This is a genomic window from Lacinutrix sp. MEBiC02404 (assembly GCF_053601575.1).
The window spans coordinates 1-115343 of the sequence record NZ_JBSHNV010000153.1; the positions used below are offsets into that span (position 1 = coordinate 1).

Here is a 115343-nt window from a genome sequence, read left to right on the forward strand (position 1 = left end):
TAAACACTCCTAATTTCATCCATCTTAATCAAGGAATTGAATATCGCTCCTACAAAAAAAATAAAGAAAATTTAGAATATTTGACCTTCTAATTAACGAAAAATGAACACGAAAAAGGTCAACCTATTTCAGTATAATACACTTTTTGTAAAACTAAAAAACACCTCTTTATTTGCATAAAGAGGTGTTTTATTAAAATACGAATGTCTATTTATTTCTATAATTCTTTTTTAAGTGCTTCAATGGTTTTAGCCATTACTACACCAGGTAATTTTACTGGAGCTGCAACTTCTGCTAAGAATGTCCCTTTAACTTCTCCTGTTTTATAAGTTGTAAATCCAATACGGTATAAACCAGCAGTTAAAGCTTTTGTAGGACTTCCAACTTCACTCTTGTATCGTAATAAAGAATTATAACTTCTTCCACTAGGTTGTTTCGGCATTTCACTACTATCGTCATTGCTATCTAATTTAGTCCAAGTAGCATTTTTAGCAGCATCTACAGTAATATCTTCTTTTTTAAAAATTGTAGAACGTTCTAATGTAATGTACGTATCAAAATAATCACTAGAAGACGCATTTTCTGTGTAAGCTTCAGAACGGATAGCTCCTTTAATTTTAGTTTTAGCTACTGGAGAAAGCATTCTTACACCTAGTTCTGGAGCCACAGCAGGAATCCATAGGTATATATAGTGGAATTTTTTACCATCTACTATTTGGTCTTCATTTCCTGCAGCCGCGTAACCTAAATAAGATATAACATCTGTATAAGGCACTTTAATTGTTTTTGGACCAATCTTTTTCTCGACAGAACTTCCAAACTTTTTTAATTTTTGAGCTTCTGCATTAAAAACACAACAGAAAGTGAATACGGATAATACTACTAATTTAATTTTCATGATTTTTTATTTAATTTATTAATTTAAAGACATTCATTATTTTAATTCGAAAGAGACAGTTACTACATGACTTTGTAATCTAGAAGTTCCATAACTTTGTGCATATTGTTCTCTTGTGTTCTGGTCTACAATACCAACAACTTCACCAACCGTTTTATTCATTTTTTTCGCTAAAGCTTCTGCTTTTTCTCTTGCGTTATCCATTGCTTTTTTTGCAAGAGATACTAATTCATCATTTGTTAATTTATTGGCTTCTACCTCGGTATTAGCAATAGACATTCCTGCTACTTTTAGATTTATAATTTTACGAATCTCTTCTTTATTCCCTGTTTTAAGAAAATAATATTCTGTAACTCTGCTTTGCCCATAAGACGAAGCAAACTCGTAATATGTACTTCTGCGAAACCTACTAAAATCAATACCTAAATCTCCTATTTTATTAATGTAGTTGTTCTTTACTTCGCTTATAGAAGCTACTTCTACTTCGCCTTGTCCTTCATAAACAAGTATTTGTTGTAAGGAAATTAAAATAGTATAGCTATTATCCTCCACACTTGTTTCGGTTTCACCAACTACGGTAATGGTATTTCTATTTTCTTGCGCTATGGATGACACCGTGAATAACACTGCCATTAAAAAGATGAATTTTTTCATAATAATTTTAGTTTTAGTAATTTTTTAAAGTTTTAGTTTTTTTAGAAGAATAAGATAGAGGCAACAATCATCCAAGCACCTACAAATAGCCCTACAATTCCTAGTTTACCTTGTTTTGGAGCTAGTTTCTCTCTAAGTACCATTGCTTTTTCTTTAGCAGCTTCATTTTTAGATAAAACAAATTTATTAATAAGACTAAATCCTAACATAAACCCTAGAACAGCTTCTACGATACTTCCTGCTAATAAGGTTACCCACCAAATTGGGAATGTTGTAAGCCAACCTAAATTTAATATGGAAAAAATAATACCCCAAACACCATAAAAACAAAAAATAAGTCCGATCCAACCTTGGTAAGGTTCTATTTTTTCTAACAATTCTTTTGCGTTAGGTTTTTTGGATAATAATAAAGATGGTACTGCGATAAGGCTTAATAAAATAAGTGTAATTCCGAAAGTCATAATTTTGTTTTTAATGGTTAAAGTTTGTTTTGTTTTTAGGAAGGAAACACCAGTCATTTTTTATGTTATACGTTTATGGTGTTTCTTATTCTCTGGTACAAATTTATGCTAGAAGTCCCTTTGTTTTAACCCCGTTTTTAGTGAAAATCAATACCCTGAAAACAGGGTGTTTAATTATTCAATATTGATTTACAAACACTTAACACATCTGTTCTGTTTGTTTTTAAAATGAAATAACACGCAACATAATAGCCTATAAAGTATATTTTTCATTAAAACATTGAAGGACTTAACTTTGACAATAAGCAATAAAAAAGGGCTCTATTATAAAATAGAACCCTTGTATAGAATTAATGATATTAGATGTATACTATGAAGACACATAGCCCTTTTTAATGGCGTACTTGGTAAGACCGGCAAGGTTTCTAACATTCAGTTTTGTAATCAGGTTTTTTCGGTAACTTTCAATAGTATGCTTGCTCAAAAACAATTGGTCTGCAATCTCTTGCGTAGTAAATTCTTCCGCAATTAGCGAGATTACTTCTACTTCCCTTTTAGTGAGTTTGATTTCCTTTTCTTTATTCTTTTCAAATTTATTTTTCAGATAGATATCTTTTATTTCCTTTGAAAAATATTTTTCACCTCCTAAAATAGTGGCTATTGCTTTTAAAAATTCTTCCTTTTGAGCATTTTTCTGAAGATAACCATCTACATTACTTTCGATGAGATCATCAATAATTTTCGGTGAATTATGCATACTAACCACCAAGGTTTTTATATTCCTGTTCGTTTTTTTTATCCATTTATTCAAAGCAATACCATCTACTTCTGGCATAGTGACATCGGTAATTACAAGATCTATTTTTTCTTCTGTATTTATCGAAATATATTTCTGAACATGTCCGCCATGCTTTGCCGTAAATAGAATATTATAGTTGCTTTCCGTTTTTAGAATACTCAATAAACCATCTAAAAACATTTTATGATCATCGGCTATAATTAGGTTATGCTTCATTTATTTATGCTTTTAATGGGATTTCTATATGGATATTGGTACCTCTATTTGCTTTGGAATCGATATGCAATATGCCATTATAATTTTCAATTCTATTCTTAATATTCGTTAAACCGATGCCCAATGTAGTCTTGGATACATCGAATCCCATTCCATCGTCTTCATAAACGAAAAAGAGGCACTCATTTAAAAGATCTAATTGTATATCTATGGTTTTCGCCTTAGCATACTTCAGTGTATTGGTTGTTAATTCTTGAAAGATAGAAAATAATTCGTTTTGTAAAATCTTGTCTAGGCTATTAATCTTTTCTTCTTCATAAAAAGAAACATTAAATTGTATCTCACTAGCATCTTCCACCGTATGCATATATTCTTTGATTAAAAAAACGAAATCATTTTCTCTAATTTTTTTTGGCAACAAATTATGCGAAATGTTTCTTACTTGCTCATACGTATCGTCTAGCTGGCTATAAATTAATTTCAACTTATCTGGATGATTAGAAAGCTGACTAAATTGTAGTTTTATGGCCGCTAGATTACCACCAACACTATCATGCATTTCTTGAGCAATCTTTTTACGTTCTTGGTCTTGTCCTCTAATAGAGGCTTTAATTAACTTTATTTCCTGATCTTTCTTTAAGGAAATCACTTGCTGCTCATTAATCTCTTTCTCTTTTAAATTAAGTAAACCTTGTGCTTGTAGTTTTTGATAATAGATAATTAAAAGTCCAGCAATAGGAACTAATAATATGAAAAAAGCAACAAGAACGATGTATTTTATAGTCTTTTCTCTATCTAATTCTAAAGCTTTTAAAGCTTCTTTTTCTTTAAGCAATGCTATTTCATTTTTACGTTTTTCAACACCGTTTTGTAATTGTAATACCTTGTTTTCATTTTGTTTTGCAATAATAGCTTCTTGCAATTTATACTTTTCTATATCTGCATCCTTATTCTTAATATGCAAACTCTTATTTAGGTTTTCTATTTGTAATAATTTTATCGTTTTCTCTTTTTCTAGCGTTTTAAATTTAACTTCTAAACCGTTTATCTCTTTTTCCGTTTGCGAATTCTCGATAGAATCTTTTATCTTATAATAATGTTTTCCGTAGCTATATGCACTACGATGATCACCTTTTCGAATCGATAGTTTTTCTAACATAAGATAACTATTCATCTCAATATCTAAATTCCCAAGATTCAAGGCTTTAATTAAAGTATTAGAAAAAATTAAAAGCGCCTCATTATTTCTTTTTTCATTATATAATACAGTACCAATTTTACCTAAAATGATAAGTTCTAAATTATAGGATCTATTATCACTGCTAATTTTTTTTGCCTCGTAGAAAGCAGTAAGAGCTTTATCTGTTTCTCCTCTACTTAAATAATTATCTCCTATATTAATAATAACATTTACTAAGGCTTGTTTTCTATGGGTATCTTTCTCACAAATAATTTTTGCTTTCTGTAAATAGTCATTAGCCTTTTCATAATTAGAAAGCGACGAATAGATAGAACCTAAATTGATATAACTTCCTAAAATAAGTTCTTCATCGTTAGAAAACTTAATACATTTATCAAAAAGGGCTAAAGCCTCTTCCGTTTTGCCAAGCGTAACATACGTGCTTGCCAATCCGTGTAAATGCGTATAATACAAATTTGTTTCCTTATGTTTTTCACTGAGTTCAGCACCTTTAATATGCCACTTTTTACTTTCCTGATACAAGCCCTTATTTTTATTATTTAGAGCAAGTAGTTGATAAGACAATATGGTTAATCGAATCCCTAAAGAATCTTTAATATTCTTTTTACTTTTGAGTGCTTTATGAGTATAATAAATGGAGGAATCCATAGCTACGTATTTACTATGGTAGTACGCCAATAATAAATTGGTATTGGTTATCGCTTTTTCAGATTTAAAAGAACCTAATAGATGATGCGCTTCCTCGTATGCTTTTTCTTCAAAACCATTATTGAAATAATAAAAAAGCTGATCTATCTTTTCGCCTTCACTTTCTAAAATAGGTGTTGTTGTTTGTGCCATACCAATGGAAGTATAGCATACAAAGAAAAAAGCAAAAAAGTATCGGGACTTAAAAAACATGCACAAATGTAGGAATTGCAAACCTTATAAGCATCCCCGAAAACAGGGATTTATAAGTTTTTTTTTACAAAGTGTAAAATACGATTTACTAGAAGATTTATAGCGCATTACTGCTCATTTCAATAAACCATTTAAGCTAAAAAACTGGCAATTAAACCTTTAGAGTGACTAGTTGGAAGCACAGGGAAATCGAACCAATTTTGCAACTTTTCCTCAAAGCCTGCATTATTTAAATAGTTATGCAATGCTACGTTTAAACCTTTGGTATATTTAGGATGAGCTGCGCCTGTAGGATCTATATGGTATAAATCGTTTTGAGCAAATCCTTCAAAAACAGGTCCTGTTATTTCAATGCCGAATGCTTCTGGGTTTTGACCAATCGGACTATGAATAGTTGTTGTAAATTGATGCCAAAATGCAGACTGAATACAATTCCTTTCAAACAATTGACGTACGACTTCTAAAGAATCGATAGTCTCTTGTTCGGTTTGCGTTGGAAACCCATACATGAGATAAGCATGCACCATAATATTATTTTTAGAAAAATTATTGGTAACTCTAGCAACTTGTGCTATATCTACACCTTTTTTCATCTTCGCTAATAACCTATCCGAAGCTACTTCTAGCCCACCAGTTACCGCGATACAACCAGATTTTGCCATGACCTCACATAATTCGAAATCGAATGTTTTTTCAAATCGAATGTTCGTCCACCAAGTGATCTTTACATTTCTATCGATTAATGCTTTAGACAAAGCTCTTAGCATTTTAGGTGGCGCTGCTTCATCTACAAAATGAAAACCTGTAATGCCTGTATCTTTAATTATTTTTTCAATTTTATCGACTAAATCTTCCGCTGTAGTATTTTGATAATTTCCAATATAATCCAAGGTTACATCACAAAATGAACATTGCTTCCAGTAACAACCATGCGAAATAGTGAGTTTATTCCATCTGGCATCTGTCCACATACGATGCATCGGATTTACCACATCTAAAAAAGAAACATATTTATCAAAAGGCAATCCAGAATAATCTGGAGCAGGTAAGTTTTTATGATGGTAAATGGTATTCGGAATTTTATTCTTGTAAACCACTACTCCATTTTCTAAAACGAAGGTTCGCTCTAATTCCGAAGCATCTACTTCACCTTCTAGATAACGAACTATTTTCAATAAAGGACCTTCGCCATCATCTAGGGAAATAAAATCTACGAATTCAAAAATTCTAGGATCTTCCAGTGTACGTAATTCGGTGTTACAATATCCGCCACCAAAAGCAACATGTATATCTGGAAAAAGTTGTTTGATAAATTGAGAACAGCGTAATGCCGCAAATAAATTCCCAGGAAAAGGAATGGTAAAACACACTAAAACAGGTGTGTGTTCTTCAATTTGAGCGACTAGAATATCTAGCATTTCTTCTTCGATAATAGTAGGTTGATAACTCAAAAAAGTATCTAGTTGATCAAAACTACTTGCCGAAGTTGCAATTTGCTCGGCATATTTAGTAAATGCAAAAAACTCATCGACATTGGCTTGAATAAAATCGCCTATTTCTTCAATAAAAAGCGTTGCGTAATGCTTTGCTTTATCAATAACTCCTATTTCTCCATCTTCCCATGTAATGGTCTTATTTACTTTAGATAAACGATGTCCTAATGGTAAAAAACCTTTTTCTAAGATGCTATTTGCCGTTTCTACATCTTGTTTTTGAAGAAAGGCAAGCACCACATCCACTCGAGAAATATACAAGTCTTTCCTTTTGTTCACTTCTGGATACTGAAAATTATCCAAATCGATAGCTTCTTGAAAAATAGCACGCAGAAAATCACTTCTAAAAACAGAAGTAAAAAGTTCAATACTTAAATCACAATGTGTAAAATTTATGGCATGCGTTTCTAGAAATCCTTTCAGATAAGCAGTTGCAGGATACGCAGTATTTAACTGCGTAAAAGGAGGTGTAATAAAAAGGACTTTAGATTGCATGCCGCAAAGATATAGTTCTTTAAAATAAATGTGCGGAAATAGTATGCTTTTATAGATAGAAAAATAGCGTGGTAATATTCGGAAGAAAATAGTTACCTATGAGAAACATTCTAAACAAAAAAACAGACTGCTTACACAATCTGTTTTTCAAATTTAAAATTTAGATAAAATACTACAAAGCAAAATTCACATAAACAGACAAACGCTGTTTAGACTCTACATTATCGCCAAATAAACTTTGACTAATTGGTAACGTATAACTTGCTCCAAAAATAAATTTATCGATGGCTAATTCTGATCCTATAGAAGCATTTAAAATGTTTCCATCGGTGTCTTCTAAAGTTTCGCCATACTGTGTTATCTTTTTATATACATCTCCTGAAACACCAACAAACGGCATGATATTCATCTTTTCTGTTGCAAATGCACGATATAAATTAGTAGCATAACTAAACTGATTTCCAAACTGGTAATCGTTTTTGTTTTCGCCTTTTAAGTAATAGCTAAAAAGTGTGTTTACGCCGTATTTGTCTCCACCATAATTATAACCCAAAGAGAAAATACCATCTACACTGCCAGTTCCTACTTGAAAGCCTGGATTAATATTATCTGTCAATCTTTCTTCAAACTTACCGGTTGGTAATTTAATACCTAAACCAAATTGTAAAGAATGCCCGGAAGCTTCTCGTTCGGTATTGAAATCCACTTTATCGTTATCTTGTTTTTTATAAAACGGTAATTTAAACCAACCAATAACGCTTGCATCTCCCAAACCGTTAATGTTTTCTTTAACATTATTAAAGTTTCTAGTTAAATCTTGATATGGCAAATTAGCACTAACATAAAAAGAATTACTAATTGGTATTTGTGCCCACAACTGGTAGGTATTAAAGCTTTCTTTACTGGTTGGTGAGTTTTCAAAAATACCATTTCTAGACTCAAAATTTTGATAAATATATCGTACACCAACAAAATTAGCATTGCTTAAGGTACCAAAACCAAAGCTTCCGCTACTTGTAGAGCATCCACATAAATCACAATATACTTTAAATGGTTCGTCATGTATGCATATTTTTTTTATCGTATCCGCTTGCACCAAATTGGTATGTAAAAGTACCAGTGTAAGCATTACTATTCCTGTTTTAAAATTCTGAAAAACGTTCATCTTCTAAAAATTCGTTATCTGTTAATGTTTTCAAGAAAGCAATTAAACTTTCTTTTTCGTAATTGTTAAGCGTGATACCATAGCTATTATCATCTCTTAAAAGAGAGGAATCTACATTACCATTATCTACGGCTCCAGCATCGTAAAAATCTAAAACCACTTCTAAAGTTGCAAATCGACCATCATGCATATATGGTCCTGTAACTTCAATATTTCTTAGACTTGGTACTTTAAACTTATATAAATCGTTAGGATCTTCAAGTATTTCAAAACGCCCAGTATCGTTTAACAAAGGGTTTACAGGAAGACCGTTATTTCTAAAAGTTTGATCGGTAAATAAATCTGTTGCATGGCAGGAAGTACATTTTTGCTGAAACGTATTTAATCCGTCCAACTCCATTGTGGTTAATGTTACGTTATCTTCTTGTCTAACATATTTATCATAGGTAGAATTAGAAGAGATCATCATTACCATAAACTGGGATAACGCTTTCAACATCTTTTCGGTGCTTACTTCGCCATCTCCAAAAGCCCTTGCAAATTTTTCTTGATATTGCGAATCTGCACTTAATTTTTCAATAATATTACTTAGGGTTTCTCCCATTTCTATTTCACTAGTAATAGGAATAATAGGTTGTAAATCTAAATGCGAAGCAGAGCCATTCCACATAAATGAAGTTTGATAGGCTAGGTTTTGAATAGGTTGTGCATTTCTAAAACCGATTCCTCCATTTACACCATGACTTAAATTATGCCCGTGATGTGTAAATGCAAAAGCTTGTTCATGACAAAAAGCACAAGCGATTGCCCCATTGGAAGACAGTTTTCCTTCGTAAAATAAATCTTTTCCCAATTCAAAACCAGCTTCTGTAAGCGGATTATTATCTAGGTTATATGCAATTTCTGGAAAATTTTCAGGCCATTCTACTTGTATTGGAACTGGAACGTATACTTCTGTTTCGGAATCTTTACTACACGACGAAACGAGAAAGCACACGAATAAAAAAAGAAGTACTCTTTTCATATTTTAGGTGTTTATTAAAATCAAGGAAAACAGCATTGCTTTCCTTGATTTTTAGTTACTAATTAATCGTTGTGTACGTGGTCTACTGAAAACATAGTATTAATGTTATCTGCTATAATAGGGGTTTCATTTACATCTGTATGCACTTGGTCATAACCATCTGCAAAGTTTGCCGTTGTTGATCCGTCGAATATTTTAGCAATATCTGCTTTAATATGTATTTCTGGTGAAGCGTCTTCTCTTACTAACACGGTATTTGGAAATGCTAAAGTTACTTCTCGATAATTATCTAATGAAGTACCAACACTTCCCATGTGTACATTTAATGGTTCCTCTGTAAGTGTTGCGGTAGAAAAAGTACCATCCAGTTTTATAAATTTATAACCAGAAGCCCAATTCCACATCATTTCTTCGTCGGAAGCCGCGTCTAAAAAATCACCTTGTCCGTCTGCTCCAAGCGCAAAACGATCTTGATCTATACCAACACCAAAGGTTACAGAAACATAATCTGCAGCATCTACATCGTTTAAAGTAATCCAGATTTCCCCAGCGTTATTTCCATCGGTTTCATTAACTATAAAAACATTATCTTCTGTAGGATACATAAAAGTGTTCCCTTCGTTATCTGTAAATTGTACGTTGCTGATAATATATTTTAACGTTTCTAGTTGAAAAGATTCGTTATTAGACTTGTTATAGGTAGTTCCAAAGATAAAGTCTTGATCTCCTACTCCGTTATCGAATTTCAAGATTACCTCGCCGGATTGCCCTGATAAATCTTCAGAATCGCCATTATCATCATCGGATGAACAAGATATTATTGTTGCGCATAGTAGTAATGCAAATGTATATTTGAATAATTTCATTTTGTATTATTTTAAATTTCATGTATTGTTGTTGTGTACCAAAAAAACGTAAAGACTATTGCTAGTAATTCATACTTAGTTTACGCTATATTTCTAATACATAGAAACACGCTTAAATAAGAATTTAAAGTTCATTTGGCAAAGACTATAAAAGTCTAATTCTAAAAAATAAAATTATACCATTGGAGGTTTAAAATGACTATACGCAAAAGAATAGGCATAGTTTTTAGTGTGGGAAAAAGATAGTTCTCTGTTCTCTAAAAAGAAAACCGTATGAAATGCTACGGAAGGATATTCGTTATAATAAACAAATGTAAAAGCTTCCGCTAGACTAGAAATAGCATCGTTGCTATTGTTATCATTAGAAACTGGTTGTAGTTGTTTTGCTAAATGACACTTACCATTACATTGCAGTGTAGGTTTGTCTTTATTAACACAATAAGTTTCTACAATATAATCAATATTAAGCTCGTAGTAAAGTACTTGACTTACATAATACATTGGCTTAAACGCAAATGCAAATAGCAATATGAATATAAATATTTTTTTCAGCTTAAAAATTTTATACAAATATATTTCTTTAGATTAGAAATATATAAAAAACGTGCATTTAAAAACAAAAAAAAAGCGACGTGTACATCGCTTTTTTTTATGGTTTTAAATATATTAAACATTGATTTAGTTCTGGGTTTTGCTTCACAAGTGATTCTATAAATATTTTAAGTTCCTCAATTTCATAAGGTAATAATCTATTAATAGCTTTTTGCACTTCTTTACAAAACAAACTAGCATCAAAACTCACTTTATTAAGTACGGTTTTAGTGTACTCAAACATTGCTCTTGCCATAATTTAATTAGGTTTAGTTGTAAATAAAAAGTAGAAATGTTCTATAGGCTGTATGTGTTTTATTTTGATTAAATATAGTAAAAAAGTACATTGTATTTCTATTTAAACAAAACTTTAACACAGAATTATTATTAACTAAAACCTATTATCTCCATCTAAGAGATCTCCAATTCCGCCAAGAATACTGCCTTCTCCTTTACTCTTTCCTCCTGAACTTGGTGCGCTTGCTAATACTCTTCCTGCCAATCTGCTAAAAGGTAAAGATTGTACAAAAACGGTTCCTGGACCTTCTAATTTTGCAAAGAATAAACCTTCGCCTCCAAAGACCGTATTTTTAATACCACCAACAAACTCAATATCATAATTTACGGTTTGGTCAAAACCAACAATACATCCGGTATCTACTCGTAAGGTTTGTCCTGCTTTTAATTCTTTTCTAGCCATGGTACCTCCTGCATGCACAAATGCCATACCATCACCCTCTAACTTTTGCATGATAAAACCTTCGCCTCCAAATAAACCTCTTCCTAATTTTTTAGAAAACTCTACGCCTATACTTACACCTTTAGCTGCACATAAAAATGCATCTTTTTGGCAAATAAATTTCCCTCCAAATTCGGTTAAATCAATAGGTATTATTTTTCCTGGATAAGGAGAAGCAAAGCTCACGTTACGTTTACCAGTTAGATCATTATAAAAAGCGGTCATAAACAAACTTTCTCCAGTAAGAATTCTTTTTCCTGCTCCTAAAATCTTTCCTAAAAACCCAGTGTCTTTTTGTGAACCATCACCAAAAATAGTCTCCATTTTAATGCCATCATCCATCATCATAAAACTTCCAGATTCTGCAACAACGCCTTCCTGAGGATCTAACTCAATTTCTACGTATTGCATTTCTTCTCCATAAATGCGGTAATCTATTTCGTGTGCTGTCATTTTTGTTTGGTTTATGTTGTTATGCTCATTAGTTGCATTATTTCTGGTTTTGTTACAAGGTTTAAAAAATTGATAATTTAAAAAAGTGCTTCGCCTTTTTCTACAAACCTTCCGTATTTAGTTGAAACTAAATCCACCTTCCTTTAACTTAAGGAAGGAACACATGTTTTATATATTTTGGTAAAACAATAAAAATATGTACTGTTTTGGTAAAACAACAATTTCTACTTCGATTTCATTTTCAAATTCAAGTTCTCTTCACTTTTATACTCCACTCAAAATTAAATACAGATACTTCTACGCCATCGGCATTTATTCCTATAGATTGCATCCATATGGTTTGTCCTTCACCAGTCTCGACAGCTTTTACCATGGCAGCGTCTATTTTGTTTCCATCTGTACAACTAAAGGTTATTCTACCAGTTGCCTTTTTAGTAAAAGTAGCATTGTTATTCGCAACAAGCATCGAAATATTTTTTCCGCTTTCTTTAATTTTCATAAGCATTAAAGCTCCTGTTGTTAATTCGGCAGCCATACCTTGCACTGCCCAAAACATCGATTTAAAAGGATTTTGATTTATCCATCTATGTTTAACAGATACGGTACAAGAGGTAGCATCAATAGATTTCACACGGACTCCTGTAAAAAAAACAGAAGGTAGTTTTAGTAGGTTGAAAGTATTTATCTTTCCTGGTGTTAACTTCATTTATATCTTAATTTCCTCAAAAATATCGAAAAAAAATGACAATCCAATCTGTTAAAATTTTGTTAATTTTTAGTACTATGCGTAACATAATACCTTTTTAAAGACATATATTTGTATAAGAAACTATTATATACTTTTACATCATGGAAAATAACCATCAAAAAAACATTGCTACTTTTATTCATTTATCCACCTTTTCTAGGTTTATAATTCCTCTAGGTAACTTTATTGGCCCAATAATACTTTGGGTTGCTAATAAGGATAAATCAGAATTTGTAGATGCACATGGTAAGCAAGCTATTAATTTTCAGATTAGCATTTTACTATATAGTATTATAATAGGATTGTTAACGGTTCCGTTTTTCATCTTTAATATTTTTAAGCAAATTGACTTTATAGATATTAATGCTTTTGAAAATATTAGCATCAATTTAGACAAACCTTCTCCGCTATTATATATTGGAGGTGCTTTTGCAGGGTTAGCAATTATTGCTTTCCTATTAGAGCTTGTTTTTATAATCAAAGCCAGTTTAATGGCTAGAGATGGCGAATTGTTTAAATATTCTTTAACCATAAATTTTTTAAAATAATTTTTAACGAACTAATCACTCGTAATTAATATAATCAACCATCACATCCATCAAAAAATGAACAGTTATAACAAAATTAAAAGGAAACTATGAAGATAGAAAACACAAAAGCACAAATGCGAAAAGGTGTTCTAGAATACTGCATACTCTCTGTCTTAAAAGATCAAGATGCTTATGTAGCAGAAATTTTAGGAACACTAAAAGACGCTAAATTGCTAGTAGTAGAAGGAACTATTTACCCATTACTTACTAGATTAAAAAACGCCGGACTTCTTAATTATAGATGGGAAGAATCCACCTCAGGACCTCCAAGAAAGTATTATGGTTTAACAGAAACTGGAAAACTTTTTCTTAAAGAATTAACCACTACTTGGAACGAATTACAAAACGCAGTGAATATAGTAACAAGACAAAAACCAACGAAAAATGAATAAAACAGTCAACATAAATTTAGCAGGTATATTTTTTCATATTGATGAAGATGCATATACAAAACTACAGCGCTATTTGGAGGCTATTAAACGTTCGTTTACAGACTCTCAAGGTCGTTCGGAAATCATTTCAGACATTGAAGCAAGAATTGCAGAACTTTTTAACGAGCGTGTAAAACATGACAAGCAAGTTATTGGAACTAAAGAAGTAGATGATGTAATTACCATTATGGGGCAACCTGAAGATTACATTGTAGACGATGAAATATTTGAAGATGAACCAAAGCAATATTCTAGCCAAAGAACCACTTCTAAAAAACTTTTTAGAGATACAGACAACTCTTATGTTGGTGGTGTTTCGGCTGGGTTATCACATTACTTTGGTATCGACGCTATTTGGATTCGCTTAATATGGATTCTATTAATATTTGGTGCAGGAACAGGCGTTTTACTATACATCTTATTATGGATTTTACTTCCAGAAGCCGTTACTACAAGTGACAAACTAATGATGAAAGGAGAACCTGTAAACATTAGTAATATTGAAAAGAAAATTAAGGATGGTATTTCTACGGTTTCTGATGTTGCAAAAAACGTTTCCGACTCTGTTAGTGATGCTGCAAAAAATATAGACTTTAAAAAAAAAAGTAACTCCTTAAAATCTACATCCACATCGTTCTTTGACACTATTGGCGCTATTTTTATGTTTTTCTTAAAAGTCGCAGCAAAATTTATAGGAATTATTCTAATCATCATTGGTGCTTCGGCATTAATAGGATTAATAATAGGTATGTTCACCGTTGGTATTTCTGATGCTATAAATGTTCCTGGCTTTGATATTGTAGATACTGCAAACGCGGCAGGAACTCCGGTTTGGTTGGTTTCGCTTTTAGCCTTATTTGCTATTGGTATTCCGTTTTTCTTTGTCTTCTATTTAGGCTTAAAAATTCTGATTAACAACCTAAGATCTATTGGTAATATTGCTAAATTCTCTTTATTAGGTTTATGGTTAATGGCTATTATTGGATTAATTGTTATTGGAGTTACACAAGCTACAGAACATGCTTTTGATGCTGCAGTAAAAGAAAAAGAAGTGTACAACATCAAGGTAAATGACACTTTAAATATTAAAATGATGGACAATAATGCGTACAATAAAAGTATGCATAAAGGCGGAAACTCTTTTTACTTAGCCTATGGAGATAATGATGAAAAAACCATCTATTCTTCAGATATAAGACTAACGATTAGATCTACTGATGACTCTATAGCCACTTTACATGTGGAGAAAAATGCCGACGGTAGAAGCTTTAAAACTGCTAAGGAACGTGCTGAAAACATTAATTACAAGTATGCACTAGTTAACAATACCTTTCAATTAGACAAGTATTTAACAACCGATGCAGAAAATAAATTTAGCGACCAAGAGGTTAATCTAACCTTATATATACCAGAAGGAACGGTTATCCAATTAAATAAGAATACCAGGTCCTTTTTAAATTATTATACGTCTAACAATAACTTGGTTACCTATAGAGATGCTGGACATTATTTTAAAATATTCACTGACGAAGCTACTTGCCTAGATTGTCTGGAAGAAGATGAAAATGACGAGGAAGAAGACTATAAAATCAAGATAAATGTGAATGATGAAGAAGGCAGTATTAACATAAATAATGATGGTATTGAAATTAAAACGAAAGATTCTAATCTAAAAATTGACGAAAATGGCGTTAGCGGAAATGCGGACGATGTTAAAGTCAAAATTGATGAAGATGGCATTAATATCTCTACAGATGAAAACGATAATTAATATGAAACCAATAAAAGCAATATTTATTTCCCTGTGCTGTGTATTAATCACATGGCAAGCAAATGCGCAAGTATCGGAAACCTCCGAATTATTTTTAAAACTAAAAACCAATGACAGCTTACTATTTCATGTAGGATTCAATACATGTGATGTCAGTCAGTTTAAAAAATTAATTGCGGAAGACTTTGAATTCTATCATGATGAAGCTGGTGTAACCGAGTCAAAAGCAGATTTCATGGCCAACATTACTAATGGTCTTTGTGGCTCTTCAAATCACACAAAATCAAGAAGAGAACTTGATGTAGAAAGTTTAGAAGTATTTCCGCTTTATAAAAACGGAGCACTTTATGGCGCTATTCAAAAGGGAGAACATAAATTCTTTGAATCTGTAAATGGAGGACCGGAAAGCAAAGGCAGTATTGCTAAGTTTTCTCATGTATGGATTAAGGAAGAACAAGGCTGGAAAATAAAACGTGTATTAAGCTATGACCATCAAATGCAAGACTAAAACAATTCATCTTTATAAATCAACAATTCAGATATTTAAGTTATTAATCACTAACAGAAAACATAATATTTGAAGTATTATTTAATCAATCAAAAAACGAACAATTATGACCACACTAACCAAAATTATAATAACAATGCTAATGAGCTTGTTATTTATGTCTTGTAACTTTGATGTAAATTTTAACAATGACGTTAAAGGAACCGGAAATGTTTCCACAGAAAACAGAAATATTGAAGGTACTTTTACTGCTATAAAAGTAAGTCACGGCTTAGACCTTTACTTAACCCAAGGTGAAGCAGTTAAACTAACTGTAGAAGCAGATCAAAACCTGCATGAACTCATTTTTACAGAAGTCGAAAACGGCACTTTAAGAATTTATGCTGATAAAAATATAGGTAACGCAGATTCTAAAAAAATCAGACTAAGCTTTAAAGATATTTCTAGTATAAAAGCTACTAGCGGAAGTGATGTATATTCTATAAATACCATTACTACAAATCACTTAGAACTGATTACCACAAGTGGAAGTGATATGGATTTAGATGTTCATGTAGAAACCTTAGAATGTAAATCGACAAGCGGAAGCGATATGGACGCACAAAACTTAACAACCAACGCATCCCATGTAAAAGCTACAAGTGGCGCAGGAATAAAAGTCAACAGCAATAAAGAATTATATGCCAAAGCTACTAGTGGTGGCGATATTACTTATTATGGAAATCCAGAATTTATAGAAAAAAGCGATGGTGTTTCGGGTAGTATTAATAAACAATAACCAACCAATCCATTTTTGCTAATACATTTTTAGCACCAAAATAAAACCATTTTAGACTTGACAATCAAGTTTGGGATGGTTTTTGCATATATTTGTATATACAATAATTAACTACAAAATAAATGTTTAAAAAAGGGGTCTTGACGCTATGTATTGCCATGCTTGCAATAACAGGATTTGCTCAAGAAAAAGTAAAAGGAAATAAAAATGTTACTACTATAGAAACCATTATAGACGATTTTAACACCATTACTTTTGGTGAAAAATTTGAAATTGAACTCATCCAAAGTGATGCACCTTCCGTTGAAATTGAAACCGACGAAAATTTACATGAAATTATTCAATTTTCTGTAAAAGACAGTGTGCTAAGTTTTAGTACTTCCGCAAAAATTCAATCTAGTAAACGATTAAATATTGTTGTAAATATTACAAAATCGCTTCGAAATATAGAAATTAATGAAGATGCCGAAGTAAGCGCTGCCAATACTTTAAAAAATGATTCGTTAAGCTTAAAAATTAATGACTATGCAAAAGCATTCCTAAACATTAAAAACAAAAGCTTTACGTTTACCAACAATAACAAATCTACTTTTGGTATCAGTTCTAAATCGAAACTTAATATTGAAAGCGAAAAAGTGATAATAGAACTCAACGAAAGCAGTAAAACCGAAGCTTTAATAGAAACAGACAGTTTACAAGTAGATATGTATCAAGGTGCTTTTGCTAAAATGGAAGGAGATGTAGAACATATGCAATTAACCTCTATAAATTCCTCTGATTTTTCAGCAAAGAACCTTACTGTAAATACGTGTAATCTAGTTATTGAAGATTCTAGTGATGCTACGATACATGTGGTAAATGAGTTCACTTTAGAAGCTTCTGGCACGAGTGAAATTTATCTTTATGGAGATCCTAAAATAACAATTAATGCTTTTAAAAACACGTCTACTTTTCATAAAAAGGAAATGTAAGCAAAAATAAACTTAAAGAATAAGGAACATGCAAAACCTACAAAAAACACTTTACCTTTCCATTTTTACTCTCCTATTTTTCGCTTCGTGTGATTCTAATGATGATAGTACAACTACGGCAACAGAACCATTACTCTTAGAAAGTCACTACTTTAAAGGACTCTTAGATGGGGAAGAATTAAACATTGAAAGAAGGGTTTATGAATCTCCTTTAGATAATAGTCCTGATGCTATTTCTATGGATTTTGGTGGCAGTCAAACTAATGACATTGCCGTTTTAGGAGAACCAGGAACAGGCTTCTGCTATGGTCGTTATGCCTGCGGATTGCTTTTCTACGATTCTCAAGAAAACACAGAACAATTAGATACTGCAAAAATGTACTTCTCCAAAATTCCTGTGGGAGATTGTTCTTTAGAAAATGAACGGACAAGTATGAGAAATTTTTTAGCGCTAAACACTTTTAACTATGAAACCTTTCCTGGGAATACTATAATTAATAATGTTGCTTTAGACTTTTTTCCTGCGGAATATGAAAATCAAGAAATCTACTATTCTTCACGATTTGGAAACAATACAGATGCTTCTTTTGCTATTACATCCATCCTAGAAATAGAAGATGGTTGGTTTGAAGTAGAAGGAAATTTTAGTTGTAAACTATATAAATTTAATGACGAAACGGATTACAAAGTCTTAGAAAATGGACAATTTAAGATTAAGATTTCTAATAATTTAGAAGAATAAGACATAAAGAAGATTCTAATTAGTGACTTGAAACTTATTTTTATAGAAAACATTAAAATGCAATCTCGTACCAAAATATCCTCTAACATAGCTTTCAAAAAATATTTTCTTTCTTGGTTTGTATTGGTACTAGCCTATTTTATAACAGCCTATTTCCATTTAAACCGGTTTTGGGATTATGCTACTTGGAGTATCGCTATACTAGCTTTTATTCTTTTTATTAGTTTAAAGAAATTAGAATTTACCGAAACAGCACTTTACTTTGGCAACAAAAAAATAGAATTTGAAGCTATTACAGCTTTAAGAACTTTCGAAATTCAACAACGGACTTTTTATCTTTTTAAAACAGACGATAAGCACATATTTAAACGTTATTATTTAACGCAATTAGGAGGTTTGGGATATTTCTCGATTATTAAAATTTTGTTTTCTAAAAAAAGTAAATCTACTGTACCGCTTGTTGCATTCTTAGCGCTTTTAGATGAAAAATCGAATATTTCTAAAAGTTAAACCTTATAAATTACTATTTCTGAGCAAATCTTATATTGGGGAAAATGCTTCTCATCTACTCTCAAATATCCGATAGGGTTTTGAGTTCCACTTTATATTTCCTAAATTAGTTATTTAAGCAAAGCACACAACTGCTAAAAAAACTATAAACACAAGATTATGAGATATTTAATACTAGTATTTTTCGTTTTAATATCCTGTAAAAACGCCAAAGAAAACACACCAGAAGCCAAAACTTTTGAAGAAATTCACAACCAAGCCATATTCGTAGATACCCACAACGATATTCTACTCCAAACTATGGAAAAAGGCTTTCTAATAGATAACGATTTAAAAGGCAAAACACATAGTGACTTAAACCGGATGAAACAAGGCGGATTAGATGTTCAATTCTTTTCTGTTTGGAGTGATGGCAACCAAATAGACCCCTATAATTTCGCTAATATTCAAATAGACAGTTTGGATGCCGTAATTAAGAGAAATCCAAATAAAATAGTAAAAGTAGCCAATACCGAAGAATTATTAAACGTTGTAAATGAGCATAAAATAGCCGCTTTAATTGGTTTGGAAGGCGGACATCAAATAGAAGATGATTTGAATAAATTAGACGCTCTCTTTAATCGTGGTGTGCGCTATATGACACTAACTTGGAATAATTCTACAGCATGGGCAACTAGCGCATCGGAGGAAACAAAAAACAAAGATTTAAAAACGAAAGGGCTTAACGATTTCGGTAAAAAGGTCATTAGCAGAATGAATACTTTAGGAATGCTGGTAGATGTTAGTCATGTTGGTGAACAAACTTTCTGGGACGTTATTAACAACACTACAAAACCCATTATTGCTTCCCATAGTTCTGTTTATAATATTTGTCCGCATCCCAGAAACCTTAAAGATGATCAAATAAAAGCAATTGCAAAAAATGGTGGCGTTATTCAAATTAATTTTAATTCTGCTTTTATAGATCCAACAGTCGGAAAGAAGGAAGATGCATTTATTGAAAAATATCAGACAGAAATAGATTCTTTACACGATTTAGGTGTAAACGAATATCTCGCGGTAGAATCCATATATTTAAAATACCCTCAAGAATCGGAAGCTTTAAAAGCGCCATTCGATTTAGTAATTGCGCATTTGGAATACATTATTAATTTAGTTGGTGCGGATTATGTTGGTATAGGCTCTGATTTTGACGGTATCTTTTTACCACCAAAACAATTGGATGACGTTACTGCATATCCTTTAATTACCAAAGCTTTAACCGAAAAAGGATACAACGAAAAAGACATTCATAAAATTCTAGGTGGAAATATTTTGCGTGTTTTAGAAGCAAATGAAACCCAAAAATAACCCGGAATCTAAAACTCTACGGATTTATATTTTATTTTTACTTGCTAATAATCTAACGGAAACAAACGTAAGTACAACCCTATAAAATGAATCATAGATTTTACTCCAAATCCAAAAAAGAACAAAATCGAATTCAATTTAAAATTGCGATTGCTGCGGTATCTCTTAATTTGCTAATTTTGGTTTTATGCCTTTTAAGTGGCTTCTATTTCTTTATATTTCTATTCCTAATTATAACACTTTCTATAATTGCGCCATTTTTTGATGTTCCTGCCATGAAAAAAAAGGGGAAATTGATTTACTATTCTTCCCTACTTATTACCGAAAAGGAAAACAAAGGAACCATTATCATTCATGGCGGTTCTTTATTTGATTATATTTTTGTCATAGATAAATCATTAAGCGGAAAGCAAAGAACAAATTTCATTCTTCAAAAGTATGTAGAAGGCATTTTAAACTTAATACAAGCTTGTGAGAAAAACCATAACACTTCCTTAAGAATAAAGGGAACTACTTATATTCTAAATGCAAGAACAGCTGAAAAAATAGGGTTAAAAATTACAAAAACGGACTTCCTTCAAAAATTGATTTTGACCTATAATTATGTGAATATTTTGATCTCGAATTCCATTGCAAAACGAAAAATCGCATTCCCAAAACTGAATAATATTAAAACATTTGAAAGTAATATAGAAGAATTAATCAAACGTAGAGAATTCATTGAAAGCTTGAATTCCAAATTAAAAAATACGATTTCTAAAACCACGTGAAACGAATAGCTATTCCCTAGGCTAGCTTATAAAATCCTACAGGATTTTAAACTTTGCTATTTATTCACTAAATTAGTAATGTAAAACAGGGAACGAAACTATGGAAACAAGTTCTCATTCCTAAATGTAGTACGTTAAAAAATTTTCCCTATGAAAAACAATTTATCAAAAATCACAACCGAATTAGAAAACTACGCGCAAGAAAGAAACTTAACCGAATTACAGGTTATTGAAAAAATTAAAGATCATTATTTCAATAAAAAAGTAAACGAAAACTTAAAACTGTATAAAAAAGGAAAGAAAAAGGTTAGTGAAATCACTAAAGACTTAAAAATATCACCTAGAAAATTTTATGCCATTTTAGAAAAGAAAAAAATCCAACATAAAAAATATAATAAAACGCCCTTAGAACAAGAAGAAACAGATACGAATATATCGTCTTAAAGCCTTCTTAAAGTAGCATTTTATAATTCAAAAAAGCCGAAACTAATGTTTCGGCTTTATATATATATTTAAAATTCAAATACTTTATCTAGTTGTAATTAGAAGTACTAACCTCAAAAGTAGAATCTTTAGCTGCTAAATAACGTTCTGCATCTAAAGCTGCCATACAACCCGTTCCCGCTGCTGTAATCGCTTGTCTGTATACATGATCTGCTGCATCTCCAGATACAAAAACACCATCTACATTTGTTTTAGAGGTTCCTGGTTTCGCGTTTATAATGTAACCCGTTTCGTCAAGATTTAAAAAGCCTTTAAAAATATCTGTGTTTGGCTTATGACCAATGGCAACAAAAAATCCAGTTGCAGGAATATCCTGAGTTTCATTGGTTTTATTGTTTAAAACTCGCACGCCAGTAACTACTTGTCCGTCACCTAAAACTTCTTCCGTTTCTGTATTGAATAAAATTTCAATATTTTCTGTATTTGCCACACGAGCAGCCATGATTTTAGAAGCTCTAAATTCATCACGTCTCACTAACATGGTTACTTTTTTACAAAGCTTAGATAAGTAGTGTGCTTCTTCACAAGCGCTATCTCCTGCTCCAACGATTACTACTTCTTGATTTCTGTAGAAAAAACCATCACAAACGGCACAAGCCGAAACTCCGCCACCAAGTTTTAAGTATTTTTGTTCTGAATCTAATCCTAAGTATTTAGCAGAAGCTCCTGTAGAAATAATTACGGTATCACAGTGAATCTCTTTCGTTTCGTTTATCCAAACTTTATGTACATCTCCTGAGAAATCTACTTTAGTTACCCAACCATCACGAACATCCGTTTCAAAACGCTCTGCTTGTGCTTGAAGTTCCATCATCATTGCAGGTCCTGTAATTCCGTCAGGATATCCAGGAAAATTCTCCACTTCATTGGTAGTAGTTAACTGTCCTCCAGGTTGTGTACCTTGGTATAAAACAGGTTTCATATTTGCTCTAGCGGCATAGATTGCTGCAGTATAACCCGCAGGTCCAGAACCTATTATTAAGCATTTTACTTTTTCTATTGTATCAGACATAATTTTAGTATCATATTATCTATACAAAAGTAGGATTTTTGATAGAAACCTTACGTTTAAGTTATCAACAGTTACTATCCATTAATAACAATTATTGATGTTTCTAAAAATAGCCTATGTATTAAGTGGTTTAAATTGGGGTTTATCTTTTGAACTAAAAAAAATATCGATTAGGTTATTTAAATCTCACAATTATCTTAATTTACTATAGTTAATAAAAACATTTAAAAGTGGAAGACATCCAACCATATTCAAAATTCAAATTCGCAGATTTACCAACTTTATTAGTTACCACATATAAAGCATGGGATGCAGAAAACCCTTTTAGATTGAGTGCTGTTGTTGCTTACTATGCTATTTTATCGATGCCTGGATTATTGGTGATCATTGTAAATGTAATTGGTACTATATTGGGAGAAGAAATTGTAAAAGGTGAATTAACCAATGAAATATCTAGGGCATTAGGACGAGATACAGCCAACGCTGTAGAAACGATGATTTCGGAAACGCAAGATGGAGATAAAAATTTAATTTCAACCATTATAGGAATTGGTACCTTAATATTTGGAGCTTCGGGAGTGTTTTATCATTTGCAACTCTCCTTAAATCAAATATGGAAAATAGACGCATCCTTACAACAAACATTTTGGCGTATGCTAATGAATAGAGCCCGAAGTTTTACTTTTATTTTAGTAATAGGCTTTTTACTACTTATTAGTTTTATAGTTACTGCAGGAATTTCTGCGCTTACCACTTTTTTAAATAGGAATTTTCAAGATGCAGTAGTATACATGGCCTATTTCTTTGACATTATTCTTTCATTAAGTATGATAACAATACTATTTGCACTTATGTTTAAGTATTTACCGAATGCTAAAATTAAATGGAAATCGGTTTGGATTGGTGCATTCATTACATCCATTTTGTTTGTTTTAGGGAAGTTTTTATTGGGATTATATTTTGGTCGCGCAGATTTTGACTCTACCTATGGCGCGGCAGGAACCATTGTTTTAATTTTACTTTGGGTATCCTACTCTTGTTTAATTCTATTTTTTGGTGCAGAATTCACTTGGGTTTATACCGAAAAATATGGTTATGGTATAAAACCTTCTGCACATTCAAAGAAAATAGAAAAGGATGCATAGCATTTAAAATTTAGCAATACAGTTAAAATGTTATGTAAAGCGATTACTATTTCATGAGACTTAAGCATACATTTGATAAACAGATCATGTAATGATATACATTAGCATTACAAAAACAATCCATAATTTAAATTTATAATGAAGCAAATTAGCCATAAAGTTATTAATCAGCTCTTCTTATTAGGTATCATAATATTGATAGCAATCCTTATTTTATTAGAAATACTGCCATATTTATCAGGTGTTTTAGGTGCAATAACCATTTATGTCTTATTAAGAAAGCCAATGAAAAAATTGGTCCAGAAAGGTTGGAATAAGGAACTTGCTGCAATCGTTTTATTATTATTATCGATTATAGGCATCCTGTTACCTGTTACAGGAATTGTAATTATGCTGGGCAATAAAGTGAGTAATGCAGCAGAAAATTCAGAACGGGTTACCAATGCTATTAAATTGCAGCTTGAAAAAATCGAACATGCATTAGGCTATAACTTTAGCTCTCAAATAGATGCCTCTCAAGTTTCCAGCCTAGTTTCCGAAAAACTACAAAGTTTTGCTGGTAGCACATTTGAAGTCGCAATAGCAATATTCATTATGTATTTCTTACTTTTTTATATGTTAACAAATAGACGGAAATTAAGAGAAAGCCTGTTTGAATATATTCCTATAAATACAGAAAATTTAAAAATCATAGGCGAAGATGTTAATGTAATGGTACGTTCTAATGCATTAGGAATTCCTTTAGTTGCCATTGCTCAAGGTATTGTTGCGCTTATTGGATTTTTAATATTTGGAATAGAGAATCCGTTTTTCTGGTTTGTCATGGTGACCATTGGTTCTATGATTCCGTTTGTTGGTGGATTGCTAGGTATTGTACCTGCGTTTATATTAGCCTACGCCAATGGAGATCCTTTTCAAGCTTGGGGAATACTGCTGTATGGTTTAATAGTGGTTGGCTCTACCGATAACTTAATTAGACTTTTTGTATTAAAAAAACTAGACAATGTGCATCCATTAATAACTTTAATTGGTGTCATTATTGGTGTGCCTTTATTTGGTTTTATAGGATTAATTTTTGGTCCATTATTGTTAAGTCTATTTCTTGTAATGGTTCGGATTTATAAAAAGGAATACAGTGAAAAAATATAAACATGCTTTAAGAAACAAGTAAAACTAAATTCAAAAACAGATGGGAATAATTTCAAAACATAAAAACATGATTAAATTATATTACAGTTCTAATAGCTCTTTAGGAAAACAAACCTTAGCTTATGTTAGCGCTTCAAAAAAAGAGATTTTAGCAATCGATTTATCTAAAACAAAATTAACAGGAACACAATGGATTGAGATTGCTGAAGCGCTTGACACCACACTATCCAGTTTGGTAAATCAAAACCATCCGGATTTCACAAAAAATTATGGTGAAAAAGAAATACATTTAAGCAATGAAGATTGGATTAAGGTTTTACATAAAAACCCAGAAGTGCTTAAAGGGTCTATTGTAATGGTTAACCATTCTTTTTATCTATTAGAAACACCTACAGACTTTATAAAATATTTTGAACCAGATACCGCTGGGTTAAACCCTCAAAAACCGCACGAAGATTAATTATTCCTATCATTTGATTGAGGTATTTCTTTAAAGAATTCTGCTACTTCTAAATCTCCTGTTGGTGCGTAGTTTGCTAGAACGGTTCCTTTTAATCCAGAATCTGTTTTTATCGCATATAATATAGAAGCATCTGCCGGATTACTCATTCCTTCAAAACGCATTTCTTTATCAATAAAGATTTGTTCTGGCTTGAATTTCTCCTTAGAATCTAATTCCACTAAATGAGCGTCCACCATCCTAAAATTACTGGTGTATCCTTTTTCTTTTAATTCGTTTATATATTCTATTTCATGTTTTGCATATTCCATAATAAATTTGTGTTATATAAAAAAGGCAGTAAAATCATGGATTAAACTGCCTTTTTTTGATTATTAAAAACTAGTGATCATACTATTAAAGCAGGTAATTAATCTACTGCATCTTCAATTTCATCTCCTACATCCTCTAGACCATCTCCAATGTCATCTGTTACATCTTCAATACCATCTCCAATGTCATCTGTAACATCTTCGACAGCGTCTTCTACTTTATCTTTTTTATCTTCTCTGCAACTTGTAAAAACGGCAGACATGGTAAATACTAGTATTGCTGAATAAATTAATTTTCTCATCGTGTTTCGTTTTATAGTTTTAGTGGTTATTATATTTTTTTTCTTCCTGTAATTAAGGACACAACAAAAAGTACTATAAAAATATAAAATAGAATTTTTGCTATACTTGCTGCTCCTTCCGATATTCCTCCGAAACCAAAAATCCCGGCGACTATTGCTAAAATGATAAAAATGATTGCGTAACGTAACATATTATTTTGGTTTTAAATTAGTAATGCAATGTCTTTCATTACATTATATCAAAGATGCTTCTTTTTCAGGAATTACATTAACGGTATCCAACTTTAAATTAACTCTTTTAAATATATTGCTGTATTTGTTAAAACTGGTTATTGGAAATGGTATTCCTATCTAATATTTTTTGATCTATAACTTCCGATTCAAAATCATAAGCATCCAAATCTTTGATAATGGCTTTTAAATCGGAAAACGTATTGCTTTTATCTAGCCAATAATCATAATATTTTTTCTTAAGAGCTAAAGGCTCTTTTTCAGAAAAGCTTGGTATTGGTTTACCATTAGAATGATTGCTTGTCGTTATAAGAATGGAGCATGTTTTAAAGCCATCGGACAGTTCATTATAAATTCCTGCTAAACAAAAAGGCACGTTGTTTTTTCTAAAAACTTGAAAAGATTTAATTTTACCATTACTTATATACGTGGTATAAAAACCAGTTACAATAATTAAGCAGCGTCTTTTGTTTAAAGCTTCGGAAAGAAATGGATCTTTTTCATTTATATCTTTAATATCTACATTTAAAGTATTCGATATATTTTGAAAAACCGCCCAGTTTTCCTCAAAATCAGTAGGTAATAATCCCCAAATAGAAAAATCGATAACCTTCGGTTTTTCCATAGTTATAATGGGCAAAGAAGCCTCTTTAAATCCATTTATTACTTTTACAGGTCTATATAACTTAGGATATGAAAATTTTTTATTAAACTTCTGCTCTATTTGTTTTAAACTAGCCGTATTTCGTAATTTATAAAACATAACTTTTATTTTTAATAAAAGAATAACGCACTAAACTTCTTGATGCAATGGATGAAAATGGGTGCTCTATTCGCTTTAACAAAACAAAAAAGGAAATGCCAATGCAACATTTCCTTTTAAATTAATCGATAAGGTTTCTTTTTATTTTAGATCTTCTAATCTTTTAATGGTGTTAAGCTCTTGCTCAATGTGGCTTTTTTGATTATAAAGCATATTTTTAGTATTTAAAGGCAACCCTATTTCCTCTATAACTTCTTCGTATTCTGCTATTGCTGCTTTTTCTCCTCTAATCGCTTCTTCTAGCATGGACTCATCATTATCTGAGGATAACGCAGCTTTAATATCCATCCAAGCTCTGTGTGCCGTTCCTGTAAGGCTTCCTTCTTTATCTACCTGCTGACCAAAAGATTTAATTTCTGTTTTTAATTCATATCCAAAATCATATCTCTCTTGTGCCTTTTTATTAAAAAAGTTTTTTAGACCAATATGTTTCGCATTTTCTGCTGCTTTTTTATAGCCTTTTTCGGCATCATAGTTTTTCTCTAATAAAGCATTTAATCTGTTTCCTAACCTGTCTGTGTAATTGCTCATTTCTAAATGTTTTTAATTAGCAACATTTTATTTTAAGATACATGTTGTTTATTATCTAAGCGTATAGCTTGTGTAAGAACTACTGCGCTATACCATAAAATTACTACTAAAAACCAAAAGGTATTAACCCACATAATATGAATTTTAGCGCATTTAATTAATTAAGAAATCATTAACAGAATCTAGCACCATCTGTTATCATAATTTTAATATATCTTTACCTTGATATTTTTTAAAAAAATTAACGCTATATATATTCTAAGGTATTAAATGAAAATCATTAAAATTAATGCGGAAAATACTGCAGACAGTATAAAGCAATTTAAAGAGCAAATTGGAGGAAATATAACTCAGAAATGGGGAGAATACACTTTGGATCTGGATAATGATTTCGCAAAAGGATACATTAGACTAATGACTTTTGATTGGGGCGTTAGTTTAATTGAATATAATCTTGTGTTTTTTGAAGATATACAAGTAATAGTCGATCCTTCTAATTTTAATCCTATCCGTTTTTCTTATTCCCTAAATGGTTCTTTTCAACATAAATTTAGTGACCAAAAAGAATATACAACTATTGAACAGTTTCACTCGTTTATTGGCACCTGTAATAGTGATGTATCGCATCATTTTAGTTTTGAGAAAGGAATACATTTAGAATTGAATAATATTAAAATTATACGCAAACAATTCTTAAACAAAAGAATTAATATTGCACACATGCTAAACAAAAAACTACATGCTATTTTTGTAGATAAAGAGCATGAAAAAAAGTTTGCTTATTACGGGCCTATTAGTCTTAAAATGGCAGATCGTGTGAAGGCCTTACAAGATATAAAAACGAAAGGCATGATTAGATTATTAAAAGCGGAAGGTGAACTATACCATCTTTTGTCCATGCATATTGAGTTTTATAACAAATATGACAATGCTAATGTTCTTGAAATTGATTTACAAAAATCGGAATTAAAAATAATAAAAAAACTTGGTAAAAAGATAGTTAAAACACCCTCTGACAGCTATTCTTTAGATGAGCTATCCAAAAAAACAGGCCTGTCGCAAGCCAAGTTACAAGAAGGCTTCAAATTTTTATTTGCAAGAACCGTAACCGAATACATTAGACACGTAAGATTAGAAAAAGCTAGAGATTTAATGAATAACACGAACCTCAACATTTCTCAAATAGTATATTCTATAGGTTTTACTAGCAGAAGTTATTTTTCTAAAATTTTTAAAAACAAATATAATATTACACCTAATGAATATAAGAAACAGCTTGTAGTTCTTATAGAAGAGGAATCTTAAAAAGAATTCATTATTCTTTACCCGATTCTTTTTCCGCATCTTTAAAATCGATATCATTATCAATTACATTTTTAAATGCTTCTACCCAGGCATTTTTAAAAATGTTAGTGATTGTTGGCCAAACTTTAGAATCTACAGTTACACTTTAAATTAGGGTATTATTTACTTCCTTTACCGGTTAATGTACTTACTAATCCGCTCTGTACATTAATCCATAAATAATTAAAAAAGGATTTTGTAGTATTACGATCCCCTGTTATTTCACCATATCTATAACCATCTTTATCTGTTTTAGAACCATCGTTTACAAATACATTACCAATCGCTGTTAAAAAGGTATTCACTTTGTTTTTATTATTTAATATTTCAAATTTAAACGCTTCGTATTTCATTTTCAAGTCTCCTTTTGCGTTCCATTTATTTCCACTAAACGTAAAATAAATCTGTTCAATTTCTCCTTCTGCTTTAGCGTTTAAATTCGTCTCAAAAAAGGCATTCCCTATTTCAGCCTGGAAATTCTCAAATGCTCCGGAAGCCAAAAAGGCGTCTTGTTTAGCATTCACGTCAAATATAATATCCAAATGCATTGGTGCTTTACCCATAAAATTAGAACGAATAGCAATTTTTGTTTTCTCCCCGGCTGCATAATTATTTGCTAGATTAGTTACGTTCGCATGCACCGCTTTAAAAAACAGTTCTCCCGCTTGAGCAGTAGCATCTACTCGCTCTGCATACGTTACATTACCACTATTAAGTTCTAAGCTATTTATCGATAAATCTATGGGTAAATCACGTAACATTTTACTATACATATTTTTGATTCGCATATCATCTGCAACTCTTTTATCTCTATAAACACTTAAATTAGGTTGTTCTATTTTTCCGGAATCTGCGGTTACGAAAAAAACGTCTTTATGAAATCCGAAGTCTAATTTACGGATTTCTAATTCCGGAATACGAAGCGTTACATGATCGCGCTCTACCTCTATTTTTGTGGACAATATTTCTTTTGAATATTTTGTTTCTAAGAAGCTATTTTTGAGTTGTAACACTTTATTTTCAAGACTCAAGTTGTCTATTCTCAAAACTTCATAAGCACTCAAATTCGTAAAAACCTGCTTTGTAGTTAATTGATAATCTTTATAATTAAATGGTATTTTCTGTTTTAAAGTTTCCGCATTTAAACGTAGATCATGTAAAGCAAAATGTATAGTGTTTATGCTAGTAACAAGATTATTGCTATTAGCATCTTTCACTTGTAAAGCGCCATTTACAATTGCAATCTTCTTAATAGTTATCGTTTTACTAAATTGGGTATTTGGCGTGGTATCTTTTTGTTGCTCTTGTTTTTCGGAATAGATATGGTATTCCAGATTTGGTTGTTTAAAAACAATAGTATCTACTGCTATGGTTTTATTAAAAAGAAACTGCCATACACTAAAACCATCGACCTTCAGCTGATTAGCATGTAATGTTGCCATTAGATTTTCATCTGTATTTAACACTTTTGCCGATAAACTATCTAGTTCTACGCTACCGCTAAATACATTTGCATATATTCCTGCATATTCTAGTTTTATATTTTTGGGTAATTTAGTATCCAATACATGGATTATTTCTCTTTTGAATTTATTTTGAAGAAAGAATATCCCTCCAATAATAACAATTAAAAATATACTTATTATTTTTTTAGACCAACGCATACGTTAAAATTAAGAATAAGAAAGTGTAGAATTAGGAGTCTAAGTACTAAAGTAGTATACGATTATAACGTAGTTACTTAAACAGAATAGTCAATAACTTAAAAAGCTATCTAAATTGTATACCCATTTAGATAGCTTTTTATTATGGCATTAGATTATCATTTAATGATCTTTTTCAATAACATAAAACCGCCCATTTTTCCAGCTATCTTTAATGCAGTGCGCACCCAATTTAAAGGGTTAAGATCTTCTTTAAATTCTTCTTTAACTAGCTTAAGTTCTTCCCAAGCTATTTGTCGCTCTAGATACAACTTTTTCAAGTCATTATCTATGTCTTTAAATGAATTATAGGTTTTCATAGGTTTTAATTAAAAAATTTAATTGCAATTTTCTGGATTATTTTTCGATCTATATGCTTTCTTAAAACATATACTAATATGGCTAGAACCACAAAAGTCAAAGCAACAATTAAGCAACCTAGCGCTAAATTACCCAGCGCATTACCAATGGCAATTGCTCCAGAAATCGCTAAAAACAAAAGTCCTAAAAACACCAAACTACCAACCGCAAAAAGCTTAACAATTAAACTAATGGAAGACGTTAATTGTTGAAATGCTTTAAGCGTGATATAATCTTGTGAAGTTTTTAAATACTTTTTACTAAGATCTGCTGCTTTATCTGACGTGTTATTTAAAGATTCAAATACGCTCATTTATTATGACGTTTTTTGTAATTTCTTATTTTTCTCTTTTAAATCCTTCAGTTTTTTCTCTAAAGTAGAGATCACATCTTCGGCTTTATGACTAGCGTTAGAGACTATAGATTCTACTTGCTCATCTAAAGTTTCCTTTTGTGCCGCCGCCGTAGTTACTGCTCTTTCTTTTAAATCCATTGCTGTTTCTGCCAATTTATCCTTAGCAGCTTGTGCTTCGTCTGAAATACGTTGTCTGGTGTTAGAACCTTTATCTGGTGCAAATAAGATACCCAAGGTAGCTCCAATTGCGGTTCCTGCTAATATTCCTAATAATGTACTATTTGAATTGCTCATCGTTTTTCTTTTTTTTTGGTTAAACATTTATTTACTGTAAATATACAATCAAAGCGAAACAAGGCTTAACTCAATACAATCAAGTTTTGCCCCAAAAAAATAAATTGTGATAACGTTAAGACTTTTCACAAATAAGTTAATACTATAATTATCTTAACTGTAATTTAGCAATCTATTTAATGAAAACCAAACAATATGTCAGACATCATAAAATCCGTAAATCCTTTTAACCAGGAAGTTATCAAAAGCTATACTTTAAATAGTCAAGAGGAAGTATTTTCGAAAATCAATTCAGCTGAAAACATCTTTAAAGACTGGAGTACAAAAGATGTTAGTGAAAGAGCACTTTTATTAATTAGAGTCGGAAATATTTTAGAAGAACGCCTAGAAGAATTAAGCCTGTTAATTACCCAAGAAATGGGTAAACCTATTAAAGAAAGCAGAGCAGAAATTAACAAATGTGTCTTTCTCTGTGATTTTTATGCTACCAATGCGGAAGAATTTTTAGCAGACCAAATCATTGAAACAGAAGCACACGAAAGCTTTATAAGTTATGATCCTTTAGGCGTAATACTAGCAGTTATGCCATGGAATTATCCGTTTTGGCAAGTATTTCGTTTTGCTGTCCCTACATTAACGGCAGGAAATGCAGCTGTTTTAAAACATGCATCTAACGTTAGTGGTTGCGCTTTAGCTATTCAAGAAATTTTTGAAGAAGCTGGATATCCAAAAGGATGTTTTCAAACCCTGATTACCGATCATAAAAATATAGAAGCCATTTTAAAAGGAGATAGTATTCGAGCTGTTTCCTTAACCGGAAGTGAGAAAGCAGGAAAAACAATTGCAAAAATTGCAGGTGAAAATTTAAAAAAGGCAGTATTAGAATTAGGCGGAAACAATGCATGTATTGTATTAGATGATGCAAACCTGGATAAGTATATCGATACGATGGTAAAAGCGCGAATGCAAAATACAGGACAAAGTTGTATTGCTGCGAAACGATTTATAGTGACTGAAAATATTTACGATACGTTTCTGGAGCAATTCACAAATAAAGTAAAAGCATTAAAGTATGGAGATCCATTAAACGAAGACACAGAAATCACAACACTTGCCAGAGAAGACCTTGCAATAGATTTACAAAAACAAGTGGAAGACGCGATTAAAAAAGGCGCTCAAGTGATTACTGGAAATAAAAGAGACAAAGCATATTTTGAACCTACCATTCTAACCAATGTAAATAAAAACATGGCTGTCTTTAAAGAGGAAACTTTTGGACCTGTAGCACCAATATTTAAAGTAAAAGATTTAGAAGAAGCATTAGCATTGGCAACCGATTCTAGATTTGGTTTAGGAACGATGTTATTTACAGAAGATATAGAAACAGCCATGCGAACGATTTCAAGAATACCAGATGGCGCTTTCTTTATTAATGAAATGGTAAAATCGGATCCTAGATTACCTTTTGGAGGCACAAAAGCTTCCGGTTATGGTAGAGAGTTATCTAAAGAAGGTATTCACGAATTTGTGAATATTAAAACCGTTTATATCCATAAATAATAATCAGAATACAAAAAAGCCCAACATACGTTGGGCTTTAAAATTAAGAAGTAAGATTCGTTATTCACTTATCTTTAATTCCAACGGATTTTATGGATTCATAAGTTTTTCTGTTTTTAATTTTTGAATATAATTCCATAATTCTTCCGATTCTATATTAACTCCTGAAGCAGTTACAACAATTCTATCTTTTACTTTGTACCACAACTGTGTGGTTTTATCGCTTTCCTTATATTGGGAGATATAGGGTTTTATATCCTTTGCCTCTTTACCTTTATTTTCCATTGCATAGGCAAAATTGATCATTTCCATATCCTTCGGACTTTTAGCACAATCCATGACATAGACCTCTATTTCTTTTTTTTGCGTTTCGTTAGCATAGATTAGATGCATATTATTTTTATTTTTTTGTCCTTTTGGCGGATTACCATATTCTTTGGTAGTCACGGACAAATCCCCTAGTTTATTAGGCACCCATTCTTCAAACTGCTTTTTCGGAATAGGAATTAAGTCATCTAATCTTTTGGCTGTTTGTATTTTATCATCATCTGCTATTTGCCTTAACCTCCATTTTACATTTTTAGATACTGGAGAACTTATGGAAAACTCCATTATTTGTAACCGAACGGCATTGACATCGCTTTCATCATAATCTGAATCGTCTGTAATATTTTCTTCTATAAAGTTCCATCCTTTTTCTAAAGCAATATTTAAACGAATAGAAGCATAAATATCCCCAGATCTAGAATTAGCCTTACTACACTCCTCGTTTACGGTTATTGCTCGATCTGTATACAACCAAAAATATTTATTTTCACCAACAAGACTATCGCCAACGGATTCTAATATAGCAACGTTTATTCCATATTTTTTTACGAATAATTTATATTTGCGAGAGTACACCTCATCATAAGGAGTTTTAGCAAAGACATCCAAATCTTTACAATTACTATCTATAGAAAACCATTTCGGAAGTTTATATGGTTCTAACCGAATACTATCATAAAGCGCTTTAATATCAAATTCTGGTGCATCGAAATGCACCGTACCATCCGTAGCAATTTTTCCTAATACAATTTCTTTACCACCTTCTTGTGGGGAAACGATTTCTAATGCTTCCTTTGAATAATCAAGTTCTCCATAAAGGTTCTTTTCTATTTTTGGTAAAGCAGTATCCGATTGTCGTGCATTACACGATGGTAGCAGTGTAAACACAAATAAAAAAAGGATATAAGTTATAGTTTTCATTTTTTCGCTTTTTAGTTTTAAAATTTCTTTTCAATACATTCTGTCGTTTATTTTAAAGCGAATTATTTCCGTCCAATAAATAATGGTTCGGAAACAATTCGCAAAAAACGTACAGATTAAAGTCTTATTGTTAGTCTACACAAATCTCACTACCAACATTATCATAACTTAAGTTACTAGTAGTTAAAACTATTCCATCATTAGTAAAGGTTTGTATACTACAATTGGTAATATCTTTAAATAACACATCATGCACATTCAAAACAGAATACGCCCAAAGATAAATAGCTCCAGTTTGATTGGAGTTACTTGCATTTTCAATAGTTGCAAAACCAATTTCGTTTAATGTGGAAGGAGAATCAAAGTAAATACCTCTCCAAGAACTTAATGCATTATCTATAGAAGTAAAAACAATAGGATCTGCTGCTGTACCAACCGCTATTAAACTAGGCTTATTTCCACCAGCTCCTTCCGTAATAGCTAGATCTGTATCTTGACCAAATTTCATGACAACACCCGGCATTATTGTTAATTTTCCACCAGAATTAGTTACATCCATTCCTTCCGGAAAATGATATGGCACGTTAAGTTTAGTCCAAATATGATGACTTTCGTTTGCTATATAATCTCTACTCGCAATAATAGCATCTGTATCATTACCTATATAATTCCCTCCAGAAATTGTTGTAATATATGTCCCTAAAATATACATTGGCGCCTTACAAGAAGTAATTGTATTATTTTCTAACACTAACTCGTTATTACCAGTATCTGCATGAAGCCCATAGGTTTGACTATTTGAAATGGTTGTGTTATTCATCTCTAAGTGCGTATCCGACCATAATACTAAAGCACCATAATCTCCAACTGCTCCTGCATATTCAATAATACTATGCTCTATTTTATTTTTTACATCACCACTAACAATATAAAGACCTCGCCATGAGCCTGCAATTTTATCCTCTCCTGTAAAAACAACTTGATCTTGTGCAGTTCCTAATGCTTGAATAGAACCGGAACTATAAACCCTTATGGTGGCATCTGTACCAAATTGAATAGTAACTCCTGGCTCTATAACCAAATCTCCATATACCACATACGTACAGTTAACAATATAATCTACGCCACTATTTCTATTTACTAGAGTACGTGTTTCTCCATCTGCTATTCCTGTAGAACAGTCTACTAATTCTAAGGCCTCCAATTCTGGCGTATCAGGTTCATTACTATCATCATCACTAGAGCAACTACTAAATAGTGCCGTTATTAATAATAAAACGAGTACGGTTCTAGGTAATTGATTTTTCAAAGTTTTCATTTTTAAATGTTTTTTTTAATTAATACTATCCTTTTGTGTAAGAAATTTCAAGAAGTAAACATCTATTAATAAAAAAATATTCTTTACTTAGATGTTTACTTTTAAAGCGATTAGATACTAAATGACAGAAAGCAAAATATTAATAGCACTTAAAAAAGATGATAAGTCCGTTTTAAAATCGGTTTATTTAGAACATAAGTCTGCTTTTCTTGGTTTTGCAAAAACATATAAAATAGATAGTGAAGATGCATTAGATATATATCAGGATGCCATTATCGCACTTCGTGAAAACGCTTTGAAAGGCCAAATAGATGATTTAAAAAGTGAAGTTAAAACCTATCTTTTCAGTATTGGAAAATACATGATTTACAAACGATTAAAAGAAAAGAATAAAATGCATTTGGTAGATTCTATTAAAGAAACCAATAATTTTGAAACATTAGAAACAGATATTGATTACAATTTTAGTAGTAGACAAAGGCAATTACAAATAGCATTTAATAATTTAGGTGCGCAATGTAAAACCTTATTAAACCTATTTTACAAGAGAGGTTTTACTTTAGATGAAATTGTAATAGAATTAAATTACAGCAACAAAGATGTGGCTAAAAGTCAGAAATCGAGATGCTTAAAATCCCTAAAGAAGTTAATTAACGGTTAAAATGAATACATCAGATTATATAAATAAATATTTTGAAGGAACACTCTCTGAGGAAGAGAAGAAAGCTCTCCATGCTTTATTAGCAAAAGATAAAGATCTTAACGCAGAATTTGAATTTCAAAAAGAATTGAAAGATACTTTAGTTTTAAATGATCGTGAAGAAATAAAAAAAGAAATTCAGGATTGGGATAAAACTCCAGAAAAACAGCTTTTTAAATCTTGGCAAATTGTAGCTAGTTTAATCCTGCTAATTGGTGCTTCTTGGCTACTATTTTTTAGTTCGCCATCTAGTAATCAAAACGAAAAGCTGTATGCTTCCAACTTTGAACCGTATAGAAATATTGTGCAACCTATAGTTAGAGGGGAACATAAAGAAGATTTGCAATCTAAAGCGTTTGCTGCTTATGAGACTAAAGATTATGAAAATGCAAATCTATATTTTGATCAAATTTTAAATAAAGAACCAAACCAGACCATTTCATTTTACAAAGCAAATACACTGTTACAATTAGATAAGACAAAGGAAGCAATAGCTATATTAGAAACGAATGTTAAAAAATCAGATACGCTACAAGATCGAAATTTATGGTACTTAGCGTTGGCTTATTTAAAGAATGATAATACAGAGGCATCTAAAAAAACGCTAAAGCAATTAGTATTGCAATCTCAATTTAAAGCGAAGGAAGCTACTCTTTTAATCAAAAACCTGGAGTAATCGCTTTCTTAAAAGAATTAGAAAACCTGGAATTATAATGAAAAGCAACCACCAATAACTAGTTCCCATTTCAATAGGCGAAATATCTCCCGAGAGCACAAAGCCTGCCCAATAAAAAGGATGTTTTAAAAAGCCATCTTCAACGGTATTTAAATAATCTAATTTTGCATTTTGCAATGCTTTGTTTTTAGGCACTCCTGTTTTTAAATACCTGTAAAAGGATTCCATTATTTGCGATGTTTCTTTATCTGGAACTTTCCACAAACTAGTAACCGTACTTGGCACTCCTGCATACGTAAACGCCTTAGAGACATTAGTCAACCCTTCTCCCTTTTTTAAATGCCCTATTCCCGTATCACATGCACTTAAAACAGCAAGATCTGCATTTAGGGATACGTTATAGAGTTCTGAAATAAACAGCTTTTGTTGTTCTGAATTACCAAAACTTAAATTAGAAAATTCTGAGTTTGTATTATCTATAGAAGAATGCATCGCCAAATGAAGTATACTATACTTATTTGCTGTGGTCAAAAAGGTTTCTTTACTAGCTTCTTCTCCTAAATAAACATCCGAATTTAATAATTTACTAATCTGCGATGCTTCATAAGCTGCACCAATTAATTCGCCCTTTCCAACTCTATTATCAGTATTTAAATCATTTTTTTTATAAGTGGGCGCATAAATACCTAGTTTATTATTCTTTGATTTTTCTACTTTAATTTGTTCATTAAAAAGAAGAAGTGAACTTGCGTAACTCACGCTGTGGTTTTCTATGAGATATTCTCCATGAGCATCTAATAAAATTTCCATAGGAAAATAGTAAAGTAAATCATCTAAGACAAAAATTAAATCTTCAGAATTCCCATTTTCTAAAACGGAACTTGGCAGCAATAAGGTATATAACTGATGCAGGTTTTCTGTGTAATCGCCAATTTTAATATCTTTTATAGCAGGAATAGACTTTTCAAGCAACGCACTAAGCACTACTTTATCGGCAATTCTTGTAAGTTTGGTTTTCCATTTAGAAATGGTAAAAGCATACACCGCATTTTGTGTAAAACAATATTTAATAATCCGTTGCTTCGGTTTTAGTTTTTCTTTTAGTGCTTTTAAATCGAAATTCTGAAGGGTTTGATTAAAATAGGATTTATAATTTTCTTGGAACCAGACATCCAAGCTATCGATACTCATTTCTAAATCAAAGATTTTCTCTTTAATTATTTTCCGATTTTTATCTGATGTATTATTTAAAAAAAGTTGTTTTTTATAAAAATGAAATTCGTTTTTTAAATCGCTTTCTATATCTAAAATAGAATCCGGAATATTTATAAATTTTCTTTGGTTACTTTTTAAAAATTTTCGCCAGTTCATTTTGGAGTTCGATTCTTCAATTTGCTCTAGAATACGATTCGGAATAGATTCATTTCCCAAAAGAATGGAAGTATTTAAAACCTGTTCATTAATCTGAACAACGATATCATAAGTAGTATCATTAAACTCCGAAAACAAATAATTATGAGAAAAAGCATTGGAAGCTAATTTGCTTAAATTATGCGCTATGTCTAAATAATCTTTCCTTTTTGTTCTTGTAAAAGCATCACTATAATCTTTGCTTGCTATTAAAAGTAAGTTTATAAAATCCTTACCGCTGTATGGCTTACAATCTTGATAAAGAACGTCTTTAATAGAAACCGGTTTAGTAGTATTGTTATACAAATCTTGAAAAGCCAACGTGTAATAGGTATGCATTTCATCTATATTATCCTGTAAAAAAACAAGATGTGCTTTTTCGCCTCTTAAATGCATTAAGTCGTAAGATTCCTTTTTTTCTATGGCTTTATTTAACCAACTATCCAATTTTAATGTAGCAGTTGCATAAGCTTTTTGTTCTAGATATAAATGGATAAGATGTAACTTGTCGTTTAAATCAAATAGAGGTAGCTTCAGAATTTCTTCATAAATAGTTATGGCCTCTTTCGGATTTTTAAGTGTTAAAAGATTCGCTCTAAACCGTAGCTCACTTCGCTTTCCTATATTAATAAAATTTTTATAATACGAAAGGTTTCTCGGGTTATTCCGTGTATCATTCTCGTCATAATTAGTAAAGAAATGGGAAATCTTATCATTATAGGATATCGCCTTTAAGGTGTCTTTTTTATGCAAGTACAGATTTGCATAATGACTCCATAAATTAACTTGGGTTCTTCCTCTATATGCTTCATTAGACCAATGGTTGAGATTGCCTTTGTGCTTTTCAATAAGGTTTTCGGCCTTAATAATATATTCTTCCGCTTTAGCGTAATCTCCATGTTGTATATACCAAGTATTTAAAGATCCGTAAGCAATATTTAAATAACTTTTATCTTTATGCGTCACGTTTTCCCAAATACGAACCACATCTAAATACGTATCTAATTCTTTTTTATAATAGCCAATAAAACCATAGGTAAGTGCTAGATGATGTTTTTGAATAGCTACATCTACCGTATATTCTCTGTTATTTGAAATATTGAGATTAATGGCTTTTTTTTCTTGATGTATCACTTTGGAATAATCTCCAAACTTACCAAGAACTAAACCTATATTAAATTCAGCCTCTGCAACTAGACGATGATTATACACCAAAGTGTCTTTAAAAATAGTTTTGGTTGCCTTTGCTATTTCTAATGCTTTTTCGGCATTTTTATTAAAATAATATTGCTCGTATAAATATTTGGAAACATGTCCCTTAAAAAAAAGATCGTTTATAGCATACTTATTATAGATGTATAAAGCTTTTTTGGAAGCAACTATAGCTTCCTCAAACTTTAAATTATATTGAAAATAAATGGCGTTACAAGCTTCTTTTTTAAATAGAGCTCTTTTATAGTGAATACTGGAAGTGTCCTTATACTTGGAAATAATTTGATATCTTAAGTCCTGCAAGACATTATAATCATTAGTATGGTATGATTCTGTTTTGTTGAAATATATAGAATCTGCTATTTTCTCTAGGTCTATTTTAGTGTACGCTGAAGTTTGAGCAAAACTAGTATTACAGCATAAGCAACCCAAAATTAGAACAATAGCTTTTAATTTCATATGCCTAAAGTTAATTTTTTTTAGGACATAGCGATTAAATATAAACGTGTAGAAATAAAAAAAGCTCCAGCATATGCTGAAGCTTTAGTAGTCGGGGTGGCAGGATTCGAACCTGCGGCCTCCACGTCCCAAACGTGGCGCGATAACCGGGCTACGCTACACCCCGAAAATGTTTTATCATTTAAGGATTGCAAATATATACCTTTTCTTGAAAAACAAACTATAAAAAGATGTAAATTGTAAATACTTTTTATATTTTTAATTATGAAGCATCCTTTTCTCCTTTTATTAACGTTAATTTCACTTAGTTTTAATTCTTGCGCACAAGATAAAAACCCAATAAAAACGGCACATACTTACGAAGTAATTGTTCCGGAATTACAAAATCCCTGGGGATTTGTTTTTCTTCCGGATGGTTCTATTTTAATCAACGAGAAATCTGGGAAAATGATTCTTTTTAAAGAAAACAAGAAAATAGTCATTTCTAATCTGCCCGAAATAGTGCTTCTTGGGCAAGGTGGCTTAATGGATATAGAGCTACATCCTAATTACAAAGAAAACGGATGGTTATATGTTTCTTACGCATCGTCTAATGATGAAAATGAAGGTGCACATACCTCCATTATGAGAGCAAAACTAGAAGGAAACAAACTTGTAAATAAAGAAGTACTTTATAAAGCCTTACCAAACACAACTGCTGGGGAACACTTTGGTTCTAGAATAGAATTTGACAATGACAACTACTTATATTTCTCGATTGGAGAACGTGGCAAAAGAGATATTAATCCGCAAGACATTACTCGCGATGGCGGAAAAGTATATCGTTTAATGGATGATGGCTCTATTCCTACAGACAATCCTTTTGTAGATATTCCAAATGCAAAAAAAGCGATTTACTCTTACGGACATAGAAATCCGCAAGGTATGGCTAAACATCCTATTACGGGAGAAATTTGGACGCATGAACATGGTCCGCGTGGTGGCGATGAGATTAATATTATTAAAGCTGGGAAAAATTACGGTTGGCCAAAAATCACCTATGGAATTAATTACCATGGCACAAAAATCACAGATAAAACCAGTTTACCAGGAATGGAACAACCACTTCACTATTGGGATCCTTCCATAGCACCAAGCGGCATGACATTTATAACAAGTGACATCTACCCAAACTGGAAAGGAAACCTTTTGGTTGGTTCTTTAAAATTTCAGTATTTAGACCGATGTGTACTTAAAAATAACAAGGTTGTTTTTGAAGAAAAATTACTAGATGGTATTGGCAGATTACGTAGTGTTCGTCAAGGCCCAGACGGTTATATTTATGCAGGAATAGAAAATGTTGGAATAGTTAAAATAATTCCGAAGAAATAATCTTAAATTTGCCTATCAAATCAAAATAAATATTCATGCTTATTATAGGAATTGCTGGTGGAACTGGTTGTGGTAAAACAACCGTTGTAGACCAAATACTTAACGAATTACCAGAAGGAGAAGTTGGTGTAATCTCACAAGATCATTATTATAAAGACACATCTCACCTATCGTTAAACGAAAGAACAAAAATTAATTTCGACCATCCTAGAAGTATCGATTTTGATTTAATAGCAGAACATTTAAAAGAATTAAAAAACGGAAATCCAATAGATCAACCTGTTTATTCTTTTGTAAAGCATAACAGAACTGGGGACACTATTCATACCATGCCAAGAAAAGTAATGATTGTAGAAGGTATTTTAATACTTACCAATCGGGAATTACGGGATATGTTTGATATTAAAATATTTGTACATGCAGATAGCGATGAGCGTTTAATACGCAGACTAAAACGGGATATTGCAGAACGCGGCAGAAATATAGACGAAGTGCTAACGCGTTATCAAAATACATTAAAACCAATGCATCAACAATTTATTGAACCAATGAAAGAGTATGCAGATATTATTATACCAAACAATAAATACAATACCGTTGCTGTAGATATAGTTAGAACTATTATAAACGAAAGAATAAGTTAATGCTAAAGTATTTTAAAAACATATTCCTTATTATTTTTTCCATATTCGCTATTTGGATGCTGTTTTTTGATGCCAATTCCTTACTCATTCACAACGAATTAAATAATGACCTTAACGACCTAGAAGACGAAAAAGAGTTCTATATTAAGGAAATTGAAAAAGACAATAAAGGACTTAAAAAGCTAAGTACTGACGAAGGACTAGAAAAATTTGCACGCGAAGAATATTATATGAAGCGTGATAACGAAGAGATTTATATTATTGAATACGAAGACAGCTTAAAAACAGAGAAGGATGACTAAAAAATTATTTAATGATTTTGACAAAGTTTCTTCAAAAGAATGGAAACAAAAAATACAAGTAGACCTAAAAGGAGCAGATTATAATGATACCTTAATTTGGAAAACCAATGAAGGTATTGATGTAAAACCATTTTATCATGCCGATGAATTTAAAGCGCCTTTTAAGAGTATTACCGGCCCAAAAGATTGGTCTATTGGCCAATCTATTTTTGTTTATGATATAGCATTAAGTAACAAAAAAGCTATTGATATTTTAGAACGTGGTGCAGAAAGTATTCTGTTTATTATTCCTAATAAAGAGGTTTCTATAAACGATTTACTCCAAAATATAAATTTAGAAACCACCTTATATTTTGAATTACAATTTTTAGATTCCGAATTCGTAAAAGAACTCAACAACTATCTCCTACAACGCAGTCCAAAGAACGCTAACAAAGGCAACTTTCACATTTACAACGACATTATTGGAAACCTTGCCAAAACCGGAAATTGGTTTACAAACTTAAAAGAAGACCATCAACATTTTGAAGCTATTGTAAAAAACACCAACTCCTTCTCTATAGATGTTTCTTTATACCAAAATGCTGGAGCAACTATGGTGCAGCAATTGGGATATGCCATGGCACAAACCAATGAATATTTAAATGTTATTGCAAGTACCACAAAGCAACCGCTTCAAATCACTTACCATGTTTCTGTTGGCACAAACTACTTTTTCGAAATCGCCAAACTACGTGCTTTACGCTTATTATGTAACAGCTTAGTTAAAGAATATAACCTAGAAGCCGTTTGCCATATTGTTGCAACCCCTACAAAACGCAACAAAACGATTTACGATTATAACACAAACATGCTTCGTACCACTACCGAATGTATGAGTGCTATTCTTGGTGAAGCAAATACTATTTGTAACTTAGCCTATGATGCTATTTACCATAAAGACAATGAATTTGGCGAACGTATTGCACGAAACCAACTATTAGTTTTAAAAAGGGAAAGCTATTTTGACGTGGTAGAAAATGCTTCCGAAGGTTCTTATTATATTGAAAGCTTAACGAATCAACTAGCGGAAAAGGCTTTAGAATTATTGAAAGATATTGAAGCAAAAGGTGGTTTTTTAAGCCAATTAAAAGAAGGCACTATTCAAAGAAAAATAAAAGAAAGTGCTACCAAAGAACAAGAACAGTTTGATGCTGGAGAAATCGTTTTATTAGGAACCAATAAACATCCTAATAAAAACGATACCATGAAAGACGAATTAGAACTCTTTCCTTTTGTAAAAACAAATATTAGAAAAACCTTAATACAGCCCATTATTGAAAGACGTTTGGCTGAGAAAATAGAACAAGAAAGATTAAAAACCGAAAAATAAATTTATTAAATCATGAAACATCCTTAACGCATACTTTATGCTATAATGAAATGACTAAAAGGATGTCACATGTGACCAATTAAAAATATTAAATATAAACACATGAGAAACAGTAGTATTAAACTTTTAATAGTAATCTTAATTTTTAACTTTTCAAGCTGCAAAAAAGAAAGCTCTTCTTTTTCAGATTATCAGTTTGCAGAAGAAACGCCAGTAATAAATTGCGAGAACACAGATAACAAATTATTAAATGAAGCTTTATATTCTTTTGAAAAAGATATGACTCCTTTTTACGATCTATTAAAACAAAACAAAACTCTTGCTTACAATACTTTCACAAAACGAGCTACAAACAAAAAGATAGACCCTACTCTTTTTGCTTCTAAACATTCGGTAGCAATAGCTAACGCATTAAAAGAAGCTGGTTTTATAAGTGAAAAAGGAGTAAATTATAAAAACTCTTTAATGCACTGTATTGGAGAAAACATGAAAAAAGAGGATATAAAAACTACGTTTAATGCTTTATTAACAACCAATAGTTTGTCCAAAAAATTATTTAATCCAGCTTTACAGTCTAAAACACATAAAGTACATGTTGATAAATATTTATCTATTTATGTTGCCTTAGAGTATTTTTATGTCGAAATATTAAAAGCAGATTTCACAAATGTAGATTTTAACAGACTTAAAGCTACTAAAAGAGACACAGCGAAACCTAATATCATACAAAACTCAAATAATTCTAAAGTAGATTTTAATAAGCGTCCAGCAAAGCAGTAAAGATTTAATGATGAAACCAGTAAACATAAAAGCATTTAAAATAATTACTCTAATTATTACTTTGTTTATGTTTTCCTGTCAACAAAAAACGGAAAGTCAATTACAAAGAAGTTCACTTCCTGGCTCCTATTTTGATCTTAAAAAAGACAATATTAAAATATTCCTTCCTGTTTATTTTCAGGAATATTCTGAAAATGATTACGAAACATTAATTGATGCCTTAGAAGATTCCGATGAAAAAGAACTAGAGAAGAAACGCTTCAATTTTTTAAAGTTTTCTAAAGGCAATAATTACTTTTTTAAGGATATAGCCTCCTCTACTCTTATTAATGTAAAAATGATGAAGTATATACCATTTGCTAGAAAAGAGTCTTCTCAATTATTAGGAATACTTTCAAAATCTTGTAACGACTATGCAGAACTTCTTAAAACCAATTGTGAAAAAATAACCGCGGCATATTCTGAAAACTATGTAACTAAAGTTTTTAAAGCTGTATATAAAATTTCAAACAATAAAGATTATTTAATGTATAATAACATATATTTAATTAGTTCAAAGCATAAAACATTTTCCATAAATATTTACTCAGAAACAGATCAAAATTTCAACCCATTCATTGAAAAAATCACTGTAGAATAATGCGAAAAAACATCCAACATATTACTTTAAATCCGGAAGCTAAAAGTCAAAAGACTGCAGCGAATAGCCTTTTTAAAACGGCGGAAGACATTACTGTAAAATCGAATTACAATAAAGCAGATTTACAAGATGTAGAACATATAGGTTTTGTAGCAGGACTTGCACCAAATCTTCGTGGACCTTATTCTACCATGTATGTTAGAAGACCTTGGACGATTAGGCAATATGCCGGATTTTCGACCGCAGAAGAAAGTAATGCCTTTTACAGACGTAATTTAGAAGCTGGACAAAAAGGACTTTCTGTTGCTTTCGATTTAGCAACACATCGGGGTTACGATTCTGATCACGAACGTGTGGTTGGAGACGTTGGTAAAGCTGGAGTAGCAATCGATTCTGTAGAAGATATGAAGGTGCTGTTCGACCAGATTCCTTTGAATAAAATGTCGGTTTCTATGACCATGAATGGTGCTGTTTTACCAATTATGGCATTTTATATTGTTGCTGCAGAAGAACAAGGTGTATCACCAGCATTGCTTGCTGGAACGATTCAGAATGATATTTTAAAGGAATTTATGGTACGTAATACCTACATCTATCCTCCTACACCATCCATGAAAATTATTTCAGATATTTTTCAATACACGAGTAAGCACATGCCTAAATTTAATAGCATTAGTATTTCTGGATACCACATGCAAGAAGCTGGGGCCACTTGTGATATTGAATTAGCATATACACTTGCAGATGGTTTAGAATATATTAGAAAAGGATTAGACGCAGGAATGGATATTGATACTTTTGCTCCTAGACTTTCTTTCTTTTGGGCAATTGGTATGAACCATTTTATGGAAATTGCTAAAATGCGAGCTGCCAGAATGCTTTGGGCTAAATTGGTAAAACAATTTAATCCGAAGAACACAAAATCACTTGCTTTACGTACGCATTGTCAAACTTCTGGTTGGAGTTTAACAGAGCAAGACCCTTTTAACAACGTTGCAAGAACAACTATTGAAGCTGCAGCTGCTGCATTTGGCGGCACGCAATCTTTACATACCAATGCTTTAGACGAAGCTATTGCGCTACCCACAGATTTTTCGGCACGTATTGCAAGAAACACACAAATATTTCTACAAGAAGAAACCAATATTACAAAAACGGTGGATCCTTGGGCAGGAAGTTATTACGTAGAAAAACTAACGCATGATATTGCTCAAAAAGCATGGACTTTAATTGAAGAGGTTGAAGAACTTGGAGGAATGACGAAAGCTATTGAAGCTGGGATTCCGAAAATTAGAATTGAAGAAGCTGCGGCACGTAAGCAAGCACGAATAGATTCTAGTCAAGATATTATTGTTGGTGTAAACAAATATGTTTTAGACGAAGAAGATGCTATTGCTACTTTAGAAGTCGATAATCAAACGGTACGTTTACAACAAATTGAAGGTTTAAATAAAATTAAAGCCGAAAGAAATACCGAAAAAGTAAACCAAGCTTTAGCAAATTTAACACAAGCAGCTAAAACAGGTCAAGAGAATTTATTAGCTTTAGCAGTAATTGCAGCTCGAGAAAGAGCTACTTTAGGCGAAATTAGTGATGCTTTAGAAGTAGAATTCGGACGTTATAAAGCACAAATAAAATCCTTTTCTGGTGTGTATAGTAAAGAAATAAAAGACGATAAATCTTTTGCAAAGGCGAAAGAACTGGCCGACAAATTTGCGGAACAAGATGGACGACGTCCAAGAATTATGATTGCAAAAATGGGACAAGATGGTCATGATCGTGGCGCAAAAGTAGTAGCAACTGGTTATGCAGATGTTGGTTTTGATGTAGATATCGGTCCACTTTTTCAAACCCCACACGAAGCTGCTAAGCAAGCAGTAGAAAATGACGTACACATTCTTGGTGTTTCGTCTTTAGCTGCAGGACACAAAACGTTAGTCCCTCAAGTAATTGAGGAACTTAAAAAATATGGTCGCGAAGATATTATGGTTATTGTTGGTGGTGTAATACCTAAGCAGGACTACCAATATTTATTTGATGCTGGCGCTGTTGCCGTATTTGGTCCTGGAACAAAAATTAGTGAAGCCGCTATTAAGATATTAGAAATACTGATTGACTAACAATAGCTTCGTTAAAAAATTATATTTTCGGGGCAACAGCAACACCAAACGAAGGATACTCGAATCTATTTGCGGGATAGAATTCTTAAAAGTGATGTAATAGCACGTTAAAGAAATTCGCTGATTAATATAAAAAATGACCTAATCCAACATCTGAATAATTACATCAAGTTATCTAAAGAAAATACGCTGCTAATAATTAATCACACTAAAGTAAAAATGATAAAGCTTCCGGATTTTTTCTTGAAAGTAGAGATAAATGTGACCAAATAGCATTTCTAATAAATGACGTGTTTCGTTTTTGCTTTATGAATAATAAAGAAAATGAAGTAACATCATACTTTAGGAAAGAAAATGATTTTGTTTGCAACATAACTTGCTTTTTTTTTTAAAATTCTCTGTGAGTTCCGGATCCATGCAAGCAGAAACAAATTGTTCGGTTATTCCGTTTTCAAGAGCATCTTGGGGTTTATTTTTTAATACAATACCAGAATGAGAAAATTCATTTCCAAAGAAGTTTACTTAATCTTCACGCAAAGGCTTCTTACTTGAATTTTTTAAAAATCTATCCAACTATATTGCAAAGAGTGCCATTACATCCTATTGCTTCATTTCTAGCAATAACACCGTTTTCTTTGAGTAGAATACGAAAATCAATTTCAAGAGTTTAGCATTAATTGCCAAATGACAAGTCCGTTAACTTAAAAAAAAGTTTCCTTTGCTTATAAATAAAAACAAAATAGATGGATACTTTAGAACAACAGCGAATTTATAGAATTAAGGCAATGATGCATCGCTTCTTTTCATTGTATGAAAGCAAGAATACAGATTTCTCTTTGGTTAGTGAACTACTTTACAAAAATGATTTTGAATGGTTGAGTCCTAGTGGAAATCTAGTTGGCGTAGAAGCATTTGAAAACAGTTTTAATGCACTTAATAAAGAATGGGGACATTCGCACCGACCATTTGAAATGACAATTAAGCTAATTGATGATAAAAAAGCTACATTAAGCTTCAATTATATATATCAACACATTCAAAACGGAAGTATAGTTTTACACGCAAAAGGTCATTATGATATAGATTGCATCGACAACGGTGAAAAATTTCCACGAATTCAAAAATGCAACCTTATATTATTAGAAAGGATTGAAGTTGGTGGATTTATTGATATGTATGAAATGAACAAAACTTTATATTTGGACTATAAACTGAAAGCAGAGCAAATAGTAAAAGCATAGTATTGAAAAACAAACCTGTAATTATGGAATTAGTAGCCGATTTTTTGAAAAGCGAAAAAACATTATACCTTTTCACCGGAATAATCGGTGTTGTTTCGGTAATCGTTGGTTTACTTTTTTTAATATTTTCCAATCATAAAAGTTTTGCTACAACTATGATTGTAATTGGTATTTTAGAAATGGCTGTAATGTTTCCGATATATCTAAAATACCAACAGAAAATTGATGACAAGATTTCGATTTATGAAAAGAATAAAACGGATTTTCTAAAAACAGAAACTATAGCAATGGAAAAAGCAATGCAATCCTTCTTTTGGCTCAAATTAACCTATGGCATTTTGATAGTTATACTTATTCTGGTAATGTCCTTTTTAAGCAAAAATTCTGTACTTTTTGGAATATTTACAGCACTGATTTTACATTTCACTTTCGCAATTACTATTGACAATTTTGGAGAAAAATACACAGAGAAATATCTAACAGAATTACAACTTCAAAAAAACTACGCGACATAACATCGTGTATTTTTAATTAATAGGTTCTCGCCTTATCGGAAAACATTTGGAGATTTTCTATTCGGTTTTTATTCATTAAATTAGAGTTTTTAACACGCAAAAAACCACATACCAATACGTTTATATTAATAATGGAGACAGTAACAATAGGATACATAGTGATTGGAATTTTAGTCCTTCTTCTTTTATTACAACGGAAGCAAAATAATAAAAATGTGGAATTTGATTCCTATAATCATATTTGGTCGGATGCATTAAAAGATTGGTCGATTATGACTTCTTTTCCGGACTCAAAAATATGGAGCAAATACGCTGGTGAAATACGATTTGGACCTGCTTACCTGCACCTAAAAACGGAACCAAAAAATGTATTTGAAAAACAATTCTTCGGAGATTGGTTTTATAGAACAGAAAACGGCGTTTATTTGCAAAAGTGGAATTCAAATCCGATTAAAAGTGGCGTTCACACGAAAGCCAATAATGACTTGATTTATTATGACCGATTAAAAAACAAAATTAAAAGTATTGAAACTGGAATAAAGTCATTTCATTGGGAAATGGAAAAGAACGAAAAGAATGAATTGACTTTAATTTATTATGCTAGTGAAATTGAAAATAGAATTAAAATCAGCAATACCAAAAAGGTATAGCCACTTAGAAAAACAAAAGATCCCCTTGCAAGTAGAAATCAAAAGCCCAAGAATAGAATGTTACAAATGCATGAGACCTTCCAGCACATGTATATGCAAACACATTAATCCTTTCCAAACGAAGACTCGTTTTATTATTCTTATGCACCCAAAGGAGTACAAAAAAGAAAAAAACGGAACTGGGCATATGACGAAGCTTCAACTTGAAAATTCAGAAATTATAGTCGGCGTAGATTTCACCAATAATAAGCGTGTAAATGAAATATTGAATCAAGAAAAAAATTCCTCTTTTTTACTTTATCCTGGAAAAGATAATTTCAACCTATCGATTAGAAACAGTTCAGAAATAAATTCTTTTATGGGCACTAATCCACATATCTTCCTTATCGATGGCACTTGGCCTTGTGCACGCAAAATACTTAAACTAAGTACAAATTTGCAAAAATTGAATAGAGTGAGTTTTGATAATACAATCGAATCCAAATTTATTATCAAACAACAGCCAGAATCTCTTTGTCTTAGTACTATTGAGTCTGTATATACCGTCTTAAATTTACTTAAGAAAGGTGATTTAGAACAATGCGAAACGAAAGATTTTCTTATTCCTTTTGAAAAAATGATTGCATATCAACTCGACTATATTCTAAATCCAAATAGTAAAAACTACTGTGCCGCTGCGAACAGAGTCGTTATTCCTAAGAACACGTATAAGAAAAACACGGAAAGAAACGTTATTTTCGAACAAGAATAGATGTAATTACAAAATCCATAAGGAAGATCTAAAGAATTATAAAAAACACCTGTAACAAGGAGTAGCTTTAATTACTGGGTTTACGCCTTCTTGGAAAATTCTTTGCGTTTTTTAACCGCTTCGTTTTAGTTTACTAAATTGGTTGGCTAAACAAGCAAATACATTAACAAAATCAAAATGAGCATACCAATTTCATTAATACTATTTCGACTATTATTAGCCCCTATTATTTTGGCTTTAGCCTATTTCATTGGAGAAGATTCCAAAACAACCATTGTTGTATTGATGTATTTAGGACTAATCTCTGATATATTAGACGGCATAATTGCAAGAAAGCAAAATATATCTTCAGAGAAATTACGACGTATGGATAGTCAAACGGATATGCTCTTTTGGTTGTCTATTGGATTCGCAACTTGGATACTATATCCAAAACTGATTTCTGAGAATGCCATTTTTATATGGACAATTCTTGGAATGGAAATAGCTTGTTATGCAATAAGTCTAATAAAATTTAAGAAAGAAACTTGCACGCACGCCTTTCTCTCGAAAATTTGGGGTATCACATTATTAATTGCTTTTACTTCTTTAATAGGATTTAATCACGCAGGAATCCCATTTACTTTAGCTATAATTATGGGATTGATTTCACATATCGATCGAATTTTAATAACTCTAATTTTACCAAAATGGACGCACGACATACCAAGTGCTTACCACGCATATTTGATTAGAAAAGGAATTAAGTTTAAACGAAATGAATATTTAAATGGATAACTAATTTTCGATAACAACACGAGTACTTAATAGATGAAATTCAATTAATAATGTATCGAAAATTATTCTTGGATTTATTATATGCGCAATTGAATAAAAAGACTGCGGGTATTTTATGGGTTTAAGAGGATAGCTAAAATAAAAACTAGCCAACCCAAATTGTTTTGGTTGGCTAGTTTTATGGTATTAAAGCGTCTTAAATTAATCTACTTTTTTAACTTCTTTGGTAATTTCAAAATTTTCAAAATCTCCTGCATTTACAACAGTCCATGCTTCAAAAGTTTTAAAATGTTTTTTAATAGCTTTGTTTACATCTTCCACCGTAAGACTACTTACTTGCGCTTCAATATTTTTTTGAAAATTTAAATCCCGATCAAAATACATATTATCATTAATAACTCTGGACAGCTCATCATCTTTTGCTCTAGAAACACTTTGTTCTTGAATCCAACCATCCACAGCGGTTTTTAGCTCTTCTTTGGTAACACCATCTTTAATAAAACGTGCAATTTCTTCCGTAAAGCCAAGTTGTACTTTTGCTGCATTTTCTGGCGCATAAATAGCATAAACCATAGCTGCAGAATTGTTATCGTTTTTATCATCATCTACATTTACTCTTCCTCCAGCACCATAACTTACGCCATCTTGTTGGCGTAAACGATTTGCTATTCTAGAACTTATAAAACCACCTCCTAAAATTTCACCAGCCATTTGAAGTGCTGCATAATCTGGATCATATTTACTAGTCGCTATTGGCAATATCCCGAAAGAAATAGCATTCTTTTTATCTGGTGTTTTTATTTTTTTATTTACCGCATTATTCTCCTCAAAAGCATCACTAATTGCTGTGTACGCTAAATCCGATTTAAAGTTTCCAAACTCCTTTTCAAAATAACCTTTTAATGCTTCTTCATCTATATTTCCAATGGCAACTAAATTGGCACTATTTGAAATCCCATAAAACGCATCATAATACGCTTGAAGCTCTTTTGGTGTAATAGCATTAATTGCACTAATCTCTTCATCTATAGACATATTATAAAATGGATGCCCTTTTTTATAGCGCTGATTTAATAATCCCATTTCTCTAATTGCTAAAAACTGAGGGTCTGTTTTGTTTTGTTCAAGACCTGCCAAAGCTTCCGTTTTTAGCTTATCCAATTCCGTAGCGTCAAACAACGGATTCTTAAGCATATCTGCCATTAAGGACAAAGCTTGGGTAAGATGTTCTTCGGTACTGTTAACATTTACCGTTATCTTACCATTAGATCCACTAAAACTAACCGAAGATTTAATCGCACTTAATTTATCTTCAATATCTTGTCTCGATTTACTTTTCGTTCCTTTGTTTAACATTTTTGCGGTATAACTTGCCGCAAGACCTTTATTCATTAGTGCATCGACATTTCCTGTTCTACTAGTAAAGGAAACGGTTACTGTTTTACCTCGATTATTCTTTTTTATAAAACCATATTCTATTGGGCTTTTGCTTAAAGTTCCCGAGTTTAATGTGTTTTGAATATTTGTAAAAGAAACATCAAAAGCATCTCCTGCTCCCATTCCTTCTTTTCCTTTATAATTAGTTACCAAAGCGGCAATACCTTCCGTATGTTCTATTTCCACCCGCATTGGTTTTTTCTCTGGAATAAAAACACCAACCGTTCTATTGGTTTTAATTAAATAGCGTTGTATTGCAGCATTCACTTTCTCTGCTGTCATGCTTTCTACACGATCCCGAAAGATAAATGCTAAACGCCAATCTCCTGCCCCAATAAATTCACTCATAAAAGTTCCTAATCGGGAAGAATTTCTAAAAATAGCATCCGCTTCCTTTAAAAATTTTGCTTTTCCACGATTAACTTCTTCTTCGGTTACTGGAGTAGTTCCTAAATTATCTAAAACAGACAAAAATGTAGATTCTGCTGCCGTTAAGGATTTATCAGAAGGCACATCCACATTTATATACATAAAGCCAGGTTCTTTTGTAAAAGGCGCAAAAGACCAAATGCTAGATGCTTTTTTTTCATTCACCAATGCCTTATATAATCTACCAGAAGGAGCATCGGTAAGTATTAACTCTGCAACTGCTAGCGCCGCTGCGTCTTCATGAGATCCTGCAGGAATATGATATAGCGCAGATACAATTTGTAAATCGCCGACACGACTAAGCGTCACTCTTTTTTCTCCATCTTGCGCTGGCTCAATAGTTGGGGTGTCTTTTAAAGGACCGCCTGGATTTTTAAGTACGCCAAACTTTTTTACTACTTTAGTTAACATGTCTGCTTCTTCAAACTTTCCTGTTACCATTAAAACGGCATTGTCTGGACGATAATATTTTTTATAAAATGCTTTTAAATTTTCAATAGGCACACGTTCAATATCCGAACGATTCCCTATGGTTGATTGTCCGTAATTATGCCATAAATACGCCGCACTAACTACTTTATCTAGAAGCACATTGGATGGCGAATTTTCTCCCATTTCAAATTCATTTCTAACCACCGAAAATTCAGATTGAAGATCCTTTTCTGCTATAAATGAATTTAACATCCTATCCGACTCCAGATCTAAAGCCCAATCTAGATTATCTTCATTAGCATTAAACGTTTCAAAATAATTGGTACGATCGTACCAAGTAGTTCCATTTGGTCGTGCACCATGTGAAGTTAATTCTTCCGGGATATTTGGATGGTTTGGGGTGCCCTTAAACACCATATGCTCTAATAAATGCGCCATTCCTTTTTCTCCATAGCCTTCATGACGAGAACCAACTTTGTACGTAATATTTACCGTTATAGTTTGTGCCGAATTATCTGGAAACAAGAGTACTTTTAAACCATTGTCTAGCATATATTCTGAAATACCTTCCACACTTGCCGTCTTTTTAATTTGCGATTGTACCGTTAAAGAAAATACGAATAGTAGGATTACAGGTAGGGACTTTTGAAAAATAATATTATTTTTTTTCATAATTAAGAAGTTGATTAATAGATATTAAAGATAGAACAAAAGCACTTAAACTCCTGTAAATCAGCTACTATATTTTACGCACGTCACCATAAAAAAGTAATTATACGTAAGATTAATCTTTCGCAATCCTAAAAAAAAGGAAATATTAAGGCTTCCAAAAACGTATATGTATACTGCATTTATAAATTAATAATTTCTTTTAACCAACTGTTAACAACTTCCATTTTATAAACCCATAAATAATCGTATTTTTGGTTGTTCCTTAAATCAAATGAAATTAATGGGTAAAATTATAGCAATTGCTAATCAAAAAGGTGGTGTTGGCAAAACTACAACTTCAATAAACTTAGCTGCTTCGCTTGGTGTACTTGAAAAAAAAGTACTTTTAATTGATGCAGATCCTCAAGCCAATGCAACATCTGGTTTGGGTATTAATGTAGAAGAAGTAGAAATTGGCACCTACCAACTTTTAGAGCATACAAATACTGCGAAACAAGCCATTGTTAAAACAGATACTCCTAATTTAGATATTATTCCTTCCCATATAGATTTAGTAGCTATTGAGATTGAATTGGTAGATAAAGAAGCACGTGAATACATGCTTAAAAAAGCATTGGAAGAAGTAAAAGATGATTATGATTTTATCTTGATTGACTGTGCTCCTTCTTTAGGTTTATTAACCTTAAATGCTTTAACAGCAGCAGACGCGGTGATTATTCCTATTCAATGCGAATATTTTGCGTTAGAAGGTTTAGGTAAATTATTAAACACGATTAAAAGTGTTCAAAAAATTCACAATCCGGAATTAGATATAGAAGGCTTACTACTTACCATGTACGATTCGCGTTTACGCTTATCCAATCAAGTGGTAGAAGAAGTACAAAAGCATTTTAACGATATGGTTTTTAAAACCATTATACAACGTAATGTACGCTTAAGCGAAGCACCAAGTTATGGTGAAAGCATAATTAATTATGATGCTTCTAGTAAAGGTGCAAGTAATTATTTAAGTTTGGCAAAAGAAGTTATTACAAAAAACTCCTAGATTATGGCGAAGGCAACCAAGAAACAAGCTTTAGGCAGAGGGCTTTCAGCTCTTTTAAAAGATCCTAGCAACGATATAAATAATGCAGAAGACAAAAATGCCGATAAAGTAATTGGTAATATTGTAGAATTAGAATTGGATTTAATTGAAATGAATCCGTTTCAACCACGAACTAATTTTAATGAAGAATCCCTTCGAGAATTAGCTTCTTCTATTAGAGAATTAGGTGTTATACAACCAATAACGGTTAGAAAATTAGCATTTAACAAATACCAATTAGTTTCTGGAGAGCGTCGTTTTCGTGCAAGTAAACTTATAGGTTTACCTTCTGTTCCAGCATACATTCGTATTGCAAATGACCAGGAAAGCTTAGAAATGGCTTTGGTGGAAAACATTCAACGCCAAGATTTAGACCCTATAGAAATTGCATTATCCTACCAACGTTTAATTGACGAAATTCAATTAACACAAGAGCAAATGAGCGAGCGTGTTGGTAAAAAACGTTCTACTATTGCAAACTATTTACGTTTGTTAAAACTAGATCCTATTATTCAAACAGGAATGCGAGATGGTTTTATTTCCATGGGTCATGGTCGTGCAATTATTAATATTGAAGACCAATCTATTCAGTTAGATATTTACGAAAAAATACTAGAGAACAAGCTATCTGTTAGAGATACAGAAACCTTAGTAAGAACGTATAATGCTACGCAAGAAGTAAGTGTACCACCTAAAGTAAAAGAAGAATTGCCAAAGTTTGTTAAAAAAGGCATGAAAGATTTTTCAGAATACTTTGGTCATAAAATAGACGTTAAAGTTTCTAGTAATGGTAAAGGGAGAATTACAATTCCTTTTCATTCCGAAGAAGATTTTAATAGAATTAAAAAGTTAGTACAAAGTGAAAAATAAAATTGTCCTATTAATAATATGTAGTATTTGTTTTAGTTTTTCGGCTTTAGCACAAGAAAAAGAGCTAAAAAAAGAAGAAAAACAACTAGCTAAAGAAGGTATTATTATAGATGGTGAAATTAGTACCAGAGAACCCATAGATCCTTTAACACCTGCTCGCGCTGCCTTCTACTCTGCAGTTTTACCGGGTTTAGGACATATACATCTTAAACAATATTGGAAAGTTCCTGTTATTTATGCCGGACTTGGTGCGGGAGTATATTTCTATTTAGACAACCATAACGAATATAATCGATATCGCGATGCCTACAAACGTAGATTAGCGGGTTATACAGACGATGAATTTTATGGTTCTATTACCGATGATGGTTTAGAAGAAGCACAAAAATCACTCCGTAGAAACAAAGAGTTATCCCTTTTAGTTACAGCTGGTGTCTATATATTAAATATTGTTTGGGCTAATGTAGATGCGCATTTACTGCAATTTAATGTAGATGAAAATCTAACCTTTATGCCACATTATAAAATTAACGAATTTGATAATACCGGAGATTTAGGTCTCTCTATTAATTTTAAATTTTAAATTGAAATAGCTATTAATAAGGTTTTCGATGTCTCGGAAACAAAAAAATTTATTTTTGATGAATATTGCACTTCTTGGCTACGGAAAAATGGGAAAAACCATTGAGCAAATAGCGCTACAACGTGGTCACAAAATTGTTACAAAAGCAATGGATGACCATTATGATATTACAGATGCAGATGTTGCTATAGATTTTAGTATACCTTCTGCAGCTTTCAAAAACATTTCTAATTGTTTGAATAAAAATGTCCCTGTTATTTCTGGAACTACAGGCTGGTTGGAAGATTACGACAAAGCTGTTACTTTATGCGAAGAAAAAAAAGGAGCATTTATTTATGCTTCTAATTTCAGTTTAGGAGTAAATATTTTTTTTGAACTGAATAGTTACTTAGCCAAAATGATGAATACTTTAAAAGATTATAAAGTATCTATGGAAGAAATTCATCACACACAAAAACTAGATGCACCAAGTGGAACAGCTATTACCCTTGCAGATGCTATTATAAAAGAACACGATAGCTACACCTCTTGGAGCTTAGCCCCAGAAACGGAAGCTGCTTTGCCAATTACGGCTAAAAGAATAGAAGACGTTCCTGGAACGCATAGCATTGCCTATAAAAGCAATGTAGACACTATCGATATCTCACACACAGCACATAGCAGACAAGGTTTTGCACTTGGCGCTGTTGTAGCTGCCGAATGGATTCATGGAAAAACAGGTGTTTTTACTATGAAAGATGTGTTAAACATTAGTTAACTAGCAATGTATTTGTAACGTATAAAACGTTTACATCACTAACAATAATAAAACAATTGCTGGAAGGCAATTATTAGTATACAAATTATGACATTTACGCAATTATTTATCTTTTTCGTTAGTATTCAAGTAATTCACGGATTAGGAACTTGGAAACTTTATGTAAAAGCAGGAAGACAAGCTTGGGAAGCATTTGTTCCTGTTTACAATGCTGTGGTTTTAATGAAAATTATTAACAGACCTTGGTACTATACCATTTTTCTATTTTTGCCAATTGTTAATCTTATCCTATTTCCTGTAATTTGGGTAGAAACCGCTAGAAGCTTTGGTAAAAATCAGCATTTAGATACTTTTTTAGCTATTATTACTTTAGGTTTTTACAATTACTATTTAAACTATGCTGCCGACGTAACCTATGTGAAAGATAGAAGTTTACAACCTAAATCCGGATCTGGTGATTGGGTAAGTTCTATATTATTTGCCATTGTAGCTGCAACTATTGTGCACACTTATGTCATGCAACCGTATACAATTCCGACTTCCTCTTTAGAGAAATCTTTGTTAGTTGGCGACTTTTTATTTGTAAGTAAGTTTCATTATGGAGCAAGAGTACCAATGTCTACTATTGCCGCACCAATGGTTCATGACACGATTCCTTTTATAAAAAAGAAATCGTATTTATATGATGACAAATTAGAAAACAAAAACACTTCTTGGATCAACAAACTGTCTTTACCGTATATGCGAATTCCAGGATTACAAAAGATAAAGCGTAATGATATTGTGGTCTTTAACTGGCCAATAGATACTTCCTATAGTATGTCTGTTGCTCATCCAGACAGAAACTACCACAAACCCATTGACAAGAAAACAAATTACGTAAAACGTTGTGTTGGTTTACCAGGAGATTCTTTATCTGTTCGTGATGGTTATGTATTTATAAACGGAAAACAAAATGAATTACCAGACCGAGCGAAATTGCAGTTTTCGTATTTAGTAAAAACGAAAAATAATCAAGACTTTAACTTGCAATATCTTCATGATAGATATGGTATGAATCCAAATAGAGTTGGTAAAGTAGATCAAGATGTTTATAAATTTATGGGAATTTATAAAGGAGATTTAGAGAAGTTTAAAAACAACCCGAAAGTAGATCAAATTATTCCTTTAAAAGAAGAAGAAGGAAAACGAAATCCTGGTATTTTCCCTCATGACCCTAACTATAACTGGAATAACGATTATTTTGGAAATCTATATATCCCTGAAAAAGGAAAAACGGTAGACTTAAACTTAAACGTTTTACCAATTTACAAACGTATTATTACAGAATACGAAAACAATACATTACAAGTAAAAGGAAATCAAATTTTTATTAATGATGCCCTTGCAACTAACTACACATTTAAGCAAGATTATTATTGGTTAATGGGAGACAACAGACATGATTCTCAAGATTCTAGAACTTGGGGATTTGTACCTTTTGATCACGTGGTAGGTAAACCTGTTTTTATATGGTTTAGTTGGGATTCTGATGGTCAAGGTATAAAGAACAAAATCCGTTGGGAACGTTTATTTACCACTGTTGGTGGTAGCGGAGAACGCGTTTCTTATTTAATTCCGTTTTTAATTTTACTACTTGGTTGGTATGGTTACGGTAAATGGAAAAAAAGAAAAGAAGCGAATAGTTAATATGTTTTTATCACCCCGAACCGGATTCGAAACCAATTAGAAATAAAGAATTTAATTGAATAGATTCGGAATTCAGTTCGGAAGGACAGCAGCTACAAATGAATATACTAATACATCCAACATACTTCCCAAACATAGCACACTTTGCTGCCATGTTAAAAGCGGGTGAAGTAACCTTTGAGGTGCATGACAATTACCAAAAGCAAACCTATAGAAATAGAACTTTTATTTATGCAGCAAATGGCAAATTACAGTTAAGTATCCCAGTAATATATTCACAAAAGGAAAGACAAAAGTATAGTGACATAAAAATTCATAATACAGAAAAATGGCAAATACTTCATTGGAAGTCTTTAGAATCTGCTTACAAAACTTCTCCTTTTTTTGAATTCTATGAAGATGAGCTTCTACCTCTATTTACAGAACAAGCTGAAAATCTTTTAGACTTTAATTTAAAATGTTTTGAAACGATTTTGGATTGCATACAATTAGATCTAAATACTTCGGAAACCGAAAATTTTCAAAAAGAAACCACCGACAACACAGACTTTAGATATTTAGCAAACTCTAGAAAAGAACCAGATTTCAACTTTGAACCATATACCCAAGTATTTGGAGAAAAACATGGTTTTATTGGTAATTTAAGCATTTTAGACGTACTCTTTAATGAAGGCCCGAATACTTTAAGCTATTTAGAAAACCAATTTAAACAGCTATAATGTTACAATCTTTTTTACATTATGGTATTCACTTTGGCTTGCCTCTATTAGTTGCACTACTCTTTTTTAGAAGTAATTGGAAAGTAGCATATCTAATAATGGCTGCTGGAATACTTATCGATTTAGATCATTTACTAGCAACTCCTATTTTTGAAGCAAATAGATGCAGTATTAATTTCCATCCGTTACATACGTATTACGCAATGGTACTTTATGTGTTATTATTAATTCCGAAGAAAACAAGATTAGTTGGACTTGGCTTGTGTATTCATATACTTGCAGATTATACAGATTGTGCCTTTATGTAATTTCTTTGGAATACAGCTAATTATTCTAACAAAGACAATCTAGCCATCACCGGAAAATGATCGGAATAATGCACATCATAGGTTTTAAAAGTATCTACAACAAATGCATCATCCACTAAAATAAAATCTATTCGCGTAGGAAAGAATTTAAAATCATAGGTTCTACCAAAACCATTTCCTGCAACTTTAAAAGCATCTTTTAAACCTTCTTTCATTTCCTTATACACATAAGAAAATGCAGTATTATTAAAATCGCCACTAACCACTACTTTAAACCTACATTCCTTTTTGTGCTTTAAAAACAATTCGGTTTGTGTTTGCTGCATTATAAAAGATTTACCAATACGTTTTACTAAACGTTCCGAATTCTCTTGAGAAATAGCTTCCACTTTAGTATCTATTTTTAAAGATTGTAAGTGTACATTATAGATTCGAATGGTATCTTTTTGCTTCACAATATCCACAAAAATGGCATTATTAGAAGTATTAGGAAACGCTACAGAACCAGAATTTATAATTGGGTATTGCGAAAAAATTGCTTGTCCGAATTTAATTTTATTCCCAGTAAGTTTTTCAAATTTATACTTAAAAAAAGATAAATCTATATTTTCATGTGGATGATATTCCTGAAAACTAACTACATCCGGCTTTTTTTCTTTGATAAAGTCAATCAGTTTTAGATCTGTACTATCTTCTTCAATCCAATCGTATAAATTAAAAAGCCGCACATTATAATTCATAACTGCTAGGCTATTTTTTTTATCCACTTCCTTTTTATTTCCAAATTTATACAAAGAACCAAATGACAAATAGCCAATTACTAAAACTAAAAAAGATAAAAAGAACTGTTTTTTTACTTTTAACAACCAATATAGAAAAAACAAAACGTTTACTATAATCAAAAGCGGAACCCCTAAACTTAGAACCGATAAAATGGCGAAGTTTTTTGGAGCAACAAAAGGCAACACATAAGAAAGCAATAAAAGAGTAGCTGCAACAGAGTTGAAGAAGAATACTATTTTATTTATAAAGTTTAATTTTTTCATGTGATAATTAAAAGTTCAAAAGCTATTTTTATTATTACTGTAAACTGCTTACTGAACACTACGTGGAACTACTTCCCGGCTCGAAACAATAATTCCTTCTCTTCTTTGGTTAAACTATCATAACCACTTTTACTTATTTTATCTAGAATAACATCTATTTGCTTTTGGTTGTTAAACTCTTTAAATTCATCTTTAGTATAACCAGCAACTTTGCTTTTCCTTTTATGCACGGTTTTAAGTGTCGATGGATTCTTTTTAAACAGATTTGTAAAGCCATTCATAAAACCTTCAAAGCCTTTACCAATATCTTTCCCTTTAGTTAATTGCGTAGCATAAAAATAACCAAGTATCGTTCCTCCAAAATGAGCAAGGTTCCCTCCTGCATTTCCTCCAAAAAGACCAACAAAATCTAGAACTACAATAGCAATACCAACGTGTTTCAGTTTAATATTAAAGGTAAAAACGCGCAAATCCATATTAGGCATATATGCGCACATAAAAATAAGTAAAGCTCTAACGGCTCCAGAAGCACCAACTAATCGATGTCCAGAACTAAAAACGTTTGGTAGTAATGCATAGGCTAATAAAAATAGTAAAGCACCAGAAATAGCACCAAGAAAGTACACATTTAAAGCAAGTTTAGTATTAAATAAGTTGATAAACATTTTACCAATAAAATACAGCCAAAGCATATTAAATAACATGTGAATAAAATCATAATGCACAAAGGCATAAGTAATAATACTCCAAGGTTGTTTTAGAAAATCAAAAAAGTCGCTAGGCAGCTCGAACCAGGACATACTAGATCCTGTCTTTAAAACAAACCTTAAAATTTGTGCTAGTATAAAAACAAGAACATTAACAGCAATAAGCTTTTCAAACACATTAAGCTGCGTCAGTTTTTGTTTTATATCTTGATTTAGATTTGTCATTAATCCCAACGGTTTTGATTAAACTGATTTTTTTTCCAATACCACATGATTAAAAATCCGGTAATTGCACCACCAACATGTGCCATGTATGCTGTATTACTCGGACTAAAAAAGGATTGCCCTGAAATTGCAGAGATCACATCTAATAAAATAATTCCAGGAATAAAATATTTCGCTTTTATAGGAATTGGTAAAAAGATCATCATCAGTTTTGCTTCTGGATTCATCATACCAAATGCAGCTAGAATTCCCATAATACAACCAGATGCACCAACCATAGATGCATTATAAATTGGGTAAGCTTCTTTTAAATTTATTAATTGGACATCTGTAATTCCTGAAATAATTTCGTTAGAAGTAAACATGTGCACCAATTGATCGTTTGTCAATCCAGAGCTTATTAATTCATTGTATAAAGGAATATAGCTGAAATAATAATACCCCAACTGAAACAATACTGCTCCTAACCCTGCGGATATATAGACAAATAAAAATTTCTTACTACCTAAAACCTGTTCCACTGGAGAACCAAACATCCATAAAGCAAACATATTAAAACCTAAATGCATTAAGCTAAAATTCTGTAAATCTGCTCCACCATGCATAAACATGTGGGTAATTATTTGCCAAGGTTGAAACGCATCATTCTTAGGAAAATATAGCGCAAACCATTCGTAAAACAACTGTCCGCCACCAATAAATAAAGTACCAATAAACATAAGAACGTTTATGATAATTAGATGTTTTACTGTATCTGTTATTCTATTCATATTAATTTAGCATCTTTCGACTTGGCTCCAGATAAACTCTAGAGGAAATCTGTTTTAATTAAACTTATTTCTATTCCCTTGAAAAAAGGGAAACTTATTATTCTATAAAAATTTTCTATCCAACTCATCCATCGTCATGGTTACAAAAGTTGGTCTATTCATTGCCGAAACATTAGGTTCTTTACAAGCAAAAAGCTTATTTACCAAATGTTCTTGTTCTTGCAGGCTTAAGCTTTGCCCGGTTTTAATGGCCAAACTTTTAGACATGGATTTTGCCAATAAATCTGTGGCGCTAAAATTACTATCTGGCACTTCATTTTCCACATCGCTAATAAGCTGCTCTAAAATGATAGAAACCTCACTCTCTGGAACACTTACCGGGACTCCTGTAATTTCTAAGCTATCTTCATTTATGGAAGCAAACATAAATCCGGTATGTTCTAAATCTTCTTTAACTTGATTAATAATAGCAATTTCTTGCGATGAAAAATGCAATTGCAACGGAAACAGCAATTGCTGACTCATCGCTTCCTTTACGGTCAAGTTTTTAAGGAAATCTTCGTATAAAACACGTTGGTGTGCTCGATGCTGATCGATAAGTAGCATTCCAGACTTTACCTTACTAATAATATATTTATTATTTAATTGGTAGGTAGATTGTTGCTGCTCCACTTCGTTTTCATTAGTAAACATAGAAGCAGTTTGCTCATCACTTTCAAAATGCACTTCGCTAAAATCTTGTTGTGTTTTGGTACTTTTAGATTCTAAACCAACATATAAACCTTCCCAGCTTCCGGCAACTTCTTTTTTATATGAAACTTGCTGTTTTGCTACTGGATTTCTTTCTTCTTGAAAAGGATTAAAACTACGATCTACCTCTATGGTTGGTGTACTTCCTCCTTTATTTTTAAAACCATACGGTGTATCTAAATTAGCATCCCGATCAAAATCTAAAACAGGAGCAATATTAAATTGTCCCAAACTATGTTTCACCGCAGAGCGCAAAATGGCATATAAAGTATGCTCATCATCAAACTTAATTTCGGTTTTTGTAGGATGTATATTGATATCTATGGTTTGCGGATTTACTTGCAAGTTTAAAAAGTAGCTTGCATGTGCGCCATCTTTTAACAAACCTTCAAAGGCCGAGCCTATTGCATGATTTAAATAAGCACTTTTTATAAATCTATCGTTCACAAAAAAGAACTGTTCTCCTCTAGATTTTTTTGCGTATTCTGGTTTACCAACAAATCCTGAAATCTTCAATACTTCTGTATCTTCTTCTACAGGAACTAATTTCTCATTAGTTTTAGTACCAAATAAATTTACAATTCGTTGTCTATAATTACTTTCTGGAAGCTGAAACACTTCAGATCCATTATGATACATTGCGAATGTAATATTAGGATGCGCTAAAGTAACCCGATGAAATTCATCAATAATATGTCGTAATTCTACGGTATTCGATTTTAAAAAATTTCGTCTTGCAGGAATATTAAAAAACAAGTTTTTAACCGCAATAGAAGTTCCTTTAGGAGTTACAACTACTTCTTGTTCTTCAATTTCGCTACCGGCTATAATAATACTAGTACCAACCTCTTGATCCTCTTGTTTGGTTTTTAACTCTACATGAGCAATTGCAGCAATACTTGCTAAAGCTTCGCCACGAAAACCTTTGGTATTTAGTTTAAAAAGATCATCTGCTGTTCTAATTTTAGAAGTTGCATGACGCTCAAAACTCAAACGAGCATCTGTTGTGCTCATTCCCTTACCATCATCTATTACTTGAATTAAGGTTTTTCCAGCCTCTTTTACTATTAGCTTTATGCTTGTCGCTTGCGCATCAATAGCATTTTCTAATAATTCTTTTACTACCGAAGCTGGTCGTTGTACTACCTCACCAGCTGCAATCTGGTTTGCAACATGATCGGGTAAAAGTTGAATAATGTCTGCCATAAATTATTTTGAAAAGAATATAGATACGTCAAAATCTATAATAAACAAAAATACAAATATGAGGATAGCAAGAATAATTAAAACACGTTTATTTGCGCTTTTATCTTCGTTGTTTTTATAGTCGTTAAGTGCAGAAACTAGTTTTGTTTTAATTCCTCCCTGACTACCAACCGTTGACCTTTGGTCATCAAATTTGTGTTTAATTTCATACGGATTCCCTACCCCTTTAAAGTATTGAGGTGTATAATCAAACTTTCTGTTTTGTTTTGTTTTAAAAATGCCCATAAGCTTTGCTTTATTAGTAACTACTTAAAATGTATAACAATACCAATATAGCTATCAAAAACAACACCATAACTGTTAAGCTAGAAAGAAAACTTCCTTTCCGTTTTGATGTTCCTCGAATAGCATCCCATTTGGAAGTTAGCGCTTCTTTTTCGGTTTGCTCCTGTTCTCTCTGGTGTTTAGGTGTATAACTAAACGATTTGTTTCTGCGTTGATTAAATAAATTCACTGTAAAGTTAAAAGTGTATGTTACCCTCAAATTTACTTAATTTACAAGGAAATATTGGTTTCGAAATGCTAAAAATTGTTAACAAACAGGTTAGGAAACAGAAGTTAGAAGACAGATGTAGTAAAATTCTTTAAGGAAAACGAAATACTAGCACTGCAAACGTTTTGTTTGAAAGATGTGAAGGTGCGAAATTACAGCGTTGTTTATGGAGGTATTATTCAGGAATAACGGAAAGCACAGCCTTCCATATAGAAACTAAAAAATCAGTATAGAAAAGTCCCGAATTCCTTATGTATTCTGTTGCTATGTTGTTAAAGAGAAACGGAATATTAAAAACTAAAGTATATTTAAAGCAGCCATTTTAATTGCAGCTACAGCAGCTTCTGTACCTTTATTACCATGAATTCCACCAGAACGATCGATACTTTGCTGCATATTCATATCGGTAAGCACACAGAAAATCACAGGAACATCATGTATGACGTTTAAGTCTTTAATACCTTGAGCAACGGCTTCACAAACAAAATCGAAATGTTTCGTTTCGCCTTGAATCACACTACCAATTGCAATTACAGCATCGACATTATACTGTTGCATTTTTTTGCTTCCAAAAATAAGCTCGTAGCTACCAGGAACATTCCAACGGAGTATATTTTCTTCTTCTACACCGTTTTCAATAAGTGTATCCAAAGCACCTTTAAATAAGCCCTCGGTGATGTTATCGTTCCATTCTGAAACAACAATCCCAAACCGAAAATTTTTCGCGTTTGGGATTGTGTTTTTATCGTAATCGGATAAATTTTTATTTACTGTTGCCATATTTCTTCCGCGAAAGCGGTTATTTATTTAGTAGCCAACACTTCTGCTTTACCTATAAATACATCAATATTTGAAGCTTCGGTAGCAGTAGGATATTCTTCTTTAATTTTATTAAAATGTTTTAACGCTTCACCAGCTTTTCCTAAATCCAAAGCAGTAATTCCCGCTTTGTATAAGTACATTGGTGTTGTTAATTCATTGTTACGCATTTGAGCAGCTTGCACATAATAACCTAAAGCATCTTCTTTTTGGTTTAATTGTACAAAAGCATCTCCAATTGCTCCTTTAGCAATAGGTCCAGTAGCTTCGTCTTTACCTTTATAATTACCTAAATACGAAACTGCATTCTTGTAATCTTTTTGGTTTAAGTACGCCATTCCTGCATAATAGTTTGCAAGGTTAGCAGCTTCTGTTCCGCTGTGTTCGGATATAATATCTAACATACCATATTTACCTTCTCCTCCATTCAATGCTAAATTAAATAAAGAATCCTTTTCGGTTCCTGTTACGGCTTCATTATAATACTTTTGCGCTTGAAACATATCGTTCATCGCTTCTGTTTGTCCTGGTTTAGCTACAAATTCTTTATAACCTAAATATCCTAAAACACCAATAGCTACAATACCAATTATTACAAAAATGTATTTTTGGTTCTTGATCACCCAGTCTTCGGTTTTAGAAGCTGTTTCATCTAATGTATTAAAGACTTCAGCAGTTGTTGAGTTTTCCTCTTCAACATGTACTTCTTCTTCTTTCGTTTTCGGTTTATATCCTCTTTTCTTGTATGTAGCCATTATTTTGTTAATTATTGCGTGGCAAAAATAAAATTTTTCTTCACAAATAAGGTTTATTTATTTGTTATTTTTCAATATTTTGCAAGACATTTTAAGAAAACAACTTCTAGAATTCCGTTTATCTAACTTTTTTATGATTTTAAAATCACTTTCTTTACTTAATTATAAGAATTTTGACAGCATTTCTTTCTCCTTTAATGAGAAAATAAATTGCATTGTTGGCAACAATGGCGTGGGTAAAACGAATATACTAGATGCTATTTACCATCTTTCGTTTGGTAAAAGTTATTTTAATCCTATTGCATCTCAAAATATAAAACACAACGAAGAGTTTTTTGTGATTAATGGTGATTATGAAAAAGAAAATAACACAGAAAAAGTTGCAATTAGCTTAAAAAAAGGTCAAAAGAAGGTAATTAAGCGAAATAATAAGGCCTACGAAAAGTTTAGCGAGCACATTGGCTTTCTTCCTTTGGTCATTATTTCACCAGCAGATCGAGATTTAATTACGGAAGGAAGTGACACAAGACGTAAATTTATAGACAGTGTAATCTCACAAAGTGATAAGACGTATTTAGAAGATTTAATTAAATACAATAAGATTTTAGCACAAAGAAATTCCTTATTAAAATATTTTGCGCTTAATAACACCTATAATCAAGATACTCTTGAAATTTATAATAACCAATTAACCGATTACGGAACTCGGATTTTTAAATCGAGAGATGCTTTTTTACAAGCGTTTATTCCTATTTTTAAATCGCGTTACGAAGCAATTAGCAATAATAACGAAAGTGTAGATTTGGTATATAAAAGTGATTTATTTGAAGCAGACCTCAACACGCTTTTAATGCGCGTTATAAATAAAGACAAAGCCTTGCAATATACAAGTAGAGGTATACATAAAGACGATTTGGTTTTTAATATTGCAGAACATCCCATTAAAAAGTTTGGGAGTCAAGGACAGCAAAAATCATTTTTAATTGCTTTAAAGTTGGCACAGTTTGATTTTATAAAAAAACAAAGTGGCGTAAACCCAATTCTACTTTTAGATGATATTTTTGATAAGTTAGATGAACAGCGTGTTACTAAAATTATTAAATTAGTGGATGATGAGAACTTCGGACAACTATTTATTAGTGACACACATGCAGAACGAACCGAAAACGCTGTAAAACAAGTACACCAATCTTTTGAAATTTTTAGATTATGAAAAACTACACATTAATACTATTAACTGTACTCCTTTTTAATTGTTCTTCAAATCCGGAAACCTTTATAACACATGTAAATGGGTACTGGGAAATTGATGAAGTTACATTGCATGACGGAAGCAAAAAGGACTATAATTATAATGATACTATTGACTATTTTGAAATAAACGATAGCTTAACTGGTCTCAGAAAAAAACTAAAGCCTAATTTTCTTGGCACTTTTGAAACCTCCAAAGATGTAGAAAGGATGCGAGTTGTTATAGAAAACGATAGTTTAAACGTATACTACACTACTCCTTTTGCTACTTGGAAAGAAACTATTCTTTTAGCAACTAAGACGCAGTTAAAAATAATAAACCAGAATAAGGACGTATATTTATACAAACGCTACCAACCTTTAGATTTAGGTGAAATAAATAAGAATTAATTAAAAATAGAGTCCCATTTTCGTGGGAAGTGAGCATGGCAAAACGTAATAATGAAAATTTAAGCATATCCGATGCTTTAAAAGAATTTGTAGAAACCAATAAATTAGAACGTGGTTTAGACAAAGTTAATGTAGCAGACGCTTGGGCAAACCTAATGGGAAATGGTGTAAACAACTACACAACAGCAGTACAATTGGAACGCGAAACGTTATATATACAATTAAGTTCTAGTATTTTAAGAGAAGAATTGAGTTATGGTAAGGAAAAAATAATTAGAATGCTTAATGAAAGCTTAGGAAAAGAGATCATTAAAAAACTGGTTTTAAGATAATTAACAAATAAATATAGCTTATTTAATTTATTGGCATTATCTTTGTATTATAGTTAGTATTAACAATAAATTACATTACAATGAGTAAAGGAACAGTAAAGTTCTTCAACGATGCCAAAGGATTTGGTTTTATCACAGAAGAAGGTTCAAACAAAGAACATTTTGTACACATTTCGGGATTAATCGATGAAGTTCGTGAAGGCGATGACGTTGAGTTCGAATTAACAGAAGGAAAAAAAGGATTAAACGCAATAAACGTTAAAGTTATATAATTTATAAGCTTATCTTTTTAGAACAAAAACGCAACCCGATGGTTGCGTTTTTTTGTTTCTATACTTCTTGTTTTTGTTATCTTCTGCACATCTAATCTGTTTTTTAGTTTAAAATATAAAGTAGAGAGAAAACAGAAATAAATAACCACAATATAAATGCGAATAAGATGGGTTTAATACCTGAAGATTTTAAATCATGAATAGATATATTAGACCCTACAAGGAATAAGGTTACTATAAGTAATCGTTTTGCCATAAGCACAATAAAACCAGTTGCAGGTTCTGGCAAAACATGGTAACTATTGATAATAATTGCCATTATAAATAAGAGAATAAAATAGGGTATCTTTATTTTCTCTCCTTTTGTTTTAAATAGAAACATAGAAAAAATAGACAAAGGTATAATCCATAAGGTTCGTGTTAGTTTCACTGTAGTCGCTATTCGTAAAGCTTCATCTCCATAACCCAAAGCAGCTCCAACCACAGAACTGGTATCATGTATAGCAATAGCACACCATAAACCAAATTGCTCCTGTGTTAAGTTAAAAAAATGACCTACTGCAGGAAAAATAAACAGCGCAACCGCGTTTAAAAAAAACACAATACCTAAAGCAATACTTATCGTTTTGCTTTTTGCTTTAATAACTGGTGAAATTGCTGCAATGGCACTTCCGCCACAAATAGCAGTTCCACAACTAATAAGGTGTGCTAATTTTAAATCTAATTTCAAAATTCTTGCTAAAAAGAATCCTAAGCTGAGTGTTAAAAAAATAGAGAACATGGTTAGTTCTATTCCTTGCTTACTGGTTTCTAGTGTTTCATTAATAAACATTCCGAAACCTAAACCAACCACCGAGATCTTCAAAAAAAGATGAAAAGCCTTCTGACTGTACGTTGGAAAAGGATTATTTAATACCAATGTAAAAACAAAGCCGAGCACTAATGCAGTTGGACTATTTATTCCGCCTAAAAAAGCGATACTAATTATAAGAAGGTAGGCAACTTTTGATAATAAATCTTTCATATCATTTCGTAGTATTACGATACAAAAGTAATTCTAACAAATAACCTTTAAGCAAATCAATTAGTTATTAAGCATAACTAAAAGTTATAGTTGTTGCGGATAAAATTTTCTAGGTAATCTATAGTCTTGGATTGAAAGCCTGTTCTTTTTATGAAGTAAAACCACCTTTCGATCGATAAATCTTTAATGTCAATTATTTTTAATTTATTATGCACTAAGTCGTTATGAATGGCATTAATAGATAAAAGTGCAAAATGATCAGAATGATACAGGTAGTTTTTAATCGCTTCCGTACTATTTAAAGACACCACACTATTAAGACTTTTTATATTATTTTGTAATAGAAACTTATCAATAATAGCTCTTGTTCCAGAACCTTTTTCTCGTTCAATAATAGGAATTTCCTGTAGTGTTTCTATAGTAATGCTTCCTTTCTTAAAAAGAGTATTATTCACATTAGTTACCAATACAATTTCGTCTTTAATAAATTTTTCGAAATGTAATTTAGTATTGGATATACTACCTTCCGTAATTCCAAAATCTATTTCTTCATTCAGAATATAATCTTCAATATGCGCTGAATTATCACTTATTATTTTAAATTTTGTTTGCGGAAACTGTACTCTAAACTTTGCTATTATTTTAGGGATTATATAATTGGACAAGGTTGTACTAACTCCTAATTCAATAACCTCTGGAAAAACGTCTTTTTTGTGTAGAAACTGTTCCTCCATTTCAGAAAAAACAGCGAGTATCCTGTTGGTATACACAAGAAAAGCCTTCCCTTCTGCTGTGAGTTCTATCGAGTTTCTCTTTCTGGTAAAAAAGGTTGTTTTATATTCTTCCTCTAAATTTTTGATGGATTTAGAAACCGCAGGTTGGGAAACAAATAATTGTTCTGCTGCTTTGGTGAAGCTCAAGTGCTTTGCAACCACTTTAAATATATGTAACTTCGTTTTCATTATCTCTTGTGTAAATAACCAATAAAAGCACAACCATTGCTAGCTGTGCTTTTTTTAATCATTATAATGCAACTACTCTTTAACAAGCTTAATAACCGTTTTACTTTCTGGCGAAGCAACAGTCATAAAATAAATACCCGCAGCTAGATTAGATATATTAACATCTTTTTGCATTTGCATATTCGCTAAATCTATTTGTGTAATAAATCTTCCATTAATATCATGAATACTTGCCGTACTTAAATCTATGTTTTGTGTTTTTAGTAATGTAAATAATCCCTTAGAAGGATTTGGAAACACTTTGATACTACTATTTAATGTTTCAAATTCTGTAACAGATAAAATTCTGGAGCAGTTATAAATTACCACATCATCTAAATACCAGCCTTCAATACCGTTACATCCATCTGTACCCATTTCCCATCTAAATTTAACAGTGCTATTAGCTCCAAGACCAATCGCTGATAAATCTATAATACTTTTTCCCCAACTACCAGAAACAGAACCACCATTCGTTCCTGTAAAAGCGTCCTGACCTTGCATCGGATTATCATTCCCGGTAATATTTAAAGAATTATTATATGTATTATGTGTAAATGCAGTACTTGGTAAAGTATCCCAAAGAAGACCATTGGTTACACTATACTTTATATTTCCACCATCCCATTGCGACTCTGTTGCCACATAATGATCAAAAGCCATTTCATAAATACCATCTGTAAAATCTGGCAATGTAATTAATGGACTTTCTAGTCTAATTATTCCGTTTTGTAAATCTGCACCACAATCTCCATTTACAGGATCTACACCAAAAACGGCTTGTCCTACTCTACCGTTTGGTAAACTAGCACTTATCGCCCAAGGTCTAGACTCCCAAGTAGCAGGATTACTTGGTAATTCTGTAACTATCCAAGTTCCTAAACCAGATTCCCAATCTTCAAAAAACACTGGATTATTGATTGCTGCTTCACATAACTCTGGTGTTTCTACCAAAATTGCCACAAAGCCACACTGATCTGGAAAAACACGCAGCTCTACTGCTACTAAAACTTTTACTAATTCATCGAAATCTGCCGTTGTAATTATTTCACCAGAAGGCCCAGCCGGCGTACTGGTTGTTGTAAGTCCTTCTAGATTTATTCCTATTAAATCGGTACAAGCAGCCTCTAAAGCATTAGCTAACAGCGTAAAATCACTTGTAGCTGTAAGGTATGTACTTTGTGCTCTCCAAAAAATATGAGCAGCCTTAGTAAAGCCAATACCATTAATGGTTTGTCCATTATAGGTTCCTCCATCTACTAATAATGCATACGCATGGTTTGGCACTCCCGAATTAACGTGTACACCTCCAGAATCACTATCTGCACAATGATAATTAGCATCTGTAACTTTTCCCGGAGCATTATTACAATTAGGATTCCAAAGATCACGTATTGGCGCAGAAAAGAAGGAAGCATCTTCTCCCATTCTCCATCTCAAGGAACTACCACAATCGGTTCTTAAGGAAAGATCTTCTCCATCATCCTCATAATTATTAATTAAATCTACCGTTTCACCCCAAATATCGGAGTAAGACTCATTAATTGCCCCAGCTTGCCAAGCATAAATTAAACCACTAGTAAATTCCGTATATGCGTGTCCCCATTCATGTGCAATTACATCATCTGCAGCGGTACCATCGCGGTAGTTGGTTGTAGAACCATTCCAACTTGCATTTGCTACACCTGGATCGTTATTTACGGTTCTCATTTGTGCTCCATTACCATCGTAAGAATCAAAACCAAAAGTATGGTTAAACAAATGATATACTTGTGCTGAAGTTTCCACCTCATTTATTTGCCAGCTCGTTAATGTTCCTGGTAAGACATCCCCTTCTTCCCAAACGGTATTCCCCGTATTGTCTTCGTAAACAATTCTATGTAATGCATTTGCCATTCCTGTGAATTGTTCTACAGTTTCCTGCGTATGTGCATTTACAAAAACAAACTCTCTTACATCTTTATCATTTCGAACTTCTACTTCATAAACAAGATGTTTTGAGGTAAAATTCCCTTGTGCTAATCCTTTTTGAAAAACATATAATGTGTTTTTATTTACTTTTAAAGGTACTCCTGAGCCATTTATTTTTTGATTTTGAACAACTTCCATTGCCAAACGATTAGCCGTTGCTGCAGATATAGTTGGCGTCGCGTTCAGTTTTATGTTTGGTATATAATTCCCATTAATAGCAGTTAACTTATTTTCGGTATTAAAATGAAACTTTAATTTACCGTCATATACAGGAACACCATGATACTCTTGATTTAATGTTAGCTGTTTCCATCCGTAATTATCTGTTATTAACCCGTCTACGACAAAAGATTCGCTTACCTTTTTTATATTAAATATCGCTTTATATTTCTCTAAGAAAGTAAATGCTTTTGCCTCTAATGTTATACCTTCTACATCTAAAGGATTAGTCTGTTGAAACTTAATAAAGCTTGCAATTTGTGTATTTTCATTTACAGTAACACTTGCATTCGTTTCATGTACAAAAGCGGTAATGCTTTTTTGTGTTTCTTGCGCATATGCAGTAATGGCTAGCAAGAATAAAACGAATAAAAGTTTAGTAGATTTCTTCATTGTCTTTTTTTTTATAAATATACTACAGTTATTTTAATTTTATTGTTAGCTGGCTTACAGAAACAAAAAAAGCCTGCAAATTGCAGGCTTTTTGTTAATATGTGTATATAAATTTTCTAGAACATTTCTCTTCCAGAAAAATGGAAAGCACCTTCAATAGCTGCATTTTCATCACTATCACTTCCGTGTACTGCATTTTCACCAATAGATGCTGCATATAGTTTACGTATAGTACCTTCTGCTGCGTCTGCTGGATTAGTAGCTCCAATTAAAGTTCTAAAATCTTCCACGGCATTATCTTTTTCTAAGATTGCTGCTACAACTGGTCCACGTGTCATATACTCCACTAATTCCCCAAAGAAAGGACGTTCGTTATGTACCGCGTAAAACGCTTGTGCATCTGTAGTTGTCATGTGTGTTAATTTTAATGCTACGATTCTAAATCCTGAAGCAGTAATTTTTTCTAAAATTGCACCAATATTCCCTTTTTCAACAGAATCTGGTTTAAGCATTGTAAATGTTCTATTTGTCGCCATTTTTTATAATATTTTTTTTTTTGCAAAAGTAATGTATTTCTTCCTAAAAACCATATAATCCATTACTAAAAAATTGTATCTTCGCTACCTATGAAAAAACAAGACATTACTAACATAAAAGCACTACTACAATCTCCTAAAAAAATTGTGATTGTTCCTCATAAAAACCCAGATGGAGATGCAATTGGTTCTACATTAGGCTTATACTTATATCTTTTAAAATACAATCATGAGGTACGCGTTATTGCTCCGAATGATTACCCAGATTTTTTAAAATGGATGCCAAGCGAAGCCACTGTTTTAAAATATGACACGCAAACGGAGGAGAGTGAAACCTTAATTCATCAAGCCGAAATTATTTTCACATTAGATTTTAATGCTTTAAACAGGACTGGGGATATGGAGCCTGTTCTTGCTAAAAGTGAAGCTATAAAAATAATGATCGATCATCACCAACAACCAGATGATTATGCTTTATATACCTATAGTGATGTAAGTATGAGTTCTACTTGTGAAATGGTGTATCATTTTATAGATATGTTAGCCGATGCAAATAAGATAGACGCAGATATTGCTACCTGTTTATATACCGGAATTATGACAGACACTGGTTCTTTTAGGTTTTCTTCTACCACATCTACAACACATAAAGTCATTGCCGACCTAATAGAGAAAGGCGCTAAAAACGCGGAAATACACAATGCTATCTATGATACAAATAGCTATAACAGATTACAATTATTAGGTTGCACCCTAAGTAATTTAAAAGTTTTACCAGAATATAGAACTGCATATATAACACTCTCTCAACAAGAATTAAACAACTTTGATTATAAAAAAGGAGATACCGAAGGATTTGTTAACTATGCGCTATCCCTGCAAAACATCATATTTGCAGCTATTTTTATAGAAGATCAAAAGCAAAATATTATTAAAATATCTTTACGATCTAAAGGAGACTTTTCTGTAAACGAATTTTCAAGAGCACATTTTTCTGGAGGCGGACATACTAATGCTGCTGGAGGTAAAAGCGATACTGACTTAAATGAAACCGTTGAAAAATTTATTAGTATATTACCAAGCTATAAAAAGGCTTTAAACAATGAATAAGTTTTTACTAATACCTTGTATTTTAATTCTATTAGTTTCGTGTAAATCACCAGAAGCACGAAGACCTATTTCTGCAACTTCTGGTTCTTTTATTGAAGAATCGGTTGCAAGAAACAAAGAACTATACGCTAAAGAACAAGTACGTATAGAAGCTATTATGGATAAAAATCCGAAGAATAATTATATCGCTTCGCAAAGTGGTTTTTGGTATTATTACAATACCAAAGTACAAGACAGTTTAATAAAACCAAATTTTGGTGATATTGTAAATTTTAATTATAATGTGAAGTCTTTAAACGGAAAACTAATCTATACTAAAGAAGAGTTAAGAACACAAAACTACGCAATGGATAAGCAAGAACTTTTCACTGGTTTACGTGAAGGTTTAAAACTTATGAAAACTGGCGAAACCGTTACTTTTCTTTTTCCATCACCAAAAGCATATGGCTATTATGGAGATAATAATAGAATAGGCACTAGTATACCATTAATATGTGAAGTAACTGTAAATTCAATAACCCAAAATCAATCTAATTAATATGAATTTTTTAAAACAAACTATGAAAATTTTTATTCTAGCACTTTTGCTAAGTATTACCTCTTGCCAAGATAAATATCCAGATCTTGAAGATGGTCTTTATGCAGAATTTGTAACCAACAAAGGTACTATGGTTGCTAAATTATATTTTGAACAAGCACCTGTTACAGTTGCAAACTTTGTTGCTCTAGCAGAAGGAACACATCCAAACGTTACAGATTCTTTAAAAGGAAAAAGATATTATAACGGTATTATCTTCCATAGAGTTATCGATAAATTTATGATTCAAGGAGGAGATCCTACAGGAACTGGATCTGGAGATCCTGGATACAAATTTACAGATGAATTTAATCCAGATTTAAGACATAACAAACCAGGAATCTTATCTATGGCAAATTCTGGTGCGAATACAAATGGTAGTCAGTTTTTTATAACGGAAGGGCCTACACCAAACTTAGATGCATTTGATGCACAAGGAAACTTAAAAAAATGTGACAATCCAAGAGTTAGTTGTCACGCTGTATTTGGTGAAGTAGTTTTAGGGTTAGATGTGCAAGACAGTATTTCTAACGTAAAAACAGAAAAACCAAGCAACAAACCTTTTATTGACGTGGTTATTAATGAGCTTAACATTATAAGAAAAGGGAAGGCTGCAAAAGCTTTTGACGCTCCTAAAGTGTACACAGAAGAATTACCTAAAATTGCTGAAAACACAAAAAGACTTAAAGAAGAAGCAGAAGAAAAACTAAAAGAAGAAGCGAAACAAGCAACAGAAAACTTCTTGAAAAAGAACGAAAGTTTAAAAGGAACTATTAAAACACTTCCTACTGGCTTAGTTATGATTATTGATGAAGCTAAAAATGGTGTAAAACCAACCTCTACAGATAAAGTTTTAGTTAATTACGCTGGATTCTTTGAAGACGGCAAATTATTTGACACTAGTTGGGCGCAAGTTGCAAAAGACAATGACCAATACAATGAGCAACGAGATAAAGCTAAAGGCTACAAACCTTTTGCTATGATATATAATGAAACGGCACAACTTGTTCCCGGATTTAGAGAAGCGATGCTTAACATGAATGTTGGTGACAAAGCACACGTTTTTATACCTAGCTATTTAGGTTATGGTGAAAACGGCATGGGACCAATACCAGGAAACACAAACTTGGTTTTTGATTTAGAGATTATGGGAATTGAATAATAACCCAGAATCAATTACATAAAAAAAGCAGCTCGATGAGCTGCTTTTTTTTTATACTATATTTATATTATCCTTATTTTTTAGGAATCTCCTTCAAAATCTCTAAAACAAACTTCCAGTATTTTTGAGCAGAAGAAATACTTGCTCTTTCATCTGGAGAGTGTGCTCCTTTAATAGTTGGTCCAAAACTAATCATTTCCATTTCTGGGTAATGCGTTCCAAGAATACCACATTCTAATCCGGCGTGACAAGCAGCAACATGTGCTTTTTCGCCATTCATTTTTTCATATAAAGCATCTAATACTTTTAATATAGAAGAATCCATATTTGGAGCCCAACCAGGATAATCTCCCGAAAGTTCTACCTCACAACCTGTAAGTTCAAAAGTTGCACGAAGTGAATTTGCTAGATCATCTTTAGCACTTTCTACAGAACTACGTGTTAAGCATCCTATTTTAATAGCTCCATCTTTAATAATTACTCTCGCAATGTTATTGGATGTTTCTACCAAACCAGGAATCTCTGCACTCATTCTATACACCCCATTACAAGCGGCATAAATAGCTCTTGTGATCCCTTCTTGAACACCAAGATCCATAATAGTTTCTGGTGTTTCTGTTTTAGAAACTGTAATTTCTAAATCCGGTTCCATCGTTCTTAATTCGGTTTTAATGGTTTTTGCCATTGCTTCCATTTCTGCAATAAAAGCAGCTTCATGCACCGCATCGATAGCAACTATTGCATTACTTTCTCTCGGAATTGCATTACGCAAACTTCCTCCATCAATTTCAGAAATACGTAAACCAAAGTTTTCAAATCCGTCAAATAAAACACGATTCATAATTTTGTTCGCATTCCCTAAACCCTCGTGAATTTGCATTCCAGAATGTCCACCTTGCAAACCATTTACGGTAATAGCAAAACCGGTTTTAAATTCTGGAGTTTCTTCTACGTTATATTCTCTAGTTGCAGTAACATCGATTCCACCGGCACAACCAACACCAATTTCATCATCTTCTTCTGTATCTAAGTTTAATAAGATTCCGCCTTCCAGCAATCCTCCTTTTAAACCCATTGCTCCTGTCATTCCTGTTTCTTCGTCAATAGTAAATAACGCCTCAATTGCAGGATGTGCAATATCTGTACTTTCTAGAATTGCCATAATAGTTGCAACACCTAAGCCATTATCTGCTCCAAGCGTAGTTCCTTTGGCACGAACCCAATCTCCTTCTACATACATATCAATTCCTTGCGTATCGAAATCAAAATCGGTATCGTTATTTTTTTGGTGTACCATATCTAAATGCGATTGCATAACGATGGTAACTCGATCTTCCATTCCAGAAGTTGCTGGCTTTTTAATGATTACGTTACCAACTTCATCTTCGATAACTTCTAAACCAAGTTTGGTTCCAAAATCTTTCATAAACGCAATAACACGTTCTTCTTTTTTGGATGCTCTTGGCACTGCATTAAGGTCTGCAAACTTATTCCAAAGTTGTTGTGGTTCTAGTTGTCTTATTTCTGAATTCATTTGTATATATTTTTGAAAGTGCAAAGATACGAATAGTCTTTTACAAACATTTGCTTACTTTTGAAAGATGCTGAAAAACCCAAAACCCTATATTGCTTTTTCTTTAGTACCAGTTTACTTTATGGTACGGTTACTTTCTAATTATCCTGAATTTATTGAGAAATATTACAGCAACGGCTTATACCCTATAATTTCGAAACTTTTGAGATATACTTTAGGATGGATTCCATTTTCATTTGGCGATGTATTCTATGCGTTTTCTATTATATTTATCCTTCGATGGTTTATTAAAAACAGACGAAGAATTAGAAAAGATACTAAAAACTGGTGTATAGATGTTTTTGCGGCAGTTTCCATTATCTATTTTGCCTTTCATCTTTTTTGGGCAATGAATTATTACCGATTGCCATTACATAAAAACCTCCATCTAGAAGTAGATTATACTACCGAAAAATTAATCTCCGTTACCAAACAGCTCATTAAAAAATCGAATACTTTACATCTAGAAATCACAAAAAACGATACTGTACAGGTAGAAATACCGTATAGTAAATCCGAATTATTACAACAAGTCCCCAATGGTTATACTGTTTTAGAGAAAGATTTTCCGCATCTAAAATACCATCCGAAGAGTATAAAAAAATCCTTATTTAGCATCCCATTAACATACATGGGATTTTCGGGATATTTAAATCCGTTGACCAATGAAGCGCAAGTAGATGCATTAATTCCTAAGTATAAATTTCCAACAACCGCTTCGCATGAAGTTGCGCATCAATTGGGTTATGCTGCAGAAAACGAAGCTAATTTTATTGGATTTTTAGCAGCAACCAACAATCCGGATATCTACTTTAAGTATTCTGGTTTTACCTTCGGATTAAAACATTGTTTATTGGAGGTATACCGAAGAGATCCTGTTGCTTACGAAGCATTATTAGATACTATTAACCTCGGAATTATTAAGAACTATCAAGAAACACAAGATTTCTGGCAAAGTTACCAAAACATAACAGAGCCTATTTTTAAACTTGTGTACACCAACTTTTTAAAAGCCAACAATCAAAAAGGAGGTATGGAAAGTTATAGTTATGTGGTTGCCTTACTGGTTAATTATCAGGATAGTAAAATATAATTAATTCTTGTATCTTAGTACAATAAAAATCATAGGTTATGAAAAAGACATTATTATTAGTCTCCCTTTTTATTAGTGCTATTTCTTTTGCACAAACCATAGAGCTAAAGAAAATAGATAAAAAGAGTTATTCTTTTTTTGACAGCTATACTTTTGAAAAAATTCTGGTTTTAGAAACCAATTTAAAAACCACTGCACCTTTTAAAAATTTTGAAGCAATACCAACTGGCAACTTAGTATTTACACCACAAAATTTTAATAGGCTTACTGCTTATCCAGATTTTACCAGTTACACTTTAAAAAACGAGTTACGCAAAGTGATGTTAGAAATCCCTGGTTTACATAGACCTATTGAACCTAATTCTTTGTAATTTTAAACTTAAAAATAGCACATAAAAAAAAGCGAACATTATATAATGTTCGCTTTTTTTATGTGCTTTAAAAGAACGCTTAGTTTGAAAATTCTCCATTTTCAGGTTTAGCAAATGTGCTAGATGGCATAGCTGCATCTGTAATTTGAACCTCTATAAAATCTGTACTCTTTGTAGCTTCTGTTGGTTTGTCGTCTTTAAAACCATAATTCACACTTGTTTTAGGTAATAATAAACCATTCACTTTTTGCCAATTACTATATCTTCTAAAGTGCAATTCTTTGGTATCAATTCCTGGAACAAAAGAAACGGTATAGCCTAACCATTCCATTTGATATGTTGTAGGGTTGTAATATAACACGTAACGATCTTCTGGTGTTTCACCAACTCCTGCGTTATAGGTTACTTGAATTCCTGGGTATGTTATCCCTTCATAAACTAAAGGTTCTGCATCTGCATAGTTAATTCCGTCATCGGCAAGAATAAAAGGCATCGCATAGAAATAGAACATTAAGTTATATTTATATTTCGCCATTTTCCCGTTGTAATCTCCTTCGGTTTTATTTACAAACCATGCTTTTTCACCATCAAAACCAATACTTTCTTTTGGGTTATCTACCAATCCTTCTCTTGAAATTAAGTTTGTGGTTATCACTTCTTTTCCGTCTGGCTTTTCCATAGTGAAAGCTAGGGATTTCATAGATTTCCAGGTGTCCATTCCGCCATGCGCATCAAATACTTTAGTCAGATTTTCTGGATAGGTAACTGCTGGAGTTTCTACTATTACTTCTCCTACACCTTCTGTAGCTTTTTCTGTCTTTGTGTTTTGTTTACATGCCGAAAATGTAATTAGTAAGGCAATTGCAAAAATGTAGTTTTTCATCAAATAGGTTTTTAGTTGGTAACTATGTCGAAAAGCGAAAATAAACATTACAAAAAAAGCTTCCGAATGACGGAAGCTTTTATAACTTAAATTTAACGTATATACTTATTCAATAATTAGTTTTTCCATCCTTTTAAATGTTTTGCTTTTCAGTTCTACAAAATACATTCCTTGTGATAAATTAGATATATTTAAACTAACCTTATTCTCATTAGTAACCACTCGAGGTGCTCTTATTAATTTACCTTGTAGGTTGTAAATGCTTACCGAAAAATCTTCCGCTACAGCGTTATTAAACTGAATATTTACAGTACTATTTGCTGGATTTGGATAAATACTAAATTCTGAAAAGGGCAAAGCATCTACAGACAAGGTTGCAACAAACTCATTTACAAATCGGTTAGTCGTTATTCTATCATTAAAATCAAAATAAATATCTGCGATATTTGATACAAATGAATTTGGAGTATAACCACTTGTTGGTTTTATTTTGAAATAAACATAACCATGACTATTTGGTTCATCCATACTTTCACTTGGTAAGTTAATGTCATTAAATTTCCACACTAATTTATTACTTTTACGTATTAGCACATAATCATGACTTGCGCTTAACATTTTAAATGTACTTGCATCTATTGTTTCATTTAACAAATCTTCTATTCTGATATCAATAGCTTCTGCTGTACCAATATTTTGAAAGTTAATTGTATAATATAGATAGTCTTCACTGGTGAAACTTTCAAATGGTATTTCACTTCCGTGAGATTCCAATTTATTATTAGGATCATAAGAATTGACTACTGCTTCAGTTAATATAGATTCATTGTTATCGTTATCAATATCATCAATACCATAAACAACTATATTAGTAACTAAATCACCAATAGTTAAATTAGTAGGAATATTTAAGATAATTGAAACATGTTCCTGATCTCCAGGTTGTAAGTTATTAAAATCCAAAATAAAGCCAGTTCCTGTATTTGTTACAGTATTTCCTGAATCTAAATTCAGCACATTAACTAATGTTACGAATGTATCATGCGTAAACTCAACAGTACCAGAAACAGATGTACTTCCTAGGTTTTCAATAATCATTTTATTGGTATAGTTCTGCCCTGGTCTTGGTGGTATAAATGATAGCAATGACACATTAATGTCGTTACAATCTTGATTAATTGTTAAAGGAAAATCAATATGAACCGTATCAGATTCTGCAATTGAAACATTCTCAACTAGTGTGAATGTTTGATTTAAACAGGTTTCATAACTATCATACATTGTAAAACTTATATCATAGGTATTAGTATTATCATAATTTGGAATTAAAAAATTACCTGTAGACGAATTAACATAGTTTATTCTACCATCATTATTAACTTCATAAGTAAATACTCCTTCACTAAAATTGGATTCTATATCATCAAGAACTGAATTACTGTTCTCATCTACAAAAGCATTAACTTCTATATAATCTAGCTCACCAAGACAAGATACTGTAAAATCCCAAGGGTCATCATCACAAAGAGTTGAATTGAAATCCGAAGACACCATTACTGTAATAGAATCACCAGTAGATGTAAACATTAATCCTGTTAAGTTTCCTTCAACACCATAAGGTGTTTCTGCATTAATATTTGTTACACCATCTGAATCTAATACAATAAGTTCATCAAAATTATTTTCTGTTAGTCCAGAATTAAAAAACAACTTTAATTGTGAACCATCAGCAGTTTGAAATGAGAATTGTCTATTATCAGCATTATCATAACAAAAAACAGTATTGACTACTCCATTAACAGCACAATCAATGATTTGAATTGGATTATTTCTTGTTGAAAAACTTTCTTCAACACATCCCGTTGCTGGTCCATCATCATTATAAGGTACAATGGTTACATAATAAGTAGTTTCATATTCTAAAGTACCAGGATCATAAGTTGTTACCAGCCCAACATCTACATTATCCGCAACATCAGTACCTCCGGAAGTAGTTCCTATTGAAATTCTATATCCTGTAACATATTGACTCGCAAAAGTCCAGCTCAAATCCGCCTCTAAATCAGCATCTTGAAAATTATTTTCAGGTGCTATTAAAACAGCATCACAGTTTGGTAGAATCACTGGGCAATCAACTGTTATAAGTATATCTTCTTCTATTGTTGCAGGTAAACCAGTATTAGGATCTATAAATGTAATTTCTCCAGTAAATGTTTCATCAACTATTGGACAAACATTAATAGTTTCATTATTACTAATTAAAACATCATCTTGATCATACCAAGCATATGTATTTCCTAATATGCTTCCTGAAGGAAAAAATCCCCATGCTTCATACTGTGTAGACCATGCTCCTGTATTTCTTCCTGGAGGAACCACCGCTTGTGTACCTTCAGGGTTTTGAATCCCTACAACTGCATTTCCATTATTCCAACCAGCACAAAATGGTTTGTTTAAAAGGTATACTTCAACAACATTTGTAGTTTCATGCAGCACAATCATTTGCGTTGTTCTTAAATCATTACAAGAAAAATGTGCCATATCCAAAAAACTAACTACAAAGACTCTAAAAGGAGCCGTACCTTTAACCTCGTAAGCAATTTCGCCATTAACACTAGCATCCATATCATGTGCTGCACCAAAAATATTAGCATCACTCAATGCCGTATTCGTATTATTTGGTAAAGTCTCAGAAAACAACCAACCATTAAAACCATTAGCCTTAGAAGTATCAAATGAAACAACACCATTACCTCCAATTATTAGGTCACTATACGTATCCCCATAAAATGAAAAATCAAATGGAAGATTAAGAATACCACTCCATGTATCATCTAAATTTAAAGAAGTTCCAGAATCTAAACCATCAAAACTGGATGGAGGATTAAAAGGTATACTAGCGACATTATAATCTAAAGTTGCTTCTATATTTAAAGGGTAAATTGTAAGATCTGAACAACCAGTACTACAATCTGTCTCTTGAGAAATAAAAGAAGATTGCGAATAATGATTTAAACTAAATAAAACGGTAAGTAGTAATAAAAGTAATTTTTTATTCATAATAGTGTAAATTTGTGCTTACAATATAGGTAAATTAATGGATTTCAAACAAATAACAAGTACACAAAATGCTTACATAAAAGAGCTAGTTCTTTTAAAAGATAAGTCTAAAAACAGAAAACAATCTGGGTTGTTTTTAATTGAAGGCGAACGGGAAATTTCATTAGCGATTAAAGGAAAGTATGAAATAGAAACTATATTATTTTTTAAGGAATTATTTTCGGAAGAAAGATTAAACACACTAGATCTTTCTAAAGCTGAAATTATAGAAGTTTCCAAAGACGTGTATCAAAAATTAGCATATCGAAGTACTACGGAAGGTATTATTGCTATAGCCAAAAACAAACCACACAGCATTGAAAGTCTCCAATTTAACACACCAAACCCTTTACTTCTAATTGCGGAAGCTCCAGAAAAACCAGGGAATATTGGTGCCATTTTACGTACTGCAGATGCTGCAAATGTAGATGCTGTAATTATTGCAAATCCGAAAACCGATTTATACAATCCAAATATTATTCGCTCTAGTGTTGGTTGTTTATTTACCAACCAAATTGCGACAGGATCTACCGAGGAAATCATATCTTTTTTAAACCAAAACAACATAGCTATTTATAGTGCTATTTTACAAGAGGCCGTAAATTATCACGAACAAGATTACACCAAAGCATCTGCTATTGTTGTTGGCACAGAAGCTACTGGTTTAAGCGAATCTTGGCGAAAAGCATCTAAGCAAAATATTAAAATTCCCATGCAAGGCGCCATAGATTCTATGAATGTTTCAGTTGCTGCTGGAATTTTAATTTTTGAAGCTAAAAGACAAAGAGGTTTTAAATAAATAATCTCTACGAAAAACGAAGCAGTCCCCTAAAATAAAACAGATTGCCACGTCGTTTTAAAAACGCCTCGCAAAAGCACAAAAAAAGAACATGACACCTACTACACTTTTCTATATTATCCTTGCTATTTTAATTATCGATTTTATAATCGATAAAACGCTAGACGCATTAAACGCTAAACATTATAAAGATATCGTTCCTGAAGAGCTACAAGATGTTTATGATACTAACGAATATAATAAATCGCAAGAGTATAAGAAAACGAATTATACATTCGGAATCTTAACTTCTACATTCTCCATGCTTTTAACCTTAGCTTTTTTAATTTTTGATGGCTTTGAAGCTATGGATAATATAGCAAGAAGTTATTCTGAAAACCCAATTGTAGTTGCATTAATTTTCTTCGGAATCATAATGATTGGAAGCGATATTCTCACCACACCTTTTTCCTATTATAAAACATTTGTTATTGAAGAAAAATTTGGATTCAACAAAACCACAAAAAAAACCTTTTGGCTAGACAAAATAAAAGGATGGTTCATGATGGCGATTGTTGGAAGTCTTATTCTATCGGCAATTATTTGGTTTTACCAATCTACAGGAAAATATTTCTGGTTATATGCCTGGGCTTTAGTTACTGCTTTTACCGTTTTTATGAATATGTTTTACGCCAAACTAATTGTGCCATTATTCAATAAACAAACGCCTTTAGAAGATGGAAGTCTGCGCGATAAAATCTCAGCCTATGCAAAAACGGTTGGTTTCACCTTAGATAAAATTTTTGTTATTGATGGTTCTAAAAGAAGCACCAAAGCAAACGCTTATTTCTCTGGATTTGGTAGCGAAAAACGCGTCACTTTATATGACACGTTGATTAACGATCTAGACGAAGAAGAAATAGTTGCTGTGCTTGCGCATGAAGTTGGCCACTATAAAAAGAAACACATTATATTTAACTTGATAGCTTCCGTTTTACTAACTGGTTTTACACTTTTTATACTTTCCTTATTTATTTCAAAACCTATACTATCACAAGCTTTAGGTGTTGAGATTCCTAGTTTTCATATTGGATTAATTGCCTTCGGAATTTTATATAGTCCGCTTTCCGAAATTACAGGTTTATTAATGAATTGGTTTTCCCGAAAATTTGAATACCAAGCAGATGATTATGCAAAAAACACCTATAAAGCCGAACCATTAATTACTTCCCTTAAAAAGCTATCTAAAAACAGCTTGAGTAATTTAACGCCGCATAAAGCGTATGAATTTATGCATTATTCCCATCCTTCTTTATTAAAGAGAATTCAGAATTTGAGAAAATAATTCCCTCCTGTTAATGGTGTCCACTTTTTAAATCAAAATTTAATTTTCTTTATCACTTTCCTGCGAGGTTTTCAAAACCTTGTAGGTTTTCAGCAAATTTTAGCTACAAGATTTTCAAAACCTCAGAGAATCTACTGGACTAAAAAATGAATATAGTAATCGCATGCAACTTTAAACAAAAAAGGGTTGTGCATTAATTTTCTTTATACTATTTTTAGTACTTATGACAGATGCAGAAATAGAAAAAGAAAACGCAGCCATTACCAAAGCTTATAAAGAATTGCTTAAGGTAAGCTACAGAACGCTTAGTACGGAGGATAAAAAACTAATCCGTAAAGCCTTTGAAGTCGCAGTAGATGCACACAAAGAACAACGCAGAAAATCTGGGGAAGCTTATATTTTTCATCCCATTGCGGTTGCAAAAATTGTAGCACAAGAGATTGGCTTAGATGCAACTTCTATTGCCGCCGCATTGTTGCATGACGTGGTAGAAGACAATGACGATTATTCGATTCAAGATATCGAACAGCTTTTTGGGGAAACGGTTGCTAAAATTGTAGACGGACTCACAAAAATTTCTTCGCTTAATAAAGACATGGATGTTTCTATGCAAGCAGAGAATTTTAGAAAAATGCTACTCACACTTAATGATGACGTTCGTGTTATCATTATTAAAATAGCAGATAGATTGCATAATATGCAAACTATGGATTCTATGCGAGCAGACAAACAAGTTAAAATTGCAAGCGAAACCCTTTATATTTATGCGCCATTAGCCCACAGAATAGGACTTTACAACATTAAAACCGAATTGGAAGATCTTGGTTTAAAATACACAGAACCTGAAGTCTATAATGACATTTTGCTTAAATTAAAAGAAAGCAAAGAAGAACAAGATATATATATTAAAGAATTTAATGATGTAATAAAAAACTCATTAGATAAAGAAAACCTGAATTACGATATAAAAGGAAGACCTAAATCTATTTTTTCTATCCGAAGAAAAATAGTGAATCAAGGTGTTTCCTTTGATGAAGTGTACGATAAATTTGCAGTTCGTATTATTTATAAAAGTGATGCTGCTAACGAAAAATTTCTAGCTTGGAAAATATATTCCATTGTAACCGATCATTTTAGACCGAATCCTACACGACTTCGAGATTGGATTTCCTCACCAAAATCTACAGGTTACGAAGCATTACACATTACCGTAATGGGACCAAAAGGTCGTTGGGTAGAAGTGCAAATCCGAAGTGAACGAATGAATGAAATCGCAGAAAAAGGATATGCTGCACATTATAAATACAAAAATAAGGACGAAAAAGAAGAAGATAGTTTGGACTCTTGGATTAATAAATTACAAGAAGCTTTAGAAAACCATGGTACAAATGCCGTAGATTTTGTAGAGCAGTTTAAACTCAATCTGTATTCTAAAGAAATTTTTGTTTTTACACCACAAGGAGATTTAAAATCCTTACCAAAAGGAGCTACTCCTTTAGACTTTGCTTTTCACATACATACAGAAGTTGGTATGAAAACTAGAGGCGCAAAAGTAAATGGAAAACTAGTCCCTTTAAGTCATGAATTACAAAGTGGCGATCAAGTAGATATATTGACTTCAGAAAGTGCTAAACCTAATCCTAACTGGTTAGACTATGCAACCACAGCAAGAGCTAGAAGCAAAATTAAAACGGCTTTAAAAGAAAGCACAAAACTGGTAGCCGAAGAAGGAAAAGAGATTTTAAGACGTAAATTAAAACAACTTAAAATCACTTTAAATGAAAATTCTATCAACGAGATGGTAAGTCATTTTAAACTTAAAACAAGTTTAGATTTATTTTACCGTGTCGGTTCTGGAGCTATAGATAACATCATGTTAAAGGAATATGCTTCGTCTCGAAGTAATGCTTTTGTTAGTTATATAAAGAATAAAATTTCTAGAAAAGTTCCGCTTACTAAAGAAGAAATTGAAAAAGACGAAATTACAAATAAATACGATTTACTCGTTTTTGGTAAAGAGGAAGAAAAACTAGACTACAAATTAGCAGTCTGTTGTAATCCTATTCCTGGAGATTCTGTTTTTGGATTCTTAACAATAAACGAAGGTATTAAAGTACATAAAAAGAATTGCCCAAATGCCGTAAGTATGCAATCTAATTATGCATATAGAATTTTATCTGCAAAATGGATAGACTCTAGTCAGCAAGATTTCTCTGCACAAATCATACTTTCAGGTATTGACAATTTGGGGTTAGTAAATAATATTACTAAAATGATTTCAGCAAACATGAATGTGAACATGAAAAGCATTAGCTTTCAAAGTGATGATGGTATCTTTTCAGGAAAAATTAATGTGGTTGTCAAAAACAAAAACTTATTAACAAAACTTATGGATAACCTTAAAAAAATTAATGGAATTGATAAGGTTAAAAGAGTATAAAAAGTGTAAATTTACGCCGAAATTATGAGTGTAAAAACAGATTCAAAAAACCAGGAAATTGTAAAGAATGTCTTTACTAAGTTTCTAGAAAGTAAAGGACATCGTAAAACGCCTGAGCGTTACGCTATTCTGCAAGAGATTTATAACAGTGATGTACATTTTGACATTGAGTCGCTGTACCTAAACATGAAAAACAAAAAGTATCGTGTTAGTAGGGCAACGCTATACAATACCATAGAATTACTTCTAGAGTGTGCATTGGTAAGAAAACACCAATTTGGGCAAAGCCAAGCACATTATGAAAAATCTTATTTTGATAAGCAACACGATCACGTTATTCTTACAGATACAGGAGAAGTCATCGAGTTCTGTGATCCAAGAATTCAATCGATTAAAAAAACGATAGAAGAGGTTTTTGATATTGAAATCACAAACCACTCACTCTACTTTTACGGCACAAAAAAAGCAACTAAATAACTATATTATAATGGCAGTAGATTTACTACTAGGTTTACAATGGGGAGACGAAGGAAAAGGAAAAATCGTGGATGTCTTAACCGCTAACTACAATATTATTGCACGTTTTCAAGGTGGTCCAAATGCAGGACACACCTTAGAATTTGATGGCATCAAACACGTTTTAAGAACTATTCCTTCCGGGATTTTTCACGACGAATCTATCAATGTAATTGGTAATGGTGTGGTAATAGATCCTGTAGTCTTTGCTAAAGAACTAGAAGGTTTAGATCAATTTAATCTAGATTATAAAACCAAGCTTATCATTTCTAGAAAAGCACACGTCATTTTACCAACGCACAGATTATTAGATGCAGCAAATGAAGCGTCTAAAGGAAAAGCAAAAATTGGCTCTACCTTAAAAGGAATTGGTCCAACATACATGGATAAAACCGGTAGAAACGGAATTCGTGTTGGAGATCTAGAGCTTAGCGATTGGAAAGAAAAATACAGAGCTTTAGCAAATAAACATGAAGCTATGATTTCTTTTTTCAATGCAGATGTGCAATATGACTTAGAAGAAATGGAAGCTGAATTTTTTGAATCTATTAAGGTTTTAAAAGAATTACAATTTATAGATTCGGAAGAATATTTATACCAAGCACAAAAAGCAGGAAAAACCATTCTTGCCGAAGGCGCACAAGGTTCTCTTTTAGATATTGATTTTGGAACCTATCCTTTTGTAACTTCAAGTAATACAACCGCAGCTGGAGCATGTACTGGTCTTGGTGTTGCACCAAATCAAATTGGTGAAGTGTATGGTATTTTTAAAGCCTATACAACCAGAGTTGGTTCTGGACCATTCCCAACCGAACTTTTTGATAAAGTTGGTGAAGATATGGCAATCATTGGTAATGAAGTTGGGGCTGTAACGGGAAGAGCAAGACGTTGTGGTTGGTTAGACTTAGTCGCACTTAAATATGCTTGTCAAATAAATGGTGTTACCAAATTAATGATGATGAAAGGCGATGTGCTTTCTGGTTTTAAAACCCTTAAGATTTGTACAGCTTACAAATATAAAGGAGAAACGATCACACATTTACCTTATAATATAGAACCAGAAAATCTAGAACCAATCTATAGCGATTTTTCAGGTTGGAAAGAAGATTTAACGCAAATGACAGATAAAGCACAATTCCCAAAAGAATTGAATGACTATATCGCTTTTCTTGAAAAAGAATTAGAAATCCCTATTTATGTGGTTTCTGTTGGTCCAGATAGAAAGCAAACGATTTACATGTAACAATTTCATTGTGAGGCGCGAAGCAATCTCATAAATAATAACTAAAACCTGTCAGAATAATTTCTTGACAGGTTTTTTTAGTATTATAAACTCCTCTTTCTTTATATTTTTTAATGAAAATATAAATTCATTCTCCTCTTTAAAAAAAAGAGGAGAGCTTTTACTATTAATCATTTAGAACTAAAATTATATCTTTTTTATTACCAAATACACCTGTCACTTGCTCTTCTATTCTAGGAAAAAATACAGTATTAAAAAAAAACTATCTCGTACTTACTCCTCTCTTTTGTTAAAGAGAGGTGGATTTTTTAGAAAAAAATTCGGAGAGTTAGAAATTACTCCTTAGCAATCTTATACGCCTTAACTTGTTTACCAATGGTAACCGTAACCAAATACATTCCTGCTTGTAAGTTAGAAGTGTCTATAACTGTTTGCATACTATTAGGTTTAGATTCTAAAATTTGCTGACCAATTAAATTATAAATAACAACACTTTCAATTCTTGTTCCAGATTTAAAATGAAGCAGTTCATTTACCGGATTAGGAAATATAGAAAATCCTTCGAAACCAAATTCTGGAGTAGTTAATGTACCATCTTGCACTAAGACATCAAACAATCCTGTTGCTCTTTTCCCATTACTATCGGACCAAACTTGCACGTAATAATCGGTATTAGTAGACACTGAAATATCTGTTAAAGTATTAGCAGCACATGCATTTGCCACTTGTGTTAAATTGGTGCAATTACCTTCCCAAAGTTGTAAAGAATAACCAGGTTCTGCTAAAATATCTAAAGTTGAATATGAACTAGAGTTTACAGTAAACCAAATGTCTACTCTATTTATATCGTTACAGCTTGGTGTTTGGGTAGAAGCTGTTGCATTTTCATTGTAGGCTTGTAACGTTTCTCCTATTGTAAGTTCTAACGCTTCTTCACAACTATCGTTGCTTGGAACAAGATCACAAGAAAGAGATACTTCTGGTATACTATTACAGCCAGGAGCATTGTTTTCTATAATTATTTGACCTAAAGGGCAGTAAAATGGATTCATATTGCAATAATTCAATGAATTACAAACTGAACTTATATTGCAAATTGATAAGTTTTGATTATTTCTAAAAACTAAACCTTCTATAAAACCCTCGTCGAGAAAATCTACATCATTTAATGCTGAAATATCAGTCAAGGAATTATTATAAGATAATAACAAACTATATATTTGAGTTAACATATTGATGCCATCTAAACTTTGCAATGAAGAATTATAACTAATTTCGGCAGGTCCAAAATTGTTTAGAGAATCTAATCCATTAAGATTGATTAAATTGTCATTCCCTGAAATAGTAATATCATCTCCACTATTAACTAAATTATTTAATCCAGTTAAATCAACTAGTAAATCATTATTAGAAATATTTAGTACATCAACATCTGTCAATCCTTCTAATCCAGTCAAACTTATTAATGAGGAGTTATTATATATTACCAACTGTGATATATAACTTAAGCCTGAAAGCGTTGATAAATCAGTTATATCCTCACCACTGATAACTAATTGAAAAAAATCCGTGCAGTCTGAATAATTTACTGCAAAAGCATCCACTTCAGCTTGAGAGTTTAATTCTTCGAAGGTTGCGTTAAAATCTGGACATTGACTAAACCCAATTAGCGGAATAACGAATAACGAATAACGAAAGAAAATAAAGTTTTTGCAAAATGAAGTGTTTAGAATTATATTTTTTAAATATAATAAATAAAACAATAACCCATTAACAAAGTAATCCTGTATAAAAATAACTCTAAACATATTTTATTAAAACAAGTACTCGTTTAAGTACTTTTACCTATATTTGTACTATGGAAACAGTAAATTACAGCGATTTTCGTGCAAACCTAAAACATTGGTTCGATAAAGTGATTGATGATGTAAGCGATATCATCATTAAAAGAAAAGGAGGCAAAGACCTTGTACTCATCTCTTTAGACGAATATAATTCACTTAAAGAAACAACCTATTTACTAACAGGAAAAAATAGAGAGGTACTTTTAAAATCTATTCAAGAGTTAGAAGAAAATAAAGGAACAGAAAAAGAACTTATTTCGTAATGAAGCTAATCTGGTCTGCAACAAGTTGGGAAGAGTATCTCTATTGGCAAAAAGTAGATAAAAAAATTCTTAAACGTACAAACCAACTCATAAAAGCATGTACGCGAACACCTTTTGAAGGTATTGGAAAACCAGAAGCTTTAAAAGGTGACTTACAAGGTTATTGGTCTAGACGAATCACTTCAGAACATCGATTGGTTTATAAATATCGAGAAAATGAACTTTTAATTGCTTCATGTCGTTATCACTATAATAAATAACTCCAACAATTTTTTAGTAACTATTTCATATTAAATTTATCCCAATAGAGAATACCACATCATAATAATAGTTATTTTTACCACAAATTATAGATTTTGAAACATCCATAACATAAACTGGATACCAAAGGATAATGATTAAATGGATGCTACATGTGCCCATTGAAAATTATTAAATACAAATACATGAAATTGAAACACATATATATACTCCTCCTATTTTTCTCTTTCGCTTTCGCGGAAGCACAACAGCAAATAGAAATTAGATATTCTGGATTTTTAGAATTTAAAGAAGAAGATGCTCCTGGTTTAAAAATCATGACCCGTGATGATTCCGGACAAATTCACATTGTACATGAAGGTGTAGATATGTGGTGTGACCAAGCACTACTCTACTCCAACGACAATTTTGTGGAAGCCTACGGAAACGTAAAAATGAAACAAGGAGACACTATCAACATGACCTCCAAATATGTAGAATATAGCGGAAAAACAAAACTAGCATTTGCAAGTGGAGACGTTATTTTACAAGAACCAGCTTCCACATTAACAACAGATACGCTGTATTTTGATCGCGCCAAACAACAAGCGTTTTACAAAAGTGGCGGAAAAGTAGTTCGTGATTCTTCAGGAGTTATTACCAGTCAAATTGGTCGTTTTTATATGAATGCTAAAAAATACCAATTCGTAAAAAACGTAAAATTGGTAAATCCGGATTATACCATTGATACCGAACGATTAGATTTTTTCACAGAGACGGGACATGCCTTTCTTTATGGACCTTCCACTATTGTTACCGAAGAAAGTAAAATCTATTGCGAAAAAGGATTTTATAATACAGAAACCAAACAAGGATATGCGGTCAAAAAATCGCGTATAGATTATGAGAATCGACTCTTTGAAGGTGACAGTATGTATTTTGATAATACCCGAAATTTCGCCTCTGCAACGAATAATATAAAAGTTACAGACACGATAAATAAAAGTATTGTAAAAGGCCATTATGCTGAAATTTATAAACTCAAAGATTCTGTTTTTATTACCAAACGTGCTTTGGCTATTTCGGTACAAGAAAACGATTCGGTGTATATACATGCAGATACTTTAATGGTTACAGGAAAAGCAGAAAACAGAATTACACGAGCCTATAAAAATGCTAAGTTCTTTAAAACAGATATGAGCGGAAAAGCAGATTCTATACATGTCAACCATCTAACAGGACTAACAGAACTTATCAACTTAACCAATGTAAAATCTAAAGAAGCATTTGTCACCAAAAGACAACCAATTCTATGGAATCTTGGTAACCAAATGACAGGAGATACTATTCAAATAAAATCGAATCCAAAAACAGAAAAAGTAGATTCCTTATTCGTTTTTGATAACGCATTTATAATCAGTAAAGACACATTAGGTGCCGGTTATAATCAAATTACGGGAAAAATTCTTATCGGACTTTTCTCTGAAGAAAACACATTAAGACAAGTAGATATAAATAAAAATGCGGAATCCATTTATTTTGCTAGAAACGAAAAAAACGAATTAGTAGGAATTGACAAATCGAAATCTGGAAGTATTATGATGCTTTTTTCAGAAGGCGAAATTGAAGAGCTTCGAAAAATCAGACAAGTAGACGGAAAAACATATCCAGAATCTGAATTCCCAGAAAACGTAAGAAAACTGAGAGGTTTTAATTGGCGAGAAGAAGAAAGACCAAAAAGTGTTGAAGATTTATTTAGCGATGATCCTCCCCTAAACTTACCTATAATAAAAGGACTAGAAGATTATGTACCACAGGAAGAATTCTTTGATGCTGAAATGTTAGAGCGCATGGAAAAAGCAGATGAAGCCGAAGCTAAAAAGTCTAAAAAACCTGTAACTAGTCCAAAAGCATCGAGAAACGTACCACAAAAGAATATAAATAGCGGATCTATGCTTCCGCTTTCGGTTACACAAAAAGCAAAACCTCAATTAATAGCACCTAAAAAAGAATAGTCATAAAAAAAGATTTCTTAACATATCAAGCGCAAACTTCGCCACATCCTTTAGCAATGGAAATTTCTCGTGCAGAAGGATCTTACATTTACGACACCAACAATAAAGCCTATTTAGATTTTGTTGCAGGAGTGTCGGCATGCACACTTGGGCATAATCACCCCAAAGTAATAGCAGCACTTAAAGAACAAATAGATAGTTATTTACACGTCATGGTTTATGGGGAATACATCCAAAAACCAGCGGTAGAACTCACCAAACTGATAGCAAAACATCTCCCTAAATCTTTAGAAAAAACATACTTAACTAATTCTGGCACAGAAGCCATAGAAGGCGCTTTAAAACTAGCAAAAAGAGCCACAGGAAGAAGTCAAATGATAGCTGCCAAAAAAGCATATCACGGTAACACCATGGGTTCTATGAGTGTCATGGGTTTTGAAGAACGCAAACAAGCTTTCCGTCCATTACTTCCAGATGTTTCCTTTATTACTTTTAATGAGGTGGCAGATTTACAATTAATCACAACAAAAACAGCCTGTGTTATTTTAGAAACCATTCAAGGTGGCGCTGGTTTTATAGAACCAACAAATAACTATTTACAAAAGGTAGAAGCCCGCTGTAAAGAAGTTGGTGCTCTTTTCATTTTAGACGAAATACAACCAGGAATTGGTCGCACAGGAAAACTCTTCGGCTTTCAAAATTACAACTGCACTCCAGATATTTTAGTTACTGGAAAAGGTCTTGGTGGCGGTATGCCAATTGGTGCATTTACTGCTTCCACGGCACTTATGGACTTGTTGCAAGACAATCCTAAACTTGGTCACATCACTACGTTTGGTGGGCATCCGGTAATTGCAGCTGCTGCTTTAGCAACATTAAAAGAAGTAACAGATAGTGATTTAATGGCACAAACACTTAAAAAAGAAGCACTTTTCAGAAAACACTTAGTCCATCCATTAATTACAGAAATTAGAGGAAAAGGCTTAATGCTTGCCGTTTTAACTCCTTCCGCAGAAATAACAAACCAAGTAATTTTACGTTCTCAAGATGCTGGTTTAATTCTTTTCTGGTTACTTTTCGAGCAAAAAGCAATCCGAATTACGCCTCCATTAACCATTTCTGACCAAGAAATCATTAAAGGTTGTGGCATTATTATTGCTATTCTGAATAGTATTACACCCAATTGAACCCTTTAAAACAACTGACAACCAGTAATAAACACTAAAAAAGATGCTGTTCATTACTTTGTTAAAAACATTTAAGGCTTTATCCCTTATTAACTGTTTAGATTAGTACATTTATTATAGTAGAACGATACCTATTGCCTATGGAGTTTAGTCATAACGACAACAACAATTTACCGCTTACAAAATTTGAATCGATGTTAAAAACAAACAACGTGTTGTTTTTCGATTCAGAGGAGTTCGAGAATATTATACATCACTACCTAAATCAAGGAAAGGTTGCATTAGCTAAAAAAGCCATTAAATTAGGTTTAGAGCAGCATCCTTCTTCTGTGAATTTAAAATTATTTAAAGTAGAGGTTTATATTTTTGAAGACGAACTGCCTAAAGCTGATAAGCTCTTAAATGAGCTTCATAACTTAGAACCTCAAAACGAAGAAATCTATATTCAGAAAGCCAATATTTTTTCTAAACAAGACAATCACGCAAAAGCTGTAGATGTACTTATTAGCGCATTAGAATTTGCTGATGATACCACAGATTTATATTCTTTAATAGGTATGGAATACCTGTTTTTAGATAAGTTTGAGGAAGCGAAACAAAACTTCATGAAATGTTTAGAACAAGATCTTGAAGATTATTCGGCATTATATAACATGATTTATTGTTTTGATTTTTTAGATCAGAATGACGAAGCAATAGAATATTTAAATGAATATTTAAATACCAATCCATATTGCGAAGTTGCTTGGCATCAGCTAGGAAAGCAATATTATACGATTAAAGATTACACAAAAGCACTTGCTGCATATGATTTTGCTATCATTTCTGATGATACTTTTGTGGGTGCATATTTAGAAAAAGGAAAAGTTCTAGAAAAACTAAAAAGACCTGAAGAGGCTATTGAAAGCTACACCTTGTCTTTGCAGTTAGATGACCCTACTTCGTTTGCTTTATTGCGAATTGCACAATGCTATGAAAAACTAGGAAAGGACGATTTAGCTGTTCAGTATTTCTATAAAACAGTACATGAAGACCCTTTATTAGACAAAGGTTGGATTGCTATTACTAAGTTTTATAACAAAAAGAAAAACTACAATAAAGCCTTATATTATATCAATAAAGCGATAAATATCGATACCGAAAATGTTGTTTATTGGAAACTTTATGCGCAAATAAATAACCGTTTAAACTTTTTAGAAGAAGCAGAACGTGGTTATAAAAAAGCTTTAGAATTAGGTAATTATGAAGTAGATACTTGGATTGCTCGTGGAGACATTCTTTTAAAACTTGGCGAATCTGAAGCTGCTATCTATAACTTTTTACAAGCTGCAGAATTTCATCCAGAAAATGCAGAATTAGAATACAGACTTGGTGGTTTATACTTTTTACAACATGAAATAGAAAAAGGAACCTTTCACTTAAAAAATGCGGTTCGTACGAATCCTGAATATGCATTTATTATTGAAGAACTTTTTCCTAATGTTTTTGATAAACCAATGGTTAAAAAGTTACTAAAAATAAAATAACGCAAAATGTCTTGCTAAAAATATTACCTTTGATTTCTACCAATTTAACCAAAGTATGCAAAGACGTTTTATAGATTACTTAATCATATCTTTTAAAGGAATGGCAATGGGAGCAGCAGATGCTGTTCCTGGAGTTTCTGGAGGAACAATCGCTTTTATTTCTGGTATTTACGAAGAACTTATTAATACGATTAGTAATGTAAATCTAACCACTTTAAAAACATTAAAAACCGAAGGAATTAAAGCCTTTTGGGAAAAAGTAAATGGTAATTTCTTGCTCGCTCTTTTACTAGGAATGGTAATCAGTTTTGCCTCTTTTATGAAGCTTGCCAAATACCTAATCGAGCAGCATCCTATTTTAATTTGGTCCTTCTTTTTCGGACTAATTATAGCAAGTATTCTTTTTATTGGGAAGCAAATTACCAAGTGGAACATAGCAACCATTATTGCTGTAATTGTAGGCGCCGCTTTAGCATTTTATATTACTTCACTGCCTTCTATGGCAAGTAATAATAATCCTTTCTTTTTATTTTTTGCTGGTGCTATCGCTATTTGCGCAATGATTTTACCAGGTATTTCAGGCTCTTTTATCTTAGTAATTCTTGGTGCCTACAAAACATTAAGTGTAGCAATTGATAGTTTAGATTTTAAAAAAATAGCCATTTTTGCCTTAGGAGCAATCGTTGGCTTGCTAAGCTTTTCACGTGTTTTAAAATGGTTATTCAAACATTATCACAATATAACATTAGCAGTGCTTACTGGTTTTATTTTTGGATCTCTAAATAAGATTTGGCCATGGAAAAAGACTATTTCTGTGATGATCGATACCACAAAAGAAGTTGTACCTTTTTCTAGTGTTAGTGATTTAGGTACACTTTCCGTTTACCAAAAAACAATTCAGAATTTTGAAAGCTATAAAACCATTACAGAAAAAAGCATTTTACCTTCGCATTATTCCGAATTAAATCAAATGGATGCACAGCTATTAACCGCAATGGCATTAATGACCGTAGGATTTCTAACCATTTTTATTCTAGAAAAAATAGGAAACAAAGTAAAATAAATGGAAAGAACCAGAACATTTACAGACAAAATGTTCCTAGTCTTAAAAGGATTAGGAATGGGAGCTGCTAATAAAGTTCCTGGTGTTTCTGGCGGTGTAGTTGCCTTTGTTGCTGGTTTCTATGAAGAGTTTATCTATTCGCTTCAAAAAATAAATGGTAAAGCTTTTAAGCTTTTAATTAACGGAAGATTTAAAAGTTTCTTTACATACATTAATGGACGGTTTTTAGGCTTGCTATTCTTCGGAATAATTATCAGCTATTTTAGTGTTTCAAAAATATTAGATTATTTAATAATACATTTTGAGCTTTATGTTTGGAGTGTTTTCTTCGGAATGATTATAGGTTCCATCTATTACATTAGTAAAGATTTTAAAGACTGGAATTTAAAAACCTACCTTTCTCTCTTTATAGGTATTGTAATTGGTGTAAGCATTAGTTTTTTAGATCCTGCCAAAGAAAATGATAACCTATGGTTTGTATTCTTTTGTGGTATCATTAGTGTTTCAGGCATGACACTTCCAGGTTTTTCCGGATCTTTTATTTTAATTCTTTTAGGTAATTATGTGTTACTTCTAGTCGATTCTGTAAATGCATTGTATGACAGTTTTGCAGATATGATTAAAGGCGATTTTTCGTTTATAAAAAATATTGAACGCTTAAGAATGATTAAAGTACTTATAGTATTTACACTTGGTTCTTTTGCGGGGTTGGTAACCTTTTCTCACGTACTAAGCTATATTTTAAAAAATTACAAAAGCATTACAACAGCGTCTATAATTGGTTTTATAGTGGGATCTTTAGGTGTGGTTTGGCCTTTTAAAAAAACCGTCTATAAACTAAATGAAGATGGTGGTTTTTTAATAGACTCTGCTGGAAGAAAGATTATAGAAAACTACAAACGCTTTATACCAGAACTCACCCCAGAAACGTACCTTGCTATTCTATATACTATTATTGGTATTGCGGTAGTTTTGGCTTTAGAATTTTACGGGAGAAAAACAAAAAAAACAAATGCGTAAATTCGGATTAATAGGAAAAAACATAGATTATTCATTCTCGCAATCCTATTTTGCAGCAAAGTTTAAAGCGGAAGAAATTACAGATGCTTCGTATCAAAATTTCGATTTAGAAAGTATCACTGATTTTCCAAAACTTTTAGAAGACAGCCATATAAAAGGCTTTAATATTACCATACCTTACAAAGAAGTAATTATTCCGTTTGTGGATACCTTAGATAAAAACGCAAAAAAGATAGGAGCAATAAATACCATAAAATTTACTAAAAAAGGAAAACTAAAAGGATATAACACCGATTACTACGGATTTAAAAATTCTATACTACCACATTTAAAACCACGGCATACGTCTGCATTAATTTTAGGAACAGGTGGCGCAAGTAAAGCCATTGCCTATGCATTAAAAAAGCTTAAAATTAAATACACCTATGTTTCTAGAAGTGCAACAAAAGAAAATCAGATTTCATACCAACAACTTACAGAAGAAATCATAAAAAACAACACCATAATTGTAAACTGCACACCATTAGGTACATATCCAGACATAAAAGCTTGTCCGAATATTCCATATGCAGCCATTACAGATAAACATTTGCTTTTTGATCTTATTTATAACCCAGAAGAATCCACCTTTTTAAATTATGGGAAGCAAAAAAATGCTACTATAATTAATGGCTACAACATGCTACAATTGCAAGCAGAAAAGTCATGGAAAATATGGAACAAGCAATAAATACTAGCAAACCTTAAAATTCATTTAGTTAATACTAGTTACTTTTTTGAAAATACAAGCCTTGTTTAGTATCTTTAACCCTATAGTACTTTTACGAACCAATCATTTTTATAATGTCAGAGAAAGATAACCTGCTGCAAGCAGACGGAAAATTAGAAAATCAGTCAACAGAAAATTCTAAAACAACAGAAGAAAACCAAGTAACGGAACAATCAGAAATTCAGGGCGACCTAGAAAATCAAGATGAAGTTCTAAATGAAATTGAAGCTGTTAATGCGGAAGATGCTGAAGACGAAGATACAAAAGAAAGGCATGAAATAGAAGTAAAAGACTATCACGCAATGGAGTTGGAAGACTTAGTTGCTGAGCTGGAAAAATTGGTGGCTAATGAAAAAACACAAGCCATTAAAAGTCATGTAGAAGAAATAAGAGCCGAATTTAAAGCAAAATTCAATACGCTTTTAGAAGAGAAAAAAGAAGAGTTTATTAACGAAGGTGGTAACGAAATAGATTTTCATTATTCAAGTCCGTTACACAAACAATTTAAAGAAACTTATTTTGTTTACCGTGATAAATTAAATGCGCACTACAAAAGTATAGAAAAAAGCCATAAAGATAATCTAGCAGAACGTTTACGTATTATTGAAGAAATAAAGGGTCTAATTAATGTAGAAGAAAACATTAATACAACGTACAAGCATTTTAAAGATCTACAAGAACAATGGAGAAATGCCGGAGCAATACCAAGAGATAAATACAATAATGCTTGGAACACATACCACCATCACGTTGAAATATTCTATGACTTTCTACATTTAAATAGAGATTTGCGTGACTTAGATTTTAAATACAATCTAGATCAAAAGCAAAAAATAATTGAAAGAGCCGAAGAGCTTGCACAAGACGATAATTTAAATCGTTCTTTTAGAGAACTACAAGTTTTACACAAACTTTGGAAAGAAGACCTTGGTCCTGTTGCTAAAGAAAACAGAGATGAAATTTGGAATAGATTTAAAGCTGCCACCAAAATTATTCACGACAAACGTCAAGATTATTTTAAAGACTTAGATAAGATTTACGAATTAAATTTAGAAACCAAACATGCTATAATTTCAAAAATAGAAGCCATTTCTAAGCAACCAGTAAAATCACATAGTGCTTGGCAAAGCAAGATAAAAGAAATTGAAGTTTTACGCAAAGAGTTTTTTAGTGCAGGTAAAGTTCCAGTGAAAGTAAACGAAGCTACGTGGTCTAAATTTAAAGATGTCGTTAGAGATTTTAACCGAAATAAAAATTCTTTTTATAAAGACTTAAAGAAAGAACAACACACCAATCTGGATAAAAAATTAGCTTTAATTAAAATTGCTGAAGAAAATAAGGATAGTGAAGATTTTGAAACTACTACGCCACTAATGAAGAAAATTCAAAATGAGTGGAAGAATATTGGTCATGTACCAAGAAGAGATAGCGACAAAATTTGGAAACAGTTTAAAAGTGCTTGTAACCATTATTTTGGTAAGTTTCATGCCATACAAGATGCTGAAAACAAAGAAGAATTTGAGGTTTACAACAAAAAGAAAGAATTGTTAGACACCATGAAAACGCTTGAAATGAGTGGTGATAATGAAAAAGATTTAAAGCTAATTAAAGACCATATTGCACAATGGAAAGCTTTAGGTACTGTACCACAAAATAAACGTTATATAGAAGGGAAATTTAGCAAAACTTTAGATGCTTTATTTGATGGTCTTAAAATGGAAAAAGAGGAGGCTGAAATGATTAAGTTTGAAAACAAATTAGAAAACTTAAGCAATGCTAAAGACAGTAGATTCTTAGATAACGAACGTACATACATAAGAAAGAAAATTGATGAAGTAAAAGGTGAAATCAACCAATTAGAAAACAATTTACTTTTCTTTAAACACGTAAAAGAGGATAATCCTTTAGTAAAAGAAGTGCACAATAACATTAAAAAACATAAAGATACTTTAGCGCTTTGGAAAACAAAGCTGAGTAAAATAAAGGAGCTTTATTAGTTGGTTGTCATAAATTATAAAAAACGACATTATAGCAATGGGGTTTTTAGTAATAATATTTTTGATATTTGAAATCACTTAACTTAATTTTGATAATTATAAAACTCCAATAATCCATCCATTATTGGAGTTTTATATTTTTCCACATGCCTTATAAGAAGAAAAAAAATGAAAATTAAAGAATACAAAAGTATTATTCTTTTTGGAGCAGCTTGGATACTCTTCTTCTTCTTGACGGAGTTTTTAATGAATATATTTTTCAAAGACAATACTCCGCTATGGAAGATAATAGCTATCAGCTTTATTTCTGGTTTAGGAATTTTTTATCCCTTTCTTAAAAACAGTAAAAATTTCTCATTAAATCAAGTTAAGAAAAAACAAAAAAGAGAAATCACTTTTAATGCAGAAGGTTTAGAATTTAGTATACAAGAAAAAATTATTCCACTTTTAAAACGGAATAAATTTAAAATTATAAATTCAGAAAGGAATACTATTAAATTTAGATCAAAATGGAGTTTGAATTCTTACGGAGAAAATTATATGCTAACCCTGAAAAAAGAATGCATCACAATAGAATCGACTCCACGCTCATATGTTTTCCCTTACGATAGTGGAACAACCTATAAACAAATAAATTTTATTGAAAAAGAGATAATTAACTTGAACTTGTCTAATAAGAACTACAAGACTTAGTTTATAAAAAGACTAAATCCTATTTGAATTTAAAAATTCAAATAGGATTAGTCCCTAACTAAACTAACTAAACAGTTATTTTTGAAATAAAAAAATAACTAAAAATATTAAGCTGACACTTTAAAAGAATTTGATTCTGCTATTAATCTACTCATGAAAGTAGTGCCATTTAATAATATATACGGCGAAACATTAATTTTGGATTACGAGAATTTAAAAAATTTACATTTTTTTCGCTTCTTCCCAGAAAACATCCATTTCCCCAAGGGTCATATCTTTTAAATCTTTATTTAAAGACTTTGCTTTCTCTTCCAAATATTGAAAACGTTTAATAAACTTTTTATTGGTACGTTCTAATGCGTTCTCTGGATTGATATTTAAAAATCTAGCATAGTTTAACATAGAAAACAAAACATCCCCAAATTCGCTTTCCATAGCTTCTTGGTCTTCTGCTTTTACTTCGTCTTGAAATTCTTTAAGTTCCTCTTCCACTTTTGCCCAGACTTGTTCTGGTTCTTCCCAATCAAAACCAACACCAGCAACTTTATCTTGAATCCTATTGGCTTTCACTAAAGCAGGTAAACTTTTTGGAACACCTTCTAGAACGCTACTTTTCCCTTCTTTAAGTTTTAAGTTTTCCCAATTACGTTTTACATCTTCTTCATTTTCTACCACAACATCGCTATAAATATGCGGATGTCTATGTACCAACTTATCGCAAATACTATTACAAACATCGGCTATATCAAAGTCGTTAGTTTCACTACCAATTTTCGCATAAAAAACAATATGCAGTAATACATCACCTAGCTCTTTTTTTACTTCTTCTAAGTCTTTATCTAAAATCGCATCTCCAAGCTCATACGTTTCTTCTATGGTTAAATGACGTAGCGTTTCCATGGTTTGTTTCTTATCCCACGGACATTGTTCACGCAATTCGTCCATAATAGTTAACAATCTATCAAAGGCTTTTAGTTGATTTTCTCTAGAATTCATATTTCTTATTTTGGTAAATTTACAAACAAAAAATCCAACTGCTGGAGTTGGATTTTTAAAATATTATAGTTGAAAAATGTTATTCTTCTTCGTCGGAAGATTTTTCCACTTTATCAAAGTCTAACATATTATGCTTTTCTAATAAATTATACCATTGAATGATTTTTTTAATATCACTAGCATATACTCTATCTTCATCATAATCTGGTAACACTTCGAAAAAGTATTCTTCTAATTTGTCTTTACTTTCTTTATGACTTACAGAAGTTTGCTTACCGTTTTCTTTCGTTTTTATTCTATTTAAAACTTCTCTTAAAGGTAATTCTTCTTGTAATGTGTAAATAGCTATTTCACTTAAAATGCTAACATTATGTTGCATGTTTACAGAAATCTTTTTTTTGTCTAATAAAGATTCTGCTATAAAACCACCACGTGTTTGTGCTACTAATTTATATAATCCTGGCTTCCCTGAAATGGATAATACTTTATCTAAACTCATATACTTATTTTTTTAACGATGGCAAATATCAAGTGTTTGCAATTGCAAAACAAATTTTATCGTTTCTTTTTTTGGTTAGGAAATCGCATTTTATAATCTATGCCTATTTTTCCTTTAGATATATTTGCTAGTTTTCCTTTAATTAAACGCTTTTTTAAAGAAGATAACTTGTCTGTAAACAAAACACCCTCAATATGGTCATACTCATGTTGTATAACACGCGCTATTAAACCATCATATGTTTCGGTGTGCTTTTCAAAGTTTTCATCAAAATATTCAATAGTAATCTCTGGTTTTCTAAAAACATCTTCTCTTACATCTGGGATGCTCAAACAACCTTCATTAAAAGCCCATTCGTCCCCTTTTTCTTCAAGAATTCTTGGATTTATAAAAGCCTTTTTAAATCCTTTAAAAACTTCTTGTTCTTCTTTAGTATAAGATTCATCTTCTGCAAATGGTTCTGCATCTACAAGAAACAAGCGAATAGGCAGTCCAATTTGCGGAGCTGCTAAACCAAGACCAAAAGCACCATACATAGTTTCGTACATATTAGCAATTAATTCGTCTAGTTTCGGATAATCTTTAGTAATGTCTTTTCCTACTTTTTTTAAAACAGGATCTCCATAAGCTACAATAGGTAATATCATGAGGTATGTTAAGTGATTTTTGGCAAAAATACAATACTTCCTTAATTAGTTAGCAAGAAAGCAAAAAAAACTCCTTAAAATTTAAGGAGTTCTTTATATAATAGTTGTTTATGTTTTAATTCATTATAATTACTTTTCTAGTAACTGTTGCCATATCTGTAATAATTTGAGCAATGTAAATACCATTTTCTAAATTAGAAACATCTACGCTTACGCTGCTTAAATCAGACTTACCAGTACTTAACATTCTTTTTCCTGTAACATTATATATTTCTACTTTCACAGAAGTGTTAACACCTAATTCTATATTTAAGTTATCACCACTTTTAACCGGATTAGGATATACTTTTAGTAACGTTTTAAAGATCATTTCAAATTCTTCAGCAGATAAAGTCCCTCCTGAATATTCACAAACAGAAAATCCGAAATCTACAGCTATATTGTCTGGATCTGCTAATGCAGGACCTGAAGTTAATGCATAAACAGATAATTGATCTTGACAAGATGTTTGCGTAAAAGTACTTGATTCTACCGTTACAGTTGTAGGTCTATCTACACAGGCTGATGTTCCTGCATCATAAATAAAATAAAGGCTGGAATCTGTTGCGTATCCAGTTGGTGGACAAAATTGTGCTTGAATTTGAGTAAAAGAGAATAATGCTAATACTAGCATTGTTAAGTAGTAATTTTTCATAAGTTTAATAATTTGGGTTGGACAAATATATATTGTGGAATTAACAATCCAACTTTTATTAGACGAACGTAATAAAAAAATCGTTAAACGTAGGTAAAATGCATATTTATTCGATGAAATGCATAAAAACTTGTAGAAATCTATGAAAAACCTTACTTTGAATATAAATAACTCTGTAAAATAATGGTCGCACTAATCTCATCGACCAAAGCTTTATTTCTTCTTTGCTTTTTATTTAAGCCAGAATCTATCATGGTTTGAAATGCCATTTTTGAAGTAAACCGTTCGTCTACACGCTGCATTGGCATTTTTGGAAAGGCAATGGTAAACTTTTTAATAAAAGCTTGAATAGCAGCTTCACTCTCTGAAACCTCGTTATTTAATTGTTTTGGTTCCCCAATAACAACAAGCTCCACTTGTTCTGAAGAAAAATAGTCCTTTAAAAAAGGAAGCAATTCTTTAGTATGCACTGTAGTTAATCCGGAAGCAATAATCTGCAACTCATCGGTTACCGCAATTCCTGTTCTTTTCGTACCAAAATCTAATGCTAATATTCTTTTCATAGTGCTGCAAATTTAAACTTAATTTTTAAGCTTCAATACCTATACCATATTTTTATAGCAACCATTTACTTATATCAATTATAGATTTATCTTTGCAAAAGTAAAATGTTAAACAGAAGAGGTTTCCGCTTTAACGGAAATGAAAATATAATTTGCAATGAAAGAATTACAACAGCTAATAGAATCTGCTTGGAACGATAGAGAATTATTAAAAGAACCACAAACCATATCTGCAATTAGAGAGGTTGTAAACTTATTAGACTTAGGAAAACTTCGCGTTGCAGAACCTACAGCTACAGGATGGCAAGTAAATGAATGGGTGAAAAAGGCCGTAGTGTTATATTTTCCTATTCAGAAAATGGAAACTTTTGAAGTTGGAATTTTTGAATACCACGATAAAATTCCGTTAAAAACGGGATATGCAGAAAAGGGAATTCGTGTGGTACCGCATGCCGTTGCAAGACATGGTGCATACATTGCTCCAGGAACTATTTTAATGCCAAGTTATGTAAATATTGGTGCTTTTGTAGATGAAGGTACTATGGTAGACACCTGGGCAACCGTTGGTAGTTGTGCACAAATTGGTAAGAATGTACATCTTTCTGGAGGTGTTGGTATTGGTGGTGTTTTAGAACCTTTACAAGCTGCTCCAGTTATTATTGAAGATGGTGCTTTTATTGGCTCTCGTTGTATTGTGGTAGAAGGTGTTCGTGTAGAAAAAGAAGCTGTTTTAGGTGCAAATGTAGTATTAACTATGAGTACCAAAATTATAGATGTTACCGGAGACGAACCGGTAGAAACGAAAGGAGTTGTTCCTGCTCGTTCTGTTGTAATTCCGGGTAGTTATACCAAAAAATTTAAGGCTGGCGAATTTCAAGTACCTTGTGCTTTAATTATTGGAAAACGAAAAGAAAGTACCAATAAAAAAACATCTTTAAATGATGCCTTACGTGAATATGATGTAGCAGTGTAATAGTTAGCAGTGTACAGTCGCAGTATACAGTTGTTCACTCTAATGTGAATACTGCAAACTGAATTCCGTGACTGAATACTTATCCTTAATTAATAATAAAATAATTCTTAGAGTTTGAAGATACTAGTTGTTCAACAGAAAATGATTGGAGATGTGCTTACGAGTAGTATTCTGTTTGAAGCATTGCGTGCAAAATATCCAGAAGCCCAACTAGATTATGTTATTAATTCACACACATTTCCTGTGGTGGAAAATAATCCGTTTATAGATAATTTTCTTTTTATTACTCCTGAGATTGAAAAGAATAAGATCCTCTTTTACCGTTTCCTAAAAACACTAAAAAAGAAAAAATACGATGTTGTTATTGATGTTTATGGGCAGTTAGGAAGTACACTTATTAGTAGATTCACTTCCGCTAAACTAAAAATTGCATATTATAAAAAACACACCGCTTTTGTTTTTACGCATCCAATTCAGCGAATCAAAAACCCAGAAAACAATGCAAGTTTGGCCATTGAAAACCGATTAAGACTTTTAGAGCCTTTAGATATTCCTTTTAAAAATAGAGTTCCTAAAATTTATTTAAAACTTAAAGAAATCACTACCGCTAAAAAGTATTTAGAAACATCTAAAATACAAAGTAGCAAACCTTTATTTATGATTAGCGTTTTAGGTAGTAGCGCTATTAAAACCTACCCCGCAAAATACATGGCTTCCTTATTAGATAGCTTGGTAGAATACAAAAAGGATGCACAAATACTGTTTAATTATATACCAAAACAGGAAGAAGAAGCTAGAGAAATTTATGACTATTGTTTAGCGCAAACACAAAACCATATTTATTTTAATGTCTTTGGAAAAAGTTTAAGAGAATTTTTGGCAATCACACAACAATGTGATGCTTTAATAGGAAATGAAGGAGGCGCAAATAATATGGCAAAAGCATTAAACATTCCCACCTTTACCCTTTTTGCACCTTATTTAAACAAAGCGAATTGGTTTAGCGAAAACGAACCGGGAAACAATATTGCTATACATCTATCGGATTATATACCTTATAATGAAACGGATAAAATAGAAGCTAAAAAAAATCCGGAAGCGTATTATTTAAAGCTTAAACCAGAATTTATCAAACCAGCTCTTAAAAAATTTTTAAGTAACTTATAATCATGAATTATAAATTTTTAATTTATATCTCGTACAGTTATGCGCTGCCAATTGGTACGCCTTTAGAAACTGAAATTATCAAACGAGGTTACACCGTAAAATGGTTTGCAGATATTGCCGATGGTAAAAAAGCTATCCAAGAAAAAGAGAATGCTTTACAAACAACACAAGAGGTTATTGATTACAAACCAGACATTGTATTAACAGCGACAGACAGTGTTGCTGATTTTATTACAGGTTTGAAAGTGCAGATATTTCATGGTTTTAATGCGCAAAAAAGACCTTCAAAGAAAAACACTTTTAGTCATTTTAGACTTCGTGGCTTTTTCGATTTATATTGTACACAAGGCCCATCTACAACAACTGGTTTTAAAGCACAGCAAAAAAAACATCCCTATTTTGAAGTTGTAGAAACGGGATGGAGTAAAGTAGATCCTTTATTTCCTATAGAAAAAAGAGAAAGCAATAACACAATTATGATTGCTTCCACGTTTACCGAAAGCTTAAGTCTAGCGTATAATGACGCGGTATACCAAGAGATTAAAAGACTATCTACTGCTGGAACTTTTAATTTTATTATGGTTTTACACCCTAAACTTCCAAAAGCTATTATTAATAAATGGAAATCTATAAATAATGCCAATTTTAAATTTTATAATACCACAGATTTAATTCCTTTATATAAACAAGCGGCTATTATGTTTGCCGATACCACTTCTGCAATTCAGGAGTTTTTACTTCAAAAAAAGCCAGTCGTTACCTTCAATCATACTTTTAACCATGACTACTTGTTACATGTGCATGAAGCTGGCGATTTAGAAAAAACATTTCAAGAAGCTTTGTTGTATCCTGAAGATTTAATTAAAAATATAGCGCATTTTCTTCAAGATTTACATCCTTATTTTGACGGAGAATCTAGCCAGCGTATTATAGATGCTTCTCTTTCATTTTTGCATAAAGATAAAAGCTATTTAAAACAAAAACCCTTAAATTTGGTACGAAAGTATAAAATGCGAAAACGATTAAACTACTTTACTTTTAAAAGCTATAATAAAGCATACACTTTACTTAAAACGAATGAATAAACTAACTGCAATTATTCCTACAGGAAATGAAATTCATAATATAGAAGCGGTTATTGCTTCCGTAAGTTTTGCTGACGAAATACTAGTTGTAGATAGCTTTAGTACGGATGGCACTTTTGAAAAAGCACAAGAATTAGCAACTAAAGTAATTCGACGGGAGTATGAATATTCTGCTTCGCAAAAAAATTGGGCCATTCCCCAAGCAAAACACGAATGGATTTTATTAGTAGATGCAGATGAACGTGTTACTCCAGAATTAAGAGAAGAAATTCAGACTAAATTAAAAGAATCAAAAATAGAACATACTGCGTATTGGATTGGTAGAATGAACCATTTTATGGGAGAACGCGTGCATTATAGCGGTTGGAGAAATGACAAAGTTATTCGTCTTTTTAAACGAGATTTTTGCACTTATGAAGATAAACACGTACATGCCGAGATTAAAGTAGATGGTACTATTGGTAAATTAGAAAATAAATTTTACCATAATACCTATATTACTTTTGACAAGTATTTAGAAAAGATGAATCGTTATGCATGGTGGCAAGCAAAAGATTACGATAAAAAAACAGGAAAACTAACGCCTTATCATTTTGTGATTAAACCTTTTTACGGCTTTTTTAAACACTATATAATGCAAAGAGGTTTTTTAGATGGCCTTGTTGGTTTTACTATTGGTACCATACAAGCCTATGTTGTTTTTATGCGCTATTTAAAACTTTGGCTATTACGAAGAGGAAGAGAATAATCTTTCGAGTTTTGGATCTTAAAGATTACTTTTTCCAAAATTTCAATTTCTTTTTCAAACGTTTTTTTCGTTTAAACTTCTCTTGAAAAGCTTCTGTTTCCTTCCACATTAAGCGAAACACTTTAGCATAGTCTTCTCCTGAAATTTTAGCATATTCATCACTCATCGTTTCTACAATAGATTGATGCACGGTAAGTCTAGAGAAATTCTTTATTCTTGCTTCAAAGGACATGGGCTTAAATTCCATCCTATTTAAATCTACCAAATAGAATTGGTACTCGCCATCTACTTTTTTAATTAACGTATTTCCTGGAGAATGATCTAAAAAGTTAATATTATTCTGATGTAATGTATAGGTAAACCTTGTAAACGCTCTTAGTATCGATTCGTGATCAGGATAATCTAAATCTCTTGTAAGCTCTCTGTACGTTAAATCACAATCTAAATGAGCACTAATATAAAAGCTCTTTTTAAATAGAAACGGCGTTGCAAACTCATAATAAGCAATTGGCTGCGGTGTTCCAATTCCTAATTCTTTTATCTTAGAAGCATACTCAAAAGAACGCTGTGCTTTACTTTTTCTGAAAAACTTATAAGCTATTTGATTAAATATATTTGGTACTTTAAACGATTTAATATTTATCGTTTCTCCTTCTAGTTCAAATAATTTAATAACATTTCTATCCGCTTTACCAAATTGTGTTCCTAAATCATTAAAATGACTAATGAAATGGTCTAATTTTTCTTGGTGCTTTTTATAGATGTCTTGATATACCGTTTGCATCTTGCAATATTACAAATTTTACGGGTTATTAATCTAAAAAAACAAAGCTGTTATTAAATGTTTTTAATTACTTTGTAGCCGACACTATTGAATATAACTATGAGATTATTACAGATTACTGCATCTGGCGTTTGGAGAGGTCATGAACAAAAAATTATTTATTTATACGAAGCCTTTAAAGAAAAGAATTATGTAGAAGATCAATATATAGTTTGTGCCAACAACACGCCTATTCACGAGGTTGCTAAAGAAAAAAACATGCAAGTTATTGGTTTTGATTACAAATCGGAATATGATTTAGGTTTTGCAAAACAACTAGCACAAATTGTAAAAGAGAAAAAAATCGATGTTGTTTTTATTCATAATAGTAAAGCACATACCTTGGCTGTTTTATCTCATTTATTTTATAAACTTCCTGCTCCTTTAGTATTATGCAGAACTTTAATAAGACGTGTAGATTCTAACATGCTTAGAAAATGGAAGTACAATTACAAAGGCATTAAAAAAATAATTTGTGTATCGCAACCTGTGGTAGACGTATTAAAATTTGCTGTAAAAGACACGAGTAAAATGTGCGTAGTTGGCAGTGTTACAGATGTACACAAATTTACGAAACAAGAAAAAAACGGCTTATTACATAAAGAATATAACATTCCTTCGGACTATAAAATAATTGGAAACATTGCTGCTTTTGCTGGCTTTAAAGATCACTATACTTGGGTAGATGCAGTTGAAATTTTAGTGAAACGAAATAATATAAAAGCGAAATACATTTTAATTGGAGAAGGAAAGTTAGAAGCTGAAATAAAACAATACGTAACTGATAAAAACCTGAATGATCACATTATATTTTCCGGATTTAGGAAGGATATCCCACAGGTATTACCAGAATTCGATTTGTTTATGTTTACTTCTAATAACGAACCAACTGGTGGCGTTTTATTAGAATCTTATGCTTGCCGAGTTCCTATTGTTGCTGCAAATGCAGGAGGTATTCCAGAAGTTATTGTAGATAATGAAACTGGATTTTTAGCAGAAGTTGGTAATCCTGTCGATTTTGCGGATAAAGTAGAATTATTACTGAAGGATAAAGAACTTCAAAATAAATTCACAACCAATGGTCATCAGTTTTTATTAGATAACTTCACCAAAGATGTTATTGCTAAAAAAATGTATGACAAGTTAAATGAAGTTATAAATTCTTAAAAATTAAATTGGTAATTTTATTAAATCACCAAGCTCGAAGTTGAGTCTTTCGACGGTAAGTCTTTTATTTGCTGCCCAAGGAAAAAATGTAAGCTCTCCGAAATAAATTTTGTTTTCTATAGAATATAAATCTACCCGAACAAAAATGAAATCGCCCGCTAATTTTTTGGCAACCGTTATTAATTCTTCCAAATTATCTGGTTTAGAAATATCTTTAGATAAATAATCCTTTTTATTTGTGTCTGGAGACAATCTATTCCAGTTTAAATCAAAATAGCAATTTCTATATTTTCCATCGTCAAAGGTTTTTACCCAAATACAAGCTGGTTCCCCATGAATACAATAAAATTTATAATCTATAATATGATCATTATCTAATTGGTCTAAATACTTCTCGGCTAAAATTCTAGGCTGTACATCCTTATAAATTCGTTCTTTATATCTCTCATAATAGTTTAGAGACATAAACTTATTTAATTTTGTTTTTGCATCTCCCCAATCTAAACTACTTTTATCTTTAACAATTACGTTATACCCAGAACCGTGTGTTCCTTTTAATGCAAATTGATTAGGTAAATCATCTAACTTTATTTCATCTACATGATCATAAATAGCAATAAATTCATTTAAATATGCATCTCCAATTTTATCTTTTACATACGCCCTAATCTCGTATTTATCTACATAATTTTTATATGCTTCCGTATATTTAAAAAACTTTAACCATTGCAGTTTTTCAACAAATTCCGTAGGGTTTTCAATATTTAATGACCTATTATTTTTTAATTTGTAATATGTTTTTACATACTGAAAATCTGTACCAAAAACTTTAAAATACTTTATTGATAATTGATAATACTTTCGTTTTATAAAATTCATACTATTTTTAAAAGGCTTTAGTTTTCATTTTACTATGGATTCACATAAATAGATGTAAGCAAATATATTAATATCTTATTGAATATCTTTGCAGCATAATTCTTTTTAAATAAATGAATACAGAAATAGCAAACGCGACAAAAATTTTAAAACAAGGAGGAATCATACTCTACCCAACAGATACCGTTTGGGGAATTGGCTGTGACGCCACCAATGCAGAAGCTGTGGCTAAAATTTACAAGCTTAAAAAACGCATAGAAACCAAAGCCATGATTTGCTTAGTTGCAGATGATAGAATGCTAAATAAGTATGTAAAAAAAATACCCGATGCTGCACAAAGTATTTTTGATATTAGCGATGATCCTATTACCATCATTTATGATGACGCACAAAATCTAGCAGAAAATTTAATTGCAGAAGATAAAACCATTGCTATTCGTATTCCAGATGATGAGTTTTGCTTTCAAATATGCAGAAAACTGAATGGCGCAATTGTTTCTACCTCAGCAAATATAAGTGGGCAACCTACTCCTAAATCCTTTAAAGAAATACACCAAGACATTTTAAAAGGTGTGGACTATGTTGTAAATTTGCACCACGATAAAAAAAACGTAAAACCATCGGCTATTATTAAATTAAGTAATAGCGGTATTGTTAAGGTTATACGTAAGTAAAAACACAAGTTTCAAGTACTACATTCTAAAAAATATATCCTTAGCATTAACACTTGATTACTGGAATTTAGTTTATGAATTACAAACAAGCATTACAAAATAAAATTTTCAAAATAATTTCGCAATCTGCTAAAGAACTAGGTTTAGAAAGCTATGTCATTGGTGGTTTTGTTCGTGATTTCATTTTAAATCGTGGAACAGCAAAAGATATAGATATTGTTGCTATTGGTAGCGGAATTGCGCTAGCAAAACAAGTAGCAAAAAATTTACCCAACAAACCAAAGGTACAAGTATTTAAAACCTACGGAACTGCAATGCTTCGCTACGAAGATATTGAAATCGAGTTTGTTGGCGCTAGAAAAGAATCCTATAACGAAGACAGTCGAAACCCTATTGTCGAAGATGGCACCTTGCAAGACGACCAAAACCGACGCGATTTCACAATTAATGCACTTGCTTTAGATTTATCGGAAGATAACTTTGGCGACCTTTTAGATCCGTTTCAAGGCGTTCCAGATTTAGAGGCTAAAATCATTAAAACACCATTAAATCCAGATATTACCTATAGCGATGACCCGTTAAGAATGATGCGCGCCATTCGTTTTGCGACACAACTAGATTTTATCATTGAAAAAGAATCGCTAGATTCCATTTCGAGAAACAATGAACGCATTAATATTATTACCAAAGAACGTATTGTTGTAGAATTAAATAAAATTCTAGAAGCAGACAAACCATCTATTGGTTTCTTATTACTAGAAGAAACCGGATTATTAAAGCATATATTACCAGAACTAACGGCGTTAAAAGGAATTGACGAAGTAGAAGGTCAAAAACATAAAGATAATTTTTACCACACCTTAGAAGTTGTAGATAATATAGCACCAAACACAGAAGACGTTTGGTTACGTTGGGCTGCATTATTACATGATATTGGTAAAGCACCAACAAAAAGATTTAGTAAAAAAGTTGGATGGACTTTTCATTCCCATGAATTTGAAGGCTCAAAAATGGTCTATCGTTTATT

General features: G+C 31.9%; 117 protein-coding genes and 1 tRNA gene (1 of these 118 running past the window's edge). 68 read left to right on the top strand and 50 right to left on the bottom strand.

The features are described from left to right. Positions 1-217: 217 nt before the first annotated feature. From ACVCXO_RS06400 to ACVCXO_RS06460, 13 genes are all read right to left on the bottom strand, one after another. A complete protein-coding gene (locus ACVCXO_RS06400; RefSeq protein ID WP_452228760.1) occupies positions 218-898 on the bottom strand; it encodes a Lipl32 family lipoprotein in 681 nt (226 codons plus the stop codon). A 36-nt stretch (positions 899-934) separates the two neighbouring features. Next, positions 935-1552 carry an SIMPL domain-containing protein gene (locus tag ACVCXO_RS06405; protein WP_452228761.1) on the bottom strand — a complete coding sequence of 206 codons (618 nt, stop codon included), beginning with the start codon at positions 1550-1552 and terminating at the stop codon, positions 935-937. Between the two features lie 41 nt (positions 1553-1593). Continuing rightward, positions 1594-2070: a hypothetical protein gene (locus ACVCXO_RS06410; RefSeq protein ID WP_452228762.1), complete on the bottom strand. Its 477-nt coding sequence runs from the start codon at positions 2068-2070 to the stop codon at positions 1594-1596. A gap of 313 nt (positions 2071-2383) precedes the next feature. Beyond that, complete coding sequence (locus ACVCXO_RS06415; RefSeq protein WP_452228763.1) at positions 2384-3028, bottom strand: response regulator transcription factor; 645 nt, start codon at positions 3026-3028, stop codon at positions 2384-2386. 4 nt (positions 3029-3032) lie between these two features. Continuing rightward, positions 3033-5069 (bottom strand): tetratricopeptide repeat-containing sensor histidine kinase, encoded by a 2037-nt coding sequence (locus tag ACVCXO_RS06420; RefSeq protein WP_452228764.1) that lies wholly within the window; start codon positions 5067-5069, stop codon positions 3033-3035. Between the two features lie 191 nt (positions 5070-5260). Then, positions 5261-7117 carry a B12-binding domain-containing radical SAM protein gene (locus ACVCXO_RS06425; RefSeq protein ID WP_452228765.1) on the bottom strand — a complete coding sequence of 619 codons (1857 nt, stop codon included), beginning with the start codon at positions 7115-7117 and terminating at the stop codon, positions 5261-5263. A 172-nt stretch (positions 7118-7289) separates the two neighbouring features. Then, the gene (locus ACVCXO_RS06430; protein WP_452228766.1) at positions 7290-8246 is read right to left on the bottom strand and encodes a hypothetical protein; all 957 of its coding nucleotides are present in this window, start codon (positions 8244-8246) and stop codon (positions 7290-7292) included. 13 nt (positions 8247-8259) lie between these two features. Further along, complete coding sequence (locus tag ACVCXO_RS06435) at positions 8260-9306, bottom strand: cytochrome-c peroxidase (protein WP_452228767.1); 1047 nt, start codon at positions 9304-9306, stop codon at positions 8260-8262. A gap of 62 nt (positions 9307-9368) precedes the next feature. Further along, on the bottom strand, positions 9369-10172 hold the full coding sequence (locus tag ACVCXO_RS06440; RefSeq protein WP_452228768.1) for an MbnP family protein: 804 nt from the start codon (positions 10170-10172) through the stop codon (positions 9369-9371). Positions 10173-10346: 174 nt separating this feature from the next. Then, positions 10347-10673: a hypothetical protein gene (locus ACVCXO_RS06445; protein WP_452228769.1), complete on the bottom strand. Its 327-nt coding sequence runs from the start codon at positions 10671-10673 to the stop codon at positions 10347-10349. 148 nt (positions 10674-10821) lie between these two features. Beyond that, positions 10822-11019: a hypothetical protein gene (locus ACVCXO_RS06450; RefSeq protein ID WP_452228770.1), complete on the bottom strand. Its 198-nt coding sequence runs from the start codon at positions 11017-11019 to the stop codon at positions 10822-10824. Positions 11020-11154: 135 nt separating this feature from the next. Next, on the bottom strand, positions 11155-11955 hold the full coding sequence (locus ACVCXO_RS06455; protein WP_452228771.1) for a TIGR00266 family protein: 801 nt from the start codon (positions 11953-11955) through the stop codon (positions 11155-11157). Positions 11956-12202: 247 nt separating this feature from the next. Next, positions 12203-12661, bottom strand: coding sequence for a DUF4442 domain-containing protein (locus ACVCXO_RS06460; protein ID WP_452228772.1), 459 nt, complete (start codon positions 12659-12661; stop codon positions 12203-12205). 143 nt (positions 12662-12804) lie between these two features. Between ACVCXO_RS06460 and ACVCXO_RS06465 the strand changes: the two genes are divergently transcribed. The 11 genes from ACVCXO_RS06465 (at position 12805) to ACVCXO_RS06515 (ending at position 21568) form a co-directional block, all read left to right on the top strand. Further along, positions 12805-13251, top strand: coding sequence for a DUF4870 domain-containing protein (locus tag ACVCXO_RS06465; protein ID WP_452228773.1), 447 nt, complete (start codon positions 12805-12807; stop codon positions 13249-13251). A gap of 89 nt (positions 13252-13340) precedes the next feature. After that, entirely contained in the window at positions 13341-13685 is a 345-nt protein-coding gene (locus ACVCXO_RS06470; protein WP_452228774.1) for a PadR family transcriptional regulator, read from the top strand. Continuing rightward, positions 13678-15495 (top strand): PspC domain-containing protein, encoded by a 1818-nt coding sequence (locus ACVCXO_RS06475; protein WP_452228775.1) that lies wholly within the window; start codon positions 13678-13680, stop codon positions 15493-15495. Before ACVCXO_RS06470 ends, ACVCXO_RS06475 begins: the two co-directional genes overlap by 8 nt. After that, on the top strand, positions 15479-16003 hold the full coding sequence (locus tag ACVCXO_RS06480; RefSeq protein WP_452228776.1) for a nuclear transport factor 2 family protein: 525 nt from the start codon (positions 15479-15481) through the stop codon (positions 16001-16003). Before ACVCXO_RS06475 ends, ACVCXO_RS06480 begins: the two co-directional genes overlap by 17 nt. Before the next feature lie 106 nt (positions 16004-16109). Beyond that, a complete protein-coding gene (locus tag ACVCXO_RS06485) occupies positions 16110-16781 on the top strand; it encodes a head GIN domain-containing protein (protein WP_452228777.1) in 672 nt (223 codons plus the stop codon). A 122-nt stretch (positions 16782-16903) separates the two neighbouring features. Next, on the top strand, positions 16904-17752 hold the full coding sequence (locus ACVCXO_RS06490) for a head GIN domain-containing protein (RefSeq protein ID WP_452228778.1): 849 nt from the start codon (positions 16904-16906) through the stop codon (positions 17750-17752). Positions 17753-17780: 28 nt separating this feature from the next. Next, positions 17781-18494, top strand: a complete 714-nt coding sequence (locus ACVCXO_RS06495; RefSeq protein ID WP_452228779.1) for a hypothetical protein — start codon at positions 17781-17783, stop codon at positions 18492-18494. Positions 18495-18521: 27 nt separating this feature from the next. Beyond that, positions 18522-19004: a hypothetical protein gene (locus tag ACVCXO_RS06500; protein ID WP_452228780.1), complete on the top strand. Its 483-nt coding sequence runs from the start codon at positions 18522-18524 to the stop codon at positions 19002-19004. A gap of 159 nt (positions 19005-19163) precedes the next feature. Beyond that, the gene (locus tag ACVCXO_RS06505; RefSeq protein ID WP_452228781.1) at positions 19164-20354 is read left to right on the top strand and encodes a dipeptidase; all 1191 of its coding nucleotides are present in this window, start codon (positions 19164-19166) and stop codon (positions 20352-20354) included. Between the two features lie 86 nt (positions 20355-20440). After that, the gene (locus tag ACVCXO_RS06510) at positions 20441-21124 is read left to right on the top strand and encodes a hypothetical protein (RefSeq protein ID WP_452228782.1); all 684 of its coding nucleotides are present in this window, start codon (positions 20441-20443) and stop codon (positions 21122-21124) included. 150 nt (positions 21125-21274) lie between these two features. Next, complete coding sequence (locus ACVCXO_RS06515) at positions 21275-21568, top strand: hypothetical protein (RefSeq protein WP_452228783.1); 294 nt, start codon at positions 21275-21277, stop codon at positions 21566-21568. Between the two features lie 88 nt (positions 21569-21656). On the opposite strand, the gene trxB is transcribed toward ACVCXO_RS06515, so the two are convergent. Next, complete coding sequence (gene trxB / locus ACVCXO_RS06520; RefSeq protein ID WP_452228784.1) at positions 21657-22640, bottom strand: thioredoxin-disulfide reductase; 984 nt, start codon at positions 22638-22640, stop codon at positions 21657-21659. 230 nt (positions 22641-22870) lie between these two features. On the opposite strand from trxB, the gene ACVCXO_RS06525 reads away from it, so the two are divergent. From ACVCXO_RS06525 to ACVCXO_RS06535, 3 genes are all read left to right on the top strand, one after another. Further along, entirely contained in the window at positions 22871-23785 is a 915-nt protein-coding gene (locus tag ACVCXO_RS06525) for a YihY/virulence factor BrkB family protein (RefSeq protein ID WP_452228785.1), read from the top strand. Between the two features lie 138 nt (positions 23786-23923). Then, positions 23924-24934 carry an AI-2E family transporter gene (locus ACVCXO_RS06530; RefSeq protein WP_452228786.1) on the top strand — a complete coding sequence of 337 codons (1011 nt, stop codon included), beginning with the start codon at positions 23924-23926 and terminating at the stop codon, positions 24932-24934. Positions 24935-25001: 67 nt separating this feature from the next. Further along, positions 25002-25394 (top strand): arsenate reductase family protein, encoded by a 393-nt coding sequence (locus ACVCXO_RS06535; RefSeq protein ID WP_452228787.1) that lies wholly within the window; start codon positions 25002-25004, stop codon positions 25392-25394. On the opposite strand, the gene ACVCXO_RS06540 is transcribed toward ACVCXO_RS06535, so the two are convergent. The 5 genes from ACVCXO_RS06540 to ACVCXO_RS06560 form a co-directional block, all read right to left on the bottom strand. Next, entirely contained in the window at positions 25391-25705 is a 315-nt protein-coding gene (locus tag ACVCXO_RS06540; RefSeq protein WP_452228788.1) for a hypothetical protein, read from the bottom strand. The genes ACVCXO_RS06535 and ACVCXO_RS06540 overlap by 4 nt on opposite strands. Before the next feature lie 98 nt (positions 25706-25803). After that, entirely contained in the window at positions 25804-26007 is a 204-nt protein-coding gene (locus ACVCXO_RS06545) for a hypothetical protein (RefSeq protein WP_452228789.1), read from the bottom strand. A 29-nt stretch (positions 26008-26036) separates the two neighbouring features. Continuing rightward, complete coding sequence (locus tag ACVCXO_RS06550) at positions 26037-26198, bottom strand: DUF1328 domain-containing protein (protein WP_452228790.1); 162 nt, start codon at positions 26196-26198, stop codon at positions 26037-26039. 128 nt (positions 26199-26326) lie between these two features. Continuing rightward, positions 26327-27001, bottom strand: coding sequence for an SOS response-associated peptidase family protein (locus tag ACVCXO_RS06555; RefSeq protein ID WP_452228791.1), 675 nt, complete (start codon positions 26999-27001; stop codon positions 26327-26329). 141 nt (positions 27002-27142) lie between these two features. Next, on the bottom strand, positions 27143-27592 hold the full coding sequence (locus ACVCXO_RS06560; RefSeq protein WP_452228792.1) for a ferritin-like domain-containing protein: 450 nt from the start codon (positions 27590-27592) through the stop codon (positions 27143-27145). A gap of 270 nt (positions 27593-27862) precedes the next feature. On the opposite strand from ACVCXO_RS06560, the gene ACVCXO_RS06565 reads away from it, so the two are divergent. Beyond that, positions 27863-28897: a helix-turn-helix domain-containing protein gene (locus tag ACVCXO_RS06565; protein ID WP_452228793.1), complete on the top strand. Its 1035-nt coding sequence runs from the start codon at positions 27863-27865 to the stop codon at positions 28895-28897. A gap of 158 nt (positions 28898-29055) precedes the next feature. Here the strand turns inward: ACVCXO_RS06565 and ACVCXO_RS06570 are convergent, their stop codons facing one another. The 4 genes from ACVCXO_RS06570 to ACVCXO_RS06585 all read right to left on the bottom strand — a co-directional run bounded on the left by ACVCXO_RS06570 (position 29056) and on the right by ACVCXO_RS06585 (position 31648). Then, positions 29056-30501: a hypothetical protein gene (locus ACVCXO_RS06570; protein WP_452228794.1), complete on the bottom strand. Its 1446-nt coding sequence runs from the start codon at positions 30499-30501 to the stop codon at positions 29056-29058. Between the two features lie 257 nt (positions 30502-30758). Then, positions 30759-30959 carry a DUF6327 family protein gene (locus ACVCXO_RS06575; RefSeq protein ID WP_452228795.1) on the bottom strand — a complete coding sequence of 67 codons (201 nt, stop codon included), beginning with the start codon at positions 30957-30959 and terminating at the stop codon, positions 30759-30761. Between the two features lie 5 nt (positions 30960-30964). Continuing rightward, complete coding sequence (locus ACVCXO_RS06580; RefSeq protein ID WP_452228796.1) at positions 30965-31312, bottom strand: hypothetical protein; 348 nt, start codon at positions 31310-31312, stop codon at positions 30965-30967. A gap of 3 nt (positions 31313-31315) precedes the next feature. Beyond that, positions 31316-31648 carry a YtxH domain-containing protein gene (locus ACVCXO_RS06585; RefSeq protein WP_452228797.1) on the bottom strand — a complete coding sequence of 111 codons (333 nt, stop codon included), beginning with the start codon at positions 31646-31648 and terminating at the stop codon, positions 31316-31318. Positions 31649-31843: 195 nt separating this feature from the next. Here ACVCXO_RS06585 and ACVCXO_RS06590 point away from each other — a divergent pair, with 195 nt between their 5' ends. Continuing rightward, positions 31844-33208: an NAD-dependent succinate-semialdehyde dehydrogenase gene (locus ACVCXO_RS06590; RefSeq protein WP_452228798.1), complete on the top strand. Its 1365-nt coding sequence runs from the start codon at positions 31844-31846 to the stop codon at positions 33206-33208. Between the two features lie 90 nt (positions 33209-33298). Here ACVCXO_RS06590 and ACVCXO_RS06595 read toward each other — a convergent pair whose 3' ends face one another. Continuing rightward, complete coding sequence (locus tag ACVCXO_RS06595; RefSeq protein WP_452228799.1) at positions 33299-34456, bottom strand: hypothetical protein; 1158 nt, start codon at positions 34454-34456, stop codon at positions 33299-33301. 130 nt (positions 34457-34586) lie between these two features. Continuing rightward, on the bottom strand, positions 34587-35774 hold the full coding sequence (locus ACVCXO_RS06600) for a hypothetical protein (RefSeq protein WP_452228800.1): 1188 nt from the start codon (positions 35772-35774) through the stop codon (positions 34587-34589). Positions 35775-35895: 121 nt separating this feature from the next. Between ACVCXO_RS06600 and ACVCXO_RS06605 the strand changes: the two genes are divergently transcribed. Both ACVCXO_RS06605 and ACVCXO_RS06610 read left to right on the top strand, forming a co-directional pair. Next, entirely contained in the window at positions 35896-36435 is a 540-nt protein-coding gene (locus ACVCXO_RS06605) for an RNA polymerase sigma factor (RefSeq protein WP_452228801.1), read from the top strand. A gap of 1 nt (position 36436) precedes the next feature. Further along, positions 36437-37150, top strand: coding sequence for a tetratricopeptide repeat protein (locus tag ACVCXO_RS06610; protein WP_452228802.1), 714 nt, complete (start codon positions 36437-36439; stop codon positions 37148-37150). On the opposite strand, the gene ACVCXO_RS06615 is transcribed toward ACVCXO_RS06610, so the two are convergent. Together ACVCXO_RS06615 and ACVCXO_RS06620 are read right to left on the bottom strand one after the other, a co-directional pair. Next, positions 37130-40231, bottom strand: a complete 3102-nt coding sequence (locus ACVCXO_RS06615; protein ID WP_452228803.1) for a CHAT domain-containing protein — start codon at positions 40229-40231, stop codon at positions 37130-37132. The two genes, ACVCXO_RS06610 and ACVCXO_RS06615, sit on opposite strands and share 21 nt — an antisense overlap. A gap of 91 nt (positions 40232-40322) precedes the next feature. Next, positions 40323-40397: transfer RNA gene (locus tag ACVCXO_RS06620), tRNA-Pro, on the bottom strand. A gap of 98 nt (positions 40398-40495) precedes the next feature. On the opposite strand from ACVCXO_RS06620, the gene ACVCXO_RS06625 reads away from it, so the two are divergent. The 12 genes from ACVCXO_RS06625 (at position 40496) to ACVCXO_RS06680 (ending at position 51394) form a co-directional block, all read left to right on the top strand. Further along, positions 40496-41602 carry a PQQ-dependent sugar dehydrogenase gene (locus ACVCXO_RS06625; RefSeq protein WP_452228804.1) on the top strand — a complete coding sequence of 369 codons (1107 nt, stop codon included), beginning with the start codon at positions 40496-40498 and terminating at the stop codon, positions 41600-41602. A gap of 35 nt (positions 41603-41637) precedes the next feature. After that, a complete protein-coding gene (gene udk / locus ACVCXO_RS06630; protein ID WP_452228805.1) occupies positions 41638-42246 on the top strand; it encodes a uridine kinase in 609 nt (202 codons plus the stop codon). Further along, positions 42246-42548, top strand: coding sequence for an FtsB family cell division protein (locus ACVCXO_RS06635; protein WP_452228806.1), 303 nt, complete (start codon positions 42246-42248; stop codon positions 42546-42548). Before udk ends, ACVCXO_RS06635 begins: the two co-directional genes overlap by 1 nt. Continuing rightward, on the top strand, positions 42541-43920 hold the full coding sequence (locus tag ACVCXO_RS06640; RefSeq protein WP_452228807.1) for a methylmalonyl-CoA mutase subunit beta: 1380 nt from the start codon (positions 42541-42543) through the stop codon (positions 43918-43920). The genes ACVCXO_RS06635 and ACVCXO_RS06640 overlap by 8 nt, the downstream gene beginning before the upstream one ends. 102 nt (positions 43921-44022) lie before the next feature. Then, entirely contained in the window at positions 44023-44700 is a 678-nt protein-coding gene (locus ACVCXO_RS06645; protein WP_452228808.1) for a hypothetical protein, read from the top strand. A gap of 7 nt (positions 44701-44707) precedes the next feature. After that, complete coding sequence (locus ACVCXO_RS06650; RefSeq protein ID WP_452228809.1) at positions 44708-45340, top strand: hypothetical protein; 633 nt, start codon at positions 44708-44710, stop codon at positions 45338-45340. Then, on the top strand, positions 45337-47460 hold the full coding sequence (gene scpA / locus ACVCXO_RS06655; RefSeq protein ID WP_452228989.1) for a methylmalonyl-CoA mutase: 2124 nt from the start codon (positions 45337-45339) through the stop codon (positions 47458-47460). Before ACVCXO_RS06650 ends, scpA begins: the two co-directional genes overlap by 4 nt. A 743-nt stretch (positions 47461-48203) precedes the next feature. Beyond that, positions 48204-48701 carry a hypothetical protein gene (locus tag ACVCXO_RS06660; protein ID WP_452228810.1) on the top strand — a complete coding sequence of 166 codons (498 nt, stop codon included), beginning with the start codon at positions 48204-48206 and terminating at the stop codon, positions 48699-48701. Between the two features lie 2 nt (positions 48702-48703). Next, positions 48704-49216 carry a hypothetical protein gene (locus ACVCXO_RS06665; RefSeq protein ID WP_452228811.1) on the top strand — a complete coding sequence of 171 codons (513 nt, stop codon included), beginning with the start codon at positions 48704-48706 and terminating at the stop codon, positions 49214-49216. Between the two features lie 131 nt (positions 49217-49347). Then, entirely contained in the window at positions 49348-49866 is a 519-nt protein-coding gene (locus ACVCXO_RS06670) for a hypothetical protein (RefSeq protein WP_452228812.1), read from the top strand. Further along, positions 49826-50617: a tRNA-uridine aminocarboxypropyltransferase gene (locus ACVCXO_RS06675; protein ID WP_452228813.1), complete on the top strand. Its 792-nt coding sequence runs from the start codon at positions 49826-49828 to the stop codon at positions 50615-50617. Before ACVCXO_RS06670 ends, ACVCXO_RS06675 begins: the two co-directional genes overlap by 41 nt. A gap of 177 nt (positions 50618-50794) precedes the next feature. Next, on the top strand, positions 50795-51394 hold the full coding sequence (locus ACVCXO_RS06680; protein ID WP_452228814.1) for a CDP-alcohol phosphatidyltransferase family protein: 600 nt from the start codon (positions 50795-50797) through the stop codon (positions 51392-51394). Positions 51395-51595: 201 nt separating this feature from the next. Here ACVCXO_RS06680 and ACVCXO_RS06685 read toward each other — a convergent pair whose 3' ends face one another. Further along, positions 51596-54364 (bottom strand): M16 family metallopeptidase, encoded by a 2769-nt coding sequence (locus tag ACVCXO_RS06685; RefSeq protein WP_452228815.1) that lies wholly within the window; start codon positions 54362-54364, stop codon positions 51596-51598. A 280-nt stretch (positions 54365-54644) separates the two neighbouring features. Here ACVCXO_RS06685 and ACVCXO_RS06690 point away from each other — a divergent pair, with 280 nt between their 5' ends. The 7 genes from ACVCXO_RS06690 (at position 54645) to ACVCXO_RS06720 (ending at position 60374) form a co-directional block, all read left to right on the top strand. After that, a complete protein-coding gene (locus ACVCXO_RS06690; RefSeq protein WP_452228816.1) occupies positions 54645-55409 on the top strand; it encodes a ParA family protein in 765 nt (254 codons plus the stop codon). Positions 55410-55412: 3 nt separating this feature from the next. Next, a complete protein-coding gene (locus tag ACVCXO_RS06695) occupies positions 55413-56318 on the top strand; it encodes a ParB/RepB/Spo0J family partition protein (RefSeq protein WP_452228817.1) in 906 nt (301 codons plus the stop codon). Then, entirely contained in the window at positions 56308-56901 is a 594-nt protein-coding gene (locus ACVCXO_RS06700) for a DUF5683 domain-containing protein (protein WP_452228818.1), read from the top strand. The genes ACVCXO_RS06695 and ACVCXO_RS06700 overlap by 11 nt, the downstream gene beginning before the upstream one ends. Positions 56902-56959: 58 nt before the next feature. Beyond that, the gene (gene dapB / locus ACVCXO_RS06705) at positions 56960-57658 is read left to right on the top strand and encodes a 4-hydroxy-tetrahydrodipicolinate reductase (protein ID WP_452228819.1); all 699 of its coding nucleotides are present in this window, start codon (positions 56960-56962) and stop codon (positions 57656-57658) included. 87 nt (positions 57659-57745) lie between these two features. Then, complete coding sequence (gene lepB / locus ACVCXO_RS06710) at positions 57746-59347, top strand: signal peptidase I (protein ID WP_452228820.1); 1602 nt, start codon at positions 57746-57748, stop codon at positions 59345-59347. 98 nt (positions 59348-59445) lie between these two features. Continuing rightward, positions 59446-60066, top strand: coding sequence for a WbqC family protein (locus tag ACVCXO_RS06715; RefSeq protein ID WP_452228821.1), 621 nt, complete (start codon positions 59446-59448; stop codon positions 60064-60066). After that, positions 60066-60374, top strand: a complete 309-nt coding sequence (locus tag ACVCXO_RS06720) for a DUF6122 family protein (protein ID WP_452228822.1) — start codon at positions 60066-60068, stop codon at positions 60372-60374. Before ACVCXO_RS06715 ends, ACVCXO_RS06720 begins: the two co-directional genes overlap by 1 nt. A 20-nt stretch (positions 60375-60394) precedes the next feature. On the opposite strand, the gene ACVCXO_RS06725 is transcribed toward ACVCXO_RS06720, so the two are convergent. From ACVCXO_RS06725 to ACVCXO_RS06755, 7 genes are all read right to left on the bottom strand, one after another. Further along, entirely contained in the window at positions 60395-61420 is a 1026-nt protein-coding gene (locus ACVCXO_RS06725) for an endonuclease/exonuclease/phosphatase family protein (RefSeq protein WP_452228823.1), read from the bottom strand. Positions 61421-61488: 68 nt separating this feature from the next. Next, entirely contained in the window at positions 61489-62352 is an 864-nt protein-coding gene (locus ACVCXO_RS06730) for a rhomboid family intramembrane serine protease (RefSeq protein WP_452228824.1), read from the bottom strand. After that, positions 62352-63122: a rhomboid family intramembrane serine protease gene (locus ACVCXO_RS06735; RefSeq protein WP_452228825.1), complete on the bottom strand. Its 771-nt coding sequence runs from the start codon at positions 63120-63122 to the stop codon at positions 62352-62354. Before ACVCXO_RS06735 ends, ACVCXO_RS06730 begins: the two co-directional genes overlap by 1 nt. Before the next feature lie 102 nt (positions 63123-63224). Beyond that, positions 63225-65078 carry a DNA mismatch repair endonuclease MutL gene (mutL, locus tag ACVCXO_RS06740; protein ID WP_452228826.1) on the bottom strand — a complete coding sequence of 618 codons (1854 nt, stop codon included), beginning with the start codon at positions 65076-65078 and terminating at the stop codon, positions 63225-63227. Positions 65079-65081: 3 nt separating this feature from the next. Continuing rightward, the gene (locus ACVCXO_RS06745; protein WP_452228827.1) at positions 65082-65363 is read right to left on the bottom strand and encodes a riboflavin synthase subunit beta; all 282 of its coding nucleotides are present in this window, start codon (positions 65361-65363) and stop codon (positions 65082-65084) included. A 565-nt stretch (positions 65364-65928) separates the two neighbouring features. Beyond that, the gene (ribH, locus tag ACVCXO_RS06750) at positions 65929-66411 is read right to left on the bottom strand and encodes a 6,7-dimethyl-8-ribityllumazine synthase (RefSeq protein ID WP_452228828.1); all 483 of its coding nucleotides are present in this window, start codon (positions 66409-66411) and stop codon (positions 65929-65931) included. Positions 66412-66434: 23 nt separating this feature from the next. Beyond that, entirely contained in the window at positions 66435-67205 is a 771-nt protein-coding gene (locus ACVCXO_RS06755) for a tetratricopeptide repeat protein (protein WP_452228829.1), read from the bottom strand. Between the two features lie 133 nt (positions 67206-67338). Here ACVCXO_RS06755 and recF point away from each other — a divergent pair, with 133 nt between their 5' ends. The 4 genes from recF to ACVCXO_RS06775 all read left to right on the top strand — a co-directional run bounded on the left by recF (position 67339) and on the right by ACVCXO_RS06775 (position 69450). After that, the gene (gene recF, locus ACVCXO_RS06760; protein ID WP_452228830.1) at positions 67339-68418 is read left to right on the top strand and encodes a DNA replication/repair protein RecF; all 1080 of its coding nucleotides are present in this window, start codon (positions 67339-67341) and stop codon (positions 68416-68418) included. Beyond that, the gene (locus ACVCXO_RS06765) at positions 68415-68846 is read left to right on the top strand and encodes a hypothetical protein (RefSeq protein WP_452228831.1); all 432 of its coding nucleotides are present in this window, start codon (positions 68415-68417) and stop codon (positions 68844-68846) included. Before recF ends, ACVCXO_RS06765 begins: the two co-directional genes overlap by 4 nt. 35 nt (positions 68847-68881) lie before the next feature. Continuing rightward, positions 68882-69178, top strand: a complete 297-nt coding sequence (locus ACVCXO_RS06770) for a DUF721 domain-containing protein (protein WP_452228832.1) — start codon at positions 68882-68884, stop codon at positions 69176-69178. 80 nt (positions 69179-69258) lie between these two features. Beyond that, positions 69259-69450 carry a cold-shock protein gene (locus ACVCXO_RS06775; protein WP_452228833.1) on the top strand — a complete coding sequence of 64 codons (192 nt, stop codon included), beginning with the start codon at positions 69259-69261 and terminating at the stop codon, positions 69448-69450. A gap of 103 nt (positions 69451-69553) precedes the next feature. On the opposite strand, the gene ACVCXO_RS06780 is transcribed toward ACVCXO_RS06775, so the two are convergent. The 4 genes from ACVCXO_RS06780 to ACVCXO_RS06795 all read right to left on the bottom strand — a co-directional run bounded on the left by ACVCXO_RS06780 (position 69554) and on the right by ACVCXO_RS06795 (position 74594). Next, positions 69554-70474 carry a YeiH family protein gene (locus ACVCXO_RS06780; protein WP_452228834.1) on the bottom strand — a complete coding sequence of 307 codons (921 nt, stop codon included), beginning with the start codon at positions 70472-70474 and terminating at the stop codon, positions 69554-69556. Positions 70475-70551: 77 nt separating this feature from the next. Continuing rightward, on the bottom strand, positions 70552-71436 hold the full coding sequence (locus ACVCXO_RS06785; protein WP_452228835.1) for a LysR substrate-binding domain-containing protein: 885 nt from the start codon (positions 71434-71436) through the stop codon (positions 70552-70554). Positions 71437-71508: 72 nt separating this feature from the next. After that, a complete protein-coding gene (locus ACVCXO_RS06790; RefSeq protein ID WP_452228836.1) occupies positions 71509-74058 on the bottom strand; it encodes a M4 family metallopeptidase in 2550 nt (849 codons plus the stop codon). A 116-nt stretch (positions 74059-74174) separates the two neighbouring features. After that, positions 74175-74594 carry a nucleoside-diphosphate kinase gene (locus ACVCXO_RS06795; RefSeq protein ID WP_452228837.1) on the bottom strand — a complete coding sequence of 140 codons (420 nt, stop codon included), beginning with the start codon at positions 74592-74594 and terminating at the stop codon, positions 74175-74177. Positions 74595-74684: 90 nt separating this feature from the next. On the opposite strand from ACVCXO_RS06795, the gene ACVCXO_RS06800 reads away from it, so the two are divergent. From ACVCXO_RS06800 to ACVCXO_RS06810, 3 genes are read left to right on the top strand one after another with little or no spacing between them, the layout of a single operon-like run. Beyond that, positions 74685-75704 (top strand): DHH family phosphoesterase, encoded by a 1020-nt coding sequence (locus ACVCXO_RS06800; protein WP_452228838.1) that lies wholly within the window; start codon positions 74685-74687, stop codon positions 75702-75704. Next, complete coding sequence (gene gldI, locus ACVCXO_RS06805; RefSeq protein WP_452228839.1) at positions 75697-76242, top strand: gliding motility-associated peptidyl-prolyl isomerase GldI; 546 nt, start codon at positions 75697-75699, stop codon at positions 76240-76242. The genes ACVCXO_RS06800 and gldI overlap by 8 nt, the downstream gene beginning before the upstream one ends. A 22-nt stretch (positions 76243-76264) precedes the next feature. After that, entirely contained in the window at positions 76265-77443 is a 1179-nt protein-coding gene (locus ACVCXO_RS06810; RefSeq protein WP_452228840.1) for a peptidylprolyl isomerase, read from the top strand. Positions 77444-77516: 73 nt separating this feature from the next. Here the strand turns inward: ACVCXO_RS06810 and ACVCXO_RS06815 are convergent, their stop codons facing one another. Further along, on the bottom strand, positions 77517-78977 hold the full coding sequence (locus ACVCXO_RS06815; protein WP_452228841.1) for an aminoacyl-histidine dipeptidase: 1461 nt from the start codon (positions 78975-78977) through the stop codon (positions 77517-77519). Between the two features lie 121 nt (positions 78978-79098). Here ACVCXO_RS06815 and ACVCXO_RS06820 point away from each other — a divergent pair, with 121 nt between their 5' ends. Both ACVCXO_RS06820 and ACVCXO_RS06825 read left to right on the top strand, forming a co-directional pair. Further along, complete coding sequence (locus ACVCXO_RS06820) at positions 79099-80109, top strand: DUF3810 domain-containing protein (protein WP_452228990.1); 1011 nt, start codon at positions 79099-79101, stop codon at positions 80107-80109. A gap of 38 nt (positions 80110-80147) precedes the next feature. Continuing rightward, the gene (locus tag ACVCXO_RS06825) at positions 80148-80480 is read left to right on the top strand and encodes a hypothetical protein (RefSeq protein ID WP_452228842.1); all 333 of its coding nucleotides are present in this window, start codon (positions 80148-80150) and stop codon (positions 80478-80480) included. A 79-nt stretch (positions 80481-80559) separates the two neighbouring features. Here the strand turns inward: ACVCXO_RS06825 and ACVCXO_RS06830 are convergent, their stop codons facing one another. Both ACVCXO_RS06830 and ACVCXO_RS06835 read right to left on the bottom strand, forming a co-directional pair. Next, positions 80560-81363, bottom strand: coding sequence for a DUF6503 family protein (locus ACVCXO_RS06830; RefSeq protein WP_452228843.1), 804 nt, complete (start codon positions 81361-81363; stop codon positions 80560-80562). A 105-nt stretch (positions 81364-81468) separates the two neighbouring features. Then, positions 81469-84423, bottom strand: a complete 2955-nt coding sequence (locus tag ACVCXO_RS06835) for a T9SS type A sorting domain-containing protein (protein ID WP_452228844.1) — start codon at positions 84421-84423, stop codon at positions 81469-81471. A gap of 37 nt (positions 84424-84460) precedes the next feature. Between ACVCXO_RS06835 and ACVCXO_RS06840 the strand changes: the two genes are divergently transcribed. From ACVCXO_RS06840 to ACVCXO_RS06860, 5 genes are all read left to right on the top strand, one after another. Next, entirely contained in the window at positions 84461-85261 is an 801-nt protein-coding gene (locus tag ACVCXO_RS06840) for a TrmH family RNA methyltransferase (RefSeq protein WP_452228845.1), read from the top strand. A 91-nt stretch (positions 85262-85352) separates the two neighbouring features. Further along, positions 85353-86585, top strand: coding sequence for a M48 family metallopeptidase (locus ACVCXO_RS06845; protein WP_452228846.1), 1233 nt, complete (start codon positions 85353-85355; stop codon positions 86583-86585). 223 nt (positions 86586-86808) lie between these two features. Continuing rightward, on the top strand, positions 86809-89025 hold the full coding sequence (locus tag ACVCXO_RS06850; RefSeq protein ID WP_452228847.1) for a RelA/SpoT family protein: 2217 nt from the start codon (positions 86809-86811) through the stop codon (positions 89023-89025). A gap of 24 nt (positions 89026-89049) precedes the next feature. Further along, entirely contained in the window at positions 89050-89502 is a 453-nt protein-coding gene (locus tag ACVCXO_RS06855) for a Fur family transcriptional regulator (RefSeq protein ID WP_452228848.1), read from the top strand. A 10-nt stretch (positions 89503-89512) separates the two neighbouring features. Further along, a complete protein-coding gene (locus ACVCXO_RS06860; protein WP_452228849.1) occupies positions 89513-90784 on the top strand; it encodes an adenylosuccinate synthase in 1272 nt (423 codons plus the stop codon). Positions 90785-91119: 335 nt separating this feature from the next. Here ACVCXO_RS06860 and ACVCXO_RS06865 read toward each other — a convergent pair whose 3' ends face one another. Further along, positions 91120-92241, bottom strand: coding sequence for a T9SS type A sorting domain-containing protein (locus ACVCXO_RS06865; RefSeq protein WP_452228850.1), 1122 nt, complete (start codon positions 92239-92241; stop codon positions 91120-91122). Positions 92242-92642: 401 nt separating this feature from the next. Here ACVCXO_RS06865 and ACVCXO_RS06870 point away from each other — a divergent pair, with 401 nt between their 5' ends. The 10 genes from ACVCXO_RS06870 (at position 92643) to ACVCXO_RS06915 (ending at position 103401) form a co-directional block, all read left to right on the top strand. Continuing rightward, a complete protein-coding gene (locus ACVCXO_RS06870) occupies positions 92643-92891 on the top strand; it encodes a type II toxin-antitoxin system Phd/YefM family antitoxin (protein WP_452228851.1) in 249 nt (82 codons plus the stop codon). Then, the gene (locus tag ACVCXO_RS06875; protein ID WP_452228852.1) at positions 92891-93151 is read left to right on the top strand and encodes a Txe/YoeB family addiction module toxin; all 261 of its coding nucleotides are present in this window, start codon (positions 92891-92893) and stop codon (positions 93149-93151) included. The genes ACVCXO_RS06870 and ACVCXO_RS06875 overlap by 1 nt, the downstream gene beginning before the upstream one ends. A 186-nt stretch (positions 93152-93337) precedes the next feature. After that, on the top strand, positions 93338-95146 hold the full coding sequence (locus ACVCXO_RS06880) for an OstA-like protein (protein WP_452228853.1): 1809 nt from the start codon (positions 93338-93340) through the stop codon (positions 95144-95146). Between the two features lie 56 nt (positions 95147-95202). After that, positions 95203-96333, top strand: a complete 1131-nt coding sequence (locus ACVCXO_RS06885; RefSeq protein ID WP_452228854.1) for an aspartate aminotransferase family protein — start codon at positions 95203-95205, stop codon at positions 96331-96333. A 140-nt stretch (positions 96334-96473) separates the two neighbouring features. Continuing rightward, a complete protein-coding gene (locus ACVCXO_RS06890; RefSeq protein ID WP_452228855.1) occupies positions 96474-97859 on the top strand; it encodes a tetratricopeptide repeat protein in 1386 nt (461 codons plus the stop codon). Positions 97860-97914: 55 nt separating this feature from the next. Beyond that, entirely contained in the window at positions 97915-98922 is a 1008-nt protein-coding gene (locus tag ACVCXO_RS06895; RefSeq protein WP_452228856.1) for a DUF368 domain-containing protein, read from the top strand. Next, positions 98923-99942, top strand: a complete 1020-nt coding sequence (locus ACVCXO_RS06900) for a DUF368 domain-containing protein (protein ID WP_452228857.1) — start codon at positions 98923-98925, stop codon at positions 99940-99942. Then, positions 99935-100672, top strand: coding sequence for a shikimate dehydrogenase family protein (locus tag ACVCXO_RS06905; RefSeq protein ID WP_452228858.1), 738 nt, complete (start codon positions 99935-99937; stop codon positions 100670-100672). The genes ACVCXO_RS06900 and ACVCXO_RS06905 overlap by 8 nt, the downstream gene beginning before the upstream one ends. 113 nt (positions 100673-100785) lie before the next feature. Beyond that, a complete protein-coding gene (locus ACVCXO_RS06910; protein ID WP_452228859.1) occupies positions 100786-102708 on the top strand; it encodes a DUF349 domain-containing protein in 1923 nt (640 codons plus the stop codon). 168 nt (positions 102709-102876) lie between these two features. Next, positions 102877-103401 carry a hypothetical protein gene (locus tag ACVCXO_RS06915; RefSeq protein WP_452228860.1) on the top strand — a complete coding sequence of 175 codons (525 nt, stop codon included), beginning with the start codon at positions 102877-102879 and terminating at the stop codon, positions 103399-103401. Positions 103402-103623: 222 nt separating this feature from the next. Here the strand turns inward: ACVCXO_RS06915 and mazG are convergent, their stop codons facing one another. From mazG to ruvX, 5 genes are all read right to left on the bottom strand, one after another. Then, positions 103624-104397, bottom strand: a complete 774-nt coding sequence (gene mazG, locus ACVCXO_RS06920) for a nucleoside triphosphate pyrophosphohydrolase (protein ID WP_452228861.1) — start codon at positions 104395-104397, stop codon at positions 103624-103626. Positions 104398-104476: 79 nt separating this feature from the next. Continuing rightward, complete coding sequence (locus ACVCXO_RS06925; protein ID WP_452228862.1) at positions 104477-104896, bottom strand: DUF5606 family protein; 420 nt, start codon at positions 104894-104896, stop codon at positions 104477-104479. Between the two features lie 56 nt (positions 104897-104952). Next, entirely contained in the window at positions 104953-105543 is a 591-nt protein-coding gene (gene def, locus ACVCXO_RS06930) for a peptide deformylase (RefSeq protein WP_452228863.1), read from the bottom strand. 115 nt (positions 105544-105658) lie between these two features. Then, entirely contained in the window at positions 105659-106237 is a 579-nt protein-coding gene (locus ACVCXO_RS06935; RefSeq protein WP_452228864.1) for a T9SS type A sorting domain-containing protein, read from the bottom strand. 152 nt (positions 106238-106389) lie between these two features. Then, on the bottom strand, positions 106390-106800 hold the full coding sequence (ruvX, locus tag ACVCXO_RS06940) for a Holliday junction resolvase RuvX (RefSeq protein WP_452228865.1): 411 nt from the start codon (positions 106798-106800) through the stop codon (positions 106390-106392). A 157-nt stretch (positions 106801-106957) separates the two neighbouring features. Between ruvX and ACVCXO_RS06945 the strand changes: the two genes are divergently transcribed. The 4 genes from ACVCXO_RS06945 (at position 106958) to ACVCXO_RS06960 (ending at position 110773) form a co-directional block, all read left to right on the top strand. Further along, positions 106958-107773, top strand: coding sequence for a 2,3,4,5-tetrahydropyridine-2,6-dicarboxylate N-succinyltransferase (locus tag ACVCXO_RS06945; RefSeq protein WP_452228866.1), 816 nt, complete (start codon positions 106958-106960; stop codon positions 107771-107773). Between the two features lie 114 nt (positions 107774-107887). Continuing rightward, positions 107888-108940, top strand: a complete 1053-nt coding sequence (locus ACVCXO_RS06950; protein WP_452228867.1) for a glycosyltransferase family 9 protein — start codon at positions 107888-107890, stop codon at positions 108938-108940. Positions 108941-108942: 2 nt separating this feature from the next. Next, the gene (locus ACVCXO_RS06955; protein WP_452228868.1) at positions 108943-110025 is read left to right on the top strand and encodes a CDP-glycerol glycerophosphotransferase; all 1083 of its coding nucleotides are present in this window, start codon (positions 108943-108945) and stop codon (positions 110023-110025) included. Next, positions 110018-110773: a glycosyltransferase family 2 protein gene (locus ACVCXO_RS06960; RefSeq protein ID WP_452228869.1), complete on the top strand. Its 756-nt coding sequence runs from the start codon at positions 110018-110020 to the stop codon at positions 110771-110773. Before ACVCXO_RS06955 ends, ACVCXO_RS06960 begins: the two co-directional genes overlap by 8 nt. Before the next feature lie 25 nt (positions 110774-110798). Here the strand turns inward: ACVCXO_RS06960 and ACVCXO_RS06965 are convergent, their stop codons facing one another. Continuing rightward, entirely contained in the window at positions 110799-111557 is a 759-nt protein-coding gene (locus ACVCXO_RS06965) for a lipopolysaccharide kinase InaA family protein (protein ID WP_452228870.1), read from the bottom strand. A gap of 99 nt (positions 111558-111656) precedes the next feature. Here ACVCXO_RS06965 and ACVCXO_RS06970 point away from each other — a divergent pair, with 99 nt between their 5' ends. Next, positions 111657-112763 carry a glycosyltransferase family 4 protein gene (locus tag ACVCXO_RS06970; RefSeq protein WP_452228871.1) on the top strand — a complete coding sequence of 369 codons (1107 nt, stop codon included), beginning with the start codon at positions 111657-111659 and terminating at the stop codon, positions 112761-112763. Between the two features lie 3 nt (positions 112764-112766). Here the strand turns inward: ACVCXO_RS06970 and ACVCXO_RS06975 are convergent, their stop codons facing one another. Further along, complete coding sequence (locus ACVCXO_RS06975) at positions 112767-113642, bottom strand: ATP-grasp fold amidoligase family protein (protein WP_452228872.1); 876 nt, start codon at positions 113640-113642, stop codon at positions 112767-112769. A gap of 113 nt (positions 113643-113755) precedes the next feature. On the opposite strand from ACVCXO_RS06975, the gene ACVCXO_RS06980 reads away from it, so the two are divergent. Together ACVCXO_RS06980 and ACVCXO_RS06985 are read left to right on the top strand one after the other, a co-directional pair. Next, entirely contained in the window at positions 113756-114316 is a 561-nt protein-coding gene (locus tag ACVCXO_RS06980; RefSeq protein ID WP_452228873.1) for an L-threonylcarbamoyladenylate synthase, read from the top strand. Between the two features lie 74 nt (positions 114317-114390). Further along, positions 114391-115343, top strand: partial view of a CCA tRNA nucleotidyltransferase gene (locus tag ACVCXO_RS06985; protein WP_452228874.1) — the 5' portion only. It continues 466 nt past the right edge of the window; the window shows 953 of its 1419 coding nt (coding positions 1-953); the start codon lies at positions 114391-114393; its stop codon lies off the right edge, out of view.

What these genes read in the sequence shown, in the direction of transcription:
- ACVCXO_RS06400 (WP_452228760.1), bottom strand. Translation starts at nt 898, where the DNA reads ATGAAAATTAAATTAGTAGTATTATCCGTATTCACTTTCTGTTGTGTT.
- ACVCXO_RS06405 (WP_452228761.1), bottom strand. Translation starts at nt 1,552, where the DNA reads ATGAAAAAATTCATCTTTTTAATGGCAGTGTTATTCACGGTGTCATCC.
- ACVCXO_RS06410 (WP_452228762.1), bottom strand. Translation starts at nt 2,070, where the DNA reads ATGACTGGTGTTTCCTTCCTAAAAACAAAACAAACTTTAACCATTAAA.
- ACVCXO_RS06415 (WP_452228763.1), bottom strand. Translation starts at nt 3,028, where the DNA reads ATGAAGCATAACCTAATTATAGCCGATGATCATAAAATGTTTTTAGAT.
- ACVCXO_RS06420 (WP_452228764.1), bottom strand. Translation starts at nt 5,069, where the DNA reads ATGGCACAAACAACAACACCTATTTTAGAAAGTGAAGGCGAAAAGATA.
- ACVCXO_RS06425 (WP_452228765.1), bottom strand. Translation starts at nt 7,117, where the DNA reads ATGCAATCTAAAGTCCTTTTTATTACACCTCCTTTTACGCAGTTAAAT.
- ACVCXO_RS06430 (WP_452228766.1), bottom strand. Translation starts at nt 8,246, where the DNA reads ATGCTTACACTGGTACTTTTACATACCAATTTGGTGCAAGCGGATACG.
- ACVCXO_RS06435 (WP_452228767.1), bottom strand. Translation starts at nt 9,306, where the DNA reads ATGAAAAGAGTACTTCTTTTTTTATTCGTGTGCTTTCTCGTTTCGTCG.
- ACVCXO_RS06440 (WP_452228768.1), bottom strand. Translation starts at nt 10,172, where the DNA reads ATGAAATTATTCAAATATACATTTGCATTACTACTATGCGCAACAATA.
- ACVCXO_RS06445 (WP_452228769.1), bottom strand. Translation starts at nt 10,673, where the DNA reads ATGTATTATGTAAGTCAAGTACTTTACTACGAGCTTAATATTGATTAT.
- ACVCXO_RS06450 (WP_452228770.1), bottom strand. Translation starts at nt 11,019, where the DNA reads ATGGCAAGAGCAATGTTTGAGTACACTAAAACCGTACTTAATAAAGTG.
- ACVCXO_RS06455 (WP_452228771.1), bottom strand. Translation starts at nt 11,955, where the DNA reads ATGACAGCACACGAAATAGATTACCGCATTTATGGAGAAGAAATGCAA.
- ACVCXO_RS06460 (WP_452228772.1), bottom strand. Translation starts at nt 12,661, where the DNA reads ATGAAGTTAACACCAGGAAAGATAAATACTTTCAACCTACTAAAACTA.
- ACVCXO_RS06465 (WP_452228773.1), top strand. Translation starts at nt 12,805, where the DNA reads ATGGAAAATAACCATCAAAAAAACATTGCTACTTTTATTCATTTATCC.
- ACVCXO_RS06470 (WP_452228774.1), top strand. Translation starts at nt 13,341, where the DNA reads ATGAAGATAGAAAACACAAAAGCACAAATGCGAAAAGGTGTTCTAGAA.
- ACVCXO_RS06475 (WP_452228775.1), top strand. Translation starts at nt 13,678, where the DNA reads ATGAATAAAACAGTCAACATAAATTTAGCAGGTATATTTTTTCATATT.
- ACVCXO_RS06480 (WP_452228776.1), top strand. Translation starts at nt 15,479, where the DNA reads ATGAAAACGATAATTAATATGAAACCAATAAAAGCAATATTTATTTCC.
- ACVCXO_RS06485 (WP_452228777.1), top strand. Translation starts at nt 16,110, where the DNA reads ATGACCACACTAACCAAAATTATAATAACAATGCTAATGAGCTTGTTA.
- ACVCXO_RS06490 (WP_452228778.1), top strand. Translation starts at nt 16,904, where the DNA reads ATGTTTAAAAAAGGGGTCTTGACGCTATGTATTGCCATGCTTGCAATA.
- ACVCXO_RS06495 (WP_452228779.1), top strand. Translation starts at nt 17,781, where the DNA reads ATGCAAAACCTACAAAAAACACTTTACCTTTCCATTTTTACTCTCCTA.
- ACVCXO_RS06505 (WP_452228781.1), top strand. Translation starts at nt 19,164, where the DNA reads ATGAGATATTTAATACTAGTATTTTTCGTTTTAATATCCTGTAAAAAC.
- ACVCXO_RS06510 (WP_452228782.1), top strand. Translation starts at nt 20,441, where the DNA reads ATGAATCATAGATTTTACTCCAAATCCAAAAAAGAACAAAATCGAATT.
- ACVCXO_RS06515 (WP_452228783.1), top strand. Translation starts at nt 21,275, where the DNA reads ATGAAAAACAATTTATCAAAAATCACAACCGAATTAGAAAACTACGCG.
- trxB (WP_452228784.1), bottom strand. Translation starts at nt 22,640, where the DNA reads ATGTCTGATACAATAGAAAAAGTAAAATGCTTAATAATAGGTTCTGGA.
- ACVCXO_RS06530 (WP_452228786.1), top strand. Translation starts at nt 23,924, where the DNA reads ATGAAGCAAATTAGCCATAAAGTTATTAATCAGCTCTTCTTATTAGGT.
- ACVCXO_RS06535 (WP_452228787.1), top strand. Translation starts at nt 25,002, where the DNA reads ATGATTAAATTATATTACAGTTCTAATAGCTCTTTAGGAAAACAAACC.
- ACVCXO_RS06540 (WP_452228788.1), bottom strand. Translation starts at nt 25,705, where the DNA reads ATGGAATATGCAAAACATGAAATAGAATATATAAACGAATTAAAAGAA.
- ACVCXO_RS06545 (WP_452228789.1), bottom strand. Translation starts at nt 26,007, where the DNA reads ATGAGAAAATTAATTTATTCAGCAATACTAGTATTTACCATGTCTGCC.
- ACVCXO_RS06550 (WP_452228790.1), bottom strand. Translation starts at nt 26,198, where the DNA reads ATGTTACGTTACGCAATCATTTTTATCATTTTAGCAATAGTCGCCGGG.
- ACVCXO_RS06555 (WP_452228791.1), bottom strand. Translation starts at nt 27,001, where the DNA reads ATGTTTTATAAATTACGAAATACGGCTAGTTTAAAACAAATAGAGCAG.
- ACVCXO_RS06560 (WP_452228792.1), bottom strand. Translation starts at nt 27,592, where the DNA reads ATGAGCAATTACACAGACAGGTTAGGAAACAGATTAAATGCTTTATTA.
- ACVCXO_RS06565 (WP_452228793.1), top strand. Translation starts at nt 27,863, where the DNA reads ATGAAAATCATTAAAATTAATGCGGAAAATACTGCAGACAGTATAAAG.
- ACVCXO_RS06575 (WP_452228795.1), bottom strand. Translation starts at nt 30,959, where the DNA reads ATGAAAACCTATAATTCATTTAAAGACATAGATAATGACTTGAAAAAG.
- ACVCXO_RS06580 (WP_452228796.1), bottom strand. Translation starts at nt 31,312, where the DNA reads ATGAGCGTATTTGAATCTTTAAATAACACGTCAGATAAAGCAGCAGAT.
- ACVCXO_RS06585 (WP_452228797.1), bottom strand. Translation starts at nt 31,648, where the DNA reads ATGAGCAATTCAAATAGTACATTATTAGGAATATTAGCAGGAACCGCA.
- ACVCXO_RS06590 (WP_452228798.1), top strand. Translation starts at nt 31,844, where the DNA reads ATGTCAGACATCATAAAATCCGTAAATCCTTTTAACCAGGAAGTTATC.
- ACVCXO_RS06595 (WP_452228799.1), bottom strand. Translation starts at nt 34,456, where the DNA reads ATGAAAACTATAACTTATATCCTTTTTTTATTTGTGTTTACACTGCTA.
- ACVCXO_RS06600 (WP_452228800.1), bottom strand. Translation starts at nt 35,774, where the DNA reads ATGAAAACTTTGAAAAATCAATTACCTAGAACCGTACTCGTTTTATTA.
- ACVCXO_RS06605 (WP_452228801.1), top strand. Translation starts at nt 35,896, where the DNA reads ATGACAGAAAGCAAAATATTAATAGCACTTAAAAAAGATGATAAGTCC.
- ACVCXO_RS06610 (WP_452228802.1), top strand. Translation starts at nt 36,437, where the DNA reads ATGAATACATCAGATTATATAAATAAATATTTTGAAGGAACACTCTCT.
- ACVCXO_RS06615 (WP_452228803.1), bottom strand. Translation starts at nt 40,231, where the DNA reads ATGAAATTAAAAGCTATTGTTCTAATTTTGGGTTGCTTATGCTGTAAT.
- ACVCXO_RS06625 (WP_452228804.1), top strand. Translation starts at nt 40,496, where the DNA reads ATGAAGCATCCTTTTCTCCTTTTATTAACGTTAATTTCACTTAGTTTT.
- udk (WP_452228805.1), top strand. Translation starts at nt 41,638, where the DNA reads ATGCTTATTATAGGAATTGCTGGTGGAACTGGTTGTGGTAAAACAACC.
- ACVCXO_RS06635 (WP_452228806.1), top strand. Translation starts at nt 42,246, where the DNA reads ATGCTAAAGTATTTTAAAAACATATTCCTTATTATTTTTTCCATATTC.
- ACVCXO_RS06640 (WP_452228807.1), top strand. Translation starts at nt 42,541, where the DNA reads ATGACTAAAAAATTATTTAATGATTTTGACAAAGTTTCTTCAAAAGAA.
- ACVCXO_RS06645 (WP_452228808.1), top strand. Translation starts at nt 44,023, where the DNA reads ATGAGAAACAGTAGTATTAAACTTTTAATAGTAATCTTAATTTTTAAC.
- ACVCXO_RS06650 (WP_452228809.1), top strand. Translation starts at nt 44,708, where the DNA reads ATGATGAAACCAGTAAACATAAAAGCATTTAAAATAATTACTCTAATT.
- ACVCXO_RS06660 (WP_452228810.1), top strand. Translation starts at nt 48,204, where the DNA reads ATGGATACTTTAGAACAACAGCGAATTTATAGAATTAAGGCAATGATG.
- ACVCXO_RS06670 (WP_452228812.1), top strand. Translation starts at nt 49,348, where the DNA reads ATGGAGACAGTAACAATAGGATACATAGTGATTGGAATTTTAGTCCTT.
- ACVCXO_RS06680 (WP_452228814.1), top strand. Translation starts at nt 50,795, where the DNA reads ATGAGCATACCAATTTCATTAATACTATTTCGACTATTATTAGCCCCT.
- ACVCXO_RS06685 (WP_452228815.1), bottom strand. Translation starts at nt 54,364, where the DNA reads ATGAAAAAAAATAATATTATTTTTCAAAAGTCCCTACCTGTAATCCTA.
- ACVCXO_RS06690 (WP_452228816.1), top strand. Translation starts at nt 54,645, where the DNA reads ATGGGTAAAATTATAGCAATTGCTAATCAAAAAGGTGGTGTTGGCAAA.
- ACVCXO_RS06695 (WP_452228817.1), top strand. Translation starts at nt 55,413, where the DNA reads ATGGCGAAGGCAACCAAGAAACAAGCTTTAGGCAGAGGGCTTTCAGCT.
- dapB (WP_452228819.1), top strand. Translation starts at nt 56,960, where the DNA reads ATGAATATTGCACTTCTTGGCTACGGAAAAATGGGAAAAACCATTGAG.
- lepB (WP_452228820.1), top strand. Translation starts at nt 57,746, where the DNA reads ATGACATTTACGCAATTATTTATCTTTTTCGTTAGTATTCAAGTAATT.
- ACVCXO_RS06715 (WP_452228821.1), top strand. Translation starts at nt 59,446, where the DNA reads ATGAATATACTAATACATCCAACATACTTCCCAAACATAGCACACTTT.
- ACVCXO_RS06720 (WP_452228822.1), top strand. Translation starts at nt 60,066, where the DNA reads ATGTTACAATCTTTTTTACATTATGGTATTCACTTTGGCTTGCCTCTA.
- ACVCXO_RS06725 (WP_452228823.1), bottom strand. Translation starts at nt 61,420, where the DNA reads ATGAAAAAATTAAACTTTATAAATAAAATAGTATTCTTCTTCAACTCT.
- ACVCXO_RS06730 (WP_452228824.1), bottom strand. Translation starts at nt 62,352, where the DNA reads ATGACAAATCTAAATCAAGATATAAAACAAAAACTGACGCAGCTTAAT.
- ACVCXO_RS06735 (WP_452228825.1), bottom strand. Translation starts at nt 63,122, where the DNA reads ATGAATAGAATAACAGATACAGTAAAACATCTAATTATCATAAACGTT.
- mutL (WP_452228826.1), bottom strand. Translation starts at nt 65,078, where the DNA reads ATGGCAGACATTATTCAACTTTTACCCGATCATGTTGCAAACCAGATT.
- ACVCXO_RS06745 (WP_452228827.1), bottom strand. Translation starts at nt 65,363, where the DNA reads ATGGGCATTTTTAAAACAAAACAAAACAGAAAGTTTGATTATACACCT.
- ribH (WP_452228828.1), bottom strand. Translation starts at nt 66,411, where the DNA reads ATGGCAACAGTAAATAAAAATTTATCCGATTACGATAAAAACACAATC.
- ACVCXO_RS06755 (WP_452228829.1), bottom strand. Translation starts at nt 67,205, where the DNA reads ATGGCTACATACAAGAAAAGAGGATATAAACCGAAAACGAAAGAAGAA.
- recF (WP_452228830.1), top strand. Translation starts at nt 67,339, where the DNA reads ATGATTTTAAAATCACTTTCTTTACTTAATTATAAGAATTTTGACAGC.
- ACVCXO_RS06765 (WP_452228831.1), top strand. Translation starts at nt 68,415, where the DNA reads ATGAAAAACTACACATTAATACTATTAACTGTACTCCTTTTTAATTGT.
- ACVCXO_RS06770 (WP_452228832.1), top strand. Translation starts at nt 68,882, where the DNA reads ATGGCAAAACGTAATAATGAAAATTTAAGCATATCCGATGCTTTAAAA.
- ACVCXO_RS06775 (WP_452228833.1), top strand. Translation starts at nt 69,259, where the DNA reads ATGAGTAAAGGAACAGTAAAGTTCTTCAACGATGCCAAAGGATTTGGT.
- ACVCXO_RS06780 (WP_452228834.1), bottom strand. Translation starts at nt 70,474, where the DNA reads ATGAAAGATTTATTATCAAAAGTTGCCTACCTTCTTATAATTAGTATC.
- ACVCXO_RS06785 (WP_452228835.1), bottom strand. Translation starts at nt 71,436, where the DNA reads ATGAAAACGAAGTTACATATATTTAAAGTGGTTGCAAAGCACTTGAGC.
- ACVCXO_RS06790 (WP_452228836.1), bottom strand. Translation starts at nt 74,058, where the DNA reads ATGAAGAAATCTACTAAACTTTTATTCGTTTTATTCTTGCTAGCCATT.
- ACVCXO_RS06795 (WP_452228837.1), bottom strand. Translation starts at nt 74,594, where the DNA reads ATGGCGACAAATAGAACATTTACAATGCTTAAACCAGATTCTGTTGAA.
- ACVCXO_RS06800 (WP_452228838.1), top strand. Translation starts at nt 74,685, where the DNA reads ATGAAAAAACAAGACATTACTAACATAAAAGCACTACTACAATCTCCT.
- gldI (WP_452228839.1), top strand. Translation starts at nt 75,697, where the DNA reads ATGAATAAGTTTTTACTAATACCTTGTATTTTAATTCTATTAGTTTCG.
- ACVCXO_RS06810 (WP_452228840.1), top strand. Translation starts at nt 76,265, where the DNA reads ATGAAAATTTTTATTCTAGCACTTTTGCTAAGTATTACCTCTTGCCAA.
- ACVCXO_RS06815 (WP_452228841.1), bottom strand. Translation starts at nt 78,977, where the DNA reads ATGAATTCAGAAATAAGACAACTAGAACCACAACAACTTTGGAATAAG.
- ACVCXO_RS06820 (WP_452228990.1), top strand. Translation starts at nt 79,099, where the DNA reads ATGGTACGGTTACTTTCTAATTATCCTGAATTTATTGAGAAATATTAC.
- ACVCXO_RS06825 (WP_452228842.1), top strand. Translation starts at nt 80,148, where the DNA reads ATGAAAAAGACATTATTATTAGTCTCCCTTTTTATTAGTGCTATTTCT.
- ACVCXO_RS06830 (WP_452228843.1), bottom strand. Translation starts at nt 81,363, where the DNA reads ATGAAAAACTACATTTTTGCAATTGCCTTACTAATTACATTTTCGGCA.
- ACVCXO_RS06835 (WP_452228844.1), bottom strand. Translation starts at nt 84,423, where the DNA reads ATGAATAAAAAATTACTTTTATTACTACTTACCGTTTTATTTAGTTTA.
- ACVCXO_RS06840 (WP_452228845.1), top strand. Translation starts at nt 84,461, where the DNA reads ATGGATTTCAAACAAATAACAAGTACACAAAATGCTTACATAAAAGAG.
- ACVCXO_RS06845 (WP_452228846.1), top strand. Translation starts at nt 85,353, where the DNA reads ATGACACCTACTACACTTTTCTATATTATCCTTGCTATTTTAATTATC.
- ACVCXO_RS06850 (WP_452228847.1), top strand. Translation starts at nt 86,809, where the DNA reads ATGACAGATGCAGAAATAGAAAAAGAAAACGCAGCCATTACCAAAGCT.
- ACVCXO_RS06855 (WP_452228848.1), top strand. Translation starts at nt 89,050, where the DNA reads ATGAGTGTAAAAACAGATTCAAAAAACCAGGAAATTGTAAAGAATGTC.
- ACVCXO_RS06860 (WP_452228849.1), top strand. Translation starts at nt 89,513, where the DNA reads ATGGCAGTAGATTTACTACTAGGTTTACAATGGGGAGACGAAGGAAAA.
- ACVCXO_RS06870 (WP_452228851.1), top strand. Translation starts at nt 92,643, where the DNA reads ATGGAAACAGTAAATTACAGCGATTTTCGTGCAAACCTAAAACATTGG.
- ACVCXO_RS06875 (WP_452228852.1), top strand. Translation starts at nt 92,891, where the DNA reads ATGAAGCTAATCTGGTCTGCAACAAGTTGGGAAGAGTATCTCTATTGG.
- ACVCXO_RS06880 (WP_452228853.1), top strand. Translation starts at nt 93,338, where the DNA reads ATGAAATTGAAACACATATATATACTCCTCCTATTTTTCTCTTTCGCT.
- ACVCXO_RS06885 (WP_452228854.1), top strand. Translation starts at nt 95,203, where the DNA reads ATGGAAATTTCTCGTGCAGAAGGATCTTACATTTACGACACCAACAAT.
- ACVCXO_RS06890 (WP_452228855.1), top strand. Translation starts at nt 96,474, where the DNA reads ATGGAGTTTAGTCATAACGACAACAACAATTTACCGCTTACAAAATTT.
- ACVCXO_RS06895 (WP_452228856.1), top strand. Translation starts at nt 97,915, where the DNA reads ATGCAAAGACGTTTTATAGATTACTTAATCATATCTTTTAAAGGAATG.
- ACVCXO_RS06900 (WP_452228857.1), top strand. Translation starts at nt 98,923, where the DNA reads ATGGAAAGAACCAGAACATTTACAGACAAAATGTTCCTAGTCTTAAAA.
- ACVCXO_RS06905 (WP_452228858.1), top strand. Translation starts at nt 99,935, where the DNA reads ATGCGTAAATTCGGATTAATAGGAAAAAACATAGATTATTCATTCTCG.
- ACVCXO_RS06910 (WP_452228859.1), top strand. Translation starts at nt 100,786, where the DNA reads ATGTCAGAGAAAGATAACCTGCTGCAAGCAGACGGAAAATTAGAAAAT.
- ACVCXO_RS06915 (WP_452228860.1), top strand. Translation starts at nt 102,877, where the DNA reads ATGAAAATTAAAGAATACAAAAGTATTATTCTTTTTGGAGCAGCTTGG.
- mazG (WP_452228861.1), bottom strand. Translation starts at nt 104,397, where the DNA reads ATGAATTCTAGAGAAAATCAACTAAAAGCCTTTGATAGATTGTTAACT.
- ACVCXO_RS06925 (WP_452228862.1), bottom strand. Translation starts at nt 104,896, where the DNA reads ATGAGTTTAGATAAAGTATTATCCATTTCAGGGAAGCCAGGATTATAT.
- def (WP_452228863.1), bottom strand. Translation starts at nt 105,543, where the DNA reads ATGATATTACCTATTGTAGCTTATGGAGATCCTGTTTTAAAAAAAGTA.
- ACVCXO_RS06935 (WP_452228864.1), bottom strand. Translation starts at nt 106,237, where the DNA reads ATGAAAAATTACTACTTAACAATGCTAGTATTAGCATTATTCTCTTTT.
- ruvX (WP_452228865.1), bottom strand. Translation starts at nt 106,800, where the DNA reads ATGAAAAGAATATTAGCATTAGATTTTGGTACGAAAAGAACAGGAATT.
- ACVCXO_RS06945 (WP_452228866.1), top strand. Translation starts at nt 106,958, where the DNA reads ATGAAAGAATTACAACAGCTAATAGAATCTGCTTGGAACGATAGAGAA.
- ACVCXO_RS06955 (WP_452228868.1), top strand. Translation starts at nt 108,943, where the DNA reads ATGAATTATAAATTTTTAATTTATATCTCGTACAGTTATGCGCTGCCA.
- ACVCXO_RS06960 (WP_452228869.1), top strand. Translation starts at nt 110,018, where the DNA reads ATGAATAAACTAACTGCAATTATTCCTACAGGAAATGAAATTCATAAT.
- ACVCXO_RS06965 (WP_452228870.1), bottom strand. Translation starts at nt 111,557, where the DNA reads ATGCAAACGGTATATCAAGACATCTATAAAAAGCACCAAGAAAAATTA.
- ACVCXO_RS06970 (WP_452228871.1), top strand. Translation starts at nt 111,657, where the DNA reads ATGAGATTATTACAGATTACTGCATCTGGCGTTTGGAGAGGTCATGAA.
- ACVCXO_RS06975 (WP_452228872.1), bottom strand. Translation starts at nt 113,642, where the DNA reads ATGAATTTTATAAAACGAAAGTATTATCAATTATCAATAAAGTATTTT.
- ACVCXO_RS06980 (WP_452228873.1), top strand. Translation starts at nt 113,756, where the DNA reads ATGAATACAGAAATAGCAAACGCGACAAAAATTTTAAAACAAGGAGGA.